Origin of the sequence: Glutamicibacter sp. MNS18, assembly GCF_026107515.2 — a bacterium.
In the GTDB taxonomy this organism is placed as follows: Bacteria; Actinomycetota; Actinomycetes; order Actinomycetales; family Micrococcaceae; genus Glutamicibacter.
This window is the reverse complement of the sequence record NZ_JAPCHW010000015.1, coordinates 1-115343: the sequence shown is the minus strand read 5'-3', so window position 1 is coordinate 115343 and position 115343 is coordinate 1. Positions and strand designations below refer to the sequence as shown.

Sequence of the window (115343 nt, the reverse complement as noted above, 5' to 3'; positions counted from 1 at the left end):
CTACCGCGTTGATCCCGGCCGAACCCGATCGGGAAGTGCTGGTTCGCAAATACCGTGAAGGCCGTATCAAGCCGCTGGACCCGGCTCCGCCGATTACCGAGGAAACGCTGCGTGATACGCACCGGATCGTCGCGATGATGGGTGCCGAACCATTCCAACGTGCCGTGGAAGCAGGCGCTGACCTGGTATTGGCTGGACGTGCCAGTGACGCGGCCCTGATGGCCGCAATCCCGTTGATGAAGGGTGTAGACCCGGGTCTGGCCTGGCATGCGGCCAAGATCGCCGAATGCGGTGGTGCCGCTGTCACCCAGATGACCAAACCCGAGGGGATGATCTGCACCTTCGAGGAGGACTACTTCACACTTGAGCCGGTGAGCCCGGAGCAACAGTGCACCCCGATGAGCATTGCCTCCCATGCCCTGTACGAGACTTCTAATCCAGTTAGCATGCCCGAGCCGGGGGGCACCATGCTCCTTCACGACGTGAAGTATGAGGCTCTGAACGACCGCATCGTGAAGGTGTCCGGTAGCCGCTTCGAGAAAGCGGATGTGTACACCGTCAAGTTGGAAGGCGCCGGGTTCCAGGGTTACCGTGCGGCCGTCCTCGGTGGGATCACCGATCCGGTGGTGCTGCGCAACTTCGATGACTGGTTCGAAGAAGCCAAGGCCGGGGCCGATTACGCAATGCGCCGAACCTTGGGAGATGAGAAAGCCGATCAGTGCGCCACCAGCTTCCGGGTCTACGGACGCAATGCAGTGCTTGGCGAGCGCGAAACGCGCACCTTCGCCAATGACCATGAGGTCGGGGTCTTCATGGTGACCGTGGCACCTACCCAGGAACTGGCCAACAGCGTGATGGCGACCATCAGCCACACCATCTTGCACTACGCGGTTCCACAGTGGCATGGGCTGGTATCGAACCTGGCGTTCCCCGAGGCGCCACATGAAATCGAGCTGGGCCCGTCCTATTCGTTCGTCCTAAACCACGTGGCCGAGCTGGATGACCCGATGGAGTTTTACCCTATTGAATTCAAGGAGATCTGATCATGCCGACACTTGGCTCTTTGGCCCAATTGATCCGAAGCAAGAACGCAGGACCATGGAAGCTGACCGTGGATGTGATGCTCCCGGATGTCCAAACCTATGAATGCGTCGTTGAATCCGGGGTATTAAATGCCGCCAAGATCAGCGAACTATTCGGTATCGAAGCGTCGAAAGTGGAAATCTACCATTATCCGCCGGCCAACGCGATCAAAGTCAGTTTCCCGCGATTCCGCCCGAACGGGCACCCGGACGACACCGATCTGTTCGGCGGGCAGCAATTCGCTCCACTGGTGGACCTCGAAGTTCCCGTGGAAAACCAGTCCAGCAGGATAAATTCCCCACTACCCGCAATGGCGCGGGAATTCTAGGAAGGTCTGTCATGAAGTCCAAAACCACTCGCCGGATTCTTGCCACTGCCACCGCAGCGGCCGCTTTGGTCCTGACCAGCTGCGGCAGCTCGGCCAACCCCTCCTCGGAAACTGCTGGGGCCGAAGGTGAACTGACCGCCGTAACCATCAGCATTCCACCCTCGGTCTTCGCCGCGCCGATGCATCTGGGACTCTCCGAGGGCATCTTCGAGAAGCACGGCTTCGATGTCACCTTGCAGCCGGGAACGTCCATGGCTGAAATGATGCCGCTGCTGATGAACGGTGAATCGCAGTACATCTTCGCGGATCTGCACAACACCGTGATCGCCAAGGAGGAAGGCATGCCGATCGCGGTGGGTGCGCCCAACGGGGTCAACGCACAAACCGAACCTCAGGAGAAGGGCTTCGCGAACCTGATGGTGGCCGAGGACTCGGGCATTGATCAGCTCAAGGACCTTGAAGGGAAGAAGATTGGCACGAATTCCATCAACGGGCAGGCGCAACTGGACAACATGTCCTACCTTGAATCCAAGGGCGTGGATGTCTCCGATATCCAGTGGATTGCCGTTCCCACCCAGCAGGCCGTCGCTGGCCTGAAACAGGGCCAGTACGATGCGATTACCATTGCAGAACCCGGCGGCAGCGGGGCACTACTGGGTGGCGGAGTCAAACTGATCGGATCGGCCGATGCGGCAATCCCCGGTGCTCCCATGTTCGTGTTAGCCGCCCAGGAATCCTACCTGCAGGAAGATCCGGAACGTGCCTCACGCTTTCAACAGGCCATGATCGAAGCGAACAAGCTGACCAATACCGACCGCGAGGCCGTTGAGAAGTCGCTGGGTTCCTTCATGGACCTGCCTGAAGAAGTCATTGCTGCCACTGTCCTTCCGGGATTTTCCGAGGCGCCATTTGAAGCGGCCAGCGCCGAACCGGTGATTGAACGCCTCAAGGCACAAGGAATCCTCCCCCAGGACAGCACCCCCGACCTCGACGCGCTGTTCCCGGTGAAATGATGTTGTACGGGTATCAGGAGAAACAATGACGACCCAACAAGTGACACCCCGCAAGGCGGTGGATCTGCAGCAAATCGCCGTTCCAGCCCGGACCCGGAGCAAACAACGACGCTGGCACCGTGACCTGGCAACACAAACCGGTGTGGTCGCAGCCGCGCTAGTGCTGTGGCACATATTTTCGCTGTCGGAGATGGCGCAGAAGGCGGGTATGCCCTCACCCATCGAGAGCCTGACGCGATTCGTTGAATTGCTGGGAGTCTCCGTCTTTTGGCAGTCGATTGGTGCCACGATTATCAGTTGGTCCATTGCGCTGCTATTGAGTTTGGGGGTGGGCATACCTCTGGGCATGGGGATCGGCCGTTCACGTCGTGCAGCAGACAGTGGCAGGTTTCTCATCGACTTCCTGCGTACCATCCCGTCGCTGGCCATCATCCCCTTGGCCCTCCTGCTATTGGGGCCGACCCGCGGCATGGTGATCATGGTGGCGACATTCAGTGCCGTATGGCCGGTCCTCATCCAGGCGATCTACGCCGCAGAACATTCGGACCCGGTCCTGTCGCGGGTAGCCCGCTCCTTCCGCCTGAAGTGGACGGACAAGGTCCGGTACGTGCTGGCCCCGGAGTTCCTGGCTTTCTTCTGGCCGGGCGTACGCATGGCGGTAACCGCGTCATTGCTGGTGACTGTCGGTGCCGAACTCATCGGCGGCGCACCGGGTATCGGCCAAGCGATACAAGCGGCCTTGCTGGTCAACCAGCAGGCAAGCATGTTCGCCTACGTTATCGCGGCGGCACTGTTGGGCTTGGGGATCAACGCGGTACTGATGTTGGTGCAGCGCAAGCTGCTGTGGTGGCACCCCTCCCTGCGAAAGGACCAGTGATATGGCACTGAATGTACCGACAAAGACCAGCTCCCGATCACGGAAACGGCCCTGGTTCAAGACCTTGCTCTGGCAGTCCTGGCTACCGCTCAGTGCACTGGCAGTGATCTGGGTGGCCAGCGAGCAGAGCACCTCGGTGTATTTCCCGCCGGCCGCCGAGGTTTTCCGCAAAATCTCGATCGTCTGGTTCCCGGATGCGCTGGTCACCGACCTGCTTCCGAGCCTTGGACGGCTGGTACTCGGTTTTGCGTTGGCTGTGCTGCTCGGCATCGCGATTGGCGTGCTGCTGGGCTTGTTCCGGTCGGCAGAGACCGCAGTTCGTCCGCTGACCGAGACTGCCCGCGCGATTCCTGGGGTGGCGCTGCTTCCCATCGCGATGATGTTCTTTGGAACCGGGGAAAGCATGAAACTGGTAATGATCGTCTTCATAGCGATGTGGCCGATCGTGTTGAACACCATTGAGGGGGTTCGATCGGTGGACCCGGCCCTGCGCAATGTCATGGCGTCATTCCGGATCACTGCGCTGGACCGCTTCCGCAGCGTATACCTCCCGGCAGCAATGCCACAGATCTTCTCCGGCGCCAGGATCTCCCTGGCCATCGCGGTGGCCGTGATGATCGCCGTGGAAATGTTCGGAACCCCGGGCGGGATCGGGTACTTCATCCGTGACGCGCAACAGACCTTCCGGATCATCGACATGTGGACCGGCCTGGTCATCCTGGGTCTGTTCGGATATACACTCAACGTGATCTTCCGTGCTCTGGAGGACCGCGTACTGCGCTGGCAGAAGCGCATGGCCAAGCACGTTCAAGGAGAATCATGAGCAGCAACAACGGGAAGAACACGTCGTCGGACCGGCCGATATTCGAGATCAGCGGCTTTTCGTTTGCCTACGGGGAAACGAAAATCCTGGAGAACGTCAACTTCGCGGCAAATGCGGGGGAGTTCGTATGCATCGTTGGTCCTTCCGGAGCCGGCAAAACCACCTTGCTCCAGTGCCTGGCTGGATTGCGACAGCCAACTGGGGGAGAAATCCGGTTCAAGGGTGAACAGGTCACGGCACCGCCGGCAGAACTAGCGGTGGTCTTCCAGGACTATTCGCGTTCGCTGATGCCATGGTTAAGCGCGCTGCAGAATATTGCCCTTCCGCTCAAGAGCGCAGGACAGGGCAAGAAACAACGCGAAGCCAAGGCGCTGGCGGCGCTTGAGGAAGTCGGGTTGGCAGCCGCTGCTGATCTCTACCCGTGGGAACTGTCGGGTGGCATGCAGCAGCGCGTGGCCATCGCCCGGGCGCTGGCCTACGAACCGGCCCTGGTGATCATGGATGAGCCCTTTGCCTCCGTTGATGCGCAGACCCGTGCCGATCTGGAGGATCTGACCCTGCGCATCAAGGACCATCTGGGGATCACGGTGGTGTTGGTGACTCACGATATCGATGAAGCGGTGTACCTCTCGGACCGGGTGGTGGCACTGTCCGGACGGCCAGCCACCGTAGTGGATGTCGTAGACGTCAACCTGGGCAACCAGCGAGACCAGATCACCACCAAGGAACGTCCAGAATTCGCGGGATTGCGTTCGCGACTTTACCGGCTCATCCGGCGGCCCGAACAACAAGCGCCGGCCGCGCCGGCCGCCGCCGAAATCCACTAGGAACCAGAAGGAAGATCATGCAAACTATACCCACATTGATTGGTGGAGAATTCGTCCAGGCCAAGAGTGGTCTCTACATCGAGTCCGTAAGCCCCTCCACTGGTGAGGTGCTGGGCCGAATTCCACGACTGGATAAGGAAGACGTCGACCTGGCCGTAGAAGCGGCGGCTGAAGCCTTCAAGAGCTGGCGTCGCACCAAGGTACAGGAACGTATCGCCCTAGTGCATGCGCTCGCCGACCGGCTTGTCGAGCGGGGTGAAGAGCTGGCACGGCTTGATGCCATGGACAATGGGACACCCATTTGGGTCATGCGACGCATCGTGCAGATGGCCAGCAACTTCATGCGCTACCAGGCGAATCTTGCCACAGAAGTGCACGGTTCCACGGTGCCTGATGAACATGACCACCTGAATATCTCGGTGCACGAACCCTACGGGGTCACGGCCCGGATCGTGCCGTTCAACCACCCGTTGATGAATGCCACGGTGAAGATCGTGCCCGCTCTGGTCACCGGCAATACGGTGTTGCTCAAACCATCGGAACATACCTCACTGTCGACCTTGGAACTGGCCAAGGATTACGCAGAAATCTTCCCGCCGGGAGTCATCAACGTCATTACCGGATACGCACACGAGGCCGGTAACGCCATCGTGGACCATCCCGAAGTCCGCAGAATCGCATTCATTGGCGGAGCGGCCGGCGGTCGGGCAATCCAGGAACGGGCGGCCCGTGCAGGGGTGAAGAATGTGACCCTCGAACTTGGTGGCAAGAACCCGCTGGTGGTGTTCCCGGACGCCGATCTCGACGCGGCAGCCGACGCGGCGGTGCTGGGGATGAATTTTGGCTGGCAGGGAGAGTCCTGCGCATCAACATCCCGTCTGCTGGTCCATGAATCCATCCACGACGACTTCGTGGCCCGGGTGGCCCAGAAGATCAACGAGCTGGTACCGGGCGATCCGCTGGACGAGAATGCGGGAACCGGTGCGATCACCAGCCAGCCGCAATACGAAAAGGTACTCAGCTACATCGAGCTGGGCAAGACGGAAGGGCGCCTGGTCGCAGGTGGGGCACCGGCTAATATCGCGACCTTGGAGAAGGGGTTGTTTGTCGAGCCGACGATGTTCGACCGCATCGAACCCGGTGCCCGCATCGCACAGGAGGAGATTTTCGGACCGGTGCTGGTCGCCATCAAATTCACGGACTACGACGATGCCATTCGCATTGCCAATGACATTGAATACGGGTTGACTGCCAGCGTATTCACCCAGGACTACGCTACCGCCCAGCGTTTTGCACGGGATGTGGAAGCCGGATACGTCTGGGTCAACACCGTCTCCCGGCTCATGCCTGGCACCCCGTACGGCGGGATCAAGAACAGCGGGATCGGCCGGGAAGGGCACTTGGAAGAGCTCTATTCCTTCACGAACACGAAGAACATCACCTTCAAGTTCTAGAAGGGGCCACTACCCAGACCCCAAGAAAAGACACGCAACGCACGATACTGAAAGGCAGCACAGTTATGGAATACCGCGAATTTGGTCGAACCGGGTGGAAGGTCTCATCACTGATGATGGGAACCATGCAATTTGGCGGAGACTGGGGAGACCAAGATGATGCGGACTCGGTCCGCACCCTGCATGCGGCATTGGACGCAGGAATCAACTTCTTCGACACCGCGGATATGTATGGTTTCGGCCATGCCGAACAAATGGTGGGCGAAGCCGTCAAGGGGCGGCGCGACAAGGTGTACATCGCCACCAAGTTCGGGTACCAGTGGCAAGAGTACGCCGAGGAATGCGGACGCCAGTCGCGCATCTATTCCGGAGGGTTCGTTCGAAAGGCGATTGAAGGCAGCCTGCGCCGGCTCGGAACTGATTACATCGACCTGTACCAGGCCCACAACTGTCCTCCGGAGATGCTCGCATCGGACGAATGGTGGGCGGAGATGGGGCAACTGGTCGAGGAAGGCAAGATCCGTTCGGTCGGGGTCACCGTGGGCCCGGGCGACTTCGGGACACCGGATGCCATCGAAGCGGCCAAGCACCCTGAATGTGGCTCGGTCATGATCGCCTACCACCTGCTGTCGCAAAACCCGTCCCGTGTGGCCTTCCCGTTCATGAAGCAGCAAGGTGTGGGAATCATTTCACGCGGCCCGCTGGCCATGGGACTGTTGACTGGGGCCTACGACGAGAACACGGTGTTTGCCGACAACGACACCCGGCGGCTGTGGCACCGGGACGATTACCTGCGTCGGTTACGTCAGGCCAGGGAGTTCGATTTCCTGGTTGAAGGCCCGGTACAGTCCAAGGCCGATGCGGCATTGCGGTTCGCGTTGTCGAACCGGGACCTGTCGACAGTTCTGGTCGGGATGCAGACTCCGGAACAAGTCGAGCAGAACGTCCGCGTGGCCGAACTCGGCGGTTATGGGGTCGACGAACTGCAGCGTGTCGCCGAGCTCTACGACTCCTGGGATGAACATGAGTCACGGCTGCCGACAATGATCAAGAAATAGGGTAAAAGGAACACCGCCGCGGGAGAATTCTTCCGGGGCGGTGTTATTTCTGACAGAATCACAAGAACTGGGAACGCCACGGATGACCACCTTGCCGTGGCCCAGCAGTCTCACGAAAGGACAGAATGATATGGCCAAGAACCTCGTACCCCCGGTACGTGAAGAGGTCCTCCGGGGTATCTCACCGGTCTTCCAGGACGTCATCAACCTGACGAGGATTGGTGGCATTCTCAGTCGTCCGTTCTTCCAAACCTACGCCCAGAATTATTCGTTGACTTTGAACGAGTGGAGGGTGGTGGTGGTTGTGCATGCCATGCCCGGAGTGGCCGGCCTCGACGTCAGCCAACGAACCGGGATCCATCCCATGAATGTGAGCCGGGCGGTATCCAGTTTGCGTGAAGCAGGCCGTATCACTTCGGAGCAGGATCCGGATAATCACCGCCGACAACTATTACATCTAACGGCTGCGGGGGAGGAACTGTACCAGGCGTTGTTTCCCAGCGCGCAGATGCAGGCCGAACGCCTGTTCTCCATCCTTGACGCCCAGGAACAGGAAACCTTCAGTAAGATTCTCCACCGGTTGTACGAGCATGCGGAAACCCTGATGGGAGAAACCCCCGAAGGTGAATCCGGCTACCGGGAGTAGGTGCAGGAAATTTCCCGTCATGGGTAGTCCCTGGCAGTACGGCGGGCCGGGATGCGCAACGCATCCCGGCCCGCCGTACTGATACGACATACGCAGGTCACACGCTATCTCCCACCGGGAACCTGCGCACCCCGCGAGCCAGCCCATGAACGGCAGCGGAGCGATAGCCGGGACTGTCTGAACGCAAGGGTGTCGTTGCTTCGCAAATAGCTGCGAATCCCAAAGACCCACAGGACCACGGTGGGGTGGGATGCGGCGCACATCCCACCCCAACCTACCGTACCGTTGGACGCGAGTCGCTATGTCCTGCGTACCACGCTCCGGGTTCGAACGCTCACGGAACTCGCTGCCCCATCTGGGCGCGGAGCCGGATAGTGGATTCCTGGTCGAGCACCAGGCCTTCGGGATCATTGTCCGGATCCCCGGTGATGGCGACCCCATACCGAGAAGCGGCGAAGCCGATGCTGATGTACCCGTCACGGACATCTGACAGGACACGTTCCGGTTCCCTGGCCAAGGGCTCTCCCCATCCGCCTCCGCCGTTAGTCAGGTAGCGGAAGACCGCCCCGGCCTCGGTGCTCCAGCTCTTCTGGGCCCCGAAGTAGGCGTACTCCCCGTTGGCATCCACCTTTCCGGTGTCCGGGTCGAACACTCCGGCCACCCGCGTGGCCGTGGCCAGATCGCCATGTTCCCCAGCCTGGTCCCAGAGCCAGACCCCTCCGTTGGTGCCGGAATCGCCACCATTGACACCGAACCCGGTGACTTCACGTACCCGGTCAGGGGTGATGTTGTGGTGTGCGGGAGTCAGCCACATGGTGTCCTTGCATACCGCTGCCCCACCGCGATGGTATCCGGCGCCTAACGTATCTGGTGCGTATTCGCGGTGAAGTACGGCTAACGGAGCGTCGATTTCGCTAACTTCAACAGCCAGATCAAGGCCGTTGGCCTGGAAGAACACCTGGTAGCTATCGGCGTCGCCAGCCTGGGTTGCCCCCCACGGCCCGCGTTCACCGCCGCCGACACCGCTGGAGACCCACGTCTGCCCGGTGGCAGGATCCACCCCGACACCGGTATGGATATTCGGTGAGCCGTAGTCACCGGCAATGGCCTGTTCCCCCAGGACCTTACCCATTGCCTTCATCGTGGCGGTGATGACCGCGTTGCTTGCGTCCCCATACAAGAAGACCACACCGTCCGGTGGCAGGGCGTTGACGATACTGCCATCGGGCATGACGATATCCACCGAGCGGTAGAGTCCTGAAGTGAACGGGTTGGAGGGGTCAAGCAGGTATTTCAACGCGACCCCGACTGCGGTCTTGGTATCCAGGTACGTGCTGTTCACCGATGTCCGGGTTTGCCGAGCCGAACCCGAGAGGTCCACCTCAAGCCGCTCGCCGCGTTTACGCAAGGTGACAACCACAGGATACGACTCGGAATCGTCCAGGCCATCGGCATCAATCAGGCCCTCGCCGCTCCAGTCTCCATCGGGCAAGGCCAGTAACGCCGCAGCGACCCGTTCGGCATCGGCATCGATCATGAACTTGGTGGTACCGTTCAGCGCATCGACACCATAGTGGCCGACGGTGCGTAGCATCAGCTCATTGCCCAACTCCAAGCAGGAGATGATGGTTTTGATGTCATCGCCGATGGTTTCCCCAAACCGGGCGTTGTCCATGATCAGCGACCAGGTCTGCACATCAAGCACCCCTTCGCGAACCAGGGTACGCGGGGAGATGACCAGCCCGTTCTCGTAGATGCTGGTCTTCGTGGCGGAGAATCCCCCGGGCACGGAACCGCCGATATCCAGCTGATGGGCCTTGATGGTGATGAAATTGATGATTTGCGATTCATGGAAGACGGGGCGGATAAACAGCACGTCGTTGACATGTGTTCCGGTGCGGTACGGGTCATTGGCGATGATCACGTCGCCGGGACGCAGGGCATCGTGGCCGTATTCCTCGACCGTGTTCTTCACCGACTCGGTCATGGTGCCGGTGAAGCAAGGCAGTCCCTTGCCCACCACTGGCGTCGGGTAGTTCAGATGCCGCGGCCCGGTTACCGTGGCCCCGAAGTCATACAGGTCGCGCAGCATCGGCGAGAAGGCGCATTGCAACAACTTGGCGCAGACATGGTCCAGCAGGTATTCGAGTCGGTTGGTCAGTACCGTCGCGGTGTATCGGTCGCAACGGTAGCGTTCGTGGAAAGCCTGTTGATCCAGATCCCGAATCCGGGCTCCGGTGCGAACGTGCTGGGTATTGGTTGTCATGGTCAGGTCCTTTCTAGACGCGGGTGATCCGCAGTTCGCCGAAAGCTCCGGCTGTGGCCTTTTGCCCCTTCAGGACCACGCTGGTGCACAGATCCTCTTCGATGATGGCCGGACCGAGGATACTGTGACCCACCCCGAGATGGGAACGCTCATAGACAGGGCTGTCCACGGTCGCCTCCCGGAAGTGCGAGACTGCCCGAAAACCCTTGGGCGTGGGATGGCCCGGACTTGCGGTGGGCGCCGGAGTATACTCGTAGCGCTCCCCGTCCACTATCACCTGAATCCGGTATGTTGCCGCCTGCACGGGAATGGCGGGGAACTTCAGGGAGTTCCTGCGTTCGTACTCGCCATGGAAGGCCTCAACGAGATCATCGATCGTCCCCGCGGAGATCTCCCCGCCCGGTACCTCGACAAACGGTGTCTCCCAGGACTGTCCCACGAGTCGTCCATCGAAACTGCGGCGGATGCTGACCTTGGCCGGGTCGACACCAGTACGCTGGATCAGTTCGTCTTCCATCTCATGGAAGATGGTGTTGATTTTCTCGGCATTCTCTGCGGTCAGCGGCAGGTAGGAGGTGCGGCTGTCGGTAAAGACGGTGTCGGTACTGAGCAGTCCCACGGCGGAGAACAGGCCGGGCGTCGGCGGGATGATGATGTCCTTGACCGGGAGGATTTCCAGCAGGGGTGCCAACAGCATGGGACCGGCGGAACCGTAGGCGACCAGTGAGAAGTCCCGGAGATCGGCACCCTTGCGGATAGCCGCGTTCGTCACCTCCTCAGCGATGTTGTGTACCGCGATACGGTAGGCGTAGTTCACTCGTTGATCGAAACTCAGCGGCGAATCCAGGCTTTCGAACGCTCTCCGGGCGGCATCCAGATCCATTTGGATCTGACCGCCGGCGAAGTCGGTTGGGTTCAGCAACCCCATGAGTGCGCACGCATCGGTGATCGTCGGGACGGTGCCGCCCCGTCCATAGCAGGCAGGTCCGGGGAACGCCCCGGCGCTTTGCGGTCCGACCTGGATATCACCGGTGGAGGTGATGGAAATGACCGACCCTCCACCGGCTCCGACACTTGAGATGTCGGTGGACAAGGCATTGATGACCATGTCGAATTCGATCTCGAAGGAGTCATTGGTAAAGGTTGAGCCGTTCTGGATAAGGGCGACGTCCGTGGAAGTGCCCCCGACATCGCAGCAGATCAGGTTCTCATCGCCGGTGGCCCGCCCCAGCTGGACGCATGAGGCCGCCCCGGCGGCCGGGCCGGCGAACAGGATACGGTTCGGGTTTCGCAGCGCCTCCTGCCAGGGAAGAAGCGAAGCCGTGCAGTCAGCGAAGTTCAGATGCCCGCGGAATCCCTGTTCGCTTAATCCGGTATTCAAGTCGTGCGTGTAGTCCTCGTACATCACCTTCATCATCACGTCGATGACCGTGGTCGAGGCGCGGCTGTATTCCTTGGATAACGGTGAAGTCTCGGAAGAGACCGAGATCGTGATGGGTCCGAGCACTTCTCGAGCGAGTTCCTTGAGCCGTTGCTCGTGTTCGGGGTTGGTATACGAATTGATCAGGCAGATGGCCAGGGCCTCGACCTTACAGCGTTTGAGGACTTCAAGTTCGTTGCGTGCTTGGCTTTCATCCAGCTCGATGAGCACCGAACCGTCGGCCAGTATCCGTTCGGTGATGCCGCGACGAAGGTATCGTGGAACCAGCGGCCTACCTGCCGCATCCCCGAAAGGCCGCCGCCAATGCGGGTTGAGCTGGCCTTCGAAGGGGCGCCAGCCGCGACCGGCATCCAGCATGTCCCGATGCCCCTTGGTGGTCAGGAATCCGACCTTTGGCAGGGACCTGGTGAGAATCGCGTTGAGCCCCTTGGTGCTTGCATGATTGAAGATCTGGGAGTCCTCGACTCCCAGCCGCCTGGCTCCTTCCAACACGGCAAGTTGCGGGTTCTTTGGATCGCTGGGCACCTTGGTGACGTGGATTGTCCCGTCTTTGACTGCCACCACATCGGTGAATGTTCCTCCGACATCAACTCCGAACATCAGACTGTCGCCTTTCCAAATCGTATGGGGGCGCAAAGCCCCAGTGGGCTGTATGAGCCAAAAAGTGCCGCGGGTTCGCGGGAAATCGATTCCAAGCAGGACTGGCATTTGACCACGTTCCACCAGCCACCCTCGCTGAGAACCCGGTAACTTTCCAGTTGGGAAACCCCGCATTCAGGGCAGGAACCGGCAACGTTGGCTCGGGCGGTATTCAGGACGCTGTCCTGGGGGCGGGGATGGACATGCTGTCCCTCGGCGAGGGGCTCGGGGAACCTGGGCTGCGCCCACGGATCACGATCTGTCGTCATCTGTGACTCCTTTAGGGTGTACCTGCTCACGAAGCTTTTGAATACGCTCCTTGCTAACAACTGTTAGTCAGACTAGGTTAGTGACGCAGGTTACGCAATGAGAATTTTCCGCACCCGTGATCGAGTCGCCTGTTTTCGGGAATATTCGCAAAACACGTGACTTTTGTGACCCGGGTCTCTATGCTGGCAGTTAATATCACTAACATTTGTTATTGATGAGGATTTGATTTCCGGTGGATGACTCCAGGGATCTACCATCGCCAGCTGGAAGCACTGCTTGAGGGCAGTGCGCGTGTGGTGGAACGGTAGGTTCCTTGCATAACCGGGGAACCAAGGGAGAGGGCAGGATGGTATGACGACAAATAAGAAGCACATGGCGCTCACCGTTTTCATGATTACCGGTGGCTACCACTATGACAGTTGGCGTAGGCCCGGCAGCCGTGCTGAGGAGCTGGGCTACCTCGATTTGGTGGTCGACATGGCGCGCAAGGCCGAAGCGGCGAAGCTGGACGGGATCTTCTTCGGGGACACCGTTACCGCGGGGAAAGTGCCCGGAGTCGATCCCACGGTGGCCGGACACTATGAACCGTTGACCACGTTGTCCGCGTTGGCCTCCGTGACCAAGCGGATCGGGCTGATCGGCACTGCTTCAACCACGTTCAGCGAGCCTTTCAACGTGGCTCGCCAGTTCAGTGGCCTGGACTCGCTCAGTGCTGGCCGGGCAGGATGGAATGTGGTGACCTCATCCCTGGGGAACGAGAACTATGGGATGGAGCAAATGCCAAGCCCCGCCGAGCGTTACGCGAGGGCCACCGAGTTCGTGGAGGTGGTGACCAAGTTGTGGGATTCATGGGCCGACGACGCGGTGGTAGTCGATCGGGACGGAGGCAGTTGGGGTGATCCCGAACGGATTCGCCGGATCGAGCACCAGGGGAGCTTCTTCGAGGTTGCCGGTCCAATTAACATGCGGCGTTCGCCGCAAGGGCGTCCGGTACTTGTGCAGGCTGGGTCATCGGGTGATGGAATGAGGCTCGGGGCTGCCATTGCCGACATGATCTACACTGCGCAACCGGATATGGTGCTGGCGCAGAAATTCTATGACGAGTTCAAAGACGCGGTGCGGCGCGCGGGACGTAGCCCCGAAGCCGTTAAGATCCTGCCCGGTATTGTCCCGATCATTGGACGCACCGAGAAGGAAGGCCAGGAGATCGCCGCGGAGCTGGCCAACTTGGTGAACATGGACGCTGGTCGCACGATCATGGAGCAGCGGCTGGATATGAGTCTGGCAGATATCGACCTGGATGAGCAGATCCCTGCTGAACGTTTTAATCTTGAGTCTGCCCGTAGCAGCCGTCAACGCACGGAAATCTTCAAGAGACTGAGTGTGGACCAGGGCTACACCCTGCGTGACTTGATCGTGGAGAACGCCCGGGGGCATGGACATGGGTGGATCGTGGGTTCGGCGTCCCAAGCTGCCGACAGAATGGTCCGGTGGTTCGAATCCGGGGCTTGCGACGGGTTCTCGCTCAACTCCCCGTACATTCCCGGAGGCCTGGATGAAATCTGCGAATTGCTGATTCCGGAACTGCAGGAGCGCGGATACTTCCGTACTGAATACGAAGGCAACACGCTGCGCGAGCATTTGGGTCTGGAACGTCCCGGGGCCTGGGATTCCAGCAGCCACCGTGAGGACGCTGTCCTGGGATAGCCGGACGCCGGATCCTGGATATCCTGACCCGCCTTCAGCTGCGTTGAGGGCGGGTCAAATCATTGTGCAGGCCGGCCGCGGTGCGTAGCAACATCGCTTCCAGACCCGGATTGGCGAGCCGTTGATCCGCTCCTTGCGGGTCCGAGGGGACGACCACTGCCAGTGCGCCGACCACCGTCCCCAGTGCCCCGCGCACCGGGACAGCCAGTGCCGTTGACTTCGGATGCACCCAGCCCTGGGATTGGTGAACGCCCGTTTTTCGGATCTCGGCCAGTAGCTGACGCAGGGCTTGATCGGTGAAGTCGGGTTCGATTGCATATCTCGGGCGAGGGAGGGCGACCAATTCACGGCGGCGTTCGGGGGTCGCATGGGCGGCCAGGACCAACCCGCTGGACGAAGCGTAAAAAGGCATCCTCTTGCCGACCAGGGTGTGGTTTACCGTGCCATTGCCGCTGGAGAGGCGTTCGAGGAACAGGACTTCGGCTCCATCGAGGATGCCCAGCTGGCTGTGGTGGCCGAGCGATGCCTGCAATCGCTGCAAATGCGGCAGCGCAGTCTCCCGCAGGCCCACAACGCCCGGAGTGCCGCTGGCAAGTTCCCATAGGTGCACGCCAATCCGGTAGCTGCGATCTTCGGTTCTCTCCAGCAACCCCAACCGCACCAGCTCACGCAACAGCGACGTGGAACTGGACAGCGGAATTCCGGCACGGGAGGCCAGCTGGCTTTGGGTGAGATCCTGTTCTCCCGGGGCAAAGGCTTCCAGGAGCCTGACGGCACGCTCAAGCGTTGAAATACCAGCTGATGATCTTGCCATAACTACGAATGATACGTATTCACATAGGTTCTGTGAAGCAGTGACGGCACACTTGCGGGACAGGCAGTCCGAAATGAAAATGAAGGAGTCGACCATGACAGGCACAACGAATGTCCGTCCCGAAATTCTGCGCATCGAAACCGCCGACAATCAGCAACCCATGCCGGTACCGGTGGCGGATTGGGTGACGATCGAGCAACTGCAGCGCGATAGCAACGCGGTTTATACCCGGTTGCTTCGAGAATCTCCGGTGGCGTGGGTGCCGGTCATGGGCAGGATAATGATCAGCCCGGCTGCGGCCTGTATTGCGGCGGAACAGAATCCCGAGGTGTTTTCCTCCGAGGTGGGTGGGGCACACATGGTGCGGGCGCTCGGTCAACGGCCGATGATCAGGAAAGACGGACAAGCCCACGCGCAGGAGCGCAAGGTGATCAACCCTGCGCTGCGTCCCAAGAGCATGTTGGAGCACTGGGGCGAGGTTTTCCGGAAAAACGCCAAGACCACCCTGACGGAGCTACGCGCCGTCGGGCCCGTTGCAGCAGATCTGAATACACACTTCGCGGCGCCGGTTGCTGCGCGAAACCTGGCGGCACTGGTCGGGCTACCACATGTGCCGTGGCAGGATATTGCCCGTTGGTCCGCCGATTTCATCGCAGGGTCAGGCAATGTCACCGAGGATCCCGATATCTGGGCGCGATGTGAAAAATCGAAGACGGAAGCCAATGATGCCCTGGACGAGGCTTTCGTAAGTCTGCGGAAGACACCAGATCTCTCGATCACCTCGCTCATGCTGCAATCCGGCATGAGCGAGCAAAGCGTCAAGGCCAATGCGCTGCTGGCGATTTCCGGCGGTATCAACGAACCGCAACATGTGGCAACCGGCAGCGTCTACTATCTGGATCGGTACCCGGAGATCCGTGCTGGGATCAACCGGGACCCTGGCTTGTGGGATGCGTTGTTCGAGGAGACCGTCCGCCTCCTGACCCCGATCGCCATGCTCACCAGGCAGACCACCGCCGACTCGGTGGTCTGCGGGTATCATATCCCCGCCGGGAGCCAGATCGGATTGGTGCTGGCTGCAGCCAACCGTGACCCCGATTTCGTGCAGGACCCCGAGCAATTCCGGTTGGACCGCCCGGTGCGCCGTCATATCGGTTTCGGCAATGGTCCACATATGTGTGCCGGAAAATGGGCAGCCCAGACGGGCATCGGACGGATTGCAGTACCCATGCTCTTTGAAGAGCTGACAGGGTTCCGAGTGGACCATAGCAGGTCGACCTCATGGGGCGGTTTCATCTTCCGCGGTCTCACCAACTTGCCGGTGACCTGGGATGGTCAGTAGGCGGAGAACTCTCCGCCAGTGGGAAAGCAACGCCCTTGGCGCGGGCCGGTGGCTCTTGGGATCTAGGCTATGCGCTTATCCACCCGTGGTGGATTGGCTGCTGGCTGATAGCCGGTCCACCAGCTCCAGCCCGCGCCTGGCCCATGCGATTTCCGTCTCTGCCTTGGCGATCAGGCCCTCGTAGGTGAATTCCTTGAACGCAATGGTCGCCTCATGTTTTTCCGGTTCCGTGTTCTGCAACCGCCGGTGCAGCATGGTGCTGGTACCGGTTCGGATCGCGTCGGCTGTCGCGACCCATTGGAGCCGAAGTGTTTCGTGGTAGGTGATGTGCGCGCGAAAGTGCTCCCTGGCCGCTTCCGGTGTGGCCCATTCGAGGTAGGCGGCTTTCAGGTGTGCCGGATCGCGGGTGCGTGCGTAGTCCATGGGTGCGGTCATCCAGGCCTGGAAGTCCGCCAGGCCGGTATCGGTGATGTGATACTGGCGCTTTTTTCCGCGTGGTCCCCAGGGGACTTCCTCGCCTTCGACCAGTCCGGCGGCCTCCATGCGTTTGAGTTCCGGATAGATCTGCGAATCCGGGGCATGCCAGACATGGCCGACCGATGACTCGAACTGTTTATGCAAGTCATAGCCGGTCATCGGCTCCACCGTCAGCAAGGCAAGCAGGGCGTATCGCAGGCTCACGAAAAGTCCTTTCCGGAATTGTGTTGCAAACCACTATCTACATAGCTATTCTAGTTCCAGGCAAACTAACTATGAGCATAGTTAGTTTGGGTTTGCGATTTCCCTTTACTTTCCCCATCTTCATTTCGGGGTGACCCGATACTCCCGTGGAGACATCGAGAGGACCACCATGACCACCACCGCTAGTTCGAGTACCACTACCGCCAAGATCCTGGGCCACCCGTTGAACGCCTGGTATGTCGCCGCCTGGGACCACGAGGTCACCCGCACCCCGATGTCCCGTCGTATCGCGAATCGTCCGGTGGCGTTGTACCGCACCGAGGAGGGCAAGGCGGTGGCCCTGGCCGATTCCTGTTGGCACCGTCTGGCTCCGCTGTCGCTGGGCAAGACGGTGGGCAAGGACGGTATCCAGTGCCCGTACCACGGCATCGTCTACAACTCCGCCGGGCGTTGTGTGAGCATGCCGGCCCAGGAAACCATCAACCCCAGTGCCACGGTGCCTTCCTTTCCGGTGATCGAGCGTTACCGTTTCATCTGGATCTGGATGGGGGATCCCACCCAGGCCGACCCGGCGCTGGTACCGGATATGGGGCAGATGGATTCGGATGAGTGGGCCGGTGACGGGCAGACGATCCACGCCGAGTGCAACTACCAGCTGATCCTGGATAACCTGATGGACCTGACCCATGAGGAGTTCGTGCACTCTTCCTCGATCGGACAGGAGGAGTTGAGCGAGTCGGAGTTCATCACCACCCGTGAGGGCAACCGGGTGACCGTCACCCGGTGGATGCTGGATATCGATGCCCCGCCGTTCTGGCGCAAGAACATGCGTGACAAGTTCCCCGGGTTCGAGGGCAAGGTCGACCGCTGGCAGATCATCCACTTCGAGGCGCCATCCACGATCCGCATCGACGTGGGCGTGGCCAAGGCCGGCACCGGGGCCCCGGAAGGGGACCGCAGCCAGGGGGTGAACGGGTACGTCATGAACACCATCACCCCGGAAACCGACCGGTCCTCCCACTACTTCTGGGCCTTCATGCGCAACTACCGGTTGGAAAGCCAGTTGATCACCACGCAGCTGCGCGACGGTGTCCATGGGGTTTTCGGTGAGGACGAACGCATGCTCAAGGCCCAGCAGGAGGCCATTGACGCCAACCCCGATTACGAGTTCTACAACCTGAATATCGATTCCGGGGGGATGTGGGTGCGCCGCATCCTCGAGTCCATGCTGGAAGCCGAAGACCGCCTGCACACCTCCGCCTAGCCGAGGGTGCCGGACACGAAAGACTGAGCGATTCTCATGGCAGCAACAAATATTGAAGTATGGCAAGACGCCACGGTGGTGCGCACCGTGGTGGTGGCCAAGGACATTGTGCGGATCGAGTTGGAACCCGAGCTTCCCGCGCGGGCCGAGCCCGGCTCGCATATCGATCTGCTGGTCACCATGGCCGGGCAGCAGGCCAAACGCAGCTACTCGGTAGTGGAAAGCAGCCAGGACGGCTCCCGGCTGGTGATCAGTGTGCTCAGGGCACCGTTGTCTCGTGGCGGGTCGATCTTCATGCACGGGCTTGAGGCCGGCCGGCGGTTGCGGATCACCCAGCCGTTGCAGAATTTCCCCCTGCGCGTCGGGGCCGGGAAGTATATCCTGCTCGCCGGCGGGGTCGGGATCACCGCGATCCTGAATATGGCGGCGGTCCTCAAGCGGCTCAAGGCGGATTACGTTGTGGTGTACGCCGGGCGTAGCCGCTCGGCCATGGCCTATCTGGAGCTGCTCCAGCGGGAGCATGGCCAGCGGCTGGAAGTCCATGTGGATGACGAGGGTACCTCGTTGAAGGTTCCCGAGTTGCTGGCGCGGGCCGACGAGCACACGGAACTGTATATGTGCGGTCCCATCAGGCTGATGGACGCGGTGCGTAGGGAATGGATTGAGCGTGAGCTGGAGTTCTCCTCCCTGCGGTATGAGACCTTCGGTAACAGTGGTTGGTATGACCCGGAGGAATTCATCGTGAGGGTGCCGAAGCTGGATCTGGAAGTGACCGTGCCGCCGGGGCGATCGATGCTCGAGGCCCTGGAAGACGCCGGGGCCGAGATGATGTTCGACTGCCGTAAGGGGGAGTGCGGGCTGTGCGAGGTGCGTATCACCGAACTCAGTGGCCGTATCGACCACCGTGACGTGTTCTATTCCGAACGCCAGAAACGCCAGTCCACCAAGATGAACTGCTGCGTCTCCCGGGCGGTGACGTCCCCGACCGGTGCCCGTGCAGATGCCCGGGCCGGCGCCGGACCGGCGGTTGTGGTCATCGAACCGAACTGACGCGACGAGTCGTACTGACCCCTGAATGGTCAGGCTGGTCCTCTGGAGAACTCGTTGGGTTCTGCGGAGGGCCGGTTTCGCCGTGGGCCCGCAAGGCTCAGCTCTCCGCGGTGTAGCCCAGGGCGCGGGAGATGCCGCGGGCCGCGGTACGCAGCGCCATTGCGGCCGCCGGCAACGTGGATGAGCCCCGGGGCACCACAACCGAAAGAACTGCCGCCGCATACCCCTGCCCGTCCAGGATCGGGGCGGCAGCTCCGGTGGTTTCCGGATCGATGAAGCCATCGAAGGTGGCATAGCCGCGACGGCGGATCTCGGCCAGTTCATGACGCAGCTGTGGATGGTACTGCTTCATGATCTGCGCGTGGCGCGAAAGGTAGTCCTCCAGTGTGGGCGTCGGGGAAAAGGCCAGCAGGGCCATGCCCATCGAGGTGCGGTGTACCGGCATGCGTCCAGCCACGGAGGCCTGGTTGACTACGGAGCCGGGACGGGAGAGGCGCTCGATGACCAGCACCTCGTCCTGGTGCAGTAGCGACAGCTGGGTATTCTGTCCCAGCAACTGGTTGATATCCTCCATGAACGGCAGTGCTGCGCTGCGCAGATCCTGGGTCGCAGCGCTGCGATTGGCCAGTTCCCACAAGCGCAGGCCCAGGGAGACCTTGCCTTCCCCGTCACGGGCCAGCAATCCGTGCTCCACCATTTCCTCCATCAGCCGGTACATGGTGGCCCGTGGTATCTGTGCGCGCCGGGCCAGCGCGGCCACGGACATGCTGGGAGTCTTGGAATCAAAGGAATCAAGTATCCGCACCAGGCGGTCGAGCATTGAATCCCCACTGGGCGAGTTGGCCATGGAACCACTGTAATCCACCGAATCCGAGGGGTGGCCCATGGGCAGCTGTCCGCCGATTTCACTACCCCACCCCTTGAATCGAATACCGGTTCACTGATAAAGTTCAGTTAACGAACTTAAGTTCACGATGCGAACATTTCGCGGTGAGGGAGTACAACATGAATCAGGCCTATCTCTACGATGCAATCCGTACCCCGTTCGGCAAACTGGGCGGCGCCCTGTCCGGACATCGCCCGGACGACCTGGCGGCACATGTCGTTCGTGAGATCGTGGCCCGTGCCCCGCAGCTGGATCCGGAAACCATCGACGAATCCGTCTTCGGCAACGCCAATGGCGCCGGTGAGGAAAACCGCAACGTGGCACGCATGGCGACCCTGCTGGCCGGCCTGCCGACCTCCCTGCCCGGTACCACCATGAACCGCCTGTGCGGTTCCTCGCTCGACGCCTCGATCGCCGCCGCGCGCCAGGTTGCCACCGGGGATGCCGACCTGGTTCTGGTCGGCGGTGTCGAGTCGATGAGCCGCGCCCCATGGGTGCTGCCAAAGACCGAACGTCCCTTTCCGATGAACAACCTGGAACTGGCCAACACCACCCTGGGCTGGCGACTGGTCAACCCCGCCATGCCCAAGGAATGGACCGTGTCGCTGGGTGAAGCCACCGAACAGTTGCGCGAAAAATACCAGATCAACCGGGAAGACCAGGATAGGTTCGCGGCTGCCTCGCACCAACTGGCTGCGGCCGCCTGGGATGCCGGCAAGTACGGGAATCTGGTGGTGTCGGTGCCGCCGGCCTCCAAGCGCGGTACCGAGCTGACCCGTGATGAAACCGTCCGCCCGGACTCCACCCCCGAAACCCTGGGTGGCTTGCGCACCGTCTTCCGCCCTGCCGAAACCGGCACCGTGACCGCCGGGAACGCCTCGCCCATGAACGACGGGGCGTCGGCGGCCTTCATCGGCTCGGAACGCGGTGGACAATTGCTGGGCAAGGACCCGATCGCCCGTATCGTTTCCAACGGTGCCTTTGCCCTGGACCCGCAGTACTTCGGATTCGCCCCGGTGGATGCGGCCAACAAGGCCCTGGCCAAGGCCGGATTGACCTGGAGCGACATCGCTGCAGTGGAACTGAACGAGGCGTTCGCCGCCCAGTCGCTGGCCTGTGTGCGCGCCTGGGACATCGATGAGGCCATCGTCAACGCCTGGGGCGGGGCCATCGCCATTGGCCATCCGCTGGGCGCATCGGGCCTGCGCATCCTGGGCACCCTGGCCCGCCGTCTGCAGGAGTCCGGCGAGCGCTACGGTGTGGCCGCGATCTGCATCGGTGTCGGGCAGGGGCTGGCCGTGGTGATCGAGAACGTCAACGCCACCGCCTAGGGCAAGGCACAGCCGGCCGGGGGTTCAAATCGCCCGGTTCAAGGGAACTTTTGGAAAATAGAGAGGTATAGGGATGGCACCACGTATTGCCGCCTCGGCGGCTGAGGCCGTCGCGGAGATCAGGAACGGTTCGACCATATTGATTGGCGGGTTCGGCAACGCCGGACAACCGATGGAACTGATTGACGCGCTGATGGATTGCGGCGCCACGGATCTGACCGTAGTGAACAACAACGCCGGGCAGGCCGATGCCGGGCTGGCGCTGCTGATCAAGGAACGCCGGGTCAGGAAGATCATCTGCTCCTTCCCCCGCCAGTCCGACTCCTGGCACTTCGATACGGCCTACCGGGCCGGGGAAATCGAGCTGGAGCTGGTTCCGCAAGGCAATCTGGCCGAGCGCATCCGTGCCGCCGGGGCCGGGATCGGCGGATTCTTTACCCCCACCGGTTATGGCACGCTGTTGGCCGAAGGCAAGGAAACCCGGGTCATTGACGGCAAGGGCTATGTGCTGGAGACCCCGATCCATGCCGACTTCGCGCTGATCAAGGCGCTGCACGCGGACACCCTGGGCAACCTGGTCTACCGCAAGACCGCACGGAACTTCGGCCCGATCATGGCCACCGCCGCGAAGCAGGCCATTGTCCAGGTGGATGAGGTCGTGCCGGCAGGCAGCATCGATCCGGAGGTCGTGGTGACCCCGGGCATCTACGTGGATACCGTTGTGGCCCTGGGAGGGAAGAAGTAATGAGCACCTTTAGCACTACCGAAGCAAAGCTGACCCGTGACGAGATGGCGCAGCAGGTGGCTGCCGACATTCCTGCCGGGGCGTTCGTGAACCTGGGCATCGGCCAGCCGACCAATGTCTCGAACTTCCTGACCGAGGAGCAGGGGGTTACCCTGCATACCGAGAACGGCATGTTGGGCATGGGGCCGGTGGCCACCGGCGAGGATATCGACGAGGACCTGATCAATGCCGGGAAGATCCCGGTGACCGAGCTTGCCGGGGCCTCCTTCTTCCACCATGCCGATTCGTTCGCGATGATGCGCGGCGGACACCTGGATGTGTGTGTCCTTGGCGCCTTCCAGGTCTCGAAGGACGGGGACCTGGCGAACTGGCATACCGGCGCCGAGGGCGCGATCCCGGCCGTGGGTGGTGCCATGGACCTGGCCATCGGGGCCAAGCAGACCTGGGTCATGATGAGCCTGTTCACCAAGACCGGCGAGTCCAAGCTGGTCGAGGCCCTGAGCTACCCGGTGACCGGTCTGGGTTGCGTATCGCGGATCTACACCGAGGTGGCGATCTTTGAACTGGCCGGTGGCCAGGTTACCGTGCGCTCCACCCACGGGATCAGCTTCGAGGAACTTGCCGAGCGTCTGCCGGTGGGCCTGGTCAAGGCCGCCTAGCTTCGGGACCTGAGGCGGCTGCCCGTGGAGGCCCGCCTGCGACCGAGAGCCAGTTGCCCGCGCCCGCCAGGGAGCGGGCAACTGCCATATGCGCACAGGGCAGGCTAGTCGCCGTCCTGCCTGTTGCGGGCCAGGATCGTGCGGGCGTGGCGTAGCAGCGGCTTGTCGACCATCTGCCCTTCGAAGGTAAACACACCCGACGCGTTCTCGGCGGCCGCCAGCAGCCTGGCGGCCCGCTTGACCTGTTCGGTGTCCGGGGTGAATGCCTGGCGGATGACGGGCATCTGCCCGGGGTGGATCGAGGCCTTGGCCCCGAAGCCGGAAGCCGCCGCATCCCGGGCCTCCTCCAGCAACCCCGCATGGTCCGGGATATCCAGGTAGACCGAGTCGACGGCCACCTTGCGGTGGGCCCCGGCGGCCAGCAGCAGCCGGGAGCGGGCGTGGCAGGCGATATCCCGGTAACCGCCCGCAGTGGTGCGCGAGGAGGAGCCGCCCAACGAAGCGACCAGGTCCTCGGCACCCCACATCAGCGCCACGGTGTTCTCACACGCGGCGATCTGCGGGGCATTGAGCACCCCTAGGGCCGTTTCGCACAGGGCCACCACCTCGTATCCGATCAGGGCGGCGAGGTCCTCGGGGGTCTGGGCCTTGGCGAGCATGAGGGTGCGGTATCCGGTCTGTTCCACCGCCGCCAGGTCGGCGGCGAAGTGCGTGCTGCCCACCGGGTTGACACGAACGATGGTGCGCCGCGGATCCAGCCGGGATTCGACCAGCGCCTGGCGGGCGGCTGGCTTGTTCTCCTCGGCTACCGCATCCTCCAGATCGATGATCACCGCATCGGCGCGCTCCAGGGCCTTGGCATAGCGGTCGGGCCGGTCGGCCGGGCAGAACAGGATGGCCGGGCCCATCTCGAAGCTGGCCACCGCTACTGCCTCCCGGTGGTGTCCAGCGACGCCCGGTGGGCATCCCTGGTCCACATCAGGCAGCTGCGGGTGGCGGTGGCCACGATGACGCCGTCCTGGTTGCGCCCGGTGTGTTTCATGGTGACGATGCCCTGTCCCGGACGGGATTTCGAGTTCCGGATGGCGGTGACCTCCGTTTCGGTGTAGAGCGTATCGCCGTGGAACACCGGGTGCGGGAATTTCACGTCGTCCAGTCCCAGCTGCCCGATAATGGTCCCCTCGGTCATTTGCGGCACCGACTGGCCGATCATGGTTCCCAGGGTGAACAGGGAATTGACCAGCCGCTGCCCGAAGGGCTGGGTGGCGCTCCAGGCCGCATCCAGATGCAATCCCTGGTTGTTCATGGTCAGGGTGGTGAACAGGACATTGTCCGCTTCGGTGATGGTCCGTCCGGGGCGGTGCGCGTAGACCACGCCTTCGCGCAATTCGTCCAGGTAATAGCCGCGCTGGGTGATGCGTTCGGTCTCCGGGGTACTCATCTGTTCTGCGTCCCTTCTGTTGCCGGGGTGCCCGGTTCCACGGCTCCAGGCTGGGAGATATGTACCGTGGCGATCAGCTGGTTGGCCTTGACCAGATCCCCGGCCTTCAGCTGGGCCATACCGACCACACCGTCGCCGGGGGAGAGCATCTGGTGCTCCATCTTCATGGCCTCGATGGTGGCCAGTAGTTGCCCGGCCACGACCTGCTCTCCGTCGCCGACCTGCACATTGACGACGGTTCCGGGCATCGGGGAGCGCACTTCCGGGGACAGGGCCCCGGGGCCGCGGTCCAGCGCGGCCAGTTCGCCGGCGAGCACCTCGGCCCGGTCCAAGGGGCGGATTGCGGTGCTCCACCCGTTGTGCCCCACCCAGAGGGTGCCGTCCTTCGCTCGGGCAGCGGAGACCCGGCGCGCCAGACCGTTCACGGCATAGCGGCCGGGGCCAGCAGGTTCCACCAGGAAATTGCTGCCATCGATGGTGACCGCCGAGGCGTGCCCGGTGCGGCGCCATGACAGCGAACGGTGCTGTCGGTCGACCTCGAAGTGGCAGGTGGTGTCCGCCGGGGCGCCCAAACGCCAGCCATCGCGCACATGCCATGGGCCGCCGGTGGTATCCCCGGTGTCTCGGGAAAGGTGCGCGGCCAGCGCCAGTTCGGCATCGGACGGTGTACGGAACTTCGGCATCACCCGGGAGATGAGGTTGGTATCCAGCCGGCCGGCAGTCACCTGGTCGTCGTTGACCAGCAGCCGCAGGTACTCGATATTGGTCTCCACCCCCAGGACCACCGTGTGGGACAGGGCCGCATCCAGGTTGGCCAGGCACTGCACCCTCTCTGCAGCCCAGACGATGAGCTTGGACAGCATCGGATCGTAGAAGGCCGGGACCTCCAGCCCCTGCCGTAGCGAGGAATCGACGCGCACATGCTCGCCGGAGGCCTCTCGGACCGCGAGGATGGTGCCGGTCGAGGGCATGAAGTCGTGGGCCGGGTCCTCGGCGTAGATGCGGGCCTCGATCGCATGACCGTGCAACCGGACCTGCTCCTGGGTGAAGTCCAATTCCGCTCCGGCGGCGATGCGTACCTGCCACTCGACAAGGTCGATGCGGTGGCCTTTGACACGCACCACCTCCTCGGTCACCGGATGCTCGACCTGCAGCCGGGTGTTCATCTCCATGAAGAAGAATTCGCCGGGCGCATCGTCGCTGATCAGGAACTCCACGGTTCCGGCGCCCACGTAATCCACCGATTGCGCCGCGGCGACGGCCGCGGCCCCGAGCTCGGCGCGGATGCGCTCGCCGTCGGGATGGTTTTCCAACAAGGGTGAGGGGGCTTCCTCGATGACCTTCTGGTGCCGGCGTTGCAGCGAGCACTCGCGCTCGCCCAGATGGACGGTATTGCCATGCCGGTCGGCCAGCACCTGCACCTCGATATGCCGCGGGTTGCGGACCAGGCGTTCGAGGAAGAGCGTGTCGTCGCCGAAGGCGTTGGCCGCGGTGCGGCGGGCACTGGCCAGCGCCCCGGGCAGCTCGCTGGCGGATTCGACCGTGAACATGCCTTTCCCGCCGCCCCCGGCCGAGGGCTTGATCAGCAGCGGATAGCCCACCGGGTCCGCGGCGGCCATGAGCTGCGCGTCGGCCAGCCCGGGTTCGGCGATGCCGGGGACGACCGGGACGCCGTGGGATTGCACATGGTTCTTGGAGCGGATCTTGTCGCCCATGAGATTGATCGAGTCGGCATCAGGGCCGATGAAGGTGATGCCGGCTTCCTGCAGGGCGCGGGCGAAGTCCGCGTTCTCGGATAGGAAACCGTAGCCCGGGTGTACCGCCTGGGCGCCAGTGCGGCGGCAGGCCGCAAGGATCGCGGGGATGCTCAGGTAGCTTTCGGTGGCTGTCCCCGGCCCGATACGCACCGCCAGGTCCGCCTCGGTGACATGAAGGGCCCCGGCATCGGGATCCGAGTACACGGCCACCGAGCGGATCCCCAGGGCCTTGAGGGTGCGGATGACACGCACGGCGATTTCCCCGCGGTTGGCCACGAGCACCGTGTCGAAAAGTCTGGCGGTCATGAGGATCCTTGTCTGGAATGGGGGGAAGAGCTGGATTCGGGCGGGATTCGGCTACATGCGGAAGACACCGAACCCGGTCTCGGGCAACGGCTGGCGACAGGCGACCTCCAGGGCCAGGCCCAACACCCGGCGGGTATCCACCGGGTCGATGACCCCGTCGTCCCAGAGCCGGGCGGTGGAGTAATAGGGGTTGCCCTGGGCCTCGTACTGGTCCCTGATGGGGGCCTTGAAGGCCTCCTCCGCGTCGGGGCTCCAGCTGCCGCCCGCGGCTTCGATCGCATCGCGTTTCACGGTGGCCAACACCCCGGAAGCTTGGTTGCCTCCCATCACCGAGATCCGGGCCGCAGGCCACATCCAGAGGAAGCGCGGCGAGTAGGCGCGGCCGCACATGGAGTAGTTGCCGGCGCCGAATGACCCGCCGATGACCACCGTGAACTTCGGGACCCGGGCGGTGGCCACCGCGGTAACCATCTTGGCCCCGTGTTTGGCGATGCCATCGGCCTCGTAGTCGCGGCCCACCATGAACCCGGCCAGGTTCTGCAGGAAGACCAGCGGGATGCCGCGCTGGTCGCACAGCTGAATGAAGTGGGCGCCCTTGAGCGCGGATTCGGAGAACAGCACCCCGTTGTTCGCGATGATGCCGACCCTATGGCCGTGGATCCGCGCGAAACCGGTCACCAGTGTGGTGCCGTAGTTGGCTTTGAACTCATGGAATTCGCTGCCGTCCACCACGCGGGAGATGACCTCGTGCACATCGTAGGGTGCGTTCACATCGGTGGGTACCGCACCGTAGAGTTCTGCCGGGTCCGCCAACGGCTCGGTGACCTGTGCGGCGATGTCCCAGGCCGGAGCCGGGGCCTGCGGCAGGGTGGCAATGATATCCCGCACGATCTGCAGGGCATGGGCGTCGTTCTCGGCCAGGTGGTCCACCACACCGGAGGTCTTGGCGTGCAGTTCACCGCCGCCGAGCTCCTCGGCCGTGACGATCTCGCCGATGGCCGCCTTCACCAGCGGGGGACCACCCAGGAAGATGGTTCCCTGGCCACGCACGATCACCGTCTCGTCGCTCATTGCCGGGACATAGGCGCCACCGGCCGTACAGGAGCCGAGCACCGCCGCGATCTGCGGGATCTTGGCGGCCGAGAGATTCGCCTGGTTGTAGAAGATCCGCCCGAAATGCTCGCGGTCGGGGAAGACCTCATCCTGCATGGGCAGGAAGGCGCCGCCCGAGTCCACCAGGTACACGCAGGGCAACCCGTTTTCCCCGGCGATCTGCTGGGCGCGCAGGTGCTTCTTCACCGTCATCGGGAAATAGGTGCCGCCCTTGACCGTGGCGTCGTTGCAGATGATGAGCACATGCCGTCCGTGGACCAGGCCGATGCCGGCGATCAGACCGGCCCCGGGGCTGTCCCCACCGTACATATCCTCCGCGGCCAGCGGCGCGATCTCCAGGAACGGGGATCCCTCGTCGAGCAGCCTGTTGACCCGGTCGCGCGGCAGCAGCTTGCCGCGATCCAGGTGGCGCTGACGCGAGGTTTCCGGGCCGCCCAGCGCGGCACGTGCCAGGCGGCCGCGCAGCTCGTCAACCAGGCCGGTTTGCCGCTGCGCATTCTGCACGAAGGCCGGATCGGTGGGGTCGATGCTGCTGCTCAGGGTTTCCACGGGGCCTCTTTCGTCACGGGAATCGGGGATCGGGGCTGGACAAGTGCTAGGAGGCGGAAGCCCGTACCGTCGCGGGGTCGGGTTCGCTGGCGAGCCGGCGCGGGGGGATGACGAAGTCCACGCCCTCGAGCACCGAGGAATCCGCGGCGAGGATCCTGAACGCCATGTTCACGAAGTACTGTTGCACCTGATCAAGCGCCAGCCGCCCGTCTGGACGGTACCAGTGGGCGACACCGGTGCCCATTTCCATGATGGCCAGCCGGGCCATGGTCAGGTCCTCGGTGGTGAAGTCGCCGACGCGCGCCCCGCGTTCCAGGACCCGGGCGAACATCGACTCGTACTCGTCACGCAGCCCCTGCATCGCCGGGCCGTTGGTTTCCGACAGGGCGCGCATCTCGTATTCGACGACCCGTGAGGTGAGCTGGTTGGTACCGGTGAAGCCCACATGCGCGGAGATGAGGCCAGCCAGCTGGATGGCCGGTTCGGCGCTGGCGCGCAGGGCCGCGGCCCCGGAACGGATCATCTCGTTGAGGCAGTCGCGCATCACACTGACCAGCAGGTCTTCCTTGCTGCCCACGTAATGGTAGATCGTCGCGGAGTTGATGCCAGCCGCCGAGCCGAGCTCGCGGATTCCGGTCGCAGCGAATCCCTGTTTGGCAAAGAGCGATACCGCCGCTTGTTGGACCTGGCCGAGATTCATGGGGACTCCCCGTTCCTGGTGGTGCGGACCATGGATCCCAATCGATCGATAGGGATTGTATGGCCAGTAAATCCTGGTATCGCGCTAGTTGTCAATCATTTGATTGGGAATTTGTTGGGCATGCTGCAAGCCATGGAACCGCGGCCGGGGATTCAACGAGGTATCCGATGGGGTGGTGCACTGGCACCCGCACCTAGGTCCCGGCGTAGGGATACGGGAAACACAGGTCACGGTGGAACAAGTCATCGGGCAAAGCCCAGTAGATTAGTAGGGGCGCCCATGCCGGAAGGACACCGTCGCGGTCGCCCCATGATCCACCACAAGCAACATCGGCTGAACAACGAAAGCGGCAGGAACAGCGTGAGCAACGAAACCACCAGCACCCCGGGCACCTCGGTGCAGTCACTGGCCCGCGGGCTGGGAGTGATCCGCAGTTTCGATGCGGACCACCCGCAGATGACCCTTTCCGAGGTGGCCACCCGGACCGGCCTGTCCCGGGCCACGGCCCGGCGATTCCTGCTGACCCTGGTGGAGCTGGGGTACGTGCGCTTTGACGGGAAGTACTTCGAGCTGACCAGCCAGGTGCTGCAGCTGGGCTACGCCTACCTCTCCAGTGCCACGTTGCCGCAGCTGATCGAACCGGTGCTCGAGGAGCTGTCGGCCGTGGTGGGCGAGTCCGCGTCGGCCTCGGTACTGGACGGCAACGACATCATGTATGTGGCCCGTGTGCACACCCGGGCGATCATGCAGGTGGGAATCTCGGTGGGAACCCGATTCCCGGCGGTGAGCACCTCCATGGGGCGCGTGCTGCTGGCCTACCAGGACCAGCAGGTCATCGATCGGGTGATTGCCGAAGGCAACCGCGCGCTGACACCGTACACGCTGACCGACAAGGATATCCTGCGATCCGAGCTGGAACAGGTGCGCGAGCAGGGGTTTGCCATCGTTGACCAGGAACTGTCGGTGGGGTTGCGTGCGGTGGCGGTCCCGGTCTTCGGGCCCGGCGGGAAGATCGCCGCGGCGATGAACGTGTCCATGGGCGTGGGGCCGGGTAGCCCGGTGGATGCGAATGAGGCGGCGCAGGCGGTACTTCCCCGGCTGCGGCGGGCCGCTACCCAGGTGGAGGAAGCCCTGGCCGCCAGGCGGTAGCGACCGGGTGAGCCGGTGGGATGTGTTCGGCAGCACCCCCGCGGAATCATGACTTCATCCTTGTAGCCGGTGACCTGCATGATGCGTTTGAATGAGGCCATACGGCAATGCAAGGGGAGCGTATGGGGATGAATGATTGGCTGTGCAGGATCGAGTTCAAGGCCCGCGGCTGGTGGAATTCGGCTACCGGCCAGGGGGAACGGAGCCTGCTGGGGCGCGTGCTGCCGTGGCATCTGTGCGTGGTGGCGACAACCTTCTGGGTTGGTGAGATCCACGATCCGCAGGCTGCAGACGGGTCGCAGATGATCAGTGCCTACGATGGCTGGTGGTTCGAACGATACGGCGGCTGTGACGGAACCGAAATCGACGGTGTCTGCCAGACCGAGATGCGCGAGGCAGTCAACAACTATTTCCCGAACCACATGACCCCCCAACAGAACCCCTTCTACCTGGACCTGCCGTTCAATGACGTGACCAATGAGAAGGCGTTCGCGCAGCGGCACCTGATTCCGTGGGCCAACGACTTCGGGTATGCCGGAAACCTGGAGAACAAGAATTTTTCCTACATGAAGAACCGTTGGGTCGAGCTGCAATTTCGGGGAAAGACGTGCTTCGCCCAGATCTCCGATGCCGGCCCGGCCGTGTACGACGATTTCGAGTATGTCTTCGGGCAGAACAACGAGCGCCCGAAAAGCACCGAGTTCAACGGTGCCGGTATGGATGTTTCCCCGGCGGTCGTCGGATGCCTCGGCTTTGAGGCGCTGAACGGAACCCAGGCCGGGGTCTCGTGGCGGTTCGTAGACGACGTCGATGTCCCGGACGGGCCGTGGAAGATCGTGGTGACCGAAAGCGGCTACGACTGGAGCAGCGGCGGGCCGCAGGCGAACCAGTAAGCCGATCGTCCGGTGCGCACGTTGATTTCCGGGCTGCGGGCGGTACCCTGCCGCCACGTGGAACTGAGGTCGAAAAGGCAATGGTAGCTGCGGCCAGCTGGTGCACGCTAGTGCCGAGGGCCGTGCCCGCCGCCTGTAATGCGCTGTTCGAGCAGGTGTTCCAGCAACGGGTCCAGAACCGCCAGGCCGTCGCGCACCCCTCCGGTGGACCCGGGAAGGTTCACGATCAGGCAGGAGCCGGCGAAACCGGCAACCCCGCGGGTCAGGACCGACAGCGGGGTCATCGCCTCGCCGCGGCGGCGAATGGCCTCAATGATCCCCGGCAGCTGCACCTGCAGCAGCGGGGCCGTCTGCTCGGGGGTGAGGTCGGTGGGGGAGACCCCGGTGCCGCCGGTGGTCAGGATGAGCCGGGGCTCGCCCGCCAGCAGCTCCCGCAGCCCGGCGCCGACTTCCGGCCCGTCGGCGGTAAGGCGAAGATTCACGGCGAAGCCGCGCTGCTGCAGCCACTGGCTGATCACCGGCCCCGTGCGATCCGGGTTCGTCCCGGCGGCCGCGCTGGTCGAGGCGACCAGCACCCCGGCGCGGCGCAAGGCGGTGGTTGGATCAGTCACGGGTCCAGTCCCCGGATTTGCCGCCGGACTTGGCCAGTACCCGGATCCCGGTGACCTCGGCGTGCTTGTCCACGGCCTTGACCATGTCATAGAGGGTCAGCGCGGCGACGCTGGCGGCGGTCAGCGCCTCCATTTCCACCCCGGTCACCCCCTTGGTGGTCACCTGTGCGCTCACGCGCACCGCCGACTGCTCGGCCGCGAAGTCCACAGACACCTTCGAGATCGGCAACGGGTGGCACAACGGCACCAGCTCCCAGGTGCGTTTGGCCGCCATGATCCCGGCAACGCGCGCGGTGCCCAGCGCCTCGCCCTTGGGCAGGTTGCCGCTCATCAGCATCTGCACCACGTCCGGCCGGGTCACGAACAGTGCCTCCGCGGTAGCCACCCGCTTGGTGACCTGCTTGTCGCTGACATCGACCATGGCCGCGCTGCCATCGGCGCGCAGGTGGGTCAGCTGCTGCTGGCCGGACGGGGCCGGATGATCTGCGTGTGGGGTGTTTGGGTCAGTCATGGAATCTCCAAGTGTCTACCTTGGTGCCGGCCGGAAGGTGGGCGACACCGACGGGAATGTGCACGAGCACATCGGCCCGAGCCAGGTCGTGAATCAGGTGGGAGCCGGGATCCAGCACGGTGACCTGCCCGTCGTGGAGCAGTCCGCGGCGGACCTGGTGCTTGGCAGCCGGGGAATGCACCTCGTCGGCCAGCGCGTACTGTTCGGGGACGGGTTCGGCCAGTCCGGCCATGCGGCGCAGGGAGGGCACCAGGAACAGCTCCAGGGAGAGCAGCGCGCTGACCGGGTTGCCCGGGAAGCAGAGTACCGGGGTGCCCTCAAGCAGCGCGAAGCCTTGTGGGCCTCCGGGTTGCAGGGCCACATGGTGAAAGCTGCCACCGGACGGTGCCAGCGCCTCGCGCACCACCTCGTAGGCCCCGGCGCTGATGCCGCCCACCGTGAGGATGAGGTCCACCTCCCGAGCCTGACTGGCCAGTTCGCGGGCCAGCGCCGGCGCGTCATCGGGCAGCCGCAGAACCTCCACCGCGGCGCCGTAGCCGCGCAGCACCGCGGTGAGCATCGGTGAATTTGAGTCGGGGATCCGCCCGGACTCGGCCGTCCCGCCCATCAGTTCATTGCCGGTGGTGCACACCAGCGCCCGCAGCCGTGCGCGCACCGGAACCTCGCTCACGCCGCTGGCCGCCAGCGCCCCGATCAGGGTGGGCGTCAGCCGGGTGCCGGCCCCGGCGACCACGGCACCGGCCTGCAGATCCTGACCCACCGGGCGGATGAAGCGTCCGGTTTCCGAGGGGGCGGTGAAGGTCGCCGCGCCACTGGGCTCGCCCTCGCCCTCGCGCACCAGCGGCCCGAAGGCACCCTGCATGGTGGCCTCCACCGGGATGACGGTGTCCGCCCCGTGCGGGACCACGGCCCCGGTCATCACCGGGGACACCGTCCCGGGCAGCAACTGGATTTGCCGGTCTCCGGCGGCCGCGGCCAAGCCCAGCGGCAGCTGCACCGGGTGCTCGGGGCTCGCAGCGGCCAGCTCCGCGCTGCGGGCGGCGAACCCATCCATCTGCGAATTTGTGAACGCGGGGATGGGCAGGCGCGCGGCGATCTCCGCCGCGGTGACGCGCCCGGGCAGTTCGGCGCTGTCAACGGGGAGTGTCTGGGTGCCCAGCCGGGCGATCACCGGGTCCAGCAGCGCCGTGATTTCCGCGCGGTGGGTTTCCAGGGTGCAGGTCATGGGCTATCCGCCGGCGAAGGGAGGCAGCACGTCCACGGTTAGTTCGCCCTCCGGCCCCAGCTCACCGTCGTCGCGCCGGACCACGCCGTTGATCAGGAAGCTGCCCGAACGCAATACCTGGGCCATGGCCGGTCCGTGGGCGTCGGCCAGCTCGGTGCGCAACTGGGCCAGGGACTCGGCGCGGGGCCAGGATTCCTGCTCGGTGCCCGCCGCGGCCGCCGCGGCGGCGAAGTAGCGTATCGTGATCTGTGACATGTCTTCTATGCTATCGCGCCCGGGCGAGAAGGATTTTCGATGATGAGCGAACGCGGCTATCCCGCGCTGGTGGAACCGGCGCCGCGGCTCAGCGCACAGCAAACGCTCCGCGCCGAGCGCCAGCTGGCTCTGCCCGGGTTCGGTGAGCAGGCCCAGCGCCGGCTGGCCGCCGCACGGGTGCTGGTGGTCGGAGCCGGGGGACTGGGCAGTGCCAGCATTCCCTACCTGGTGGGATCCGGTGTCGGCACCATCGGGATCGTCGATGACGATGTGGTGGAGCTGTCCAACCTGCACCGCCAGGTCACCCACACCACCGCGAACCTGGGTAAGGCCAAGACCGCATCGTTGGCGCAGGCGGCCCGCGCGCTGGATCCGGGCGTCACCATCAACGAACACTCCCTGCGGCTGGATTCGACCAATGCCCTGCAGTTGTTCGCCGGCTACGACCTGGTCATTGACGGCAGCGACAACTTCCCCACGCGGTACCTGACCAACGATGCCGCGCAACTTTCCGGCATCCCGTTGATCTGGGGTTCGATCCTGCAGCACCACGGCCAGGTTTCCGTGGCCTGGCACGAACACGGCCCCGGCTATCGGGACCTGTTCCCGGTGCCGCCGGCGCCCGGTACTGTCCCGGACTGCGCGGATGGCGGCGTGCTGCCCGGTTTGTGCGGAACCATCGGTTCACTGCTGGCCACCGAGGCGCTGAAGGTCATCACCGGGATCGGCGAGCCCCTGGTGGGTCGGGTGCTGATCTATGATGCGCTGGCCGCCAGCACCCGGAGCCTGGAATACTCCCGCGATCCGTCCGCACCACCGGTGACCGGGTTGATTGACTACCAGTTGTTCTGTTCCGGCAACCTGCCGCAGCCTGAACAGCTGGCCCCCGAGGACCTGGCCGCCGCGCTGCATTCGGAGCACCCGCCGTTTTTGCTGGATGTGCGCAATCTGGAGGAACGCGAGGAGCTGAGCCTGCGCGGATCACACCATCTGCCGCTGCCGCAGCTGGAGGCGGCCATCGATGCTGGCACCGAGCTGCCGCCGCTGCCAGAACAGCTGGTGGTCTACTGCGCCCGCGGGCCGCGCGCCCTGCGCGCCGCACAGCTGCTGGCCGGGCGAGGCATCAGGGCCTCATATGTGCCCGGCGGCGCCCCCGCGGTGGCCGACTTGGCACCCGATTTGACCGAACCCGTACTGCACCAGCAGTCCTAAGAGTTTGCCACCTGAGGAGCTACGTGAGCTACGCACTGATTACTGACCAGCCGATCGACGAGGACGCCGTGAAGGCGGCCGTGCAATCGGACACAGCCGGTGCGGTGGTGCTGTTCCACGGGATCATCCGCAACCACGACGGCGGCCAGGCGGTGAACTCGTTGGACTACTCGCACCACCCCGAGGCGCAGGCGTTCCTGGAGAAGATCCTCGCCGAAGAGGAGGTAAGCACCGGGCTACGATTGGCAGCCGTGCACCGGGTTGGGGCGCTGACCATCGGGGATGCCGCCCTCGTCGCAGCTTCCGCGGCCGCGCACCGACGTGAGGCCTTCGAAGCCATCGAGAATCTTGTGGAACGTATTAAGGCGGAGGTGCCCATCTGGAAGCGCCAGCACTTCACTTCCGGTTCCTCCGAATGGGTGGGACTCTAGGCGTTCGTTTCTTGCGTGGGCATGATTCACTGCCCTGCACATTTTGACCACCGTGGTGGGTTCAACACCGGACGGAGCAGACCCCAATACGGTCTGGGGTTGGACTGTATGTGTCGCTACAGTGGGTGCCAACCTAATGCCTTGGGGAGCTGCTGCAAAAATTGGGTATAAGTTAGTCAAGCGGTTCGGATCCGTCAAAAAGGCGTGAATATCATATGGCGTGCCTACCACAGCGAAAAGGGCGCAGCCGCGAAGCGAAATGCAGCTATAGCTGCAGCTGGTGGCCTGTTCGCCGAGCTTATTGGCATTAACGACATCAAGCAAAACTGTTTCTCCTAATCCGGAAAGAAGCTCCCAATGGCTACTGAAGTTAACCCAACGCCGCAAAATAAACGTAAGCCGAAAGCAATTCCTAGTGACTACTTTTATCTCGTCCTTGCTCTCTTGGGCCTTTCGCAGCTTCCTGCTACCTTCCAGACCAACGGACTGTGGATAGGCCTTCTTCACCTCGGTGCAATCTTGTGCTTCACCTATCTCATTGCAGCTGGCAACAAAGGTCGTTTTGTTCCTTGGCTAGATCGCGATAATCGCCGTAACTAAGTGTCCGGTGACTATGAAAGAGAGCTCTTATTGCTACCTTTCATAGCCACCGTCCTTTGAATGTTCAGATCGTGATGGGACATGCGGCCTCGCAATTGTCTTAGGTGAGTTAGCAGGGCTTCGAGTTGTGGGCGGATTCGGGAAACTGACGTCACGCCATTTCGCACGGCGTGCTGCTCTCTCCGCCGCTTCCTGAGCCTCGCGTTCATTTTGCTCACGCTGCGAGGCGACCAGCTTAGCTTGTTACTTAACTTTGTGGTGGGCCAAACCGACGGGTTGGATGCCTGCTTTGTGCCGGTTTCGGCTGCCTTTGGGCCGTCCCGGGCCTGGCCTGGTAGCTAACGGCGGGTTCGCCGGATGCACCAAATTCTGGCACACACGCCGGTAGGTCTGGCGCACCCGGCCCTGGCTGAATGCCAGCGGGTCCGCAACCTTTGCCTGCCATGGTAACCGGCACCCTGACGCCACAGGGCGGGCTAAACACAGCATCGTGTACGCAGCCACCACCACCCAGGTCCAGGTATCCGCCGCTCACGGGTCATGCAGTTTCGGCTTGGTCCAACCCAGAGTCTGCTTCAGGAATCTGAACGTGTGCTCCAAATCGAAGCGGCGCAAGTACATGGACCACCAATGATCCATCTCGGCCACGTTCTGGGCTACCGGCGTGGAGGCCCACAACCACATCGGTTTCGGGGCTTGCCCACCGGCCAGGTGTTGGATCTGCACCCCGATCATGGTGCCTTCCAGGACCACCGACCGACCCTGTTCATCAGCGATCCCGCCCCGGGTATCACGTTCGGGGTGCATCCGCTAGAACGCCTGAACAAGCACACACACATACCGGTCCAAATCGTGTTCACTGGCGTAGGTCGGGGCCGGATGGGTGGCCGGGTCCTTCAGGCTCAGCTTGGCTCCGTGCCGTGGCGGCCGGCCCTTGGACGATCCGCTGCGTGCCCCACCCGGGGCGTAAAACACCCTGTTCGAACGGACCCTGGCGATCAGGATCACCGGTAATTCCGCGAGGAGCAAGGCCAAGCGTGCCACGTCATAGCAGGCATCCATGTTGAAAAGGAACTCAGGATCTCCAGGGGGGTGCTCACCGGCGGCCATCAACCGTTGGATGAACTCGCGGATCTGGGCGGCAGTGACCTGGGTAGCGTCTACACCCGGGAGCAGCCGCCGGACATCCACCGGCATGGTCCACGAACTGGCCCCGTTCTAAAGTTCACGCGCGACAGCTGTGCGGGCGACAATCGAATCCCGCTGCGTTATTGGGTTTGAGACGTTGCAGTACGGAGCTTCATCGACATGGCCGAATCGCGAGGAATCGACACGATATGGCGGGCGAAAGTCCTATAGCCTTCCACACGACCCTTCATTTCGGCGGCGGTAGCTGCGGTATCAGTTTGAGACAGAACGGCGAGGGTATTCCGTGCAAAGACTAGGCTTTCTCGAGTCGTTGACGCCGAACCGAGCTAACCAACTTCAGCAACCCGACGGCGGCGAGAATACGCAAAAATTTACACCCCAGATCCGGTCGAAAGATTCGAAGACCACGAGGCGAGTAGATCACGCAGTTCCGTGGGCTGTACTTCGCTCACCGGTGCCTCGCAGAGCGCCAATCCAAACGCCGCCCAGCGCAGGTCTGCGTTTTCACTGCGCAGCATGCAGCTGTGCTCGTCAAGCGGCTGAATCTCGAACCAGCGCCCGACGCGTGGCGCCAGCTCCGCAGTGCTGGCATGGACCCGGGCACTGACCTGGGGATGCCCGGAGCCCCTCAGTCCGGCCCGGACGAACTGCGCAGCGTCGCCGCCCGGAATTTCCCGCGGCGCGAAGCGCAGCGCCCGGGGCTGGGCGTTCTCGGCCCGGTCCACCCGGAAACTGCGCCAATCCGCGCGATCCAGATCGTAGGCCACCAGATAGTAGCGGTTGCCCACGCTGACCAGGTTGGCCGGTTCCACGCGCCGCGAACTGGCCATGCCCCGGGCGTCGCAGTAGTCGAAAGCCACGCGTTCGCGGTCGCGGCATCCCTGGGCGAAGACCACCAGCACCTGCGGATCCACCGGCTCCGGAGCGGACTGCTGGGTATGCAAGGCAACGGTACTCGCGGTCAGCGCCTGTACCCGTTGCCGCAGCCGCGCCGGCAGCACCGGAACCACCTTGGACAGGGCACGCAACCCCGCATCGGCCAGCGTGTTCTGCCCGCCATGGATGGTGGACTGCAAGCCGATGACCAGTGCCACCGCTTCCTCGTCGTCGAGCACCAGCGGCGGCAGCGCCGCTCCCGCGGCCAGCTGGTAGCCGCCGCCCACACCGCGCTCGGCCTGTACCGGGTACCCGAGTTCGCGCAACTGATCCACGTCGCGGCGCAGCGTGCGCAGCGAGACTTCCAGACGCTGTGCCAGTTCCTGCCCTGACCAGTAGCGCCGCGTCTGCAACAGCGAGAGCAGGCGCAGGGTTCGTTGGCTTGTACTCATACAAATATTCTGCCTCTATTTAGGACAGAAAGAGACACCTATTGCTCCTATCGTGGATTTATCAGACACACCGAGAACGAGGAGCACAGCCATGAGCACCACCATGAAAGCCGTCGACACCGAGCTGACCGGGGAGCGGTTCGATCTGCACCAGGCACTGGCCAACGCCCGCCACTTCCTGCGCTTCACCGCGCAGAACCTGAATGACGAACAGGCCGCAACCCGCACTACCGTCAGCGAGCTGACCGTCGGCGGATTGATCAAGCACGTGAGCGCCGTGGAGCTGCAGTGGCAGCAGTTCATGATCAAGGGCAAGGCTGCCATGGACTGGGGCGACGTGGATTTCTACAATATGCCGCCGGAAGCACTTGAAGCCTTCAGCGCAGAATTTAGCATGCAGCCCGGCGAACACCTCGCCGGGCTGCTGGAAGGCTACGAGCGCATTGCGGCAGAAACCGACGCGCTGCTGGCCCGGGTTGATCTGGATGCGGTGCATGAATTGCCCCAGGCACCCTGGTTCGTGGACACCCATTGGTCGGTGCGCCGCACGCTGCTGCACATCATCGGCGAAACCACCCAGCACGCCGGACACGCGGACATCATCCGCGAGGCGCTGGACGGCCAGAAGACCATGGGGTAGCTACCCGCCGATATAGGACATTTCGATACGCCTGCGGTTCCCGGGTGTCAGCGCGGCGCGCAGCTCCGAGTAGTTGTCATCGCGCTTGCGCCACAAGCCGGTCAACGCCACGGCGAGTTCGGCATCGCTGGCCCCGCCGCGCAGCAGTGCCCGCAGGTCGAACCCGGAACCGGCGAACAGGCAGGTGTACAGTTGCCCCTCGGCCGAGATCCGGGCGCGCGAGCAGTTTCCGCAGAAGGCGTTCGTGACACTGGAAATCGCCCCGATTTCCCCGGCACCATCCAGGTAACGCCAGCGGGTGGCGGTTTCACCGGGCTCATTGGCCTTGACCGGCTCCAACGGGTATTTCTCATGGATCCGCTGGACCACCTCGGCGGAGGGCACCACCTCATCGAGTTTCCATCCGTTGGTGGTACCCACATCCATGTACTCGATGAAGCGCAGGATGTGGCCGGTCCCGCGGAAATGCTCGGCCAGGGGCAGGATCTCGTCCTCGTTGACCCCGCGTTTGAGTACGGTGTTGATCTTCACCGGCCCCAGACCCGCGTCCGCGGCCACATCGATGGCCTTCAGTACCCGGCTGACCGGGAACTTCACGTCGTTGATGGCCTGGAACCGGGCTTCGTCCAGGGAATCCAGGGAGACCGTGACACGCGATAAACCGGCCGCTTTCAAGGCTGCGGCTTTCACCGGTAGGGCCGACCCGTTGGTGGTCAGCGCGAGGTCCACCGGCTGGCCATCCGGGGTGCGCAGGGCCGCGAGCATCTGCACCAGTTGCTCGATCCCGCGGCGCAGCAACGGTTCACCGCCGGTCAGGCGCAGCTTGCGGACCCCCAGCGACACGGCGATCCGGGCCAGCCGCTCGATCTCCTCGAAGCTGAGCAATTCGGAACGCTCACGGAACACGAAGTCCTTGCCGAAGATCTCCTTGGGCATGCAGTACACGCACCGGAAGTTGCAACGGTCGGTGACCGAAATCCGCAGATCGCGCAGTGGCCTACCCCGGGCGTCACCCAACGGGCGGGAGGGGATCGACGACATAACCTGGCCTTCTGACGGAACGTGGGTGCCACCTGATCCGGTGGCCATTTCCTATACCTCCAGCGTAGGCCACTTGGCCACGCCACGACAGCACCATGACGCACCCTCCCGCCGGAACGCCCCGTGATATCCACGTAACATCTATTTCACGGCGGTCTGGGAGGATAGCATGACGACAATTCGCGGTATCGGAAAGCTTGAAAGCAGGAAACGCATGCGTGTACGTTCAGCCCTGGCTATTTTGGGAGTCCTTGCGCTGGGACTGACAGCTTGTTCGAATGGCGGCGGCGGGCCCGAGGCGAGCGACGAACCCGACGCCCAGCCGGTGCAGATCACCATCTCCGCCGCGGCCTCGTTGAAGCGCTCCTTCGATGAGATCGCCGAGAACTTCCAGAACGAGAACGAGGGCATCGACATCGCCCAGATCTCCTATGACGGTTCCTCGACCCTGGCCACACAGATCATCGAGGGTGCCCCGGTGGATGTTTTCGCCTCGGCTGATGAGAAGAACATGGTCACGGTGACCGACGCCGGGTTGGCTGTTGGCCCGACCATCTTTGCCACCAACACCCTGGTGATCGCGGTTCCCGCCGGGAACCCCGGATCGGTCCAGGCCCTGGCCGATTTGGCGAACGTGACCACGGTGCTGTGCGCCCCCGAGGTGCCCTGCGGCAACGCCTCACAAACCCTGCTGGGCAACGCCAACATCGAGGTGGAACCGGCCAGCATGGAACAGAACGTGAGCGCGGTGCTGCAGAAGGTCTCCGCCGGTGAAGCCGACGCCGGACTGGTTTACCATACCGACGTGGCCGGGGATGACACGGTTGAAAACATCGTCCCCGAGGGGGCGGACCAGGTGGTGAACAAGTACCCGATCGCCGTGGTCGAGAATTCCCAGGCCACCGCCGAACAGGCCGAGGCGGCCCAGGCATTCGTCGACTATGTGCTTTCGGAAGCCGGGCAGGCCATACTGTCCGAGCACGGCTTCGGCAGTGCCGAGTAGCCAGGCGGGTTCGAGCCGATGAGTATCGTCAGCAAGGCAGATACGGGTGTGCGGGCTCCGTTGGCCGCGGTGTTGCCCGCGATCCTGGGCATCGCCCTGCTGGTACTGCCGCTGGCGGCCCTGGTCGCCCGGGCGTCGTGGGGCACCCTGTTTCAGGACGTGACCAGCCCGGCTGCGCTGCAGGCGCTGTGGCTTTCGCTGCGCACCGGATTCACGGCCACGCTCGTTTGTGTTGTGCTGGGGGTCCCGTTGGCGCTGGTCATGGCCCGCAGTTCGGCGCGCACGGCGCAGTTGCTGCGCGCCCTGGTGGCCGTGCCGCTGGTGCTGCCTCCCATGGTCGGAGGCGTGGCCCTGCTGTTCCTATTCGGCCGCACCAGCCCGCTGGGTCGGCTCATCGACGACCTCTGGGGGATGACCCTGCCCTTTTCCACCGCGGCGGTCATCCTGGCCCAGGCGTTTGTTGCCCTGCCCTTCCTGGTGCTCTCGGTGGAGGGGGCGCTGCGGTCATCGGGCGCCGGCTACGAGCAGGCCGCGGCCACCCTGGGCGCGACACCGTGGACGGTCCTGACCAAGGTAACCCTGCCGTTGGCGGCACCCGGCCTGGTCGCCGGGGTGATCCTGTGCTTTGCCCGGGCGATTGGCGAGTTCGGGGCCACGGCCCTGTTCGCCGGCAATGCCCCGGGCGTCACCCAGACCATGCCGTTGGCGATCTATACCGCCTTCAACGGGGCGGGTACCGGACGTGACTCGGCGGTGGCGTTATCCCTGCTGTTGCTGGCCACCGCAATCCTGGTGCTGGTTAGCGTGCGGGCCTGGCGGCCGGGGGCGTTGAAATGAGCGAGTTCCTGACCGCCCGGCTCACGGTACCGCGCACCGGATTCGATGTGCAGGTCGAACTGGACGTGCACCCGGGACAGGCCCTGGCCCTAATGGGCCCCAGCGGGGCCGGCAAGTCCACGATCGTGCATGCCATTGCCGGGATCGAGAGAATCGCCTCCGGGATGATCCAGCTCGGGGGCACGGTGCTGGCCGATGGGCAACGTCACTTGCCGCCACACCGGCGGTCGGTTGGACTGCTGGGCCAGAACCCCATGCTGTTTCCGCACCTGGGTGCCGCAGGCAACATCGCCTTTGCGGCGCGGGCCTCGGGGCAGGGCAAGGCCCAGGCCGAACAAGTGGCCAGACAATGGCTGGAACGGTTGGGGCTAGGGGAACTGGCCGGACAGCGTCCGGCGGCACTCTCCGGGGGACAACGCCAACGCATCGCCCTGGCCCGGGCACTGGCCGCGCGGCCCAGACTGCTGCTCATTGACGAGCCCTTCGCCTCACTGGATGTGGAGGCTGCCGCGGATATGCGCCAGCTGGTACGTGCTGAGCTGGAGCGCACCGGCATGACCGCGATCGTTGTCTCGCATTCGGCCGCCGATGCCGTGGCGCTGGCCGGGGAACTGGCGGTCATCGAGCGTGGGCGAATGGTGCAACAGGGGCCGGTGCGCCAGGTGCTGGCCGACCCGGCGACCCGCTTCGTCCGTGCGGTTGCCGCCACACTGCCCGCCGGGGACTTTCTGTCCTAGCCTTGCAGTGGGTTCAGGGGCGGGGAACCCGGCTACGACGTCCACGACGTGGTTCGGGCGGGGCGGTGACCGGGTCCCAGCCGCGGCGTACCGGGCGCATCCCGCTTCGACCCACCGCATCCCGGGAACGGTAGACGATATAGGGCCGGAACAGGTAGGGGATCGGGGCGGAGAACACATGCACCAGCCGGGTGAACGGCCAGAGCGCGAACAGCAGGCAGGCGGTGACCACATGCAGCTGGAAGAACAGCGGGACCTGCAGCATCAGTGCCGGATCGGGCTGGAAGATGATCATGCCGCGCACCCACGGGGAGATTGATTCGCGGTAGGAGAACCCCGGCCCGAAGACCTGGTACACCAGGGTGGCCAGGGTCCCGAAGGCCAGGGTGGCGCCGAGGAACACGTACATCACCTTGTCCATGGGAGTGGTGGCCAGGAACACCGGCCCGGTGGTGCGACGCCGGTAGACCAGGATCGCCAATCCCGCCAGGGTCAGCACTGCCGCGAAGGTGCCCATCCAGGTGGCACCCAGATGGTAGATGTGCTCAGTGATCCCGATCGCGTACAGCCACTCGCGGGGGATCAGCAGGCCAACCACATGACCGGCGATCACCATCAGGATGCCAATATGGAACATCGGCGAACCCCACCGCAACAACCGACTCTCGTAGGTCTGGCTGGATCGGGTGGTCCACCCGAACTTGTCGAACCGGTAGCGCCAGATATGCCCCACCACGAACACCACGGCCGCGGCATAGGGCAGCACCACCCATAGCAGGATTGCTCCGGTACTCATCATCCCTCCCTGGGACTGAATGGCGGAAGGTTTCCAAGGAATGACAGGCCCACGGTCTCGGTGGGTGGCCCCTCGCTGACCAGATTCAACACCCGCTCCCGGGTGGCGGCATCCACCGGCGGCAGTGACAGGGTGATGATGCGCAGCAGATCCGCCCACGGGCTGTCGGAGGTTTCCAACGCCTGGCGCAATACCTCGATCCCCTCGATATGCGCGGCCAACAGGGATTCGGCGATCGGGTCATCGCAGCGGGCGCAGAATTCCAGGACCGCCGGCAGGTAGTCCGGCAATTCATCGGCGGAGAAATCCCAGCCGGTGGCCCGGTAGGCCTCGAGGAAGGTGACCAGCGCGGTGCCGCGTTTGCGGGTGTCCCCGGTGGCGAAGTAGCTCAGGTACAGGCTGCATTTGCGTTTCAGATCGAAGGTGGCCACGTACCGACGTTGCCAGTCGGTGGGCCCGGCCGCCCGGGCGGTGCTGATGAACCTGCCGAACAGCCCGGTGAGTTCCTGCGGCAACCCGTCCAGGTGCCCCGGCAAGGTAGCCAGCCGGTCAAACCACTGCGCATCCGGGTAGTCCAGCAGCAGCGAGCAGAGCATGTGCACGCGGGCACGCTGCGGCCGGGTGAGCCGGATCGGTTCCAGGGTTCCGGGCAGCGGCCGGCGGGCGGTGGCGCGGTTGAACAACTTGGGGATCATGAGCCATCACGATCCTGCGCTTGGGGTCCGGGCGGGAACAACCCGTCCGGTCGTCCATTGCCATCCCAGTTCAGCAGGTTCACCCTGCCCGCGGTGGAAGGACGGTCAGCGGTTTGCCGGTTCTTCAGCGCCTGGAAGTTCTCCACGGCCACCGGCACCGATTCGCCGGAGGAGGAACCGAAGGGGCCGGCCCCGCCCATTCCCGGCCCGCCCTCGAAGTCCAGGGAGCAACCCATTTCCTCCAGGTCGTGGGCCTGTTCGGCGTGGGCGGGCGGGATGACGTAGCGTTCCTCGTACTTGGCGATGGCCAGCAGCCGGTACATTTCCTCCATTTGCGTACCGGTCATGCCTACCGCCTCGGTGATCGACTCGTCACGCACGTCATCGAGCGAGATGCCGCGCATGTAGGAGCGCATGGCGGCCAGCTTGCGCAGTGCAAGGTCCACCGGTGCGGTGTCCCCGGCGGTGAACAGCTCGGCCAGGTAGCCGATCGGGATGCGCAGCTTGTCGATGGCGGCGAACAGGTTGTCCGCGTCCTCGCCGTCGTTGCCGGTGTTGCTGACCACGTCCACCACCGGGGACAGCGGCGGGATGTACCAAACCATGGGCATGGTGCGGTATTCCGGGTGCAGCGGCAGGGCGACCTGGTAGTCGCGGATCAGCTTCCAGATCGGGCTGGCCTGCGCGGCGTGGATCCAGTCCTCCTCGATCCCCTCGGCCCGGGCGGCTTCGATGACCGCCGGGTCGTTCGGATCCAGCAGCACCTGGCGTTGGGCTTCGAGCAGGTCGTGCTCGTCTTCCACGCTGGCCGCCGCGGCGACCGCGTCCGCGTCGTAGAGCACCAGACCCAGGTAGCGCAGTCGTCCCACACAGGTCTCGGCGCAGACCGTGGGCATGCCGACCTCCACACGCGGGTAGCAGAAGGTGCATTTCTCGGCCTTGCCGGTGCGGTGGTTGAAGTAGACCTTCTTGTACGGACAGCCCGAGACGCACATGCGCCAACCGCGGCAGGCGTCCTGGTCCACCAACACGATCCCGTCCTCGGACCGCTTGTACATGGCGCCTGAGGGGCAGGATGCCACGCAGGAGGGGTTCAGGCAGTGCTCGCAGATCCGCGGCAGGTAGAACATGAAGGCCTTCTCGTACTCGGCCTTCACCTCTTCGCTCATCTTGGCCAGAAGCGGGTCCTGGTCCATGGTTTCCAGCGAACCGCCTAGGTTGTCATCCCAGTTCGCGGACCAGCCGATCTTCATGTCCTTGCCGGTGAGCAGCGACTTGGGCCGGGCGACCGGGGTGTGTTCCCCGGAAGGGGAGTTCAGCAGCATGTCGTAGTCGTAGGTCCACGGCTCGTAGTAGTCGTGGATCTCGGGCAGTTTCGGGTTGGAGAAGATCCGGGAGAGCTTATGCAGCCGGCCCCCGTCACGCAGCTTCAGGCGACCGCGTTTGGTGCGTACCCAACCGCCGCGCCATTTCTCCTGGTCCTCGTAGGTGCGCGGATAACCCACCCCGGGCCGGGTCTCCACATTGTTGAACCACACGTATTCCACTCCGGTACGGTTGGTCCACGCCTGCTTGCAGGTGACCGAGCAGGTGTGGCAACCGATGCACTTGTCCAGATTCATCACCATGGACATTTGGGCCATGACCTTCATCGGTATTGCACCTCCTGGTTGCGGCGGCGGATCGTGGTGACCTCGTCACGCTGGTTGCCGGTTGGTCCCAGGTAGTTGAACGCCCAGGCCAGTTGGCCGTAGCCGCCGATCAGGTGGCTGGGTTTCATCAGAATCCGGGTCAGCGAGTTGTGGATGCCGCCGCGTTTGCCGCTGGTTTCGGCGATCGGCACGTCCACGGTGCGGTCCTTGGCGTGGTACATGTACACGGTGCCCTCCGGCATCCGATGCGAGACGATCGCACGGGCCACCACCACGCCGTTGCGGTTGTAGGACTCGATCCACTCGTTGTCCCGCACCCCGATCTTCGCCGCATCCTGCGGTGACATCCAGATGGTCGGCCCGCCGCGGGAGAGCGAGAGCATGAACAGGTTGTCCTGGTATTCGGAGTGGATGGACCACTTCGAGTGCGGTGTCAGGTAGCGCACCACCACTTCGGCGTTGCCGGACTCGTGGGTGCCGGTCGCCCCCAGCCGGCCGTCGCCGAACAACCGGTGCATATCCAGTGGCGGTCGGTAGATCGGCAGGCTTTCGCCCAGCTCCTCCATCCAGTCGTGATCCAGGTAGAAGTGCATGCGGCCGGTGAGCGTGTGGAAGGGCTTGAGATGCTCCACGTTGATCGCGAATGCGGTGTAGCGCCGCCCCCCGTGTTCCGAACCGGACCATTCCGGGGAGGTCACCACGCTGCGTGGCTGGACCTGCACGTCCTGGAAGGTGATCCGAGACCCTTCGTGCTCCTCGGAGAGGTAGGCCATCGCCTGCCCGGTGTGCTCCTCCAATTGTCGGAACCCCGCCGTGGCCAGCCGCCCGTTGGAGGTGCCGGAGAAGGCCAGGATCATCTCGCAGGCCTTCTGGTCGGTGTCCAGCCTGACCGCCCCGGCATGCGGGCCACCGGCGACGGTGCCGTTCAGCCGGCCCAGCGCCTTGATCTCGGGTTCCACCCGGTACTTGACGCCCTTGGTGACCATGCCCAGTTTCCCGGTCAGCGGGCCCAGGGAACTCCACCGCTCGTAGAGGTTGGGGTAGTCGCGTTCCACCACGGTCAGCTTGGGCATGGTGAGTCCCGGGACCAGTGGTGCCCCGTCGGTGACCCGGCCCTTCGGGGTGGCCATCACCTCGGCGGTGTCGTGCTGCAGTGGGGTCGCAACCAGGTCCTTGCGAACCCCCAGATGTGTTTTCGCGTATTGGCCGAAGCGCTTGGCCATTTGCCCGAACAGGTCGAAATCGGTTTTGGTCTGCCAGGGCGGGGAAATGGCGGGGTTGAAGGAGTGGATGAACGGGTGCATGTCCGTGGAGGACAGATCGTATTTCTCGTACCAGGTGGCGGCCGGGAAAACGATGTCGGAGAACAAGGTGGTACTGGTCATCCGGAAATCCGCGGTGGCCAACAGATCCAGCTTGCCCTCGGGGGCCTTCTCGTGCCATGTCATGTCCACCGGGCGTTGGCCCTCGGCTGCTTCCGGGGCGCGTACCGAGGCATCGGTGCCCAGCAGGTGTTTGAGGAAGTACTCGTTGCCCTTGCCGGAGGAACCCAGGATGTTCGCCCGCCAGATCAGCACCACCCGCGGGAAGTTTTCCGGAGAGTCCGGATCCTCGCAGGCATAGGCCAGCGACCCGTCGGTGAGCGAGTCCACCACATGCGCCGCGGGATCCTTGCCTGCGGCTTCGGCCTCGTCCACCAGATCCAGCGGGTTGCGGTTGAAGGTCGGGTAGTCCGGCATCCATCCGCGTTTGATCGATTCAACCAGGCAATCGGCGGTGGTGCGTCCGTCGAATTTGCCGCGGGCCAGCGGGGAGGCCAGCTGGGTGGCCGGCAGCCCGTCATAGCGCCACTGGTCGGTGGCCAGGTACCAGAAGGCGGTGCCGATGGTATGCCGTGGTGGGCGGCCCCAATCCCCTGCCGAGGCGTACTGCTGGTAGCCGGTGATCGGACGGACCTTCTCCTGCCCCACATAGTGGGCCCACCCGCCGCCGTTGACGCCCTGGCAACCGGTCATCATGGTCAGCGCCAGGAAGGTGCGGTAGATGGTGTCGGAGTGGAACCAGTGGTTGGTTCCGGCGCCCATCAGGATCATTGACCGGCCACCGGACTTCTCGGCGGTATCGGCGAATTCGCGGGCAATACGGATCGCCTGTTCGGCGCGGACCGAGGTATGTTCCTGTTGCCAGCCCGGAGTGCCGGGGCTGGTGGTGTCCTCGTACCCGGTGGGCCAGCTGCCAGGCAGGCCCTCACGGCCCACCCCGTACTGGGCGAGCATCAAATCGAAGACCGTGGTGACCAATTTGTCCCCGAGGCGCAACACCGGGACCCCGCGGGTGACCACGCCCGAGCCGCCGGCGTGTTCCTGCCCGGCCTGCGGGTCCAGATCGAAGCGCGGCAAGCCGATTGCCGCGGCCTGACCGTCCCAGGATTCCAGGTCCGCAACGGACAGGACGGGGGTGATGTCCCCCAGATCCAGATTCCAGGCACCCTTGTCCCCGGGGGAGAAACGGTGGCCCAGGGTGCCGCGCGGGATCCGGGGTTGACCGCTGGCATCCAGCAGGGCCGGCTTGAAGGCGGCGTTCTCCGCCTCTGCCTCGGTACCTCCCAGGTCCGCGGCGGTGAGGAACTTGCCGGGGACCGGCAGACCGGTCACCTCGTCGATTTCCACCAGGAACGGTGAGTCGGTGAAGCGCAGCATGTATTCCTGGAACCGGGCGGTGCGTTTCTGAACGAAGTGTTCGGTGAGGATCACGTGCCCCATGGCCAACCCCAGGGCCGCGTCGGTCCCCGGGTGGATGGCCACCCATTCGTCGGCGAACTTGGTGTTGTCGGTATAGTCCGGGGAGACGGTGACGACCTTCTGCCCGCGGTACCGGGCTTCGGCCATGAAGTGGGCGTCCGGGGTGCGGGTGACCGGGACGTTCGAACCCCACATGATCAGGTACTGGGCGTTCCACCAATCCGCAGACTCGGGAACATCGGTCTGGTCGCCGAAGACCTGCGGGCTGGCTACCGGCAAGTCGGCGTACCAGTCGTAGAAGGAGAGCATGGTTCCGCCGACCAGGTTCAGGTAGCGGGATCCGGCCCCGTGCGACACCATCGACATGGCCGGGATCGGGGAGAACCCGGCGATCCTGTCCGGCCCGTACCTCTTGACCGAGTACACCTGGGCGGCGGTGGAGATCTCCAGGGCCTCATCCCAGGTGGTACGGATCAGCCCGCCCTTGCCACGGGCCTTCTTGTAGCGTCTGGCCTTGGCCGGGTCCTCGACGATCGAGGCCCAGGCGTCGACCGGGTCCGGATGCTCGGTTTTGGCCTGCCGGTAGAGCTCGGCCAGCACATCGCGGATATACGGGTAGCGCACCCGGGTGGGCGAGTAGGTGTACCAGCTGAATGCGGCGCCTCGCGGGCAGCCGCGCGGCTCGTACTCCGGTGAATCCGGCCCCACCGACGGATAGTCGGTCTGCTGCGTTTCCCAGGTGATGATGCCGTCCTTGACGTATACCTTCCAGGAACAGGATCCGGTGCAATTCACTCCGTGGGTGGAGCGCACGACCTTGTCGTGGGCCCAGCGGTCGCGGTAGAAGACATCACCCTTCCGCCCGCCGGAGAGGAACATGGCACGCAGGTCCTCGCTGGTCTCGCCGCGCCGCAGGAAGCGTCCCATGCCCAGCAGCGAGTCGGCGAGTGGTCCATCGGTGGCCGGTTGTGTGTGGTGTGGCCTGTCGGTCATTTGCGGGTACTCCCAACTGTGACTCCTGTCACGATCTTCGTACCTTGTTCCGAAAGACGCAACCCCCTTGGGGTTTCCCCTTGTGTGCGTTGGCCCCGGTCGCCCCAATACCGGCCGAAGTCTAGCGCCAACCCGAAGGTGCGGGTTAGGGTGCAATCCAAGAGCAACGCGGTGAACGACACCCAGAGCGCCCCGGTGGAGGAATTCCATGAGCAAAAATTCCACATCAGCACCCCCGGCCACAACACCGGATTTGCGCGGCCAATTTCCACAGCTGTTGCTGGCCACGCTGGCCAGCGCCGTCGGGTTCTGGGCGTGGATGCTCATTTCCCCGATCCAGACCTTCTACGCCGAGGGTATGGATCTGGGCGAGGGGCAGGTGTCCCTGATGCTGGCCACCCCGGTGCTCGTCGGCGCGCTGGGGCGCATCGTCACCGGTGCACTGACCGACCGGTTCGGTGCCCGCAAGATGTTCACCTTCGTACTGCTGGGATCGGTGCCCGCGGTACTGCTGGTGGCGCTCGCCGGGACCCTGGGCAGCTTCCCGCTGCTGATCGTGGCCGGCACCTACCTGGGTCTGGCCGGCACCATCTTCGCCGTCGGCGTTCCCTTCGCCAGTGCCTGGTACCCGCCGGAGAAGCGCGGCTTTGCCAACGGCGTGTTCGGCATGGGCATGATCGGTACCGCTATCTCGGCTTTCCAGACCCCGCGGTTGCTGCGCCAGTTCGGCTACTTCGAGACGCACCTGTTCATCGCCGGGCTGATGGTGGTGGTCGCGGGGCTGGTCTGGTTCTTCCTGCGCGAATCCCCGGCGTGGGTCCCCAGCCGGCAACCGCTGATCCCGAAGCTGGTCGGCGCGCTGAAGCTCCCGGTGACCTGGCAGATGTCCTTCCTCTACGGCATCGTCTTCGGCGGTTTCGTGGCGTTTTCGAATTTCCTTCCCAAGTACCTGGTGACTATCTATCCCGATCAGGTGGACCCGGTCGGGGCCGGTACCCGCACCGCACTGTTCGCGGTGGCCGCGGTGATCGCCCGCCCCATCGGTGGTGTGTTGGCCGACAAGTTCGGCCCCAAGGTCGTGGCCCTGGTTTCCCTTGCCGGTATCGTCTCGCTGGCCTATATCGTGGGCCAGCAGCCGCCTGAAGGTATCCTCACCGGAGCCACGTTCCTGGGCATGGCCGCTGCCATGGGTCTGGGAATGGGCGCGGTGTTCGCGTGGGTGGGACCTTCCACCCCGCCGGAGAAGGTCGGGGCGGTCAGCGGCGTGGTGGCGGCCGCCGGCGGCCTGGGCGGGTACTTTCCGCCGTTGGCCATGGGCGCGACCTACCATGCCGAAACGAACTCCTATGCCCTGGGGTTGTGGCTTCTGGTTCTGGTGGGCACCTTCGCACTGGTTGTCGCCGGTATGCTGCGCAACGCCAAGAGCAGCAAATAGCAGTGCCCACGTGTCGTTTCATGAAAGTCCCGGCGTGTCTGGCCGATGGGGCAGTAGGGCATACTGGCCTAGGAGGACGGAAGGCAGGCCATGGCAATCACTTGCGAAGAACACCTGGACTGGATCCTGGAACAGGTCAGGGTGCTGGTACCGGAGCGTCTGGATCTGGTGAAGGACTTTTCGGCACTGCACGGCTCGGTCCTGGCCCAGGATGTCGCTGCGGCGCACCCGCTCCCGCTGTGGGACAACTCGGCCATGGACGGCTATGCGGTCCGCTCCGCCGACCTGGCCGCCGCCGGAGGAACGCACCCCGTGGAGCTTGAAGTGCTCGGGGAAGTGGCCGCCGGGAGCAGCCTTGACCCGGATATCGGTCCGGGACAGTGCGTGCGCATCATGACCGGGGCACCGTTGCCCAGTACTGCCGACGCGGTGGTGCGGGTCGAAGACACCCAACCTGCGGACGGTGGGGGACAGTGGGCCACGCAACGGGTGCGAATCCTGGCGGCGGTCGAACCGGGCAAAGACGTGCGACGGCGCGGTGAGGACAAGCAAATCGGGGCGCCGGTCGCCAAAACCGGGCAGCTGCTGAGCGCCGCGGGCCTCTCGGCCCTAGCTGCGGCCGGGATCCACGAGGTGCTGGTGCGCACCGCCCCCAAGGTGGCGGTGCTGATCACCGGATCCGAGCTGCAACCGATCGGTGCCGCACTGAGGCGCGGCCAGATCCCGGAGTCCAATTCACTGCTGATCCGCGGGTTGCTGGCCGAGGCCGGGATCCGGCAGGTCACCATGGAACGTTGTGCCGATGAACCGCAGGCCGTCCGGCAACGGCTGGCCGAACTGGGCGCCACCCACGACGCGGTGATCTCCACCGGCGGGGTGGGACCGGGAACCCATGACGTGATGCGCCTGGTGCTGGCGGACGAACCCGGGGTCCGGGCGGTCCGTGTGGCGGTGCGTCCCGGGCAACCGCAATGCACCGGCCGGTTGTCCGGCGGGGCCATGGTCTTTGCGCTCCCGGGAAACCCGGTCAGTGCCGCGGTGAGTTTTGAACTCTTCGTCCGACCCGCGCTGCGTGCCATGCAGGGCAGTGCCACCGTGCAACGACCCGTATCCACCGCGAGGGCCACGGTGGGCTGGCGCGGGAGCAAGGGACGTCTGCAAGTGTTGCCGGTGGTCTTCGATCCGAAGGATGCCACCGCGTGCACCCCGGCGGTGCACGCATCCAGCATCTCCCACTCCGTTGGTGGTTTCGGCGCGGCCGAAGGCTATGCCCTGGTCGGGGCGGAGACCGGGGATGTGGCGGCCGGGGACAGCGTGGACGTGATCCGGGTGATCCCATGAGCCCCAAAACCACGATGGACTTCGAGGCACTGATCCTGGCCGGTGGACGCGGTAGCCGGCTGGGCGGGATCGACAAGGCCGAACTGCACGTGCATGGCCGGCGACTGGTCGACCGGGTCATCTCCGCCGCGCGTGAAGCCGGGGCAACGACGGTCACCGTGGTGGGTCCCGACAGCGCAGGCACCATGGCCGATAGGGTGCTACGTGAACAGCCCGCGTTCGGGGGACCATTGGCAGGCATCGCCGCGGGAATCAGACATGTCACTGCGCCGTGGGTGATGGTCCTGGCCTGCGACCTGCAACATCCGCAGGCCGTCATCACTCACCTGGTCTTCGCTCCGGAATCCGGGGAGGCCGACGGGGTCATCCTGGTGGACCAGGACGGCCGTGAACAGTGGATGGCCGGAACCTACCGCACCGAATCCGTCGCGCGCATCTGCGACCAGCTGGGCCAGGCAGTGGCCAACGCACCGGTCCGCAAGGCACTGATGCCCCTGTCACTGGAACGCCGGCCGATCAGCAACCAGGACAGCCTGGATATCGACACCCCCGAAGCATTGGAACAGGCACGGGCACACCAGCCCACCACGAGAGAGGACTAGCCATGGCAGTACATCTTCCCCCGGAAGCACTCGACGAATGGCTCAGCGCCGCAGCCGAAGAGCTCGGTCTGGATGAAAACGAGGTGGATATCGCCACCCTGCTGGATGTGGCCAAGGATGTCGCCCACAGCGTGGCCCGGCCCGCAGCACCGCTGAGTACCTTCCTACTGGGTCTGGCCCTGGGCCGCTCGGCGCCGGGAACCGAGCTGGGAGAGTTAGCTGGACAACTCAGCGCCCGCGCCAAGCGCTGGGCCGCGGAGCAGCAGGGCGAATAGGCCCAGACACGCGGACCTCATCCGGGAGTGGGAAGGCATTCGTTCCCCGGTGCCGGACCCGCGGTGCCACCTGTGGGGTGGGGTTCTCGTGCCATGGTGCGGCGGGAGGGTGTGCTTGCTGGGTATGACCAGCCGAACCCTTGTTGGTGGTCGCGGGAACAGTGCAGGACCGCTGCCCATTGATCGGCTGCGGTCGAGCATGGATAACTAACGGGCATAATCCGGGCCGATCCTTCTGGACGGTGGTCGGGCGGGAGGTGGCATCACGGTAGACTCGTGACCCATGGCAATCGGTGCAACTATACAGATTTTCGAAGTCCAACTCGCGGATGTGGATCGTGGTGTCTATGAGGATCTGTCCCTGCGGGTGGCGCAACATGCATCGGAGACCGACAGCTATCTGTTGACCCGGGTTCTGGCATACTGCCTGGAATACGAGGAAGGCATCGGGTTCGCGGCCGGTGGGGTGTCCTCCGGTGAGGAACCTGCCGTGTTGATCAAGGACCTCACCGGGCTGGTGACCGCCTGGATCGAGGTGGGAGCCCCGGATGCCCAGCGTCTGCACTATGGCAGCAAGCTGGCCGGGCGGGCTGCGGTCTACACGCACCGTGATCCAGCGAAGCTCCTGGCGTCCTGGAAGGGTAAGACCATCCACCGCTCCGGGCACATCACAGTACGTTCGTTCGATTCGGGATTCATTGACTCGATCGTCGCCTCGTTGTCCCGGCGCAATACGTTGTCGGTGTCGGTGACCGAGGGACAGATCTACCTGGAACTGAACGGGAATGCCTTCGAGACGAAGATCCACGATCACCATATCGAGTAGGTAATAGGGAGCCGCACCATTGCTCGGCGGGACGTGTTCCGCGGCGGGTGGGATCACGGTCTCCGGCAGCACGCCTGACGTACACCCCGGCGGCCCGGGTGTCATAAGCCCGCAGACCTCTTGACGGGCTTCATTGACGGCAACAGGCTGACGGTGACCACTACTGCGGGCAACTGGTGTCGCTGGAAGTAGGAGGTCTTTCCCTTAACCTAGGAGCCACTATGAAGAAACCTGTTCGGCCGGCTGCGATACTTGTCCTCGCGATCATGTCCTTTCTTGCAGACCGTCGTATTCGAGCAGGTAATCTGGGGAGTTTTGTCGGGCGCCGGTGCCGCAATGATATGGGGATGGTTCGGGAATGAGCACCAAGAAATAACCGTCGACGCTCGTGGGCTCGATCCTAAAGATGTGAAGGAATATCGCAGTCAGCACTCAGGTGCGACGGTAGCCGATGCAATCAATGCGTTGGGGCGCCCAAATTCCTGATCAGCTTCTCCGCTGGCATCCAGGAAGCGTTTGAGGTCTTTCACTTTGTCCCCATCGTTCCGGTAAGTGCGCTGTTGAGGCGTGCCATCGGGTTCTCGCCAGTGCCCTTGGATACTGATTCCGTGCTTGATCTGTCGTTTCCGTATAGTCGCCACTTCTACCTTTAACTCGACTGTCCTTTCATTGAAGCAACAGATCCGGGATTAAGTGAACAAGTCGAATTCAGGTAAGAAAAAACCCCGGAATCACAAGGATTCCGGGGTAATTCTACGCGGTGACGGTGGGATTTGAACCCACGGTACGGGGTTACCGTACACAACATTTCGAGTGTTGCACCTTCGGCCGCTCGGACACGTCACCAGACCTGATAACTCTACAACGAACGAAAGCCGAAACCAAAACAGAAGGCCGTTCTGGGCTTGCAAGTGGCCAGAACCACATTTGCCGGTGCGCGCTAGCGGCGCCTGGCCCGGAAGAAGTCCCTGAGCAGATCGGCACACTCGTCCTCCAGGATCCTCGGGTAGACCTCCACCCAATGATTCAGTCGGGGTTCACGCACGATGTCGAAGACCGAACCGCAGGCACCGGCCTTTTCATCCCAGGCGCCGAAGACCAGCCTGGGAATGCGGGAAAGCACGATCGCCCCGGCGCACATGGCGCAGGGTTCAAGGGTTACCACCAGGGTGCAATCCTCCAGCCGCCATCCGTCATCCGTGCCACGGGCCTGCAATGCCTTCACTGCGTTGCGGATGGCCACAACCTCGGCATGGGCGGTGGGGTCTGCGGTGGCTTCCCGTTCGTTGCGCCCGGTGGACAGCAGCTGCCCCGTGGGGGAGATGACCACTGCCCCGATGGGGACATCATCGGTGAGCAATGCGGCCCTGGCCTCATCCAGTGCCCATCGCATCCACTGTGTCTGTTCTTGCTCCATAGTTCTTCCACTCTACGTGCACGTGGTGTCGCGTGGCGGCCGGAAAATACCGGCCAGCCGGACACGGAAACCGCATCTGGCTGTTCCATTGCGCACAATGTGCCCGCATAGCCCGCGAATTGGCGGTGCAGGGGCTCGCCGCGGCCGGATTCCGGCTGGTAGATTCTTGCCTATGCGCGTACAGGTAGTCGACCACCCATTGGTGGCACACAAGGTTTCCGTCCTCCGAGACAAGCACACCGCTTCCCCGACCTTCCGCCAGCTGACCGACGAGCTGGTCACCCTGCTGGCCTACGAGGCGACCCGTGAAGTGAAGACCGAAGAGGTCGAGGTGGTGACCCCGGTGGCGACCACGACCGGCATCACCTTCGCCAAGCCCACCCCGCTGGTGGTCCCGATCCTGCGCGCCGGACTGGGCATGCTCGAAGGCATGACCCGCCTGGTACCGACCGCGGAGGTCGGGTTTCTGGGGATGGCCCGCAATGAGGAAACCCTGGACATCATCACCTATGCGGACCGGGTGCCCAACGACCTGGCCGGACGTCAGGTGTTTGTCCTGGACCCGATGCTGGCGACCGGCGGTACCCTGGCCGAGGCCATCAAGTTCATCTTCGAGCGCGGCGCGGCCTCGGTAACCTGCATTTGCCTGATCGCCGCACCGGAAGGGATCGAGCGCCTGCGCGAGATCCACGGAGAAGACTCCCGGGTCCACCTGGTGCTGGCCGCCATGGACGAGAAGCTGGATGACAAGGCCTACATTATCCCCGGCCTGGGGGACGCAGGGGACCGCCTCTACGGCGTGACCCCGCCAATGCACTAGTCCTGGTCGGACTTGTCCTGCCGCTGGCCGGTACCATTGGCCAGCGGCAAACGTACCTCGAAGACGGTATGCCCCGGTTCGGAGCTAACGGTGATGGTGCCCTGGTGGGCCTCAACGATACTCTTGGCGATCGGCAGACCCAGTCCAGTGGTTCCGTCGGCTCCCGAACGGGCCGTATCCGCACGGGTGAAGCGCTCGAACACATGGGGGAGGAACTCGGGGGCAATTCCTTCACCGGTATCCGCCACCGTTAAAACCGCCTCCTTGGAGACGCTGTCCACGCCAACACTGACCGAGACGGAATTACCCACACTGGTGTGCTTGCGGGCATTGCCCAGCAGGTTGGTGATCACCCGACGGAGCGCGGACGAATCGCAGTTGATCGGAACCTGCGGTGTCTTGGCGGTAAACGACCATTGGTGATCGGTGGACGTTACCTCGAAGTCCTCGGTGATTTCCTTGGCCAGGGCCGCCAGATTCGCCGGGTGCATCTTGTAGGAATTGGATTCCTCCAACCGCGCCAGCAGCAGCAGCTGCTCCACCAGGGTGCTCATCCGGGAGCTCTGCTCCAGGACCCGGTTCACCGACCGGCGGCCGTCGTCCGAAAAATGCTCGGTTGCGGACAGCAACTCGGTATAACCGCGAATGGCTGAAAGCGGGGTGCGCAACTCGTGGGAGGCATCCGCCACGAACTGGCGCATCTGGGCCTGCGAGCGGTCACGGACCTTCAGTGCGCTGTCGACATTGTCGATCAAGGCATTCAGCGCCCTTCCCACATTGCCCACTTCCGTGCCCGGAATGGCATCGTGCGGGGCCACGCGTTGGTTCAATTCGACCCGACCCGTCTCCAGGTCGGTGCGGGCCACCGAGGAAGCCACCGCCGCAACACGTTTGAGCGGTGCGAAGGAGCGCCCAATCGCCCAGGTTCCTGCCAGTCCGGTGCTGATCACGGTCAGCACCCCGATCATTAGAGTCAGCCAGGCCATCTCACGCAGGGCGTTCTCGGTCGGCTCGGTGGGGAGACCGGTTATCAGCACCCCACCCGATCCCTGATCCGGTCTGGCCAGCAACAGGTAGTTGCCCAAGGACAGTGTGCGTGCCACCGGTTTGGAATTCACTTCCAGGGACAATAGCGGTTTCACGTCGTCTTCGGTGATCGTGATGATGTCGCCGGTTCGTTCATCCAGCCATGCTCCGGCGGTGAGATTACCGTCAACGAAGCGGGCATTGAGGGTTCCCGAGGCCTGTCCGGGGGCAAAGAGGTCATGTGAGGCGTGTTGCGGGGTGGAGTAGGTGGCCGCGCGATTCGCTGCCTGGTTCAGTTGCTCATTGAGCTGAGACATCAGGGTCTGGCGCATGCCGGCGTTGTAGAGCAGTCCCAACAGGATGCAGACCAGGGTCAGTGAACCGAGCAGGATCACCAGCAGCCGTCGCTGCAGGGTGTAGGGGGTCGGCCGGCGCGCCGGGCGGGAGGACAGGCTCATGCCGCGGGCTTCAGCACATACCCCACACCGCGCACCGTGTGGATCATCGGTTCGGCGTCAACATCGATCTTCTTGCGCAGGTATGAGATGTACAGCTCCACGATGTTGGCCTGGCCATCAAAGTCGTAGTGCCAGACGTTGTCCAGGATCTGGGATTTGGAGACCACCCGACGTGCGTTGTTCATCAGGTAGGCGAGCAGGTCGAACTCGGTGGCGGTCAGCGAGATGGCACGCCCTGCCCGTGAGACATCGTGGGAATCCAGGTTCAGGACCAGGTCGCCCACAACCAGCTCTGCCGTGTCGGCGCTGGTGGCTCCGGAGCGCTCCACCAGTCGGTGTAAGCGGATGAGCACCTCCTCCAGGCTGAAGGGCTTGGCCACGTAGTCATCTGCGCCGGCACCCAGGCCCTCGATCCGGTCCTCGACGGCATCCTTGGCGGTGAGGAACAGGACCGGCACATCGGGGAAGTAGCTGCGCACCTTGCGTAGTACCTCGGGACCGTCGAAACCCGGAAGCATCCAGTCAAGCACCAGCACGTCGGGGGAGAAATTGCGTGCGGTGGCCACGGCTTCGGGCCCGTCATGGGCGATGGCCGATTCCCAGCCCAGCATGCGTGTGCCCATGGAGACCAGTTCGGCCAATGACGGCTCGTCATCGACGACCAGGACCTTGATCGGGGTTCCGTCCGGATGGGTAAGTCGGGGCAGCTGGGAGGGCGAGAAGCGGGAATCATTCATGGTATTTACTTTCCCCTATTGCATTGGGCTGACTTTGTGTTTTAGCTGTGCGTTTACTGTGTCGGCTCACTTGATTTTATGCGGTCATGCGCAATACAGATAGAGGATTATTTGGTCAAGAGCGGTAAACGGCGAATGTTTGCACGATGAACAGCATGAGATGCTGAATGAATATACGGGGGTATGAATGGCTTGATCATATTGTCCATTCCTCTTGGGAATATCGAGCAATGCGCAGTACGTTAAGCGCTTGACGGTTCTATATGCCCAAGGTGGCAAGGGTCACAATTGGACAGTTTTGTCTCACATTCTGGACAGGGGCCCTGTTTGTTACTTGCAAGTTCCGAATGTTACGGGGAAACTGTAAGTGTGAGTCAGGCGCAGAGCAGTGCAAGCGAACCGGGAAACCATCCCCGGCTGTTTCGCATGTGCTGTTGTCGAATGCTCGGCGTCAGCGGGAAAGGCCCAGGGGGACGGTAGGGGAAATCGCACCAGGGCAGGAACCGCTGACGGGAAACCAACTGTTGTGGATGTAGAGAAGGACGTCCGCGGCGCAAGTAAACCCGAAGCATTAGCGCCAAACCACTTGGCCTTCGCAGAGTTAGAGGAAAAACATGACGGCTGGATCCGGATACGTACACGTCTCTATTCGCAACGCGCAGAACCGCGCAGCAGCAGCGCAGCGTTCGACTGCCGGCACCTACGCCCCGGCCGGTTATCGCCCGCTTCGAGCCGTGTCCACCAACCATGAGCCGCGAGAATCCGTAAAACATCAGGTCACCACCCCGGTCCAGACCGCTGGTAACCAGGGTGGCGCCGCAGATACCACTGCTCGCGGATTCGTGCTCTATGTCGGGTTGGATGAGGCCACCGCCCAGGCCAATGGAACCTCGCTGGGCAAGCTGGCCACCCAGGTTCGCGCCTTCCTGGCCACCCTGTCACCACAGGCGCAGACCCACGCGGCTGTGGCCCTGGCTCCGACAGGAGCCCAGGGGGAAGCCATCGATGTTGTCCGCCAGGCGTTGGGTGACCCCACCGTGAACCGGCGGGCCCGCGCCGAGAACCGTCCCTCGACCCCACGCCCCTCAGGCGTGCTGATCGACCTGTCGCGTCGTGAAGTCTACCTGGACGGTGAAACGCTGAACCTGACGTTCAAGGAATTCGAACTGCTCAACTTCCTGGTGGAAAACGGTACCCGCACCGTAGGCCGTGAGGAACTGCTGGAAAACCTGTGGCGCAATGCCGAGGAGATTCCCAACGAGCGCACCATCGACGTGCATATCCGCCGCCTGCGTTCGAAGCTGGGACGACTGGCCAACACGGTGCGCACCGTGCGTGGCCAGGGGTACCGCTTCTACGAGCACCCGGAAGTTGTTGTCTGGGCCGCTCCGGAATACTCCATCTAGCACACCATTTAAGCCAGACGGTGGCTGGATCCCTTTGCGGGATCCAGCCACCGTCTGGCGGTTAAGCTGGGGATATGAATACTTCGCATCTTCGTAGGCTCATCCTGCTTCGCCACGCCAAGGCGGATTATCCGCTGGGAGTTGCCGACCACGACCGGCCGCTGGCCGCCCGCGGAAACCGCGAAGCCCCGGCTGCCGGGCGCTGGCTGGTGGAGAACAACCTGATCCCGGACTACATCCTGTGCTCCGATGCCCTGCGCACCCGCGCCACCTGTTCCTGGGTGCTCTCCGAGCTGGGGGACAAGGGGCCGACCCCGTACCTGGACTCGCGGATCTACTCGGCTTCCACCTCGCAACTGTGCTCGATCATCAACGAAACACCGGATACCGTGACCACCTTGCTGGTCATTGGCCACCAGCCGGTGTTGCAGGACCTGGCACTGCGCCTGGCCTCAGCGCATTCCGATGAGGAATCGGTGTACGAGCTGGCCATGAACTATCCCACCCTGGGGCTGACCGTATTGGAGACCGAGCACTCCTACGCGCACCTGGATGCCCGGGATGCCAAGGTGACCCACTTCGCGGTACCCCGGGACTGATCCGGCCGCTACCCTGCAGTAGGCCGGATTCTTCAGGAGTCCTGGAAACGGTACGTCCCGGACGCCAGCTGTTGCAGCCCATACACGGTGGCCATGACGGCCTGCACACAGGTGCCCAGGTCCGGCATGGGATCGCTCAGCGCCCGTTCCCTGGCAGTGAGCAATGCGGCCCCGAACATGGCCTTGGCCGAGGCGATGAGCAGTGGTTCGGGTACCGCCACGGTGCGCCGTAGCACCGCGGCGATCTGCTCGGTGATCAATCGACGGAACTTATCAACGTCGGCGCTCCAAGGACTCTCACCGCGTTGTTGTTCGCTGATCCACAGCTGCGCGTAGGAGGGATAGGCCTGCACGAACCGGAAGGCCGAGAGCACCATGGCCTGCAGGGCTTTGAGTCCCTCCGGCTCGGCCGCGTCCTGTTCCAGTTCATCGAGCAGGCTCTGTGCACCGAATTCCAGCATGGCCCCGATCATGCTGTCCTTTGATCCGAAATTGTAGTAGACGGTGCCCTTGGAAACTCCGGCAGCCCGGGCGATTTCCTCCACCGAGACGGAGTTGATCCCCCGTTGGCCCAAGAGGGTCATCGAGGCGGCAAAGAGCCGTTCCTTCGACGTGGTGGCGCGTACCCGGGAGCGGGGAACGGCATCCGAACTCATATGCTCAACTCCGGTTGCAGGGACTTCAGGGTCCAGGTCTTGTGTTTGCGCACGGCCAGGGTGCTCAGGAGCAGACCCAGCAGGGTGTAGCCGAGTAGTCCCAGCACCACTTCCGTCAGCACCGACAAGTCAGCCCCGTAGATCAAGTGTCGCAGACCAACCACGACGTGGCCCATCGGCAGGATCCGGTGCAAGACATGCAAGGGCTCGGGTAGGGTCTCCCAGGGGAAGGTGCCCCCGGCAGTGACCAGCTGCAGCACCATCAGTACCAGTACCACGAACTTCCCGGCGGCCCCGGCCAGGGCGCAAATGCCCTGGATGATGGCGGTGAAGGCCATGGAGGCCAGGAACAGCAGCCCCCAGGTCAGCCACGGATGGGCGCTATCGAGCCCCAGCCAGAACAACACCACCGCGTAGAGCAGTGAGGACTGGATGACCGAGAGCAGGAAAAACGGCATCCAGCCGCCCACGGCGATCTTCCAATTGCGCCCGTTGGAAGCCAACGCGCGTTTGGTGATCGGGCGCATCACCTGGGTCAGGATGAATGCTCCGATCCAGGTGGCCAGGGTGATGAAGAAGGGGGCCAGCCCCTCGCCGTAGGCGCCGGCCTTGGCCTGATCGGTGCGATCCACCGAGACCGGATCACCCATCACCTTGGCCAGACGATCCTGGGTGGCCGCGTCGGGGTTCGGGACCTGGTCGGTGCCATCGCTCAGACCGGTGGCCAATTCCTGGGATCCTTCGCTGAGGTCCGCCGAACCGGTTCCCAGCTCGCTGACCCCGTCCTGCAATTGTTCGAGACCGGTGGACAGTTCGGTGCTGCCCTCGGCCAGTTGCCCGGCTCCTTCGGTCAGTTTTCCGGCGCCGGAATCCAGCTGTTTGGCCCCGGACAGGGCCTGGACCTGCCCGGAATAGAGCTCCCCAGCGCCTTCATCGAGCTGGCCTGCCCCTTCGGCCAACGCCCCGCTGCCGGTGGCGGCTTGATCGATTCCGGCCACCAGGGTGGGCACGGCCTGGTTCAACTGCCCGGTTCCCTTCGCCAACGTGGACAAACCGCTGGCCAGCTGCGCGTTTCCGTCGGCTACCTGTGCCGAGCCGTCGGCCAGCTGTTGGATCTGGTCCTGGGCGGTGGCCAGTTCCGCCTTCGCGTCCTTGGCCCGCTGCGCCAGCTGCGAATTGCCGGTGGCTTCCTGCAGGGCCGCGGAGACCTCCTCGACCAGCGAATCCGCCTGCTCCTGGGTGATGACACCGGTGTCCACCAGCCCCTGGATGCGCTCGAGGGCCTGTTTCTCGGCGGATTCAAGTTGCTTGCCGGTTTCGGCCTCCAGCGCGGTGATCACCTCGGCCGCCTCGGCGACCTTGGCGTTCAGTGCCGCATTGCCCTCGGCCACCTGCGCCGATCCGTCGGCCAGTTTCCGTGCCGCGGCGGCGGCATCCTGGGCGCCGTCATCCAGCTGTTGCACGGAGTCGGGCAGGGTTTTGGTTTGCTGCTGCATCGTGGACAGTCCCTCATACAGCTCGCTGGCCCCGGAATCCAGGGTGCCGGTGCCCTCGGCGAGGGACTTGGCGCCGTCGCGTAGTTGGGTTTGCCCCTCGACCAGGGAACTGCTGCCTTCCTTCAGGTCCCGGGTGCCCGCGGACAGTTCGGCGCTGCCACTGGCCAGGGAACGGGAGCCGTCAAGCAACTGTCGTGCCCCGTCGTTGAGTGTGGCCACCCCGTCGGCCAGCCGCAGCGTGCCGTCGTAGACCTGTTCGGCACCGTCGGCGGCTTCGGCCATGGAGGAGTGGATGTCCACGAAACCGGCGATCATCGAGTCCGCGGTCTGGGTACCCACCTCCTTGGCCACCGAGGTGTGCACCTCGTTGGCCAAGGTGTCGGCAAAGGTGCCCACCATGAAGTTGTTGGCATCATTGGTAGTGATCTTCAACAGCGCCTGGCGGGCGTGCTCGAAGTCGGCCGGCGAGGCCAGGTTCGCCGAGAAATCTGCGGGGATGGTCATCGCAAAGGAATACTCGCCGCTGGCCACCCCGGCGTTCGCGGCGGTCTCGGAACCCACCAGTTCCCACCCGAAGGTTCCATCCTCCAGCAGGGTCCGGGTGACATCGTCACCCACATGCAGGTCCTTGCCGGACTTCTCGGCCCCCTCATCGAGGTTGACCAGTGCGGCCCGCACCCCGGACAGGTGCGATTGCGGGTCCCAGTTCGCGTACAGGTACAGGGCGCCGTAGAGCAGGGGGACACAGCTCAAGGCGATGATCGCCAATTTGGGCAGAGTGCCACGGGTCATCCGCTTGAGCTCGGACAGCGCCAGTCTCAGGGTGGTCATGTGGGGTCCTTAACGTCTGTGGTGTCATCCGGGGCCGGCAGGCTCGTTGCAGCGGGATCGGGGTCCGCCTCGGGGGCTGCTTCCCGCAATGGCTGGATTGCCTGGTCTGGTGCCTCCGGTAGCGGCAGCGCGGTGGTCTTATCGGAGTGTTCCTGTGCCGGCCGGTTCCCGGTCGTGTCCGGTTCAGTGGCTGTCCCGGACGCTTCGGTGGTATCGGCTTGGGCCACCGGTGTGGCCTGGCTCTGCTCGGTGTCCGGGGTGTGCTCGGGCTCGGCTGGCTCCGCTCGGTGCAGGGGATCGGCCAGGTTGTCCGCGCCCAGATAGGCCACGGCTCCGTCCCAGCAGTCAGGAACCCGGCTGACCACGGCCACGACGGCCAGTTGCCGTCGGGTGCCGGCCAGCTCCTCGAGTAGTTCCAGCCAGCTGGCGTCCTCGATCCCGTGCCGGTCCGGCGAGTCGAAGACGGCCAGCTGCACCTGCCGGTATTCCTCGCTGAGCCGGGCCATGATCTCCAGCCGGATCAACGGCTCCACCGAATCAATCCAGTCATCTGCATACGGGGCGAAACCATGCATTTCAAGCCAAGCCTCGATGCCACGTTTGCGCCAGATCGGTTCGGGAACCAGGGACAGGTCTTCGGCCACGAGGTCACGGATCTTCAGGTGTTGCTCCGGGGCATTGATTTCCGGCGAGTCCACCAGGGCGCTAGCGGCGCGCAGCTTCGGCAGGCTGGTCGAGCCCTTCCAGCGTATGCTCCCCGAGTCCGGTTTCATCCTCCCGGAGAGCAGCAGGCTCAACGCGGTACGCGAAATCTGCGGTTCGGCCACGACCAGCATCACCTCGCTGCGCTGCACCTGCAGGGAGGTGGGGTCCACCAGGCTGGTGTGGCGGCCAGTAAAGGAAATCGACTCGGCTAAAAGCATGGAACAAGACTATTTGAACTGACCGGTCAGTTCAAATAGTAGGAGTATTCTTCTGGTCACACCCGACCGGGTCGGTCCATGTGCGTGAGGGGGTTGACAAACGCCGGGGACGGGGGAGAATTGACCACACAGCATTTGTGAGAGCGCTCACATTTTGATTCAAGTGGTGACCATCGAATGCTGGTCGACAAAAACGCCGGATGGGATCGGTTCTAGTTTTATTGTGAGAGCGCTCTCATGAAATTCAAGGGATTCGAACCGGCCAGCACCATTTCGCACCGCATCTGAGGAGAACGACGTGAAACGAGCAAGACGAATCAGGATTTCCGCCGCTGTTGCATCCGCAGCAGCCGTCGCGCTGGCGGTCACCAGCTGTTCCGGCGGCGGTACGGCCAGCGATGAGCCGGCGTCGACCGAGAACCCGGTCACCCTGAAGGTCACCACCTTCGGCACCATGGGACTCGACGGTCTCTACGAGCAATACGAGAACGACAACCCGGGGATTACCATCGAGGCGACTAACATCGACACCGGTGGCAACGCATTGACCGACTGGAAGACCAAACAGGCCGCCGGCTCCGGGCTGCCGGACGTGCAAGCGGTGGAAGAAGGCTGGCTGGGCCAGGTCATGACGGTTTCGGACACCTTTGTCGACCTGCGTGATCACGGCGCCAGTGAGATCCAGGACCGCTGGGTCCCGTGGAAAACCGCCCAGGCCACCGATCCCGAGGGCCGGATCATCGGTTACGGGACAGATATCGGCCCCCAGGGCATCTGCTACAACGGGGATCTCCTGGAGGACGCCGGACTGCCTTCGGACCGCGAGGAGGTCGCCGAACTGCTCGGCGGCGACTCCGCGAGCTGGAAGGACTTCTTCGACACCGGAAAGAAGTACGAGCAGGAAACCGGCAAGGCCTGGTACGACCAGTCCGGGTTCGTCTGGAACGCCATGGTGAACCAGCTGCCCGAGGGGTACTACACGGCCGATGGCTCCTTGAACATCGAGGGCAATACCGAATTGCGTGAACGGTGGGACCTGCTGGCCGATGCCGCGCAGTCCGGCCTCTCCGCGGCACAGACCCAGTGGGACTGGGGCAAGGGACAGGCCTTCGTTGACGGCTCCTTCGCCACCTTCGTCTGCCCCGGCTGGATGCTGGGCGTGCTCAAGGGCCAGGTCGAGGCCGCCGGCGGTGACGCCGACTCCGGCTGGGACTTCGCCGATGTCTTCCCCGGCGGCCCGGCCAACTGGGGCGGGACCTTCCTGACCGTGCCGGAACAGTCCACGCACCCGGCCGAGGCGGCCAAGCTCGCCGAATGGCTGACCAACGCCACCTCGCAGGCCGCGGCCTTCGAAGCGGCGGGAACCTTCCCGAGCAATATCGAGGCCCAATCCGATCCGGTGGTGACCGGCCAGAACGACCTGACCGCCTTCTTCAACGATGCGCCCATCGGCGAGATCCTGGGCAACCGGGCCGAGGGGGTGGAAGCCCAGTTCAAGGGGGCGGATGACTCGGTGATCCAGGAACAGGTCTTCGGACCGGCCACCATTGCGTTGGACAAGGGGACCGACGGGCAGAGCGCGTGGGACTCGGCACTGGAAACCCTGAAGAACCTGGACCTCAAGTAGCACCGGTAGCCAACGGGTCCGTGTGCGAACGCGGCGCGGACCCGATGGATACGTGCAGGAAGAACCGCACCATGAGCACACTTGCCAATCAGGCTCGCGGCACCGGCAACCCGCGCAACGGACCCGGGCCGACAGCGGACGTGAGGCCGCCACGACGCCGTCCCCAGGACGACCGGCGGAAACGGCGTCGACATTCGTTCAGCCGCTTCGATACCAAGGCCTCCCCGTATCTCTATGTGGCCCCGTTTTTCCTGCTCTTCGGCCTGGTGGGACTGTTCCCCCTGGTCTACACGTTCATCGTGTCGCTCAATGACTGGGATCTGCTCTCCGGTGCCGGTCAATGGGTGGGGCTGGAGAACTACCGGGTGGAACTGGCCGACCCGTACTTCTGGAACTCGCTGTTCAACACGTTCAGCATCTTCCTGCTCTCGGCCATCCCGCAGCTGGTGGTCGCCACCTTCATTGCCGCCATGTTGGACCGGAACATCCGGGCCAAGACGTTCTGGCGGATGGGGATCCTGCTGCCCTACGTGGTCACCCCGGTGGCCGTGACACTGATCTTCTCCAGCGCCTTCGATGAGAAGTACGGGATGATCAACAACCTGATCGGCATGCTCGATATCGACCCGGTGTCCTGGAAATCCGAGGTGTTCCCCTCGCACCTGGCCATCGCGACCATGGTGAATTGGCGCTGGACCGGTTACAACGCGCTGATCCTGCTGGCCGCGATGCAGGCGGTGCCCCGTGAGATCCACGAATCCGCGGCAATCGACGGGGCCGGGGCCTTGCGCCGCTTCTTCTCGATCACGTTGCCCTCGATCCGGCCCACCATGATCTTCGTGATCATCACCGCCACCATCGGCGGGCTGCAGATCTTCACCGAACCGAAACTGTTCAATCCGAGCAGCTCGGCGCTGGGCGGACCCAACCGCGAATACCAGACCACGGTGCTCTACCTGTGGGACCTGGCCTTCAATAGGGGAGACTTCGGCAAGGCCTCCGCCGTGGCCTGGATGCTGTTCCTGATCATCATCGCCATCGGGCTGCTGAACTTCCTGCTTTCCACCACGATCGCCTCCGCCGAAACCAGGCGGCGTGGTGCCCCACGCTTCGGGAGGCGCCGACGGAACCCGAGAGGCATCCCGATAGACACGATCGCGGCCGTGCAGTTCCCTGCCGCGGAACCAGCCGACCGCCAGGAGCCCAAGCCATGAGCGCCCCGACCCTAGCCACCCGGACGCCCCGGACTAAAACACCCCGTCGGGGCAAGTCCTTCGGCATCGATGCCCGACCCGGGTTCCTCACCTACGGGATCCTGCTGGCCTTTTTCCTCGGCGGGGCATTCCCGCTGTGGTATTCAATGGTGATCGGCTCCAGCACCGGCAGCGTATTCGCCTCCACCTGGCCGCCACTGCTGCCCGGAGGACAGTTCTGGACCAATGTCGCGGAGGTCTTTGCGACCGTGGACTTCTGGGGTGCGCTGTTCAACAGCATCATCGTCTCAGGGGTCATCACCTTCTCGGTTGTCAGCTTCTCCACCCTGGCCGGATACGCCTTCGCCAAGCTGCGCTTCCGCGGCAAGTCGGGGCTGCTGGTATTCGTCATCGCAACCCTGGCCGTGCCCACACAACTGGGCATCATCCCGTTGTTCATGATGATGAAGGAGTTCGGCTGGACCGGATCCCTGGGGGCGATCATCGTGCCTACCCTGGTGACCGCCTTCGGCGTGTTCTTCATGCGCCAGTACCTTGTGGATGTGATCCCCGATGAACTGATCGAGGCCGCACGGATCGACGGGGCGAGCATGATCGGCACGTTCTGGCATGTGGCAGTGCCCGCCGCCCGGCCGGCCATGGCGATCCTGGCGCTGTTCACCTTCATGACGGCCTGGACCGACTACCTGTGGCCGCTGCTGATCGCGCCGCAGAACCCCACCCTGCAGGTGGCCCTGAGCCAACTGCAATCGGCCAAGTACGTGGACTACACGATCGTGATGTCCGGTGCCGTATTGGCCACCATCCCGCTGCTGCTGTTGTTCATCGTGGCGGGCCGACAACTTGTTTCCGGAATCATGGCAGGAGCTGTGAAAGGCTAATGACTCACCAACTATCACCCGACTTCCACTGGCCACAGGGTTTCATCTGGGGTTCGGCCACCGCAGCCGCCCAGATCGAAGGCGCGGCGCATCTGGAGGGCAAGGAGGATTCCGTCTGGGATGCCTTCGCCCGCAAACCCGGGACGATCGCCGGGGCACATACCCCTGAAATCGCGGTGGACCACTACCACCGGTACCGCGAAGACGTGGCCCTGATGAGCGAACTGGGTCTGGATTCCTACCGGTTCTCCACCAGCTGGGCCCGCGTCGTTCCCGGCGGCCGGGAGGTCAACCCCAAGGGCCTGGACTTCTACTCGCGGTTGGTCGACGAACTGCTGGAGGCCGGGATCCTGCCTTGGCTGACGCTGTACCACTGGGACTTGCCGCAGGCATTGGAGGAACGCGGTGGCTGGACCAGCCGGGAGACTTCCCACCGGTTCGTGGATTACGCCGAGGCGGTGTACGCGGTCTTGGGCGACCGGGTGAAGCACTGGACCACCTTCAATGAGCCCTTGTGTTCCTCGCTGATCGGTTATGCGGCCGGGGAACATGCCCCGGGACGCCAGGACCCACGCGCCGCCTTGGCCGCGGTGCATCACCAGCATCTGGCCCACGGCCTGGCCACCGCCCGGTTACGCGAACTGGGTGCCGAACAGGTGGGTATCACGCTGAATCTGACCAATGCCGTGCCCAACGATCCGTCGGATCCGGTGGATCTGGAGGCGGCACGCCGGGTCGATGCCCTGTGGAACCGCATGTTCCTGGACCCGATACTGCGCGGTGCCTACCCCGCCGACCTGCTTGCGGACGTGGCGGGCTACGGGCTGGCCGAGGTGGTGCATGACGGGGACCTGGAAACGATCAGCCAGCCGCTGGATTTCCTGGGGGTCAACCACTATCACGATGACAATGTCTCCGGGCACCCGTTGGGACCGGGCGAGCCGGCCGCGGTGGTTCCCACCGATTCACCGAAATCCTCGCCCTTTGTGGGCAGCGAGTACGTGAGCTTCCCCTCCCGGGACCTGCCGCGCACGGCCATGGGGTGGGAAGTGAACCCGCGGGGCCTGTTGACCCTGTTGACCCGGTTGGGGCGGCAGTACCCGGACCTGCCACCGCTGTACATCACCGAGAACGGTGCCGCCTACGAGGAGCGGCTGACGGACCAGGGTACGGTCAGCGATCCGCAGCGGGAGCGGTACATCATGGACCATATCGAACAGGTGGGCCTGGCCATTGAAGCCGGGACGGATGTGCGGGGCTACTTCGTCTGGTCGCTGCTGGACAACTTCGAATGGGCTTGGGGGTACGCCAAACGCTTCGGGATCGTGCACGTTGATTACCGGACGCAACAACGAATTATTAAGGACAGCGGGAAGGCGTATGCCAAGCTGATTTCAGCCACTCGTACAATGGCCTGAACCGCCAGGGTCCGAAACAACCACCGTCCAGCCTTGGAATGAAGAAGCAGGAATGACCGAATCACGAAATCAGCAACCGACCCTGGAACTGGTCGCGGCGCGGGCAGGGGTCTCCCGGGCCACCGTCTCGCGCGTGGTCAACGGATCCAACAAGGTCAAGCCGTCGGTGGTTGCCGCCGTGGAGGCGGCAATCAAGGAGCTGAACTATGTGCCCAACCGGGCGGCGCGCTCGCTGGCCCAGGGGCGCACCAACTCGATCGCGTTGGTGGTGCCGGAGAACACCGCGAAGTTCTTCGCCGACCCCTATTTCGCGACCGTGGTCCAGGGGGGCGGCACGCTACCTTGCGGACACCGAATTCATGCTCACCCTGCTGCTGGCCACCGAATCAGATCCGGACAAAACGGCAAGGTACCTGCAGGGTGGGAATGTGGACGGTGCGCTGGTACTCTCGCACCATGCGGCGGATCGTTCCTATGCGGATCTGGGCGGAAGCCTGCCCATGGTGTTCGGCGGACGCACCATCAGCACCGACCGCAGCGAGATCTACACGGTGGACATCGACAACGTGGCCGCCGCCCGGCAGGCGACCGGGGTGATCATCGAACGCGGTCGGACCCGGGTGGCTTCGATTGCCGGCCCACAGGATATGGGAGCGGGGCTCGACCGCTTGACCGGATTCCGGCAAGCAGTCCGGGATGCCGGGCTGGAACCGGTCGCGGTGATCGAGGGCGACTTCACCCCCGATGGCGGGAAACAGGCCATGCAGCAGCTGCTCTCCAGCGGACAGCAGCTGGATGGATTGTTCGTGGCCAGCGCCCAGATGGCCTTCGGTGCCTTGCGGGCGCTGGAGGACGCGGGGATCCGTGTGCCGCAGGATGTGTCGGTGACCAGCATCGATGACGACTCGTTTGCGCGTAATGCCACGCCGCCGTTGACTACCGTGGCCCAGCATCCCGAACGCCAGGGGGAGATCATGGCCGAAGTGCTGGTCAAGCGGATCCAGGGCGAGCAAGTCCCGGTCTTCAGCATCATGGATACCGAATTGATCCTGCGCCAGTCCCACTAGGACCCGGTTGGATCCGCTTCCCTCGTGAGCGGCTTTCCCGGGGAGAGCCGCTCACGACACCGGTGTTACAGGGTGGCAAGCACCTCTGCCACCGGCCGCCAGTCGTAACCGAACTCCTCGGCCACCGATCCCAGGGTCAGGGTGCCGCCGTGCGCATTCAGGCCATTGGCCAGTCCTTCGTCCTCGCGCAGCGCCTGGGCCCAGCCCTTGTCGGCGATGCGCAGGGCATAGGGCAGGGTGGCGTTGGTCAGCGCCGCGGTGGCTGTCTGCGGCACCGCCCCGGGCATATTGCCCACACAGTAATACAGCGCGTCGTGCACCGTGAACGTCGGGTCATCATGCGTGGTCGGGTGCGAACCCTCGAAACAGCCGCCCTGGTCGATGGCGATATCCACCAATACCGAACCGGGGCGCATCCGCTCGACCATCTCTAGGGTGACCAGCTTGGGAGCCGCCGCACCGGGGATCAGCACCGAGCCGATTACCAGGTCGGCGTCGGCGACCTGGTCGGCGATGGCCAGCTTGGAAGAGGCCAGGGTCTTGATCCGTCCGTGGTGGGTGGTGTCGATCTCCTTCAGACGGGCCAGATTCAGGTCGATCACCGTCACGTCCGCGCCGAGTCCGGCACTGGCCACCGCGGCGTTTTCCCCGGCCACGCCGCCGCCGATCACCACGACCTTCGCCGGACGGGTTCCGGGAACCCCTCCCATCAGGATGCCCGACCCGCCGGAGGGGTGAAGCAGGGTGACCGATCCGATCTGCGCAGCCAGCCGCCCTGCCACCTCGCTCATCGGGGCCAGCAACGGCAGGGTGCGGCCCCGGGTGACGGTCTCGTAGGCGATCGCTGTGGTGCCGGCGGCCAGCAGGGCGTCGGTGCACTGCCGGGAGGCGGCAAGATGCAGATAGGTGAACAGCACCTGGTCCTTGCGTAGTAGCGGGTACTCGGCCGCGATGGGTTCCTTGACCTTGAGCACCAGTTCCCCGGAGGCGAAGACGGTGGCGGCGTCCGGCACGATCTCGGCCCCGGCCGCGGTGTAGGCCCCATCGGTGATTCCCGAACCCAGCCCCGCGGTGGTCTCAATGAGCACCCGGTGGCCATGCGCGACGAATTCGGATACCCCGGCCGGGGTGATGGCCACCCGGTCCTCGTTGTTCTTGGATTCCTTTGGCACGGCGATAATCATGGGGCTGGCTCCTTGGTAACGGACAATCCTTCGATCGGGATGTGTTGTAAACCAACGATACGTTCGCACCGGGAATCGGGCATCTCTATGACAGGGAAATCCCGTGTGGGGTGTGGAACCGGAACGGGCTTGCCGGAAAAGGGTCGGAAAACACGGAAAACCTGCGAGAGGTGTGGACCAATCGCAGGTTTTCCGCTTGTGCGCCCAAAGGGATTCGAACCCCTGACCTTCTGTTCCGTAGACAGACGCTCTATCCAGCTGAGCTATGGGCGCATATTCACTTGTGTGTCGTCGTGACGACTTGAATAACTATACACAAGCTTCCGGGTCACTGCGAACCGAAACCGGGGAAAGTGTGGCGTTTCACAAGCGGCCCTCCCGTCCTGGGGCCCACCGTCCGCATGGTTCCTGCCGAGCCTGGTCTGGAACGGTCCATCGTCAGGGGTCGGACCATCTCCTGCGACCCAGTCCGGACCGGAGCGCCTGCGCCTCGTGCTCGTACCCGGACGACACCATGAAGTGGGACTCATGCCTGCTCTTCTGTTGACACGACTCCGGCTGTGGCCGGCGCACCTATGGGGGAGACCCCGCGGATCAGCTTCACGGAGATCCAGAGGCACGGTACGAGCAGGAGCAAGCCCGGGACAATCGAGGCTGCCGTGTCGGGAAGGGGTATTAGGCCGCTCAGCATGGGCAAGACGAACAACAGCGGAACAACAAGCGGCACCACCTTGCTGCGCCACAGGGCGAAGCCGAGAAGGAACAGTGTCGTGTAGAAACCGGCGAGACCGACCAGTAACGGGACATAGAACCCTGGCATGTTGCCCGCTGCCGTAGCCAGGTCCACCGCAGCTGCCGTATCCCCTCCAGAAGTCACGACAGCGAATAAGGCCAGTTCGGAGCTCAGAACCAGAAACAGCCCGATTCCCGCGATGATCCCGGTGAACAAGCCGGTGATGCCGAGCACCCGTCCGCGACCTCGTGCGATCGTGAATCCCCCGATCCCCAGTGCCGCCGCCATGAGGAAGACCGTGCCACCAATCTGCACCACCAGTGGTGGGTAGCCATTGAGGCTTCCTTCCGCGAACGCCCTGAACTGTTCCTCTGCGGATTCGAAGTTCTCGGTGTGCAGCAAGCTGGGGAGAATGATGATTCCAAATGTGCCGAAGGTGATTCCGACCGCGCCTAGCCAACGCATCACTGAATCCAGACGTTGCATGACTCCTCCAACTCCGCAACCACGGCGCTCAGCGCGCTTATTGCGGAGTATAGGACGGGCCTTGGCGAGCCGCAACGGGTCGACGAGACTCATGTGAAGGGCCCGTGAATCCGGGAGGTGTTGGTGCGCAAGGGCATGCAAAAAGCTGCGACGCGGAGAACCGTGTCGCAGCTTTTTTGCATATTCTGTGCGCCCAAAGGGATTCGAACCCCTGACCTTCTGTTCCGTAGACAGACGCTCTATCCAGCTGAGCTATGGGCGCATATTCTGTTGTCGTCCGCTCGCGCGAACCTCGAATAACTATACAGAGGATTCCCGGTTCGTCAAAATCGGCGTCAACGGAGTCCTTCGGGGCGAAAAACTACTTTGTGTAGAAGTCATAAAGTATACCGGTATACGTGACCTTCGTCACAGTACTGCTATTCTGGTACTAAGTGAATCCGCGAATTCACGGGGTTTTTGCCTAATCGGGGGTGCGCTTCCCTGAATTCTGCGGTTCACGTCACAACGGTGGCAAAACCCCGACCCCCTAGCCTTGAACTATTGCAAGTTCAGCCCAATGGAGGGAATGGATAATGAGCTCAAGCTCCGATCAGAACGTACTCGATGCAGCACCCACCACGCACGCCAAGCTGGCCGCGTGGGTTGAGGAAGTTGCCGCGCTGACCAAGCCTGATCGTGTCTATTGGGTGACCGGCTCCGTGGAGGAGAACGACCGCCTGTGTGCTGAACTGGTTGAGGCAGGGACCCTGGTCAAGCTGACCGACCCGAACTTCCCGAACTCCTACGCCGGCTTCTCCGACCCGGCCGATGTGGCCCGCGTTGAAGAACGTACCTTCATCTGCTCCAAGGAGAAGAAGGATGCGGGCTTCACCAACAACTGGGAAGACCCCGCTGTCATGAAGCAGCGCCTGAACGGGCTGTTCGACGGCGCCATGCGCGGTCGAACCATGTACGTCATCCCCTTCGTGATGGGGCCGCTGAACGCGGAACATCCTGCCTACGGCGTGGAAATCACCGACTCCGCCTACGTTGTCGCCTCGATGCGCATCATGGCCAAGATCGGTACTGAGGTGCTGCGCAAGATGGAAGCCGAGGATGCCTTCTTTGTCCCCGCCCTGCACTCGGTAGGCGCTCCGCTGGAGCCGGGACAACAGGACGTGGCCTGGCCATGCAATGAAGACAAGTGGATCGTGCATTTCCCAGAGGAACGTGCCATCTGGTCCTACGGCTCCGGCTACGGCGGCAACGCGCTGCTGGGTAAGAAGTGCTACTCGCTGCGTATCGCCTCGGCCATGGCCCGTGACGAGGGCTGGCTTGCCGAGCACATGCTCATCCTTAAGCTGACCAGCCCGCAGAACAAGTCGTACCATATTGCCGCGGCCTTCCCGTCGGCCTGCGGCAAGACCAACCTGGCGCTGCTGGATCCGACCATCGAGGGCTGGAAAGCCGAGACCCTGGGCGATGACATCAACTGGATGCGCATCGGCAAGGAAGGCGAACTACGCGGCGTGAACCCGGAATACGGGTTGTTCGGCGTGGCCCCGGGCACCGGCTGGTCCACCAACCCGAACGCCATGCGCGCAATCACCAAGGGCAACACCATCTTCACCAACGTCGCGCTCACCGATGAAGGCGGTGTCTGGTGGGAAGGCATGACCGACGAGGCCCCGGCGCACCTGACCGACTGGTTGGGCAACGACTGGACCCCGCAGTCCGGCACCAAGGCAGCGCACCCGAACTCGCGCTTCTGCACCCCGATCGACCAGGTCGACATGCTCTCGGAGGACTACTACTCGCCCAACGGCGTGAAGATCGACGCGATCCTCTTTGGTGGCCGCCGCAAGACCACCATCCCGTTGGTGACCGAGGCCCGTAGCTGGACCAACGGCATCTTCATGGGCTCGACCCTGTCCTCGGAAACCACAGCGGCCGCAGCCGGTGCCACCGGCCAGGTGCGTCGTGACCCAATGGCGATGCTGCCTTTCATCGGCTACAACGCCGGTGACTACCTGAAGCACTGGGACCAGATCTCCGAGAAGCTCAACCCCGAGCAAATGCCGAAGATCTTCCTGGTCAACTGGTTCCGCCGTACCCCTGAGGGTGGCTTCGCCTGGCCAGGATTCGGGGATAACTCGCGCGTGCTGAAGTGGGCCATTGAGCGTATCGAAGGCACCGCGGATGCCACCGAAACCATCATCGGCAACGTGCCGACCGGTGAGTCCCTGGACCTGTCCGGTCTGGAAGGGTTCACCCCGGCGGATGTTGAGACCGCGGTGGCCGTCAACAAGGACGAGTGGGTTACCGAGGTCGAGAGCATCGAGGAATGGTACGCCAACTTCGGTGACGCGCTGCCGGCCTCGCTGCGCGCCGAGCTGGAAGGGCTGAAGGAACGCCTGGGCGCCTAATCGCACAAATTGCGAACACGAAGATCCCGTCGGGACTGTCTCCGGACAGTCCCGACGGGATCTTCGTTTATGGCGGGAGTGTCGAGGAGCGCGAACCCCTTTCCAGCCCCATGTTTCCAGAATAAACAATGGACAAATCCTCAGGTCGGGCCCCATGATGGGCGCAACCGTGCATTGTCGGCGGTGGTGCACTGGGCAACCGGCGGGAAGGGTGACAGAAGGTCTTTCTGCTTCCCGGTGACAGTGCCGCCATGGTGGATGGTGCCGTGATCCGTCAGTGAAAGGAAAAACCATGGATTTCTTCTCCAGCCTGTGGAGCGTGTTCTGGTCCACGCTCGTGATCTTTGCCTTCATCGCCTACCTCATGGCGCTGTTCACCGTCATCGGGGACTTGTTCCGCGACAGGTCGCTGAACGGATGGGCCAAGGCCCTGTGGCTGGTCTTCCTGTTTTTCGTCCCTTTCCTCACGGTCCTGGTGTACCTGATTGCCCGCGGGGCCGGAATGACCGAACGCCAGCTGGCTCAGGTCGAACGCGCCAAGACCGAAACCGATGCCTACATCCGGTCGGTCTCCGAGATCTCCCCGGCACAATCCATCAAGGAAGCCAAGGCGTTGCTGGATGAGGGGACAATTACGGTCGAGGAATACGAACGGCTCAAGGCCAAGGCCCTGGCCTAGCCGGTGCCGGTGGGTCCGGGGTGTTGCCGGAGCTCTCAGCGGCGGGCTTGAGGCTGCCGGGACTCGGCGGTATAGCCGAACGCGGCCACGGCAAGTAACAGACTCACCAAGGCTGTCACGGCGAAGGCCACGGGGGACTGTTCACCGCCTAAGCCCACCAGCGGGCTGACCAGCGCCCCGGCCAGGAACTGGGAGCAACCCAGGGCGGCCGAGCCGCTGCCGGAGGTCTTGCGTACCTCGTTGAGCGCCAACCCGGTGGTATTGCCCATGACCATTCCTATCGGGGCAACCATGAAGAAGATCACCACGGCCAGCAGCACCGACTGGAAGCCGGCCAGTGCCAATGCGGTCATCACCAGGCTGGCGGTGAGAACGATCAGCAAGGCGACGGCAATGGTGCGGCGCAGGGGCACCTTGGTGGCCAGTCGTGCGGAGATGATGCCTGAGGTGATCAGGCCAAGTGAATTGATGCCGAAGCACAGCGCGTATCCGGTGGGGCTGAAACCCATGATGTTCTGGTACAGGAACGGGGAAGCGGCGATATAGGACATCATTGCGGCGAATGCTGCCGAGAACAGCACCATGTAGCCTACGAAACGTCGCTGACGCAGCACCTGCCCCAACGGGGCAAACAGCGCACCGGTGCTCCGGGCGGGAACCGGGTGCGTTTCGCGTACCACGAAGAATGAGCCCAGGGCCGTCAGCGTCGCGGCGAACCCCAGCACCCACAAGACCGCACGCCACCCTCCGAATTCGGCTACCCCGGCACCCATCAAGGGGGCCACCGCTGGAGCTACTCCGCCAATTGTCATCAGGATGGAGAAGATGCGGGCCGTCTGCGCACCACTGGTTACGTCGGCCACGATGGCCTTGGAAATGACCAGACCCGCCGCGGCACCGATACCCTGTACACCACGGGCTACCGTCAGCAGTTCCAGGCTGGGAGCCAGCGCGGCGCCTACGGACGCGAGTACAAACAACAAGGTGCCGTAGCGCAGGGGAGTGGTCCGTCCCCAGCGGTCGGAGAGCGCGCCCCAGACCAACTGTCCTAAGGCCATGCCCACCAGGAAGGTGGTCAATGTCAGCTGCACGGCCGAGGCCGTGGACGCGAACTCCTGCTGCATGGCGGGGAAGGAAGGCAGGTACATGTCCGTGGCCAAGGGGCCGGTGGTGCCCAAGAGCACCAGTACGGCGAAAAGGGCAGGGCCCAGCCGGGCAGCGGAGGAGGAAGTGGGCATAGGCCCCATTCTAGGGTTCACCTGGCACCGGCGGCTGGATGCCAGCACACGTATTACGGGGTGATGCTCGGCTCACCGGAATGATCACCGGTTGCGGACTGCGGCTGCCCGGTCGGTGCCGGTGTGCTATCCAGCCAGGCCACACAGGCCCCGGCCACCGCCACCAGCACGATCCCGAGCAACGCCCAGGCGCCGAGGGACTGGCCCAGCACCGCCCAGCCCATGAGTGTGCCCATGGCCGGGTCGATGGCAAAGAGCGTGCCGATGACACGGGCGGAGGTAAGCCGCGCGGCCAGGGTGTCCACGGCGTAGGGAACCGCCACCCCAATCACCCCGCTGAGGGCGAGCATGCCCCACTGGTGTGCGGTGACATCGAGGAAGCGCGGAGCCCCGAAGGGCAACGAAACCAGGGCCGCCACGGCGACCGACAAGGCCAGTGAGCTGATCGAATCCTGCTGTTCCTTGCCGACCTTCTCGGCAAAGATCGTATAGAGGGCGAAACACAGTCCGGCGCCGATCCCGAAAGCGAAGCCCACGGCGTGGAAATGTCCGGCAGGTCCGGCAATGAGAATGACACCGGCCAGGGCCAATCCCGCCCAGAGCGCCTGGCGCAACCTCCGGGCAAGGAGCAGGGCCACCATGGCCGGGCCCAGGAAGTCCAGGGTCACGGCGATTCCCAGGGGAAGGTATTCGATCGCCTTGTAGAGCAACAGGTTCATCACCGCCATCACCACCCCGTAGCCGATGACCGCGGCCCACTGCCCGGCACTCTTCCCGGTGAACGACGGACGCAGCACGGCCAGGAGCACCGCAGCGGCGATCAGCAGCCGCAGCGAGGAGACCGCCGGGGAACCGAGGCTGTCGAACATCGTGGCCGAGAGCGCGGAGGAAAGCTGGATTCCCAACGAACCGATGAGCACATACAGTGCCGCGCGTGACCCCGGATGCGCCACGGCAGAAGTTGGGGTTGAGGTTCCTGGCACGACGGCTGGTCCTTCCGCGAAAGGGGATGGTTGAATTCAGTGGTGCCGAGCCCGAAGCTTCAGCAAGAGCTGGGTAGTGAAGTTTCGTATTCACCGGCGTGCAGGTGGGTGCAATCTCCACTAATGTGAAAGTATAGCGATATGGTTTTGGCACGATTGATCCTTGGGCTGCTGTGCTTGTCGCCGATGACCGGCTACGAGCTGAAGAAGCATTTTGATTCCTCCATCAACCACTTCTGGAATGCGGACAAGGCGCAGATTTACCGCACGCTGGCCCAGCTGGTGGACAAGGGTTATGCCACAGTGCAAACCGTGCCACAGAGCAATTACCCGGATCGGCAGGAACACCACATCACCGCCGAAGGACGTGCTGCACTGGGTCAATGGCTCGGTGACGGTGTGGCTCGCGGAACCGAGCGCGACCCCTTCATGGGCCAGGTCTTCTTCGCCGCGGAACTGCAGCGCGAACAAATCGAGGAGCTGCTCGAATCCCGGCGCGACCAGACACAGCAGACCCTGGACGACTACCTCTCCCAGCGTGAGGGGATCGACATGCGTGCTGCGGCGGACCGGCGCAGCTTCCTGATGGCTGCGACCCTGGACCATGCGATCCGGCAGCAAGTGGCTGAACTCGAATGGCTCGACGCGGTAATGGAGTACCTGCCATGAAACGGAAAACCAATCAAAATCCCACGGCCACCCCACAGCCGGGGCAGCGGCAATCCGTGGCCAAGGACAAGGGCAAATCAACCAAACCGGTGCCCAGGGAAACCGGGGACTACCCCGAGGTGCATCCGGTACGCCGGGCAGTTCCCGGCTCTGCGGTGCGCACCATCGTCTTCCTGCATGGTGGCAATGTCGGCAACTGGTCCTGGGATCCCCAGGTGCTGGCCTTCGGGGATTTCCGGCTACTGACCCTGCACCTGCCCGCGTTCGGTGCCCGCTCCGGTGAAGCCTGGGCAGGACTGGAATCGGCGGCTGATGACGTGGCCGCATTGATTGCCGACGAGGTCTCCGAAGGTGGTGTCCATTTGGTGGGCATATCCCTCGGCGGTGTGATTGCCCTGCACGTGGCGGCGCGCCACCCGGAACTGGTGGAGTCACTGCTGGTTACCGGCACACCGGTGGCCGGAGTCCCGGCGGCGGCCCGCGCCCTGAGCCGGGTACAGCTCAAACTGCTGGGCAGCGAATGGTACTGGCGTTTCCAGGCCGGGGCACATGGCATGGTGGATGACGAGCGCGAGCTCTTCGCCTCCCACGGGCTACAGCTGGATGCCCGGAACATGCGGGCGATCAGGGACGAACTGGATCCGGGCGGACTGCCCGCGAATCTGACCCACTTCAACGCCCCGGTGCTGGTCTTGGCCGGTGAGAAGGAGCCCAAAGTGGTCCAGCGTTCCTTCGATCCGTTGACAACGCTGTTGCCGCAGGCCGTCATACGGCTGGTGCCGGGGATGCATCACCAGTGGAATATCGAGGACCCGGTATTCTTCAATGCCGTGGTGCGCCGTTGGGTTGTCGATGGGGTGGTCCATGGTCGGCTGATCGACCCGGCCCAGGAGAAATCCAAGGCGAAGCCAAGCCGTGCGGCATCGGCTCCGCAGGGTAGCGCAGGGGATAGCGTCTCCTCCTAGGCGCCGGATTCGGGCCCGATGGACTCTGGATCCTGCACCGGGCCCAGCCCGATCAGCCGATCGGTGGCGTAGCTTTTGGTGGCAGCGTCCTTGGCACAATTCCAGCCCTGCCCGACCTGCTCCGGGAATCGGTCCAGAACCTCCCGGAAGCGGCGGAAGTGCCGGCTGCAGCTGCCGGTAGCCGTGGTGTGAGCCGATGCCGTCGATGCGCCGGTAGTTGCCTTCCCCGATGTCCTGCGTGCCCGGGGGAGCATCATCGCAATAGCCGCTGGTGAACACCACATCCCCGGTATCCCGGTTCAGGTAACACATGGATGTCCATGCGCGGATCGGAGGTCATGGCTGCGGCCAGGCTCATCCAGGTGCAGCATGGTGTCAGCCTCCTGCCGGGGCACGAGTGGCGGCCGACTTGATCGGTTTGGGGCGCGTGGAGAATCATATTCCCCCGCCCCGGTACCGGTCGCCCAATAGCAGGCGCGAGTGCCGGGAAAACACAGGGACGCGCCCGCTGAAGCGGACGCGTCCCGATGCCCTGTGCGCTGCTGGCGGACCCCCATGATCCCCAGTGGGCGCGGCCGGTTGGGCTAGACCGCCAGCCACACATCCGGTCCGAAGACCTCGTAGTGGATGTGTTCGGCCGGAATGCCGGCTGCGAGGGCCTGGCCGCGTACCGCGTGCATGAAGGGCAGCGGTCCGCACAGGTAGACGTGGGAGTTCGGGGCGAAGTCTGCATGGGCCAGGTTCATCAGGCCTTCGGCGCTCTTCACATCCGCTGGGAGGTCGCCGCGCTCGAACCAGGTGGTCAGGGTGGCGTTGGGCAGCCGGTCCACGGATTCGACCATCTGTGCCCGCAGGGCCCAGGAGGAGACTTCCTGATCGGCGTGCAGTACCGTGATGGTGCGTTCGGACCCCTTTTCGGCCAGTGTGGCCAGGGCTGCGGCACTTGGGGTGCAGCCGATACCCGCGGTGGCGATGACCAGCGGTGCGCCGGATTCGTCGATGACCAGGTCGCCGTAGGGGTTGGAGATTTCCAGGGTGTCGCCGACTTCCAGGCTGCCGTGCAGGATCGGGGTGAATTCGCCCTTGGCATCCAGCTTGACGGTGATGGTGCGCTGCGAGCTGTCCGAGACATTGCCCGAAAGGGTGTACTGGCGTACCTGGCGGACGCCGTCGGCCATTGGCATGCGCAGCGAGACGAACTGGCCCGGCTGGGCTTCGGTGACCGGGGTGTCATCGGCCGGTTCGAAGACGAAGGTGACCGAGTTGGTGGCGGTCTCCTGCCGGGACACCAGCTTCCATGGGCTGTAGATGTTCTTGTTCGCTTGCTGGGCGTACAGGCCCTTTTCGATCTTGATCAGGGCGTGGGCCATGAGCCAGTACACCTCGGACCAGGCGTTGGCGATCTCCTCGGTCAGTGCATCGCCGAGATTCGCGGCAATGGCGGCAAACAGGTGTTCGTAGACGATCGGGTACTGTTCCTCGACTACCCCCAGCGAGGCATGCTTGTGGGCAATGCGGGCCAACAGGGTTTCGGGCAGCGTTTCGGGGTGGTTCAGCAGATGGGAAGCGAAGACCGCGATGGAACCGGCCAGTGCCTGCTGCTGCTGGCCGTTCTTCTGGTTCGAACGCGAGAAGATGCCGTCCAGCAGTTCCGGGTGGGCGGCGAACATGCGCTGGTAGAAGTCCGGGGTAATGCTGGAGATGCGCTCGGCGATGATCGGCAGCGTGGCTTCGATGACTGGGCGGGACTGTGTGGAAAGCATCGGGTCTCCTTAGTGAGAAGCTATCTTGCATTTGATATGCAAGATTTACATCTTAAGTTCTACGCTCCGTAGAAGGTAATTGCAAATCGGCAGTGGGCCCGTTCGGAAGAATCAGCCTGCCGGGCGAATTTGCGGGAAGGGCAAGCGGGTCAGGCTGGAGGAATTCTCCACCACTTCGGCCACCGTCAGGGAATCCAGTGAGTTGTAGAAAGCATCTCTGGCTTGGCGTAACGCCGAGCGCAGCCGGCATCCGCCGGAAAGCGGACAATCACGAAGGGCATCGTGTGTGGTGCAATCGACCACATCTTCACGCCAGTCAAGGGTGCGTAACAGTTCGCCCAGGCTCATGCGCAGTCCGGCCTCCGTGATACTGGCTCCACCATACCGCCCGCGGGTCACATCCAGCGCACCCAGGTTGCCCAGTTCCAGCACGGCCTTGGTCACATGGTTGTACGGGATATCGATCAGCTCGGAGATTTCCCGGCTGGTCAAGCGCTGCCCACCACGTGCGCCCAGTACCATCAGGGTACGCAGGCACACGTCGGTGTAGGCGCTCAGTCGCATGGTTTCCCGCTCGGCCCTAGGCGTCCTGGCTGAACAGGGACAAGTCCGCCGCTTCGGCGGCCGGTTCGGCGAACTTCCACGGCCCGCCCGGCTCGGATGGCATCTGGTAGGCCTGCACAATGGCCAATGCCGCCCCGGCCTTGTGCTCGGCGACCACATGGATCGCATCCTGGTTGTCCTCGGTCAGCAGGACATCGGAGGCGATGGCCACCGCAACGAAGTTCGCACCCTCCTGGTTCAGCACCTGCACCAGATCCGCGGCCATGGCCTCGGTATCGATATCGGCTTCTGGATCCTCGGGGTCATCGGTCGGCGGGACGGCCAACAGGCGCAACTCCGGCTCGGTTTCCCCGGTGCTCGGCTCCAGCCCAATGGCGAAAGGCAGGAAGACTCCCTGTTCCTCGAGTTGCTCGCGGGCCACACCCAGCGCGGTGCCCAGGACCTTGTTCAATCCATCCTTGACCGAGTCATCGATGTCGTCGTAGTTCATGGTTCGTCCTCTACTTCGTGTGGGTGTTCTGTCGTACGAGGTCCAGCACGGTATCGCGGATCGGCGCGATCACCGTTGCCTGCCTTCCCTCACCATTGAACCGCAGGAACGGTTCGGTATTCGAAGGACGCAGGTTGAACCACCAGCTTCCATCCTGCGCGCTTACGGTGGTGCCATCAAGTTCGGTGACGCTGACCGGCTGATCGGCGAAGTGGGCCACCACGCGGGCAATGGCGGCATCCTTGTCCTGGACCTCGGAGTTGATTTCACCGGTCGCGGTATACGGTTCGTACTCCTCACCGAATTCGGAGAGCGGCAACGGTTGGGTGCCCAGCGCGGCCAGCACGTGCATGGCCGCCAGCATCCCGGTATCCGCGTTGTAGAAATCACGGAAGTAGTAGTGCGCCGAGTGCTCCCCGCCGAAGACCGCACCCTGGCTGGCCATTTCGGCCTTGATGAAGGAGTGCCCCACCCGGGTCATCACCGGGGTACCCCCGGCTTGGGTGACGAACTCCGGGACAGCCTTGGAGGTGATCAGGTTGTGGATGATCACCGGGTCGGTTTCACCGGCCTGGCGTACACGGGCGATTTCCCGTACCGCCACCAGTGCGGTGATGGCCGAAGGGGAGAGCGGCTGCCCCAGCTCGTCGATGACAAAGCAGCGGTCCGCGTCCCCGTCGAAGGCCAACCCCAGGTCCGCACCGTGTTCCAGGACCGCGGCCTGCAGGTCCTTGAGGTTCTCCGGTTCCAGCGGGTTGGCCGGATGGTTCGGAAAGGTGCCATCCAGCTCGAAGTACAGCTCGACGATCTCCAGCGGCAGCTTCGCCAATACCGAATCACCAAGCACCGCCGGAGTGGTCAGCCCGGCCATGCCGTTTCCGGCATCGACCACGATCTTCAACGGCCGGATGGAACTGAGATCCACCAGCGAGCGCAGGTAGGCCGCATACTGGGCCAGCACGTCCAAATCGCTGATCGACCCCTGCGGGGTATCCCCGGACACGGGCAAACCCTCGTCGAGATACTGCTGGGCCAGATCACGGATGGCGAAAAGACCGGTTTCCGAGGAAATCGGCACCGCGCCCGCCTTGGACATCTTCATGCCGTTGTATTCGGCGGGATTGTGGCTGGCGGTGAAGACCACCCCGGCGCTGCGGTACTTACCCGAGGCGAAATACAGTTCGTCGGTGGAGACCTGCCCCAGCATCCGCACATCGGCGCCCCGGTAGGTGGCGCCGCGGGCAAAGGCGGCGCAGAATTCGGGGCTGGACGGGCGCATATCCCCGCCCACCAGCACTTCGGTTCCGGACAGGTCCAGCACATCAACGAAGGCGGCACCGATGGCCTCCACCGCTTCGGCGTTGATGGTCCGGCCCACCACGCCACGTACGTCATAGGCCTTGAAGCACTGATTCAAGTCGATTTCTTCACTCACGCACTTCAGACTACCGGCAGCCGCACCGGAATTCCGGGCGAACCGGGACCGTCGAGGTAGGAGTTCGCTTACAATTTCCCGTGCCTCGCAGGGCCACGGCCCATGGGTGCCCCCGGGAAATGTCGCCATCAGCTGGAATACTGGGTGCATGGTCGATCTACAGGACACCGAACTGAAAGCCCTTGCGCTGCAGAAGCTGCGGGCACTGGTCCAGCATCCCGATGCGGAATTCCATCCCGGGCAGTACGAGGCGATCTCGGCCCTGGTGGCCCACCAGCGCCGCGCCCTGGTGGTACAACGTACCGGCTGGGGCAAATCCGCGGTCTACTTCATCTCCTCGCTGCTGTTACGGGCCATGGGGCGCGGACCGACGCTGATCGTGTCCCCGCTGTTGGCCCTGATGCGCGACCAGGTGGCCGCCGCTGAACGGGCCGGGGTGCGCGCCGCGGCGATCAACTCGGCCAATGTCCTGGAATGGCGTGAGGTGCTGGAGAAATTGCAGCGCGATGAACTGGACGTGTTGTTGGTGTCCCCGGAACGGCTGAACAACCCCGGATTCCGCGAGCACCAGTTACCGGTACTGATCCAGCGCATGGGGTTGCTGGTGATCGACGAGGCACACTGCATTTCCGACTGGGGCCACGACTTCAGGCCGGACTACCGCCGGATCCGGGACCTCATTTCCCGGCTGCCGCAGGGGCTGCCCGTGCTGGCCACCACCGCAACAGCCAATTCGCGGGTGGTCGAAGACGTCGCCGAGCAGTTGGCTGTTGGCGGCCAGGAGGTCTTCACCTTGCGCGGGTCGCTGGGCCGCGACTCATTGCGACTGGGTGTGCTGAAACTGGCTTCCCCGCGTATGCGCCTGGCTTGGCTGCTCAGCCACATCGAGGACTTCCACGGGTCCGGGATCATCTACACACTGACCGTGTCGGCGGCCGAGGACATTGCCAGGATGCTGCGCGAAGCCGGGCATGAGGTGGCCGCCTATACCGGACGGACCGACCTGGAACAGCGTGAGCGGCTCGAGGCGGCCCTGAAAGCCAACCAGGTCAAGGCGCTGGTGGCGACCAGTGCGCTGGGGATGGGGTTCGACAAGCCCGACCTGGGATTCGTGATCCATGTCGGTGCCCCCAGCTCTCCGGTGGCCTACTACCAGCAGGTTGGTCGTGCCGGACGTGGCAGCATCAACGCCGATGTGCTGCTGCTGCCCGGGCCGGAGGATGCGGAGATCTGGGAGTACTTCGCCACCAGTTCGATGCCCGATGAGCAGCGTGCCGCCCAGGTCCTGGAAACACTGGGCCGGGCCGACGGGGCGATGAGCGTTCCCGCCCTGGAAAGTGCCGTGAACCTGCGCCGCACCCCGCTGGAGCTGCTGCTGAAGGTGCTGGCGGTTGACGGGGCGGTGGAACGGGTGGCCGGCGGCTGGATGCGCACCGACATGCCCTGGGTCTACGATGCACAGCGTTACCGCAGGGTGGCGCACAACCGGGTCCATGAGCAGAACCTGATGAAGGACTACGAGAACACCTCCGGATGCCGGATGGAGTTCCTCACCCGCACCTTGGACGATCCGCAGGCCGCACCATGTGGCCGCTGCGACCGGTGCGCCGGGCCCTGGTACGACGACCACATCCCCGAGCAGGCCAAGGACTCGGCACAGGCGGCCCTGGGCCGGGTGGGAGTGCCGATCGAGCCGCGCAAGGCCTATCCCAGCGGCATGGATCGGTTGGGGCACTCGCTGAAGGGGAAGATCCCGGCCGATGAGCAGGTCTCCGAGGGCCGGGCCCTGGCCCGGCTGACCGATCTGGGATGGGGCAACAGGCTACGCCAGCTGTTCGCCGAACCCGGTGATGCGCCCGTGGACGAGGCGATGCTGGGAGCCTGCGTGAAGGTGTTGTCCGAATGGGACTGGCCCACCCGCCCTGTCGGGGTGGTGGCCATGCCATCGCGGGCCCGGCCCCAGCTGGTCGGCTCGCTGGCCTGGCGGCTGGCGGAAGTCGGCAAGCTGCGCTACCTGGGCCAGCTTGGCTACCGAAGCGCCCCACCCTCCGGTGGGGCAGGCGGCAACTCCGCGTTTCGCGTGGCGGCGGTCGCTGATGCCTTCGATATCCCCGCCGAGATGGAGGAACTGCTGGGCAAAGCCCCGGGGCCGGTGCTGCTGGTGGATGACGTGTGCGATTCCCGTTGGTCCCTGACCATGGCCGGGCGGGCATTGCGCTTTGCCGGTGCGCCGGGTGTCCTGCCTTTCACTTTGGGCATAGCCGGCTGAACCGGAAGGGAAAGGAAGTACGCTGGAGGTATGGAATTCCTCATCTGGCTCGTCGTCATCACCCTCGCCCTCGTCGCAGGATTCTTCTGGCTCCAGTCCGTGCGCAAGCGCAATATGACGCAGATTTCCCAGGCGATCAGCCGTGAGGCCGCCCAGGAGGCCGCGGCGAAACTGGATGAGGAGTCACGTAAGGCGATCTACCGCAATCTGGCCAAGGGGGATGTCATGGGTGCGGTGCAGAACTACCGTGCATTGACCGGTGCCAGCGTCAAGGAATGCGTGATTGCCGTGCGCAGCCTGGATGCCTACCCGCAGACCGGTGCCCCGTCCGAACCCGTGGAAGCGCCGGACTTCGACGCACTGCAGGAAAAACTTGATTCCCAGGTCGCCGAACCGGAGATCGAGAAAAGCGGGGAAGAGGCCGAACCACCGGTGGCCGAGGACACCACATCCGCCGATGACCAGGATGAGCCTGCGATGCATACCGGGCAGATCCAGTCGCTGCTGCCTTCCGAGGACTCCTGGGTGGTCCCTACCGAATGGCATGACAAGTTCGGTTCGGACAAGCAGCCCAGTGCCACGCATTTCAAGCTGGCGTACGAGTTCGAGGGTGAACAGCACGAGTTTTCCAGTGAGAAGCTGCCCCCGAACGAATACGACCAGTTGTTCTCCATGTTGCGTGACGGTGATACCGCCGGCGCGGCGAAGGTGCTGCACCAGCACACCAAGCTGCCGGTGGAGGACCTGGAACGGATGATCGCCACCTCACCGATGGCCGGTGGCGAGGGGAGCGGGAATGTCGCGGACTTCAAGTTCGAGGGCCAGGGCCCGGACGGCCCGGTGTACTTCGATGCGGCGGACTTGCCTGAGGCCGAACGTGAGGAGCTCTTCGAAGCCATCGCCAAGACCGACCTGGAAACCATGAGTTCGATCATCGTCAAGCACACCTCGTTGCCCGAGGATATCGTGCAGAACATGCTGCGCTCCTTCGTCAAGCGCGAGGAATAGGCGCTGGACGATACCTTGGAAACCCATGTGAGAACCCATCGTGTGGTTGTGATCGCCTACTGCGGTGGTTAGTGTCAAAACCAACAGCGCATCAACGATGTGCCGCGTGAAGCGATTCGCGTGACCGCTATGGAAAGGTGACCGTATGGGACTCGGCGACAAGATCAAGAATCAGGCCCAGGACCTCTCGGGCAAAGCCAAGGAGAAGGTCGGGGACCTCACCGATAACCAGAAGCTGGAGGCCGAAGGGCTCAAGGACCAGGCTGCTGCCAAGGCCAAGAAGGCCGGTGAAGAAGTCAAGGACGCAGCCCGCGACCTCAAGGATGACCTGAAGTAGAACACGACATTGCGAACCGGAGCCAGGACCATTTGGTCCTGGCTCCGGTCGTTGGGGGTGATTGCCCCGATCCCTCGGAACCTCCGGAGCCGGTGTTCCCGGACCTCTGGTTGGAAAAATGAAAACCCCCTAGTTTCCTAGGGGGTTTTGGCGGACACGGGGGGATTTGAACCCCCGGTCGAGTTTAACCCCGACCCTTCATTAGCAGTGAAGTCCATTCGGCCGCTCTGGCACGTGTCCATCCGCTGTTTCCAGCAAAATATAGCTTATCCAAATTGCCGTCCGGAAACAAAACGAGCGCGACCTACTGTATGGCACGCCACAAGAATTCGTAGCTGGTGGCCAGCATCCTCGCGGTGGACAGGTTATCGGTGGACCCGGCATGGCCGCCGTCCTGCGGCTCGTGGTACCGGGTGGAGTCGATGCCCTTGGCCAGCATCCTGGCCGCCATCTTGCGAGCCTGGACCGGCCCCACCCGGTCATCGGTGGTGGTCGTCCAGATCAGCGATGCCGGATACTCACCGGGCTCATGGCTCTCGTCATCCAGCCGGTGCAAGGGGGAGAAGGTCCGGACGAACTCCCATTCCTCGGGGACGTCCGGATCACCGTACTCGGCGATCCAGGAATGCCCGGCCGACAGGCGGGTGTAGCGTTGCATATCCAGCAACGGCACGCCGCAGGAGATCGCTCCGAAAAGGTGCGGGTAGCCGGTGATCATGTTTCCCATCAGCAGGCCTCCATTCGAGCGTCCGGTGGCCGCCAGATGCTCGCGGCTGGTCACCCGGCGTGCCACCAGGTCCTCGGCGATGGCCGCGAAGTCCTCGTAGGCACGGTGACGATGTTCCCTGAGCGCCGCACGATGCCAAGACGGTCCGTATTCGCCACCACCGCGGATATTGGCCAGCACGTACACGGCACGGCGTCCATCGTCGGTCCGGCGGCAGAGCCAGGCGGTTCCCAAGGCCGGGGAGTACCCCGGGGTCAGGCTCACCTGGAAGCCCCCGTAACCATCCATCAGCACCGGGTTCTTGCCGTCAAGGGGCAATTGCCCATCCGCGACCTGGAAATAGGGAACCCGGGTGCCGTCCTTGGAAACCGCGAAATGCTGGGTCACCTCCAAGCCCGTGGCATCGAAACGGTCCGGCGAGGACTTGATGATCTCGACGCTGCCACCCACGGTGCCGCGTAGCAGCGTGGTGGGTCGGGTGAACCCGGTGATCGTCATCCAGTAGTCCTCACCTGCTTCGGGGTCCTCGTCATCTACCGCGCCCACCGAGACGGTCAGCAACTCATCGGCCACCGGTAGCGGGACGCCCGGGAAGCCGGGAGCGAGTTCCACTACCTCAACCTGGCTGACCACATCCTTGAGCACCGTGAGCAGCAGGTGCCGGGCGGTGAAACTGAAGGACTCCAACGAGGTCCGCGAATCCGGGGTGAAGACCAACTGCTTGATCGTGCCCTCGGCAAGGAACTGGTCCAGCTGCGCGATGGCCAGCGCCCCGGCCGGAATGCTCAGCTCCTGGCGGTCCCAATCGGTCTGTGGTGCGAAGAGGACCCACTCACGGTGCAGATGGACCCGCACATCGGTGGGCACATCGATGACCCGGTGTACCCCATCGGTGATCACCCCGGTGCGGGTGTTGTAGAAGTCAATGGCATCGGTGGTGATGATCCGTTCGAATCCGGGCGTGGAGTCAAAGTGCGCCCACCCGCCCACATGGTCCGCCTCGACCTCGAAAACCACCTCGGCCTGGTCCAGCCGCTGCCCGCGTTGCAGGCGCCGGGTGAGCCGGGCGTAGGTGGAACGTGTGGTGTCCAGCTCGTTGGTGGCACTAGCAACCAGCAGGGTGTCCCGGTCTACCCAGGACACCGAGGTCTTGGCCACCGGAAGATCGAATCCGTCGGGAACGAAGCCGAGGGTTTCCAGGTCGAATTCGCGCACCCTGACCTGGTCGCCGCCGTCGGGGCTCAACCTGATCAGGGCACGCCGGTATTCGTCTCCGGGGGCCGGCCGCAGCAGCTGCGCACCGGCAAAATGCCAGTCGGCCCCTTCCTGCTCGGCGTACCGGTCGAAATCGATGAGCACCTGCCACTGCGGTTGCTCGCTGCGGTACGAATCCCAGTCGGTGCGTCGCCACACTCCCAACCGGTGCTGTGCGTCGCGCCAGAAGTTGTAGTAGTGGGCTCCGCGTTTGGTGACCATCGGGATCTTGTCCTGGGCATCGAGCACCTGCCTGATCCGCTCCACAGTACGGGCATGCTCCTGGTCATGGAGCTCACCTTCGGTAATGGCGTTCTGCTCGCGGACCCATTCCAAGGCCCGGGGATCATGGATTCCCTCAAGCCACTCATGGGATTCGGGAGATTTCGGGGACCGGGGATTGCGCGAAGTAACGTCCATGTGCCCCAGTCTAGGACGGATCGGGAATAATCTAGAAGGGTGAGCATACCTACGCACCCAACAGCACAGAGCTTCCACCTGGCCATCGTCGGGGCCGGTCCGCGCGGTACCAGTACCCTGGAACGCTTGGCCAGCCTGGTGCGTAAAACCCGGACATTGAATACCAGGCTGGTGATCAGCGTCTTCGACGGCTACCGTCCCGGGTCGGGGCATGTCTGGGAATCGACCCAGTCCAGCAATTTCTGGATGAACACTCCCGCCTCCTTTCCCACGGTGGCGCCCGAGCGGACAGGGGACGAGCCCGGGCTGAGTTTCGCCCAGTTCGCCGCATGCGGTGGCGACGGTGCCCGGTTAAGCGACGAACAGGCCCGGGAACTGGCGCAAGTGCGTGCAGGATCTTTTCCCAGCCGGGCCATCTATGGGCGCTACCTGGAACATGTGTACGACCGGTGCGCGCAGGTGCTGGTTGAGCACCCGGATGTCGACTATTCATTCCACCGCGCCCAGGTGCTGTCCCTCAGGACGCAGGCTGCCGGTTACGTGATCGGATACCGGCCAGCCGACGGAGGCGCAGAGCGCACGCTGGGTGTGGATGCCGTGGTGCTGGCCCTGGGACACCAGGAATCGGAGCTGAACCCCCAGCAGCGGATCCTTGCCGAGCAGGCAGTGCAGACCGGGGCCCGTTACATCCCGCCCAGCATCCCCTTGGACGTGGACTACAGCCAGTTCCGGGCCGGGGAACCGGCACTGCTGCGCGGGATGGGCCTGAATTTCTTTGACGCCATGGCGGAGCTGACCCTCGGACGTGGTGGCGTGTTCCAGGAAGTCTCGGATGAGCCGGGCCAACGCTACACCTACATGCCCTCGGGCAACGAACCGGAATTGGTGGCCGCCTCACGGCGCGGCACCCCCTATTGGGGCAAGCCGGTGACGGAGGCCTTCATCCCCGAAGACATCACGCTGCATTATTTGGAAACCGAGCAGTTGATGCAGCAGGTGGCCGAAGCGCGGACCACGAACCCGGAGGCCGCCCTGCACTTCAGCCGCGATATCTGGCCGCTGCTTCACCGTGACATCCTCTGGGCCTACTACCGGCAATGCGCTACCGAGTACCACGAACAGCTGCCTATGCCCCGCGAGGAATTCATCCGGAACATCGCAATGATCCTGGATGCCGAGCACCACGAGGGTGTGCAGGTCTGGCAGGCGACCTTGCGCGACTTCATCAGCGGATTCCCGATGATCCAGTGGCTGGATGTACCCGCCTTGTCCCATCCCTTCGAGGACATCGGGTTCGCATCCCATGAGCACTACCAGCGGGCAGTGCGCGAATACCTGGTACACAATGCCCAAAGCAGCGCACGCGGATCCCAGGACCCCCTCGCCCGCGCGATCCTGACCATGAACGCCGGACGGATGCTCGTCAAGGACCTGATCGCCCGCGGGCTGGTGGACCAGCAGTCGCGCATCGAGGAAATCCAGGGGCGTTTCGAACCACTGGTGGAAGGACTGTCCTCCGGCCCGCCGCTGGAACGCATTGAACAACTGCTGGCCCTCTCCCGGGCCGGAATCATCAGTTTCATCGGTCCGGAACCGCTCTTCGAGTTCGATGCGCTCGCCGGGACCTTCAACGCCTCCTCACCCTGGGTGGACACCAGGGTCTACACCGCACGGATATTGTGTGAGGCCATGATGCCGTCCAACCGGGTGCTGCAGAACAACACTGCCTTGGTGCGCCAGCTCCTGGACGAGAAGGTGGCCCGTGTGTTCCGCTGGCGTAACACCGATGGCGAAGAAATCCCCGGATCCGGTTTTGACGTGGTGGGTGAACCCTACCGGCTGGTGGACGGTCAAGGTCTGGCCCATCGCGGCATTTTTGTGCTCGGCTTGCAGCTGTCATCGGTGCAATGGGGCACGGCGATTGCCGCCCAGGCCGGGGATGTCGAGGCACCATCGGCGCGGACCCTGTTCGACGCGCACCTGGTGATCAACGAGGTGGCCCGACTGAGCGGGTTGGGCCTATCCCATTTGACGCTGTCCCAGTCGCAGCGAGGGGTGAATCCGGGAGCCGCCGCGGGCCCGGATTACAACTAGAAAAAAGTCCAAGGGCAGGAACCGTGAGGTTCCTGCCCTTGTCAGCGCGGATGGTATGGGATTTGAACCCATGAGACGGGGTTACCGCCTACTGGTTTTCAAGACCAGCTCCTTCGGCCGCTCGGACAACCATCCAACCCGAACGAGTATACGCTATCGCTAAGACCCGAAAGGAATCATTGCCTGTGACACAGAACATGACCGCCTACATCTTTTCCGGCCCCGGCGGCCCCGAGGTGCTGCAAAAAACCGATCGTGAGCGCCCCGAACCGGCGGCCAATGAGGTCCTGGTCAAGGTCGCCGCCTTCGGGTTGAACCGTGCCGATGTGCAACAGCGAAAGGGCGTGTACCCGCCGCCGCCCGGGGCCAGCGATATTCCGGGTTTGGAGGTCTCGGGGACCATCGTCTCCGTCGGCCAGGGCGTAACCGGATGGCAGGTCGGTGACCGGGTCGCGGCCTTGTTGGCTTCCGGAGGGTATGCCGAATACGTGTCGGTTCCCGCGCCGTTGCTCTTTCCCGTCCCGCAATCCCTGACGCTCACCGAAGCGGCCGGGCTGCCGGAAGTCAGTGCCACGGTGGTATCCAACGTCTTTGACCATGGTGAACTCGAAGCCGGGCAAACGATCCTGGTCCATGGCGGAGCCGGGGGTATCGGATCGATGGCAATCCAGTTGGCCAAGGCTGCCGGGGCCCGAGTCCTGGTGACCGCCTCCACCCAGGAAAAATTGGACTACTGTGCCACGCTGGGAGCGGATGAGGGAATCAACTACACGCAAGCCGACGTGCTCCAGCGGGTCAGGGAACTGACCGACAACGAGGGCGTGGACCTGATCCTGGATGTGGTGGGCGCCAAATACCTGTCCCTGAACCTCAAGGCCCTGCGCGCCGGGGGCAGGTTGGTCATCATCGGGCTGCAGGGCGGTCGCAAGGCGGAAGTGGACCTGGGGCTGATGCTCGGCAAACGGCTACGCATCATTGCCACCACCTTGCGGGCCCGACCTCTGGCGGAGAAGGCCGGTATTGTGCAGCGGACGGTTCAGCGCATCATGCCGCTGCTGGAACGTGGCGTACTGGATCTGAACGTAGGGAAAATTTTCGACTTCGATTCCCTGCCCGAAGCGCATGAATATTTCGACTCGGGCGTTCACAAGGGGAAAATCGTGATAAATCTTCATTGACGGGCACCCGGGGAATAGTAGGGTGAGCTGTATCCAGCCGACCTGGTACGCAAACCAGGTCGACTAACATGGCGGGGCACATCATCACTTGTCATTCCCTGGAGGTTAATTGCCATGAGTAGTAACCACACGCTGCCACCTAGCGCGGTTGATCCGCAGGTGGCCGAGCGTGAAGAGCGGCGCTGGACACCGGCGCGCATCATCATCTGGGCCGCCATCGCCTTGCTCGGTGGCGTTGCCTGGGCGATTCTGGCCTTTTCACGTGGTGAAACCATTAATGCCATCTGGTTCGTCTTCGCGGCGGTTTGCACCTACCTGGTGGCCTACCGGTTCTATTCGAAGTTCATTGAGCGCAAGGTCGCCAAGCCGGATGATACCCGGGCCACCCCGGGCGAATCGATCAACAACGGCCGGGACTTCGTCCCGACCGATCGCCGGGTGCTCTTCGGCCACCATTTCGCCGCGATCGCCGGTGCAGGTCCGCTGGTCGGCCCGGTGCTGGCCGCACAGATGGGCTACCTGCCCGGTACCATCTGGATCATCGTAGGTGTGGTCCTGGCCGGCGCGGTCCAGGACTACCTGGTGCTGTTCTTCTCGATGCGCCGTGGCGGACGATCGCTGGGCCAGATGGCCCGCGAGGAACTCGGCTTGATCGGTGGTACCGCGGCCTTGCTGGCCACCTTGGCGATCATGATCATCATCGTGGCGATCCTCGCGCTGGTGGTTGTCAACGCCCTGGGCGAATCGGCTTGGGGGGTCTACTCGGTGGCGTTGACCATCCCGATCGCCCTGTTCATGGGTGTCTACCTGCGCTTCATCCGGCCCGGCAAGGTGCTGGAAGTGTCGGTAATCGGCTTTGCCCTGCTGATGTTCGCCATCATTTCCGGCCGCTGGATTGCGGAGTCGGCCTGGGGTGCCGAGTTCTTCCACCTGGAGCGCACCACCATCGCCTGGGCGATCATCATCTACGGTTTCATCGCCGCGGTGCTTCCGGTCTGGCTGTTGCTGGCTCCGCGCGACTACCTGTCCACCTTCATGAAGATCGGCGTGATCGCATTGCTGGCCGTGGCGATCATCGTGGTGCGTCCGGAAATCGATGTCCCGGCCGTGTCGGAGTTCGCCTCGCGTGCCGACGGGCCGGTGGTCTCAGGCAGCCTGTTCCCATTCCTGTTCGTCACCATCGCCTGTGGTGCGCTATCGGGGTTCCACGCACTGATCTCCTCGGGAACCACTCCGAAACTGGTGCAGAAGGAACGGCAAACCCGTTTCATCGGCTACGGCGGCATGCTGATGGAGTCCTTCGTGGCGATCATGGCGCTGGTGGCCGCGATCTCCATCGATCGTGGGATCTACTTCGCCATGAACGCTTCTGCGGCAGCCACCGGCGGCACCGTGGAAACCGCGGTGCAGTTCGTGAACTCGCTGGGTCTGGCCGGGGTGCATCTGGAACCCCATATGCTTACCGAACTGGCCGCCAATGTGGGCGAGGAATCGGTGGTGTCGCGTACCGGTGGGGCACCGACCCTGGCCGTGGGTATCGCCACCATCATGCACCAGTGGTTTGGCGGTGCGGCCATGATGGGCTTCTGGTACCACTTCGCCATCATGTTCGAGGCGCTGTTCATCCTGACCGCCGTGGACGCCGGGACCCGCGTGGCACGCTTCATGCTGCAGGACACCATCGGCAACGTCATCCCGAAGTTCAAGGACACCTCGTGGCGACCCGGAGCGTGGGTGTGTACGGCGATCATGGTCGCCGGCTGGGGGTACATCCTGATCCTGGGGGTCACCGACCCGCTGGGCGGGATCAACACCTTCTTCCCGCTGTTCGGTATCTCCAACCAGCTGCTGGCCGCCATTGCGTTGGCGATCGTCATGACGATCATGGCCAAGCGGGGGAACTTCAAGTACCTGTGGGTGGTCATCCTGCCCCTGGCCTTCGCCGTGGTGGTCACCTTCGTGGCCAGTTGGCAGAAGATCTTCTCCGCGGATACCAAGGTCGGCTACTTCGCCAACCACAACGCCTACCGTGAGGCCCTGGCCAATGGAGAGACCAGCCTGGGCAGTACCGAAGGTGTCGAGGCCATGGAGGCAGTGGTGCGCAACACCGGCGTGCAGGGGTGGCTCTCGGTGATCTTCCTTCTGCTGGCCATCATCGTGGTCACCGCCGCGGTGGTCGCAACCATCCGTGCCAGGATCTCGGGCAGCGACGAATCCACCGAGGATCCGTATGTGGCCTCCAAGATCTACGCCCCGCAGGGCATTATCAGCACACCAGCGGAAAAGGAGCTGGAAGCCCAGTGGGATGCCTACTACGCGGCGACCGGTACCAGCCGGGAATCCGCCGGACACTAGAGGGGTATTCCCATGGGAATCGCGCAACGGCTGCGACAGGTCAAGAAGTTCATGGATGGTGTGCTCGGTGCGGATAAGTACGATCGCTACCTGGCGCATCACCGGGCCAACCATCCGGGAACTGCCCCGATGAACGAACGGGAGTTCTGGAAGGACTATTCGGCGTGGCAGGAGAGCAACCCGCAGGGGCGCTGCTGCTAGGAATCCTCGACGAACAGCCCACGCCCCATGGAACATCGATGTACGTTTCGCGGGGTGTGGGCTGTTTCGTGTTGCGCAGCCGGCCGCGGGTAGTCTTGGATCCGCAGGATACGTCAGGAAAGTGAAACGAAACCCATGGCATTCTTTTCTCGGCTACGCAAGGCCCGCGCAGCGAATCGGGACCTCGGTCAAGGTGTCTGGCGACGTGCCCACGACCGCTTCAACCGGTCGCTGGACCGGGTATTCCAGGTCCTGGAAGGGATCGGGGACGACGACCTGCATAACCGGCTGGTGACCCACGCCAATGAGCTGGCAGACTTGTTGCCTCGTGTCCAGCAGATCTGTGCCGAGGCCCAACGGCTGACCCCCAGTGACGAGGAATTCGTCCCGCAAGCGACTTTCGAGGTCCACCGGGCCCTGACCAAAGCCGCCAATGACCTGGCCACTACCGCGCAGGTCTTCGCGATGACGCGGTTGCAGGCCGAGGCCGGCCAGGATGTGAGCAATTTCGCCGTGCAGTCACGGGTACGCATCGTGGTGGAAGGGATCCACGCCGCCGACCAGGCCCTGCGGAGCAGCTCGCACTGACCAACCCGGCGGTTTTTATCAACGAGCCCTTCAGACTAAGTTGGGAACATGACTAAACATGTTCCACAGCTCACCTTCCATGACGGAAACACCATTGACCAGCTGGGCTTCGGCGTCTGGCAGGTGCCTGACGAGCAGGCAGAACCAGTGGTGGCCAGCGCATTGAAAACCGGTTACCGGCACATCGACACCGCAGCGATCTACGGCAATGAGGAAGGCGTGGGCCGCGCAGTGGCCGCCTCCGGACTGGACCGTTCGGACATCTTCATCACCACCAAGGTCTGGAACTCGGAGCAGGGATACGAGAAGACCCTGGCCGCTTTCGACGCTTCCCTGGCCAAGCTGGGGACCGACTACGTCGATCTGTACCTGATCCACTGGCTGCAGCCCAAACGGCAGCAGTATGTGGATACCTGGAAAGCACTGATCGAGTTGAAGGACTCGGGAAGGGTCCGTTCGATCGGCGTAGCCAACTTCACCATCGATACCCTGGAAGAGCTCTACGCGGCCACCGGGGTGCGTCCAGTCATCAACCAGGTGGAAACCCACCCGTATTTCCCGCAACAGGAATTGCGGGACTACGAGAAGAAACACGGCATCATCCACGAGTCGTGGTCCCCATTGGGCCAGGGAGGCGAGCTGCTCGAGGACCCGATCCTCGGGGATATCGCGGCCAAGCACCAGGCGACCGTGGCCCAGGTGGTCATTGCCTGGCATTTGGCCCTGGGCAATGTCGTGATCCCGAAATCAGTGACCGATTCGCGGATCGAGGAGAACTTTGCGGCGTTGCGAGTGAACCTCGATGACGAGGACCTGGCCAAGATCGCAGGATTGGACCGTGGTGAATCCGGGCGCATCGCCGCGGATCCAGCCACCGCCGATTTTGCCTAACGAGGGCCTAAACCGGTAGTGGCAGGGCCTTTCGGATCCGCTGGTTCCCGGCGCCGAAAGGTCCTGCTGCGCGCTGTGCCACGCGAGTCTCCATGATCCGTTTCCCCGGTTTTCCTGTACGCTGTGACCCGCGGACCCTAGACTGGTGGGGTCAGGGTTGGCCAGACAAACAGGGAGTGCATCATGGGGCAAGCGGGGTTCACCGAACCTACCATCGAAGATCGTGATCCGTTGCAGGTGGCCTGCATCCGGCGTGAAGTCGGCATGGAAGAGATCCCCGAATTCTACGACTCCGCATTTCCGGCAATTTTCTCGGCGCTGGGGGAATCGGGTGTGGACCCTTCGGCACCACCGATGGGAATCGTCTACGGCCAGGCCGGGGACACCCTGGACCTGGCTGTTGCCGTTCCCGTGGCAGAACGCTTCGCCGGGATGGGTGAGGTACGTGGTGAAACCCTCCCGGCGGCCAGGACCGCGATACTGACCGTTGCCGGTGACTACGCACAGCTTCCGGCAGCCCACGACTACCTGCAAAGCTGGGTGTCCGAACGTGGTCTTGTCCCCGCGGGGTGGGTCTGGGAACAGTACCTGACCGAGCCGGTGCCCGGCGGGGACCCGGCGGAGAACATCACCCGGCTGGGACTGGGGCTACAGGGCTGAAAGTTCCGCGGTTCCGCGGCGCATCCATCCGATCCCCTCGGCCCGACGAGCTGCTTCGGGATTACCAGAAGATGTCGCTGCGGCTGTCCAGTGGTTGACGGGCCACCAGGCTGTCGGCGCTGAAATCGTCGGCATCGTGGAGTACTTTGGGAAAGCGCAACTGTGTCCGATCTTCCAGCTCGGGGAGGGTGATCTGGTAGACCCGGAATTCATCAAGCGCCAGGACCGCCCGTAGCTGATCCAGATCCTGGGTCAGCAAGAACGCCCGGGCCTTGAGGATCCCGTTTTCGCGGTAGGCCAGCAACTTCCAGTATTCGGCCGGCAGCGGGACATTCCGGTAGGGCCAATCCTGCACATGGAAAACCGGTCCGGCAAAGACCGAGGCCCTCAGGTCCTGGACATCAACCAAGTCGTACAGGGCGTTCTCCAACATTCCCCAGATCCCGTTCTGTCGGCTCTGGTTGAAGTCATCCATTTGCGGCGCGATATTGGTGTAGAAAAACGAATCCCGATTGGCCTGCCACGCCTCGTCCATCTCGCCCCATAGCAGATCCGATCGGCGGGCCAGGTGGCCTCGATCCAGCCTGTTGCCCTGGTAGAGCTCGTTGCCGATCTGGAGGTCACCGGGCAACCGGGAGTCCTTGGTGAAGTTGATGCCTGAGCGGCTCAGCAACAGCATTCTGGACCCGTCGATATTCCAGCCGACCCAGCGGGCGAACTGGCGGCTGCGACTCATCACCAGGGAGAAATGGGTGTAGGGGATGATTACGGCGCCGTCGACGGGGACCGCATCATCTTCCAGGGCTGCGTCCAATTGTGGTGGTGCAACGGATACCTTGAGAAAATCCGGGTCGTAGCCGGCCCGGGAGAGCGCAGCGGTGGGCTCGTTTCCCTGCATCGTCATCACCCCGCAATCGAATCGGTAGATCCGTAGACCCCCACGTTACGACCACGGCGTGGGTAAAGCCATGGGTTTCGGCAGATTGTCGGGCCAGCAGAAGACCGGAACATCCGACGGCCAAGAAAGACCTGCCGGAGATACCGCGGGGCCGGGACCGGAGCCGTACCCCGGGATGAAGGCGAACAATGCGCCTGGTGCATGGTCCAGACAGCGAACAACCCCGGAACCAGGCGAATAATCGCGGTTCCGGGGTTGTACTTCCCAGAGCCCCCTGGCGGATTTGAACCGCCGACCTGCTCTTTACGAGGGAGCTGCTCTACCCCTGAGCTAAGGAGGCCTGATACCACTAGGGCACCACGTTACTTTATCCGAGTCCTTCGATCCGCGTCAAAACGGGGACGTCGAACCGGCCAAGCTAGCAGCGCGTACCTTCCTGCGGCAGCTCCCCGTCGATCAGGTATCCATCAACCGCTTGGGTGATGCAGTCGTTTGACCGCCCGTAGGCGGTGTGGCCGTGCCCTTCATAGGTCAGTAGCATGCCGCCGTCGAGCTGCCGGGCCAGGGACTCCGCCCATTGGTACGGCGTCGCGGGGTCACCGGTGGTCCCGATGACCAGGATGTCGCCAGCGCCGGTCGCGTTCAATTCACCGGGACGGCCGGTGGCATCATAGGGCCAGTATTCGCAGCCCAGCGCGCCGTAGGAAAGGTACTTGCCCAATGTCGGGGCAACCCGCTGCAGTTCCTGGGCCTCGGCTTCCATGCGTGCTTCTGCCGCATCCATGGGACGATCCAGGCAGTTGATGGCGCCGAAAACCTCAGAGGAATTCGAGCTGTAGCTGCCGTCGGACTGGCGGTTCGCTGTCAGGTCCGCGAACATCAGGATCATGTCCACGTCCCCTTCCATGGCATCTGCCATGGCGGTGCTGAGCATTGGCCACGTGGAGTTGTCATAGAGCGGGACGATGAAGCCGTTGATGAAGTCGATGATCGGCACCGTACGTCCGTCGCTGGACTCCAATGGTTGTTCCTCAACGGATTCGAGGAAGTCGTGAAGCTGGCCACGGGCCTCATCCACCGAACCGGTGAACGGGCATGACTCGGTGCCCAGGCAGTCCTCCAGCCATGCGGTGATCTCGCCTTCGAACCCCACGGCTTGGGCCTGGTCAACTTGGGTTGCTCCGGACTTGGGATCCAATGCGCCGTCCAGGACGAACCGCCCGGTGCTGGCCGGGAAAAGGTTCGCGTAGGTGGCGCCAAGGAAAGTGCCGTAGGAGTAGCCCAGATAGTTCAGTTCCCCGTCACCGAGTGCGGCACGGATGATATCCATGTCCTTGGCAGCCGAAACCGTGTCAACGTGTCCGAGGAGATCGCCGGAGTTCTCCTGGCAGGCCTGGGCATACTTCTTGCTTTCCTCGCGGATCTCATCGCGGTCTTCCTTGACCCATGATCGCAGGTTCTTTTCCCGCGCGGCGTCACGTTGCCCGTCACTCAGGCAACTGATCGGAGTGCTGCGTCCGACACCTCGCGGATCGAATCCGATAATGCTGTACTCGCGTTGAAGCTCGTTGCTGAACATCAGCGGCACCGAGGATGTCACCAGATCCAGTCCGGAGCCACCGGGGCCACCCGGGTTGACCAACAGGTTCTTCTCGCTGTCCTGAGCCGATCGGCGGTTCAGCGCCAGTTCGATGGATTCACCTTCCGGCTCGCTGTAGTCCAGCGGAACCTGGACCGTGGCGCACTCGATGATGCTACCGCAGGAGTCCCACGTCAGTTCCTGCTCATAGTAGGTTTCCAGCCCGCTGCCCAGCTGCGAGGGCTCGGTAGGTGCCTGTGGTGTCGGTGTGGAGCAGCCGCTGAGCACCAGCCCCAACACTGCGGTGATGGCTGCGGTGGGTAGCCACCGGTGATGGCTTGGGCGAACTGACACGTGTCACTCCTTGGGTTGGGTCGGCGCCGTGGCGCAGTGGCTTATCGTCTGCCGGGCTGTTGCAGCAGTGTGGACATCAGGGCTTCCAGGGCCAGCAACGGGGTGACGTTGGCAGCCAGCCGGCGTCGCGTCGCGTTGATGGCGTCGATCTGGTGCAGGCTCTTCTCGCTGCTTTGCGAGGCCGCATAGCGTTCGATCTCATCGCGGCGGTGCTCATTGATCAGCTCCGAATGGGCGCCCAACTGGACAGTGAGCACGTCACGGAAGAACGTGGTCAGGTCGATCAGCGTGCGGTCCAGCGAGTCGAAGGTGGCACGACGGGCGAACCGTTTGGCATCTTCCTCGATGGCCTTGAAGGCACCACGCAATCCGGGCGGGATCGTTTCGTCCTCACCCAAACCGTTGGCATGACGCAGGGCCGCGGTCCTTTCGGCCAGCGAAGCACCAGTGGTGGCTTCGGCATGGTCGCTGGCCAGCGTAACGATCTCGGAGGCAGCAGCCATGGCCTGCGGCAAGGTGTTCAGGCGCAATGGCAGCGTCACCAGGCGTTCACGACGGCTTCGCGCCTGTTCATCACGGGCCAGCATCCGTGCCACGCCGATATGGGACTGGGAAACCCTGGCGGCGAACTGCGCCTGTTCCTCGGTCAGCCCGTCACGTCGCACCAGCAAGGCGGCGACCTCATGTACGGCAGGGATGGCCAGGTTCACTGCGCGGCACCGTGAACGGATAGTCACCAGGACGTCTGCCGGGGACGGGGCGCACAGGAACCACAAGGTGCGCTCCGGTGGCTCCTCGATCGCCTTGAGCAGCACATTGGTAGTTCGTTCGGTCATCCGGTCGGCGTCCTCGATGATGATGATGCGCCATTTCCCGGCACCGGCGCGTTCCTGCGCCCGGGTGATCAACTGCCGGACGTCCTCGATCTGGTAGGCGACCTTGTTGGTGGACACGAAGGCGACGTCCGGATGGGCCCCGGAGAGTACCTGCAGGCAAGACTTGCATTGCCCGCAACCCGCCGGATCCTGCCCGCATTGCAGGGCTGCTGCAAAGGCCCGGGCCGCAGTTGTCCGGCCGGAACCCGGAGGGCCGGTGAAAAGCCAGGCATGGGTGGGATTGCCCTTATCCACTTCACGGTCCAAGGTGTCGATGACCCGTTGCTGTCCGGCCAGTTCGGAAAAGACCGGGCGCATCACAATACCGCCTGCAGTCGGTCCATGATTCGGGCATGCAAATCCTCGGCTGGTTGATTGGCATCCAGCACCAGGTAGCGTTCCGGCGCTGCGTGGGCCAGTGAGAGGAAGGCCTGCCGGATATTCTCGTGGAATTCATCGGGTTCGGCTTCCAGCCGGTCGGACACTTCCACCCCTCCGGTACTGGCGATACGTCGGGCCCGGCCGTCGGCGGCGGAAATATCCAGCAGGATGGTCAGATCCGGGGACAGCGAACCGGTGGCGAAATCGTTGATGGCGGCTACTGCCGCGATCCCCAGCCCGCGGCCGACGCCCTGGTATGCCAGGGAAGAATCGACAAAACGGTCGCTGACCACGTGGGTTCCCTGCGATAGATGCGGGGTGATGAACTGGGCCACGTGAGCGGCCCGCGCTGCAGCGTATATCAGCGCCTCTGTCCGTTTATCGATCTGACCATGGCCGTGTTCCAGGACCAGGGAACGCAACTTCTCGCCGATCTCGGTGCCACCCGGTTCACGGGTGGTGACCACGCCCATACCGTGCTCCTGCAGGGCTTCACGTAGTAGGCGCAATTGGGTCGACTTTCCAGCCCCGTCACCACCTTCAAAGGTGATGAACAGGCCGCGGGGGAGGGAAGAAGGCTGCATACTCACTCAACTAGCCTAACGAAGTTCCGAGCCTGCAGAGCCCAAACCGACGGATAGGTGGACAATGAGTTGCCTCTTCACATGCATATACGTGCCGTGAAATATGTGGAAACGCGGATACCGGATGGCTTTACACCAGGCGTAGCCTTGGAACCATGAGTCACGAAGCGCAACCGAAGAGTACCCGACCCCCATTCAGCGCCCATACCCTGACGGTGTCCGGCGCCCGGCCGAATGGGCAGGATAATTCCCCGGTGAACCACCCGGTGACCTTCACCTCTACCTTCCATTCGCACGGGGAAGCAGGGGCCGGTGACCGGGTGTATGGCAGGTTCTCGAATCCCAGTTGGGACGGATTCGAAGAACTTCTGGGGCAACTGGAGCAGTCCGAGCTTCCGGCTCTGGTTTTTTCCTCTGGGATGGCCGCGATCGCCGCCGGCCTGTCGCTGGTGCCGCGTGGCGGGACCCTGGTGTTGCCTCGGCATTCCTACAACGGTTCGCTTTCCCTGGTGGCTGAGCTGGAGGCCGCCGGTGTGCTCAAGGTCCGCACCATAGACATCACGGATACCGCGGCAAGTTGTGCCGCCCTCGTTGGGGCCGATGCGCTGTGGCTGGAATCCCCGACCAACCCCATGCTCGAGGTCGCCGATCTACCGGTCCTGCTGGAGGCCGCCCGGACCGCTGGGGTATTGAGCTTGGTGGACAACACCTTTGCCACCCCGTTGCTGCAACGCCCGCTGGCCCAGGGTGCGGATGTGGTGATCCATTCGGTGACCAAGACCCTGTCGGGGCATTCGGATGTCATCCTGGGGGCGGCGCTGACCTCCAACGCCCGGTTGCGTGAACGCCTCCACGGCTACCGCACGCTGCACGGGGCCATCGCCTCGCCAATGGATGTGTTCCTGGCCTTGCGCGGCATGCGCACCTTATCGGTCAGGTTGGAGCGTTCGCAGGCCAACGCGCAGTTCCTGGCCGAGCAGCTTTCTACCCACCCGGCGGTGAGGACGGTACGGTATCCCGGGTTGGCCCAGGACCCGGGCCATGACCTGGCTTCGGCCCAGATGGACGGGTTCGGTTCGGTGATCGCCTTTGAAGCCGGAGACAGCGCCGAGGATGCCGATCGGGTGGTTGCCGCCTTCCGGCTGATCACCCCCGCCACGTCACTGGGCGGGGTGGAGACGCTCGCTGAACGCCGGGCACGGCATGCATCCGAGCCACAGAGCGTTCCGCGGAATCTGATCCGGTTGTCGGTGGGTATCGAGCAAGCGTCCGACTTATGGTGGGACCTGTCCCAGGCGTTGGCGGTGCTTGAGGGTTAGTTTCCAAGGCAACAGGAAATTTTGCTGGTGGACCAATTCGCCGTTGCGCGGGCCGACGCAGGTAGGCTTGAAACATGCAACTTGCGACCACCATCGAGTTTTATCTGATGTATGCCCTGTCTCTGGTTATCGCCGTGCTGGCAGTCTGGGCGTTGATTGACGCCGTACGCCATCCCTCGGACCGGTTCGTCGCCGAGGGAAAGCGCACCAAGGGATTCTGGATGGCGTTGACCGGCGGTAGCGCGTTCATCGCGGTACTCTCGGCCATTCCCAGCGCGGCGGCCTTCAGCGGTGGTTTCCTGCAGCTGATCGCCGCCTGTATCTGCTGTGTGTACCTGGCCGACGTCCGTCCGGCACTGTCCAGCCGCGGCGGCAACTGGTCCAGCTACTAGGGTTTCGAAATCAAGTCATATTGTCCCGCCCGTTGAAGCGCCGATGCAATATGCGCCTGTTGTTCTGCAATGAAAGTCCGGTGTCCAAACCGGCGACGATAGGATGGGATCCATGAGCCATACTTTGATTTTGCTGCGCCACGGCCAGAGTGAATGGAATGAGAAGAACCTCTTCACCGGGTGGTATGACGTATCGCTGACCGAGAAGGGTCGCGCCGAAGCGGTGCGCGGCGGCCAGCTGCTGACCGATGCCGGGTACAAGCCGGACATCCTGCACACCTCGTTGCTGACCCGTGCGATCGTGACCGCGAACCTTGCACTGGAATCTGCAGGGCGTCCATGGATCCCGGTCAGCCGAAGCTGGCGCCTGAACGAACGACACTACGGTGCCCTGCAGGGCAAGGACAAGGCCCAGACCCTGGCCGAGTTCGGCGAAGAGCAGTTCATGGAATGGCGTCGCAGCTACGACACCCCACCGCCGGTGCTGGCTGACGACTCGGAGTTCAGCCAGATCGGCGACGAACGTTATGCCGACCTGGGGGACACGGCCCCGCGCACCGAATGCCTCAAGGATGTGCTTGAACGTATGCTGCCGTACTGGGAGAACAGCATCAAACCGGACTTGGTCGCCGGTAAGACCGTACTGGTCACCGCCCATGGCAATTCCCTGCGCGCACTGGTCAAGCACCTGGACGGAATCAGCGACGAGGACATCGCCGCGCTGAACATCCCGACCGGAATTCCATTGGTGTACGAACTGGATGAGAATTTCCAGCCATTGACCGCCGGCGGTACCTACCTGGATCCTGAGGCGGCCGCGGATGCGATCAAGGCTGTGGCCAACCAGGGACGCAAGTAGCGGTTACTGCTCCGCCACGTGCCATGTCAGAAATCGAAATTTCGATTCCTGACATGGCACGATGCTTTTCCGTTCCGGAGTGCGGTGATATCCGGACGACGGCTTAGAGCGAAACCGCCCAGTTCGATTGTGTTTTTGCGCCGAGTATGCTGTAATCTCCTATCTCGAACAGGCACAATGGCTCACGTTAGGAATGCAATTCGTGGCAACTGATTACGATGAGGTCCGCCCGGATGTAGCCGAGGCACGCAAGGCTTCACTGGATGCGGTCAAGTCCGCAAACGCGCCGGACGCAAAGTCCGTCGTGAGAGAACTCGATGAAACTGATCACACCGATGGCCTTGAGTTGCCGGGTGCCGATCTGTCCAATGAGGAATTGACAGTTACGGTTATTCCGGCCAAGGACGATGAATTCATCTGCGGTTCCTGCTTCCTGGTTCGCCACCGCTCCCAGCTGGTGCGCGAAGAGGGAAACACTGGATTCTGCGTCGAGTGTGAAGGCTAGAGCCGCACACGCAACAGGGATTCTCTACGGCACGTTTCGGGACATACGCTCCTGAAACGTGCCAATGTTTTTAATGCCGGGTTGAAGTCTATTGATCGATGATATTGATCGATTGCATGGATCTGGCCGATACGCTCAGATGCCAGCCAACGGGCGCTACACGGGTGGGAGGGGCTTGCCCCTGGGCCGGGTGCTCCCGGGGGCATGAGGGCGCCGTGAGCGGGCTGTACAGGCGCATGTGGGCGGTGTTCGACTACCGGGCCAACTCGCTATGCAGTTCCAGTAACTCATTGGTCAATTCCGCAAAGACCTGCGCCGGGGCACCAGGCTGGCGCGAGGCGTCGTTGATCTGGTCCAGTGCCTGCTCGGTCAGCTGGCGGGCGCTCTCGCGATGGCCACGCTCAGCCAGCTGGCGGATCAACACCAGACCCTGTCTGGCTTCGGCAGCGATATTTTCCGGATCCAATAGTGTGGGGCTGATTCCGTCGAATGTGAAGTGCAACAGTACCCTGGAGAACCATTCCATCTCTGAATCCTGAGGCATGAGCTACCCTTCCCTTTGCCGAAGTGCGTTTGCCCCAAGTATTGCACCGGGTCGAAGCTGGTACCAGACGACTGGGGAAAGAAAAACTGCTGGCCACCGCACGAGGCGGTGGCCAGCAGGTATCGGCAGGCTCGGGACGAGCGATGCCGGGGTCTAGGCCTCCGGCTCCCACTCACCGGTCACCAGGTAGGTGACCTTCCGCGCCACCGAAACGCCATGGTCTCCGAAACGTTCCAGATACCGGCTGGTCAGTGAAACATCCACGGTGGTTGGGGCATCTTCCTTCCAGTCCTCATGGGCAATGGTCTTGAAGACCGAGGAATGCAGCTGGTCGAGCTGGCGGTTCAGGGTGATGATCTCGCTGGCTATTCCCAGATCACGGGTGTCGAGCAAACGGCCGACCTCCCTGGCGATCTTGATGTCCAGCTCGGCCATCTGCGAGAAGGTCTCGGCGATCGCGGCCGGCACGGCGTGCTTGGGGAAGCGCAGGCGGGACAACTGGGCCAGGTGGCGGGCCAGATCGCCCATGCGCTCCAGTGAAGCACTCATGCGCAGGGAGCCGACAATCATGCGCAGATCGCTGGCGACAGGGCCCTGCAGGGCGAGAGTGTCGATGGCGCGCTCGTCCAGCTGTGTCTGCAGGAAGTCGATTTTCGCATCCTCGGCAATCACTTCCTGGGCCAGGTCTACATCCGCGTTCGACAGCGAGTCCCAGGCGCGCTCCATCGCGTTGGCCACACGTTGTGACATTTCGATGAGGTCTTCGCCGATCTGCTGCAGATCGGCCTGAAATACTTTGCGCACTCGCGTACGTCCTTTCGGGTCCAAATATGTGTCATGTCGTTTAGGGCACAACGGAGGGATCGTGATCAAGCCTGACACCACCAGCTTAACCGCGGAGGTGCCAAAGGTGAACGTTTGGTTAATACGGGGTCTGTTTGGGCCATTTGGGTGACATCCGGGGATTAAGCGGACATTAAGCCAGCTACGCTAAAAGGGTGAACGAAGTCATTCCATCCCTGATCGCCGGCCTGATCGGCTTGGCACTCGGTGTTGTCGGTGTGCTGGCCTACTTTTTTGCCCAGCGCCGTTCGGCCCCGCTGCCGGCGGTGGATGAGCCGACCTTGCCCGAGGGCGCGGCCGCTGTCCTGTCGGTCATTGGTCGTGCCTTCGTGATCCTCGATGACGTGGATGGGGTGGTGCGGGCCAATCCTGCCGCCTACGCCTATGGGCTGGTGCGCGGGCATACGCTCGTTCATGATCAACTGTTGGAGAAGGTCCGACGGGTCCGTGATGACGGCGTCATTACCGAGAGCCAGTTCGAGCTGCAACGTGGTTCCATGGGTGCTGGTCAGCTGGTGGTTCACGTGCGAGCGGCACCCCTGGGCGAGGAGTACATCCTGCTGCTTGCCGATGACCGTACGGAGATCACCCGCACCGAAGCGATGCGCAACGACTTCGTGGCCAACGTGTCGCATGAGTTGAAAACCCCGGTGGGGGCCATGTCCCTGCTTTCCGAGGCCATTGAGGATGCCGCCGATGATCCGGTGGCGGTCCGCCGTTTCAGCACCCGGATGCACAAGGAATCCGCACGCCTTGCTGCGCTGGTCCAGGACATCATCGAGCTGTCGCGGCTGCAAAGCAGCGACGCGATAGTCCACGGTGAGCCCGTGCTCGTTGCCCAGGTTGTGGCCGAAGCGGTGGACCGCAACAAGTTGCTGGCCGAGGAACGCAACATCAAGATCTCCGTCGGAGGCGAAATTGATACACCGGTGCATGGTGATGCAGACCTGCTGATGACCGCGCTGCGCAACCTGATCGACAACGCGATCCGGTATTCACCGGAAAACAGCGCAGTGGGTGTGGGACTACGCCAGCGTGACGGGTTTGCACAGATTTCCGTGACCGACCAGGGCCCGGGAATCTCCGCCGACGAGCAGGAACGGATTTTCGAGCGATTTTACCGGGTTGACTCGGCACGCTCGCGCCAGACCGGTGGCACCGGGCTGGGACTGAGCATCGTGAAGCACGTAGTGGCCAACCACGGTGGAGAAGTGTCGCTGTGGTCCCAGGAAGGCCAAGGATCTACATTTACCCTGCGCATCCCGATGATGGATGAGCTGGAAGACGATACGGGCGACCCACAGGACGGGTCGACCGCAGGAACTAGTGCCACGGCCCAGCGGGCCAGTGGTGAAGGAGGACATCGATGACCCGGATTTTGATCGTCGAGGATGAAGAGTCGCTGTCGGATCCGCTCTCGTACCTGCTGGAGCGCGAAGGGTTCGAGGTGCGCATCGCCGATGACGGGATCACAGCGGTGAGCGAGTTCGAACGCCATGGCGCCGATCTGGTGCTGTTGGACTTGATGCTGCCCGGTCAACCGGGGACCGAAGTCATTCGCCAGATCCGCGCCACCAGCCAGGTCCCAGTGATCATGCTGACTGCCAAGGATGGGGAGATCGACAAGGTGGTTGGGCTGGAATTAGGTGCCGACGACTACGTCACCAAGCCCTACTCGTCGCGCGAATTGCTGGCACGTATTCGGGCGGTCTTGCGCCGCCAGGGCGAAGGCGAGGAGTTGATGACCAATGTGGTCACCGCTGGCCCGGTGCGGATGGACGTGGAGCGTCATGTGGTTTCGGTGAACAACGAGGAAATCGCGATGCCGCTGAAGGAATTCGAGTTGTTGGAGATGCTGTTGCGCAACGCCGGGCGGGTGCTGACCCGCGGACAGCTGATCGACCGGGTCTGGGGTAGCGACTACGTCGGTGATACCAAGACCCTGGACGTTCATGTCAAGCGCCTGCGGTCGAAGATCGAACGGGAACCTGCCGTGCCTGTTCACCTAGTGACCGTACGCGGACTGGGGTACAAGTTCGCCGTCTGACCCGGCAACATGCGATGCCCCCTGCACACCGTCAACTGGGCAGGGGGCATAGCTGTGTCCGCCCGTCGCGGCGCGAAACGATTGGGCACGGTGAAAAGAGCAAAGTGTGGCGGGGCAGTCTCGTTTGGAGACTGCCCCGCCACACCGTGTGAAAGATCAGCGGGCCAATAATGGCCCTTCGCCACTAGTGACCGCCGTGACCTGCGGTCTCGGTGGGGGTCAGGTGGTCGGTGGTCGACTCGTCGTAGCCACCGGGAACGAACTCGCGGTACTCCTTGAGGGTTCCATCAACGACAGGAATAGTGGTCTCCACCGATTCGCCGCCCGAGCTCAGGGTGGCCGGGGCGTGCTGCCCCGGGCCGATGCCAAGGCCGCTCACGCTGAACTCCTCGTCTTCGAGCTTCAAGGCGCTATTGGCATCCACCGAGATTTCGACTGCAGAGGTCGACGCGGCGTTGATGGTCAGCGACAGCGAGCTGTCCGAGCTATTCACGATGCTGCCGATAAAGCGGGCTTCGTCGTGCTCGGCGTCAGTCACCAGCATCAGGTTTCGTACTTTGGCATCGGCGACGTTTTCAACGATGCCGTCGCTTGGTGCGTAGTGGTCAGTGGTTGACTGCTGGTTGATGGCGCCACAGCTAGTGACACCCAGGGCCAGGCCTGCCAGGGCGAGGGACGCTGCAATTCGGCGTCCGGCGGTCATGCGTGCGGTGATCACGACACAAACTCCTCGATGAGAATAGTGAGTTGCATGGTTTCGTGGTGCACATTCGGGGTTTTGCAATCTTTGAAAGCGGCCACACGAAGTCCACGACTACAACTAAGCCTAACCGTTTAAGCGGCAAAAGCGTGATTTGGCGACCTGTAACACAATGCAACCGGAACCGCGGGAAAGGGGGAATGCGGTTCACGGGGCAACTATGAACTACCTTCTTCATACCACGTTTCTCTCCCGATTGGAAGAGCGAAAACCGCATGAATTCGGGGTTGTTGGGGTGTAGGTAACAGTCCAGTGAAGGCCAGTCGTGGTAGACTAGTCGTTGGGAAAGGGGTTTATCCACATGGTTTTTGAGGTTGGCGAGACTGTAGTCTACCCGCACCACGGCGCAGCAATGATCGAGGAGATCAAGATGCGCAAGATCAAGGGCGAAGAGAAGATGTATCTCAAGCTCAAGGTGGCGCAGGGGGACCTGACCATCGAAGTACCGGCCGAGAATGTTGACTTGGTTGGCGTGCGTGACGTGGTAGGTCAGGAAGGCTTGGACCATGTGTTCGAGGTCCTTCGTGCTGAATTCACCGAGGAGCCGACCAACTGGTCGCGCCGTTACAAGGCGAACTTGGAAAAGCTCGCTTCCGGTGACGTTATCAAGGTTGCCGAGGTCGTGCGCGATCTGTGGCGCCGAGAGAATGATCGGGGCCTTTCCGCTGGAGAAAAGCGTATGTTGTCCAAGGCCCGTCAGGTACTGATCAGTGAATTGGCGCTGGCCAAGGATCTGGATGAAACCAAGGCCGAGGGACTGCTGGATGAGGTCTTGGCCTCCCACTAAGACAGCATTTGTCACGGAGAATTTCATCCGAAAGTAGATTTTGACCGTGGGGCATCAATTACTTGATGCTCCACGGTCGTCGTTTAACTGCCCTTGCCATGGGAACAGCCGGGACAACGATCCACACAACCCGAAGGGGAATGCGGAGGCCCATCATACTAAGCTGGGCGGTGTGAGTGAATTTAGCGATACCACCGCCCCTGCGGCGCTTGTTCTTGTGGCCGCCGGCAGTGGCACCCGATTGGGCGCCGGGATTCCCAAGGCCCTGGTCGAGATCGAGGGACGTAGCCTGCTGCAGCACACCCTGGATCGGGCTGTCATCGTGGATGCCCTGAAGCAGATCGTGGTGGTCGTGCCGCCGTCCGATGATCGTTTGGCGGCCCAAGCCGCCGCCTACGGGCCGAGAATCGGTATCGTCTCCGGAGGTACGAGCCGGGCTGAATCGGTCTATGCCGGTCTGCAGAAGGTGTCTGCGGGTATCGGACACATCCTGGTTCACGATGCCGCGCGGGCATTCACCCCGACTTGCAGCTACGAAAAAGTACTGCGGGCCCTGGAAGACGAAACCGTGCAGGCGGTGATCCCCGTGTTGCCGGTGACCGATACCATCAGCGTGGTTGACCCGCCGCACGAAGGACGGTTGCAAGAGGTGAAGTGCACTCCGGATCGATCCACCCTGCGTGCCGTGCAAACCCCCCAGGGGTTCGATGCCGACGTGCTGCGTCGAGCCCATAGGTACCTGCAGGATGCCGACGCAGCCCAATTCGAAGCCGTCACGGATGACGCCTCGCTGGTCCAGCGGCTGGGTTACCCGGTCCATGTGGTTCCCGGTCATCCGGACGCATTGAAGGTTACTCACCCGAAGGACTTGCAGCAGGCCCACCGGCTGGCAAGCCAATCCGCACCCACAGGAGTTTCACCGATGCCCGAACCAATCATCCCGCGAGTTGGCAATGCGATCGACGTGCATGCGGTGAGTGATGACCCACACCGCCCCATGTGGTTGGCCGGGTTGCATTTCCCCGAGGATATCGGTTTGGCCGGCCATTCGGATGGGGATGCAGTGGCCCACGCGGCCTGCGATGCACTCTTTTCCGCGGCCGGGATCGGCGATCTGGGAACCCACTTCGGGGTGGACCGCCCCGAATTCGCCGGGGCCAGCGGCATCGTGTTGCTGGCTGAGGCCGCGCGCATCGTGCGTGCGGCAGGATTCGAGATCGGCAATGTCACCGTGCAGTTCGTCGGGCGGCGGCCACGCTTCGCGACGCGGCGTGAGGAAGCCAACGCCGTGCTGAGCCGGGCGGCCGATGCCTCGGTGACGGTCAGTGCCACCACGAGCGACGGATTGGGCTATGAAGGTGAGGGTGCGGGGATCACGGCCTATGCCACGGCATTGGTCTACCCGCGGGACTAACCGCCCGATGTGTGCACCACGGGGTTGATGCCCTCGCGTGCACCCGCAGCTTTTGGGATAACCTTGATGCTGTGAGCCTGCGATTCTATGACACCAAAACCGCATCAGTGCGCGACTTCCAGCCCATCACCGACGGCGAGGTCAAATTGTACTATTGTGGCGCCACCGTGCAGGGGATGCCGCATGTGGGTCATGTGCGAAGTGCCATTGTCTTCGACATCCTGGTCCGCTGGTTGGAGTACCGCGGCTTCGCGGTGACCACAGTCCGCAACGTCACCGACATCGACGACAAGATCCTGGAGAAGTCCGCGGCATCCTTTGCCGAGGACTTCGAAGAGGACGGGAACTACAAGCCGCGTGAGCTCTGGTTCGCGTTGGCCTACCGGTTCGAGCAGGAATTCGCCCGTGCCTATGGGACCCTGGGCGTACGCAGGCCCACATATGAGCCCCGGGCCACCGGGCATATACCGGAGATGCACGAGCTGATCGAGACGCTTATCGATCGCGGGCATGCCTACCCGTCCAGCGACGGCTCGGGAGACGTGTACTTCGATGTGCGTTCCTTCTCCGAGTACGGGGCCTTGACGCGCCAGAAGGTGGAAGACATGCAGGCCGCCACGGACGCCGACCCCCGGGGAAAACGCGATCCGCGGGACTTCGCTCTGTGGAAGGGCCACAAGGACACGGATCCGCAAACAGCCTCCTGGCCCAGCCGCTGGGGCCGTGGACGGCCCGGGTGGCATCTGGAATGCTCGGCCATGGCCAGCAAGTACCTTGGCGAGCATTTCGATATCCACGGTGGTGGCCTGGACCTGCGCTTCCCGCACCATGAGAACGAACTGGCCCAGTCGGCCGCGGCGGGACATGGATTCGCGAACTTCTGGATGCACAACGGTATGGTCACCTATGCCGGAGAGAAGATGAGCAAGTCTATTGGCAACACCATTTCGCCGCAGGAGATGCTGGACCAGGCCCCGGCCAGGGTAGTGCGGTACTTCCTGGGCCAGGCCCAGTACCGTTCCCAGCTGGACTACCGTCCGGACTCGTTGAGTGAAGCCGCTTCCGCAGTGGAACGAATCGACACCTTCATTTCCAATGCCCGGTATCGGCTGGAAATCCGCGCCGAGGGCGTGGATGGCACCGCGGACAGCGGAGTCAGCGAAGTTCCCGAGGCCTTCGGAATCGCAATGGATGACGATTTGAACGTGCCCCAGGCTCTGGCCGCCCTGCATGAAACAGTGCGCCTGGGTAACGCGGCGATGGACCAGCACGACAACCAAACCGTGGCCCTTGCGCTGTCCCAGGTGCTGGCAATGACAGCGGTACTGGGATTCGATGACGCGCAGCAGGATTCCCCGTCCGAGGACGGCTCCGCGTACAGGGCCCTGGACCAGTTGGTCCAGGTGCAGTTGGCGCAGCGGGCCGAGGCTCGCGCCGCCAAGGACTGGGCCCGGTCGGATGAAATCCGGGACACCCTGGCTTCCGTGGGGATCACAGTGGTCGACTCCGCCGACGGGATGCGATGGAGCTTGGATAAATAGGCTTCAGGCAACGATTACAGACTTTTTAACCAAAGGAAACAACGAGTATGAGCAACGCAAAGGGACGGCCCGGAGCCGTTCGAAAGAACAAGAAAGGCCCCACCAAGGGCAGCGGCGGCAAGGGACGCAGCTCCCTGGAAGGTCGCGGCCCGACTCCCAAGGCAGAAGACCGCCCATACCACAAGGCCTACCGGGCCAAGCAGCTGTCCGAACGCTCTTCGGCCAAGCGTGCCCCGGCCCGCCGACCGCGCGTTAACGCCGAGATGGTCACCGGACGGAACTCGGTGGTCGAGGCGTTGCGTGCAGGTATCCCTGCCAAGGCCTTGCATATTGCCGTGCGTATTGACGTGGATGACCGTGTTCGTGAATCCCTGAAGCTGGCGGCCGAACAGGGTATTCCGGTAATGGAAGCCAGCCGGCCGGAACTGGATCGGATGACCGATGACGCGATCCACCAAGGGCTAGCACTTCAGGTCCCACCCTACGAATACAAGGACGCCGTCCAACTGGTCACCAAGGTCGTCAAGGACTACGACAAGGGCTACGAGCGCAATATGCCGCTGTTCCTGGCCTTGGACGGAATCACCGATCCACGCAACCTGGGCGCCATAATCCGTTCGGCATCCGCTTTCAGCGCCCACGCGGTGATCGTTCCCGAACGACGCAGTGTCGGTGTGACCGCTTCGGCGTGGAAAACAAGTGCCGGGGCAGCAGTACGCGTCCCTGTAGCCAAGGCCAGCAATCTGACCAGTGCATTGAAAGAGCTCAAGGCCGCCGGGGTTTTTGTCATCGGCTTGGATGCCGGGGGAAGCGTGGAGCTACCGAACCTGGATCTGGCAACCGAACCGCTTTGCATTGTCATCGGTTCTGAAGGCAAGGGGCTGTCCCGTCTGGTGCGCGAAACCTGCGACGCGATCGTCTCGATTCCGATTTCCTCGGCGATGGAGTCGTTGAACGCTTCGATGGCAGCAGGCATTGCGCTCTACGAGGTCGCACGACGCCGACAGGCTGCACAGCAGTAACCGCTCATACAAGGGGCGGGTCAGAAGCACGTTTCTGGCCCGCCCTTTGGCGTATCCACTCGCCGCGGCACCAAGGAGAGCGGGGTCACAACAAGACGTTTTGGGTATGAAACCGCCAAATAGGGTCCACGGCGACTCGAAATCCGCGTGATTCCGGGGAAGAACGGCTACCGGGGGCGGTGACCGGGTGGTTTTGCGTTCCCCCGGAATTCGTGTAGAGTTATTTCTCGCGCCGCTCGAACGGAACGGATACAAAACGTGAAGTTCAGGCGCTGCAATCGAGAACATGGAGTTGACAAAGTTCAGCGAAGTGGTAAGGTTGGAAAGTTGCTCCGAAGCGAAGCGGCCGCCCTGGTGGTGGTGCGTGGTGTCGGAAGTGTTTGTTGTTTGAGAACTCAATAGTGTGCCAAGTTTGTTGATACCGAATGTTTTATAT

105 protein-coding genes, 6 tRNA genes and 1 pseudogene (1 of these 112 running past the window's edge) are annotated in these 115343 nt (G+C 63.3%); 62 read left to right on the top strand and 50 right to left on the bottom strand.

From position 1 onward, the window contains the following. The 9 genes from OK351_RS15740 to OK351_RS15700 form a co-directional block, all read left to right on the top strand. Window positions 1-1043: the 3' portion of a DUF1446 domain-containing protein gene (locus tag OK351_RS15740; protein ID WP_265160887.1), read on the top strand. The gene continues 328 nt to the left of window position 1, outside the view; 1043 of the gene's 1371 nt are visible here — the last part of the coding sequence; the start codon falls outside the window, past its left edge; the stop codon is at window positions 1041-1043. Between the two features lie 2 nt (window positions 1044-1045). Then, window positions 1046-1411: a DUF4387 domain-containing protein gene (locus OK351_RS15735; protein ID WP_265160884.1), complete on the top strand. Its 366-nt coding sequence runs from the start codon at window positions 1046-1048 to the stop codon at window positions 1409-1411. Between the two features lie 11 nt (window positions 1412-1422). Beyond that, a complete protein-coding gene (locus tag OK351_RS15730; RefSeq protein ID WP_265160881.1) occupies window positions 1423-2424 on the top strand; it encodes an ABC transporter substrate-binding protein in 1002 nt (333 codons plus the stop codon). Window positions 2425-2449: 25 nt separating this feature from the next. Then, entirely contained in the window at window positions 2450-3301 is an 852-nt protein-coding gene (locus OK351_RS15725; RefSeq protein ID WP_265160879.1) for an ABC transporter permease, read from the top strand. A gap of 1 nt (window position 3302) precedes the next feature. Continuing rightward, on the top strand, window positions 3303-4124 hold the full coding sequence (locus OK351_RS15720) for an ABC transporter permease (protein WP_265160876.1): 822 nt from the start codon (window positions 3303-3305) through the stop codon (window positions 4122-4124). Then, a complete protein-coding gene (locus tag OK351_RS15715) occupies window positions 4121-4951 on the top strand; it encodes an ABC transporter ATP-binding protein (protein WP_265160873.1) in 831 nt (276 codons plus the stop codon). The genes OK351_RS15720 and OK351_RS15715 overlap by 4 nt, the downstream gene beginning before the upstream one ends. 17 nt (window positions 4952-4968) lie before the next feature. Continuing rightward, complete coding sequence (locus tag OK351_RS15710) at window positions 4969-6405, top strand: aldehyde dehydrogenase family protein (RefSeq protein ID WP_265160870.1); 1437 nt, start codon at window positions 4969-4971, stop codon at window positions 6403-6405. A gap of 65 nt (window positions 6406-6470) precedes the next feature. Then, the gene (locus OK351_RS15705) at window positions 6471-7463 is read left to right on the top strand and encodes an aldo/keto reductase (protein WP_306349494.1); all 993 of its coding nucleotides are present in this window, start codon (window positions 6471-6473) and stop codon (window positions 7461-7463) included. Window positions 7464-7593: 130 nt separating this feature from the next. Further along, a complete protein-coding gene (locus OK351_RS15700; protein WP_265160867.1) occupies window positions 7594-8109 on the top strand; it encodes a MarR family winged helix-turn-helix transcriptional regulator in 516 nt (171 codons plus the stop codon). A 334-nt stretch (window positions 8110-8443) separates the two neighbouring features. Here OK351_RS15700 and OK351_RS15695 read toward each other — a convergent pair whose 3' ends face one another. Together OK351_RS15695 and OK351_RS15690 are read right to left on the bottom strand one after the other, a co-directional pair. After that, complete coding sequence (locus OK351_RS15695; RefSeq protein WP_265160864.1) at window positions 8444-10375, bottom strand: hydantoinase B/oxoprolinase family protein; 1932 nt, start codon at window positions 10373-10375, stop codon at window positions 8444-8446. A gap of 13 nt (window positions 10376-10388) precedes the next feature. Further along, a complete protein-coding gene (locus OK351_RS15690; protein ID WP_265160861.1) occupies window positions 10389-12416 on the bottom strand; it encodes a hydantoinase/oxoprolinase family protein in 2028 nt (675 codons plus the stop codon). Window positions 12417-13076: 660 nt separating this feature from the next. Here OK351_RS15690 and OK351_RS15685 point away from each other — a divergent pair. Continuing rightward, on the top strand, window positions 13077-14432 hold the full coding sequence (locus OK351_RS15685; protein ID WP_265160858.1) for an LLM class flavin-dependent oxidoreductase: 1356 nt from the start codon (window positions 13077-13079) through the stop codon (window positions 14430-14432). Between the two features lie 34 nt (window positions 14433-14466). Here OK351_RS15685 and OK351_RS15680 read toward each other — a convergent pair whose 3' ends face one another. Then, the gene (locus OK351_RS15680) at window positions 14467-15246 is read right to left on the bottom strand and encodes an IclR family transcriptional regulator (protein ID WP_265160856.1); all 780 of its coding nucleotides are present in this window, start codon (window positions 15244-15246) and stop codon (window positions 14467-14469) included. 73 nt (window positions 15247-15319) lie between these two features. Between OK351_RS15680 and OK351_RS15675 the strand changes: the two genes are divergently transcribed. Then, complete coding sequence (locus tag OK351_RS15675; RefSeq protein WP_265160854.1) at window positions 15320-16588, top strand: cytochrome P450; 1269 nt, start codon at window positions 15320-15322, stop codon at window positions 16586-16588. A gap of 75 nt (window positions 16589-16663) precedes the next feature. On the opposite strand, the gene OK351_RS15670 is transcribed toward OK351_RS15675, so the two are convergent. Further along, a complete protein-coding gene (locus OK351_RS15670; RefSeq protein WP_265160852.1) occupies window positions 16664-17269 on the bottom strand; it encodes a PadR family transcriptional regulator in 606 nt (201 codons plus the stop codon). 169 nt (window positions 17270-17438) lie between these two features. Between OK351_RS15670 and OK351_RS15665 the strand changes: the two genes are divergently transcribed. Together OK351_RS15665 and OK351_RS15660 are read left to right on the top strand one after the other, a co-directional pair. Further along, window positions 17439-18533, top strand: a complete 1095-nt coding sequence (locus OK351_RS15665; RefSeq protein WP_265160849.1) for an aromatic ring-hydroxylating dioxygenase subunit alpha — start codon at window positions 17439-17441, stop codon at window positions 18531-18533. Between the two features lie 36 nt (window positions 18534-18569). Next, entirely contained in the window at window positions 18570-19583 is a 1014-nt protein-coding gene (locus tag OK351_RS15660; protein WP_265160847.1) for a PDR/VanB family oxidoreductase, read from the top strand. A gap of 97 nt (window positions 19584-19680) precedes the next feature. Here the strand turns inward: OK351_RS15660 and OK351_RS15655 are convergent, their stop codons facing one another. Next, window positions 19681-20430 (bottom strand): IclR family transcriptional regulator, encoded by a 750-nt coding sequence (locus OK351_RS15655; protein ID WP_265160844.1) that lies wholly within the window; start codon window positions 20428-20430, stop codon window positions 19681-19683. Window positions 20431-20588: 158 nt separating this feature from the next. Here OK351_RS15655 and OK351_RS15650 point away from each other — a divergent pair, with 158 nt between their 5' ends. From OK351_RS15650 to OK351_RS15640, 3 genes are all read left to right on the top strand, one after another. Then, entirely contained in the window at window positions 20589-21800 is a 1212-nt protein-coding gene (locus OK351_RS15650; protein ID WP_265160841.1) for a thiolase family protein, read from the top strand. 73 nt (window positions 21801-21873) lie between these two features. Continuing rightward, window positions 21874-22545: a 3-oxoacid CoA-transferase subunit A gene (locus OK351_RS15645; protein WP_265160839.1), complete on the top strand. Its 672-nt coding sequence runs from the start codon at window positions 21874-21876 to the stop codon at window positions 22543-22545. After that, the gene (locus OK351_RS15640) at window positions 22545-23204 is read left to right on the top strand and encodes a 3-oxoacid CoA-transferase subunit B (RefSeq protein WP_265160834.1); all 660 of its coding nucleotides are present in this window, start codon (window positions 22545-22547) and stop codon (window positions 23202-23204) included. Before OK351_RS15645 ends, OK351_RS15640 begins: the two co-directional genes overlap by 1 nt. A 104-nt stretch (window positions 23205-23308) precedes the next feature. On the opposite strand, the gene OK351_RS15635 is transcribed toward OK351_RS15640, so the two are convergent. From OK351_RS15635 to OK351_RS15615, 5 genes are read right to left on the bottom strand one after another with little or no spacing between them, the layout of a single operon-like run. Beyond that, the gene (locus tag OK351_RS15635) at window positions 23309-24112 is read right to left on the bottom strand and encodes an HpcH/HpaI aldolase/citrate lyase family protein (RefSeq protein WP_265160902.1); all 804 of its coding nucleotides are present in this window, start codon (window positions 24110-24112) and stop codon (window positions 23309-23311) included. Between the two features lie 17 nt (window positions 24113-24129). After that, on the bottom strand, window positions 24130-24645 hold the full coding sequence (locus OK351_RS15630; RefSeq protein ID WP_265160832.1) for a MaoC family dehydratase: 516 nt from the start codon (window positions 24643-24645) through the stop codon (window positions 24130-24132). Then, window positions 24642-26708: an acetyl/propionyl/methylcrotonyl-CoA carboxylase subunit alpha gene (locus OK351_RS15625; protein WP_265160830.1), complete on the bottom strand. Its 2067-nt coding sequence runs from the start codon at window positions 26706-26708 to the stop codon at window positions 24642-24644. Before OK351_RS15625 ends, OK351_RS15630 begins: the two co-directional genes overlap by 4 nt. Before the next feature lie 51 nt (window positions 26709-26759). Further along, window positions 26760-28370: a carboxyl transferase domain-containing protein gene (locus OK351_RS15620; protein ID WP_265160828.1), complete on the bottom strand. Its 1611-nt coding sequence runs from the start codon at window positions 28368-28370 to the stop codon at window positions 26760-26762. A 46-nt stretch (window positions 28371-28416) separates the two neighbouring features. Then, on the bottom strand, window positions 28417-29070 hold the full coding sequence (locus OK351_RS15615; protein ID WP_265160826.1) for a TetR/AcrR family transcriptional regulator: 654 nt from the start codon (window positions 29068-29070) through the stop codon (window positions 28417-28419). A gap of 360 nt (window positions 29071-29430) precedes the next feature. On the opposite strand from OK351_RS15615, the gene OK351_RS15610 reads away from it, so the two are divergent. Together OK351_RS15610 and OK351_RS15605 are read left to right on the top strand one after the other, a co-directional pair. Next, window positions 29431-30219, top strand: a complete 789-nt coding sequence (locus OK351_RS15610) for an IclR family transcriptional regulator domain-containing protein (RefSeq protein ID WP_265160824.1) — start codon at window positions 29431-29433, stop codon at window positions 30217-30219. Window positions 30220-30347: 128 nt separating this feature from the next. Then, window positions 30348-31112 (top strand): hypothetical protein, encoded by a 765-nt coding sequence (locus OK351_RS15605; RefSeq protein ID WP_265160822.1) that lies wholly within the window; start codon window positions 30348-30350, stop codon window positions 31110-31112. 107 nt (window positions 31113-31219) lie between these two features. On the opposite strand, the gene OK351_RS15600 is transcribed toward OK351_RS15605, so the two are convergent. The 4 genes from OK351_RS15600 to OK351_RS15585 are packed head-to-tail and all read right to left on the bottom strand — an operon-like array spanning window position 31220 to window position 33714. Then, entirely contained in the window at window positions 31220-31723 is a 504-nt protein-coding gene (locus tag OK351_RS15600) for a molybdopterin-binding protein (protein ID WP_265160819.1), read from the bottom strand. Further along, complete coding sequence (gene moaC / locus OK351_RS15595) at window positions 31716-32234, bottom strand: cyclic pyranopterin monophosphate synthase MoaC (protein WP_265160817.1); 519 nt, start codon at window positions 32232-32234, stop codon at window positions 31716-31718. The genes OK351_RS15600 and moaC overlap by 8 nt, the downstream gene beginning before the upstream one ends. After that, window positions 32227-33459: a molybdopterin molybdotransferase MoeA gene (gene glp, locus OK351_RS15590; protein ID WP_265160815.1), complete on the bottom strand. Its 1233-nt coding sequence runs from the start codon at window positions 33457-33459 to the stop codon at window positions 32227-32229. Before glp (OK351_RS15590) ends, moaC begins: the two co-directional genes overlap by 8 nt. Before the next feature lie 3 nt (window positions 33460-33462). Continuing rightward, window positions 33463-33714, bottom strand: coding sequence for a MoaD/ThiS family protein (locus OK351_RS15585; protein ID WP_265160813.1), 252 nt, complete (start codon window positions 33712-33714; stop codon window positions 33463-33465). A 39-nt stretch (window positions 33715-33753) separates the two neighbouring features. On the opposite strand from OK351_RS15585, the gene OK351_RS15580 reads away from it, so the two are divergent. The 3 genes from OK351_RS15580 (at window position 33754) to OK351_RS15570 (ending at window position 35957) form a co-directional block, all read left to right on the top strand. Next, on the top strand, window positions 33754-34926 hold the full coding sequence (locus tag OK351_RS15580; RefSeq protein ID WP_265160811.1) for a ThiF family adenylyltransferase: 1173 nt from the start codon (window positions 33754-33756) through the stop codon (window positions 34924-34926). 23 nt (window positions 34927-34949) lie between these two features. Further along, window positions 34950-35357, top strand: coding sequence for a molybdenum cofactor biosynthesis protein MoaE (locus OK351_RS15575; protein ID WP_265160809.1), 408 nt, complete (start codon window positions 34950-34952; stop codon window positions 35355-35357). 357 nt (window positions 35358-35714) lie between these two features. Next, window positions 35715-35957, top strand: coding sequence for a hypothetical protein (locus OK351_RS15570; protein ID WP_265160808.1), 243 nt, complete (start codon window positions 35715-35717; stop codon window positions 35955-35957). Window positions 35958-36488: 531 nt separating this feature from the next. On the opposite strand, the gene OK351_RS15565 is transcribed toward OK351_RS15570, so the two are convergent. The 3 genes from OK351_RS15565 to OK351_RS15555 form a co-directional block, all read right to left on the bottom strand. Next, window positions 36489-36764, bottom strand: coding sequence for a hypothetical protein (locus OK351_RS15565; RefSeq protein ID WP_265160806.1), 276 nt, complete (start codon window positions 36762-36764; stop codon window positions 36489-36491). Window positions 36765-36767: 3 nt separating this feature from the next. Further along, the gene (locus tag OK351_RS15560; RefSeq protein ID WP_265160804.1) at window positions 36768-37154 is read right to left on the bottom strand and encodes a transposase; all 387 of its coding nucleotides are present in this window, start codon (window positions 37152-37154) and stop codon (window positions 36768-36770) included. Window positions 37155-37477: 323 nt separating this feature from the next. Beyond that, entirely contained in the window at window positions 37478-38434 is a 957-nt protein-coding gene (locus OK351_RS15555) for a helix-turn-helix transcriptional regulator (RefSeq protein WP_265160802.1), read from the bottom strand. Between the two features lie 91 nt (window positions 38435-38525). Between OK351_RS15555 and OK351_RS15550 the strand changes: the two genes are divergently transcribed. Further along, window positions 38526-39074, top strand: a complete 549-nt coding sequence (locus OK351_RS15550) for a DinB family protein (protein WP_265160800.1) — start codon at window positions 38526-38528, stop codon at window positions 39072-39074. Here the strand turns inward: OK351_RS15550 and moaA are convergent, their stop codons facing one another. Then, entirely contained in the window at window positions 39075-40115 is a 1041-nt protein-coding gene (gene moaA, locus OK351_RS15545; protein WP_265160798.1) for a GTP 3',8-cyclase MoaA, read from the bottom strand. A gap of 214 nt (window positions 40116-40329) precedes the next feature. On the opposite strand from moaA, the gene modA reads away from it, so the two are divergent. From modA to OK351_RS15530, 3 genes are read left to right on the top strand one after another with little or no spacing between them, the layout of a single operon-like run. Further along, window positions 40330-41118, top strand: coding sequence for a molybdate ABC transporter substrate-binding protein (modA, locus tag OK351_RS15540; protein WP_265160796.1), 789 nt, complete (start codon window positions 40330-40332; stop codon window positions 41116-41118). An 18-nt stretch (window positions 41119-41136) separates the two neighbouring features. Next, window positions 41137-41955 (top strand): ABC transporter permease, encoded by an 819-nt coding sequence (locus OK351_RS15535; protein ID WP_265160794.1) that lies wholly within the window; start codon window positions 41137-41139, stop codon window positions 41953-41955. Further along, on the top strand, window positions 41952-42692 hold the full coding sequence (locus tag OK351_RS15530) for an ATP-binding cassette domain-containing protein (RefSeq protein WP_265160792.1): 741 nt from the start codon (window positions 41952-41954) through the stop codon (window positions 42690-42692). Before OK351_RS15535 ends, OK351_RS15530 begins: the two co-directional genes overlap by 4 nt. A 13-nt stretch (window positions 42693-42705) precedes the next feature. Here OK351_RS15530 and narI read toward each other — a convergent pair whose 3' ends face one another. From narI to OK351_RS15510, 4 genes are read right to left on the bottom strand one after another with little or no spacing between them, the layout of a single operon-like run. Next, complete coding sequence (gene narI / locus OK351_RS15525; RefSeq protein ID WP_265160790.1) at window positions 42706-43488, bottom strand: respiratory nitrate reductase subunit gamma; 783 nt, start codon at window positions 43486-43488, stop codon at window positions 42706-42708. After that, complete coding sequence (gene narJ / locus OK351_RS15520) at window positions 43488-44183, bottom strand: nitrate reductase molybdenum cofactor assembly chaperone (RefSeq protein ID WP_265160788.1); 696 nt, start codon at window positions 44181-44183, stop codon at window positions 43488-43490. The genes narI and narJ overlap by 1 nt, the downstream gene beginning before the upstream one ends. Then, a complete protein-coding gene (narH, locus tag OK351_RS15515) occupies window positions 44180-45835 on the bottom strand; it encodes a nitrate reductase subunit beta (protein WP_265160786.1) in 1656 nt (551 codons plus the stop codon). Before narH ends, narJ begins: the two co-directional genes overlap by 4 nt. Then, on the bottom strand, window positions 45832-49569 hold the full coding sequence (locus OK351_RS15510) for a nitrate reductase subunit alpha (protein ID WP_265160784.1): 3738 nt from the start codon (window positions 49567-49569) through the stop codon (window positions 45832-45834). The genes narH and OK351_RS15510 overlap by 4 nt, the downstream gene beginning before the upstream one ends. A gap of 208 nt (window positions 49570-49777) precedes the next feature. Between OK351_RS15510 and OK351_RS15505 the strand changes: the two genes are divergently transcribed. The 5 genes from OK351_RS15505 (at window position 49778) to OK351_RS15485 (ending at window position 54048) form a co-directional block, all read left to right on the top strand. After that, the gene (locus OK351_RS15505; RefSeq protein ID WP_265160782.1) at window positions 49778-51004 is read left to right on the top strand and encodes a nitrate/nitrite transporter; all 1227 of its coding nucleotides are present in this window, start codon (window positions 49778-49780) and stop codon (window positions 51002-51004) included. A 90-nt stretch (window positions 51005-51094) separates the two neighbouring features. Further along, the gene (gene glp / locus OK351_RS15500; RefSeq protein ID WP_265160780.1) at window positions 51095-52345 is read left to right on the top strand and encodes a molybdopterin molybdotransferase MoeA; all 1251 of its coding nucleotides are present in this window, start codon (window positions 51095-51097) and stop codon (window positions 52343-52345) included. Continuing rightward, window positions 52342-52947 (top strand): molybdenum cofactor guanylyltransferase, encoded by a 606-nt coding sequence (locus OK351_RS15495; RefSeq protein WP_265160778.1) that lies wholly within the window; start codon window positions 52342-52344, stop codon window positions 52945-52947. The genes glp (OK351_RS15500) and OK351_RS15495 overlap by 4 nt, the downstream gene beginning before the upstream one ends. A gap of 2 nt (window positions 52948-52949) precedes the next feature. Then, window positions 52950-53222, top strand: coding sequence for a DUF6457 domain-containing protein (locus OK351_RS15490; RefSeq protein ID WP_265160777.1), 273 nt, complete (start codon window positions 52950-52952; stop codon window positions 53220-53222). Between the two features lie 283 nt (window positions 53223-53505). After that, window positions 53506-54048 (top strand): YaeQ family protein, encoded by a 543-nt coding sequence (locus tag OK351_RS15485; RefSeq protein WP_265160776.1) that lies wholly within the window; start codon window positions 53506-53508, stop codon window positions 54046-54048. 758 nt (window positions 54049-54806) lie between these two features. Here OK351_RS15485 and OK351_RS15480 read toward each other — a convergent pair. Together OK351_RS15480 and tadA are read right to left on the bottom strand one after the other, a co-directional pair. Next, window positions 54807-54894 (bottom strand) — tRNA-Ser (locus OK351_RS15480). Between the two features lie 94 nt (window positions 54895-54988). Further along, on the bottom strand, window positions 54989-55465 hold the full coding sequence (gene tadA / locus OK351_RS15475) for a tRNA adenosine(34) deaminase TadA (protein ID WP_265160775.1): 477 nt from the start codon (window positions 55463-55465) through the stop codon (window positions 54989-54991). Window positions 55466-55637: 172 nt separating this feature from the next. Between tadA and upp the strand changes: the two genes are divergently transcribed. Continuing rightward, window positions 55638-56285, top strand: coding sequence for a uracil phosphoribosyltransferase (upp, locus tag OK351_RS15470; protein ID WP_265160774.1), 648 nt, complete (start codon window positions 55638-55640; stop codon window positions 56283-56285). Here upp and OK351_RS15465 read toward each other — a convergent pair. Next, window positions 56282-57769, bottom strand: a complete 1488-nt coding sequence (locus tag OK351_RS15465) for a sensor histidine kinase (RefSeq protein ID WP_265160773.1) — start codon at window positions 57767-57769, stop codon at window positions 56282-56284. The genes upp and OK351_RS15465 overlap by 4 nt on opposite strands. Next, complete coding sequence (locus OK351_RS15460; RefSeq protein ID WP_265160772.1) at window positions 57766-58506, bottom strand: response regulator transcription factor; 741 nt, start codon at window positions 58504-58506, stop codon at window positions 57766-57768. Before OK351_RS15460 ends, OK351_RS15465 begins: the two co-directional genes overlap by 4 nt. 614 nt (window positions 58507-59120) lie before the next feature. Between OK351_RS15460 and OK351_RS15455 the strand changes: the two genes are divergently transcribed. Continuing rightward, the gene (locus OK351_RS15455; RefSeq protein WP_265160771.1) at window positions 59121-59912 is read left to right on the top strand and encodes a winged helix-turn-helix domain-containing protein; all 792 of its coding nucleotides are present in this window, start codon (window positions 59121-59123) and stop codon (window positions 59910-59912) included. Window positions 59913-59986: 74 nt separating this feature from the next. Further along, complete coding sequence (locus OK351_RS15450) at window positions 59987-60511, top strand: SixA phosphatase family protein (RefSeq protein ID WP_265160770.1); 525 nt, start codon at window positions 59987-59989, stop codon at window positions 60509-60511. Window positions 60512-60543: 32 nt separating this feature from the next. On the opposite strand, the gene OK351_RS15445 is transcribed toward OK351_RS15450, so the two are convergent. From OK351_RS15445 to OK351_RS15435, 3 genes are read right to left on the bottom strand one after another with little or no spacing between them, the layout of a single operon-like run. Beyond that, window positions 60544-61167, bottom strand: a complete 624-nt coding sequence (locus OK351_RS15445) for a TetR/AcrR family transcriptional regulator (protein ID WP_265160768.1) — start codon at window positions 61165-61167, stop codon at window positions 60544-60546. Next, window positions 61164-63494 carry a YhgE/Pip domain-containing protein gene (locus OK351_RS15440; protein ID WP_265160767.1) on the bottom strand — a complete coding sequence of 777 codons (2331 nt, stop codon included), beginning with the start codon at window positions 63492-63494 and terminating at the stop codon, window positions 61164-61166. Before OK351_RS15440 ends, OK351_RS15445 begins: the two co-directional genes overlap by 4 nt. Further along, window positions 63491-64417 (bottom strand): ABC transporter ATP-binding protein, encoded by a 927-nt coding sequence (locus tag OK351_RS15435; protein WP_265160765.1) that lies wholly within the window; start codon window positions 64415-64417, stop codon window positions 63491-63493. Before OK351_RS15435 ends, OK351_RS15440 begins: the two co-directional genes overlap by 4 nt. Before the next feature lie 298 nt (window positions 64418-64715). Between OK351_RS15435 and OK351_RS15430 the strand changes: the two genes are divergently transcribed. From OK351_RS15430 to OK351_RS15410, 5 genes and pseudogenes are all read left to right on the top strand, one after another. Next, window positions 64716-66044, top strand: a complete 1329-nt coding sequence (locus OK351_RS15430) for an ABC transporter substrate-binding protein (RefSeq protein ID WP_265160763.1) — start codon at window positions 64716-64718, stop codon at window positions 66042-66044. A gap of 71 nt (window positions 66045-66115) precedes the next feature. After that, window positions 66116-67258: a carbohydrate ABC transporter permease gene (locus tag OK351_RS15425; protein ID WP_265160762.1), complete on the top strand. Its 1143-nt coding sequence runs from the start codon at window positions 66116-66118 to the stop codon at window positions 67256-67258. After that, the gene (locus OK351_RS15420; RefSeq protein WP_265160761.1) at window positions 67255-68139 is read left to right on the top strand and encodes a carbohydrate ABC transporter permease; all 885 of its coding nucleotides are present in this window, start codon (window positions 67255-67257) and stop codon (window positions 68137-68139) included. Before OK351_RS15425 ends, OK351_RS15420 begins: the two co-directional genes overlap by 4 nt. Continuing rightward, window positions 68139-69557 carry a GH1 family beta-glucosidase gene (locus OK351_RS15415; RefSeq protein WP_265160760.1) on the top strand — a complete coding sequence of 473 codons (1419 nt, stop codon included), beginning with the start codon at window positions 68139-68141 and terminating at the stop codon, window positions 69555-69557. Before OK351_RS15420 ends, OK351_RS15415 begins: the two co-directional genes overlap by 1 nt. 52 nt (window positions 69558-69609) lie before the next feature. Beyond that, window positions 69610-70624 (top strand): annotated as a pseudogene (locus OK351_RS15410) (LacI family DNA-binding transcriptional regulator). Between the two features lie 65 nt (window positions 70625-70689). Here OK351_RS15410 and ald read toward each other — a convergent pair. The 4 genes from ald to OK351_RS15390 all read right to left on the bottom strand — a co-directional run bounded on the left by ald (window position 70690) and on the right by OK351_RS15390 (window position 73289). Further along, window positions 70690-71808: an alanine dehydrogenase gene (ald, locus tag OK351_RS15405; RefSeq protein ID WP_265160758.1), complete on the bottom strand. Its 1119-nt coding sequence runs from the start codon at window positions 71806-71808 to the stop codon at window positions 70690-70692. Window positions 71809-72007: 199 nt separating this feature from the next. After that, window positions 72008-72081 (bottom strand) — tRNA-Arg (locus tag OK351_RS15400). Between the two features lie 253 nt (window positions 72082-72334). Beyond that, window positions 72335-73027: a hypothetical protein gene (locus tag OK351_RS15395; protein ID WP_265160756.1), complete on the bottom strand. Its 693-nt coding sequence runs from the start codon at window positions 73025-73027 to the stop codon at window positions 72335-72337. Between the two features lie 188 nt (window positions 73028-73215). Further along, a tRNA-Arg gene (locus OK351_RS15390) sits at window positions 73216-73289 on the bottom strand. A 313-nt stretch (window positions 73290-73602) separates the two neighbouring features. Here OK351_RS15390 and OK351_RS15385 point away from each other — a divergent pair. Then, on the top strand, window positions 73603-75435 hold the full coding sequence (locus OK351_RS15385) for a phosphoenolpyruvate carboxykinase (GTP) (RefSeq protein WP_265160754.1): 1833 nt from the start codon (window positions 73603-73605) through the stop codon (window positions 75433-75435). A 292-nt stretch (window positions 75436-75727) separates the two neighbouring features. Then, a complete protein-coding gene (locus OK351_RS15380; protein WP_265160751.1) occupies window positions 75728-76114 on the top strand; it encodes an SHOCT domain-containing protein in 387 nt (128 codons plus the stop codon). 35 nt (window positions 76115-76149) lie between these two features. Here OK351_RS15380 and OK351_RS15375 read toward each other — a convergent pair whose 3' ends face one another. Beyond that, window positions 76150-77352: a multidrug effflux MFS transporter gene (locus OK351_RS15375; protein ID WP_265160747.1), complete on the bottom strand. Its 1203-nt coding sequence runs from the start codon at window positions 77350-77352 to the stop codon at window positions 76150-76152. A gap of 53 nt (window positions 77353-77405) precedes the next feature. Next, entirely contained in the window at window positions 77406-78335 is a 930-nt protein-coding gene (locus tag OK351_RS15370; RefSeq protein WP_265160745.1) for an EamA family transporter, read from the bottom strand. A gap of 141 nt (window positions 78336-78476) precedes the next feature. On the opposite strand from OK351_RS15370, the gene OK351_RS15365 reads away from it, so the two are divergent. Both OK351_RS15365 and OK351_RS15360 read left to right on the top strand, forming a co-directional pair. After that, the gene (locus tag OK351_RS15365) at window positions 78477-79004 is read left to right on the top strand and encodes a PadR family transcriptional regulator (protein ID WP_265160742.1); all 528 of its coding nucleotides are present in this window, start codon (window positions 78477-78479) and stop codon (window positions 79002-79004) included. Then, on the top strand, window positions 79001-79969 hold the full coding sequence (locus tag OK351_RS15360; RefSeq protein ID WP_265160741.1) for an alpha/beta fold hydrolase: 969 nt from the start codon (window positions 79001-79003) through the stop codon (window positions 79967-79969). The genes OK351_RS15365 and OK351_RS15360 overlap by 4 nt, the downstream gene beginning before the upstream one ends. Window positions 79970-80553: 584 nt before the next feature. On the opposite strand, the gene OK351_RS15355 is transcribed toward OK351_RS15360, so the two are convergent. From OK351_RS15355 to OK351_RS15340, 4 genes are all read right to left on the bottom strand, one after another. Next, window positions 80554-81732: a globin domain-containing protein gene (locus OK351_RS15355; protein ID WP_265160739.1), complete on the bottom strand. Its 1179-nt coding sequence runs from the start codon at window positions 81730-81732 to the stop codon at window positions 80554-80556. Between the two features lie 111 nt (window positions 81733-81843). Beyond that, window positions 81844-82296, bottom strand: a complete 453-nt coding sequence (locus tag OK351_RS15350) for an RrF2 family transcriptional regulator (RefSeq protein ID WP_265160736.1) — start codon at window positions 82294-82296, stop codon at window positions 81844-81846. A gap of 16 nt (window positions 82297-82312) precedes the next feature. Beyond that, window positions 82313-82786: a hypothetical protein gene (locus tag OK351_RS15345; protein WP_265160734.1), complete on the bottom strand. Its 474-nt coding sequence runs from the start codon at window positions 82784-82786 to the stop codon at window positions 82313-82315. 10 nt (window positions 82787-82796) lie between these two features. Continuing rightward, window positions 82797-84221, bottom strand: coding sequence for a phosphomannomutase/phosphoglucomutase (locus OK351_RS15340; protein ID WP_265160732.1), 1425 nt, complete (start codon window positions 84219-84221; stop codon window positions 82797-82799). Window positions 84222-84369: 148 nt separating this feature from the next. Between OK351_RS15340 and OK351_RS15335 the strand changes: the two genes are divergently transcribed. From OK351_RS15335 to OK351_RS15325, 3 genes are all read left to right on the top strand, one after another. After that, complete coding sequence (locus OK351_RS15335; protein WP_265160730.1) at window positions 84370-86490, top strand: RecQ family ATP-dependent DNA helicase; 2121 nt, start codon at window positions 84370-84372, stop codon at window positions 86488-86490. A 30-nt stretch (window positions 86491-86520) separates the two neighbouring features. Continuing rightward, window positions 86521-87498, top strand: coding sequence for a hypothetical protein (locus OK351_RS15330; protein ID WP_265160728.1), 978 nt, complete (start codon window positions 86521-86523; stop codon window positions 87496-87498). 145 nt (window positions 87499-87643) lie between these two features. Next, window positions 87644-87835, top strand: a complete 192-nt coding sequence (locus OK351_RS15325) for a CsbD family protein (RefSeq protein WP_265160724.1) — start codon at window positions 87644-87646, stop codon at window positions 87833-87835. A 148-nt stretch (window positions 87836-87983) separates the two neighbouring features. Here the strand turns inward: OK351_RS15325 and OK351_RS15320 are convergent. Next, window positions 87984-88075 (bottom strand) — tRNA-Ser (locus OK351_RS15320). A 64-nt stretch (window positions 88076-88139) separates the two neighbouring features. Further along, complete coding sequence (locus tag OK351_RS15315; protein ID WP_265160722.1) at window positions 88140-90236, bottom strand: prolyl oligopeptidase family serine peptidase; 2097 nt, start codon at window positions 90234-90236, stop codon at window positions 88140-88142. 39 nt (window positions 90237-90275) lie between these two features. Between OK351_RS15315 and OK351_RS15310 the strand changes: the two genes are divergently transcribed. Continuing rightward, window positions 90276-92330, top strand: coding sequence for an FAD/NAD(P)-binding protein (locus tag OK351_RS15310; RefSeq protein WP_265160720.1), 2055 nt, complete (start codon window positions 90276-90278; stop codon window positions 92328-92330). Between the two features lie 47 nt (window positions 92331-92377). Here OK351_RS15310 and OK351_RS15305 read toward each other — a convergent pair. Next, a tRNA-Ser gene (locus OK351_RS15305) sits at window positions 92378-92465 on the bottom strand. Window positions 92466-92527: 62 nt separating this feature from the next. Here OK351_RS15305 and OK351_RS15300 point away from each other — a divergent pair. From OK351_RS15300 to OK351_RS15275, 6 genes are all read left to right on the top strand, one after another. Continuing rightward, window positions 92528-93508: an NAD(P)H-quinone oxidoreductase gene (locus OK351_RS15300; RefSeq protein ID WP_265160899.1), complete on the top strand. Its 981-nt coding sequence runs from the start codon at window positions 92528-92530 to the stop codon at window positions 93506-93508. Between the two features lie 114 nt (window positions 93509-93622). Further along, complete coding sequence (locus OK351_RS15295; RefSeq protein WP_265160718.1) at window positions 93623-95863, top strand: carbon starvation CstA family protein; 2241 nt, start codon at window positions 93623-93625, stop codon at window positions 95861-95863. Window positions 95864-95875: 12 nt separating this feature from the next. Next, on the top strand, window positions 95876-96064 hold the full coding sequence (locus tag OK351_RS15290) for a YbdD/YjiX family protein (protein ID WP_265160715.1): 189 nt from the start codon (window positions 95876-95878) through the stop codon (window positions 96062-96064). Between the two features lie 135 nt (window positions 96065-96199). Beyond that, window positions 96200-96652, top strand: a complete 453-nt coding sequence (locus OK351_RS15285; protein ID WP_265160713.1) for a hypothetical protein — start codon at window positions 96200-96202, stop codon at window positions 96650-96652. 48 nt (window positions 96653-96700) lie between these two features. Further along, a complete protein-coding gene (locus OK351_RS15280) occupies window positions 96701-97543 on the top strand; it encodes an aldo/keto reductase (protein ID WP_265160711.1) in 843 nt (280 codons plus the stop codon). A 183-nt stretch (window positions 97544-97726) separates the two neighbouring features. Further along, complete coding sequence (locus OK351_RS15275) at window positions 97727-98203, top strand: GyrI-like domain-containing protein (RefSeq protein WP_265160709.1); 477 nt, start codon at window positions 97727-97729, stop codon at window positions 98201-98203. Between the two features lie 61 nt (window positions 98204-98264). On the opposite strand, the gene OK351_RS15270 is transcribed toward OK351_RS15275, so the two are convergent. The 5 genes from OK351_RS15270 to tmk form a co-directional block, all read right to left on the bottom strand. Further along, complete coding sequence (locus tag OK351_RS15270) at window positions 98265-99101, bottom strand: DNA/RNA non-specific endonuclease (protein WP_265160707.1); 837 nt, start codon at window positions 99099-99101, stop codon at window positions 98265-98267. A gap of 268 nt (window positions 99102-99369) precedes the next feature. Continuing rightward, window positions 99370-99441: transfer RNA gene (locus tag OK351_RS15265), tRNA-Thr, on the bottom strand. A gap of 78 nt (window positions 99442-99519) precedes the next feature. Then, window positions 99520-101034 (bottom strand): alpha/beta hydrolase, encoded by a 1515-nt coding sequence (locus OK351_RS15260; RefSeq protein ID WP_265160704.1) that lies wholly within the window; start codon window positions 101032-101034, stop codon window positions 99520-99522. A gap of 41 nt (window positions 101035-101075) precedes the next feature. Continuing rightward, complete coding sequence (locus OK351_RS15255) at window positions 101076-102227, bottom strand: DNA polymerase III subunit delta' (protein ID WP_265160701.1); 1152 nt, start codon at window positions 102225-102227, stop codon at window positions 101076-101078. Continuing rightward, window positions 102227-102874, bottom strand: a complete 648-nt coding sequence (tmk, locus tag OK351_RS15250; protein WP_265160897.1) for a dTMP kinase — start codon at window positions 102872-102874, stop codon at window positions 102227-102229. Before tmk ends, OK351_RS15255 begins: the two co-directional genes overlap by 1 nt. A gap of 155 nt (window positions 102875-103029) precedes the next feature. Here tmk and OK351_RS15245 point away from each other — a divergent pair, with 155 nt between their 5' ends. The 4 genes from OK351_RS15245 (at window position 103030) to OK351_RS15230 (ending at window position 105949) form a co-directional block, all read left to right on the top strand. Then, on the top strand, window positions 103030-104193 hold the full coding sequence (locus OK351_RS15245; protein ID WP_265160699.1) for a trans-sulfuration enzyme family protein: 1164 nt from the start codon (window positions 103030-103032) through the stop codon (window positions 104191-104193). 74 nt (window positions 104194-104267) lie between these two features. Next, window positions 104268-104585 (top strand): DUF2516 family protein, encoded by a 318-nt coding sequence (locus tag OK351_RS15240; protein WP_265160697.1) that lies wholly within the window; start codon window positions 104268-104270, stop codon window positions 104583-104585. A gap of 112 nt (window positions 104586-104697) precedes the next feature. After that, a complete protein-coding gene (locus tag OK351_RS15235) occupies window positions 104698-105444 on the top strand; it encodes a phosphoglyceromutase (protein ID WP_265160695.1) in 747 nt (248 codons plus the stop codon). A gap of 202 nt (window positions 105445-105646) precedes the next feature. Then, window positions 105647-105949: a DUF4193 domain-containing protein gene (locus OK351_RS15230; RefSeq protein ID WP_265160693.1), complete on the top strand. Its 303-nt coding sequence runs from the start codon at window positions 105647-105649 to the stop codon at window positions 105947-105949. Window positions 105950-106202: 253 nt separating this feature from the next. Here OK351_RS15230 and OK351_RS15225 read toward each other — a convergent pair whose 3' ends face one another. Together OK351_RS15225 and phoU are read right to left on the bottom strand one after the other, a co-directional pair. Next, window positions 106203-106493, bottom strand: coding sequence for a hypothetical protein (locus OK351_RS15225; RefSeq protein WP_265160691.1), 291 nt, complete (start codon window positions 106491-106493; stop codon window positions 106203-106205). A 153-nt stretch (window positions 106494-106646) separates the two neighbouring features. Beyond that, window positions 106647-107297, bottom strand: a complete 651-nt coding sequence (gene phoU, locus OK351_RS15220) for a phosphate signaling complex protein PhoU (RefSeq protein ID WP_265160689.1) — start codon at window positions 107295-107297, stop codon at window positions 106647-106649. A gap of 194 nt (window positions 107298-107491) precedes the next feature. Between phoU and OK351_RS15215 the strand changes: the two genes are divergently transcribed. Further along, on the top strand, window positions 107492-108706 hold the full coding sequence (locus OK351_RS15215) for a sensor histidine kinase (protein WP_265160687.1): 1215 nt from the start codon (window positions 107492-107494) through the stop codon (window positions 108704-108706). Next, the gene (locus OK351_RS15210) at window positions 108703-109383 is read left to right on the top strand and encodes a response regulator transcription factor (protein ID WP_265160685.1); all 681 of its coding nucleotides are present in this window, start codon (window positions 108703-108705) and stop codon (window positions 109381-109383) included. Before OK351_RS15215 ends, OK351_RS15210 begins: the two co-directional genes overlap by 4 nt. Window positions 109384-109567: 184 nt before the next feature. Here OK351_RS15210 and OK351_RS15205 read toward each other — a convergent pair whose 3' ends face one another. After that, window positions 109568-110101: a hypothetical protein gene (locus OK351_RS15205; protein ID WP_265160683.1), complete on the bottom strand. Its 534-nt coding sequence runs from the start codon at window positions 110099-110101 to the stop codon at window positions 109568-109570. A gap of 343 nt (window positions 110102-110444) precedes the next feature. Between OK351_RS15205 and OK351_RS15200 the strand changes: the two genes are divergently transcribed. The 4 genes from OK351_RS15200 to rlmB all read left to right on the top strand — a co-directional run bounded on the left by OK351_RS15200 (window position 110445) and on the right by rlmB (window position 114907). Then, entirely contained in the window at window positions 110445-110930 is a 486-nt protein-coding gene (locus tag OK351_RS15200; protein WP_054821813.1) for a CarD family transcriptional regulator, read from the top strand. Between the two features lie 172 nt (window positions 110931-111102). Further along, window positions 111103-112344, top strand: a complete 1242-nt coding sequence (gene ispD, locus OK351_RS15195; protein WP_265160678.1) for a 2-C-methyl-D-erythritol 4-phosphate cytidylyltransferase — start codon at window positions 111103-111105, stop codon at window positions 112342-112344. A gap of 71 nt (window positions 112345-112415) precedes the next feature. Further along, window positions 112416-113885 (top strand): cysteine--tRNA ligase, encoded by a 1470-nt coding sequence (gene cysS, locus OK351_RS15190; RefSeq protein WP_265160676.1) that lies wholly within the window; start codon window positions 112416-112418, stop codon window positions 113883-113885. 47 nt (window positions 113886-113932) lie between these two features. Continuing rightward, window positions 113933-114907, top strand: coding sequence for a 23S rRNA (guanosine(2251)-2'-O)-methyltransferase RlmB (gene rlmB, locus OK351_RS15185; protein WP_265160674.1), 975 nt, complete (start codon window positions 113933-113935; stop codon window positions 114905-114907). The last annotated feature ends 436 nt before the right edge of the window (window positions 114908-115343 follow it).

Coding starts and splice junctions, on each gene's coding strand:
- modA (WP_265160796.1), top strand. CDS start 40,330: ATGCGTGTACGTTCAGCCCTGGCTATTTTGGGAGTCCTTGCGCTGGGA.
- OK351_RS15360 (WP_265160741.1), top strand. CDS start 79,001: ATGAAACGGAAAACCAATCAAAATCCCACGGCCACCCCACAGCCGGGG.
- tmk (WP_265160897.1), bottom strand. CDS start 102,874: ATGCAGCCTTCTTCCCTCCCCCGCGGCCTGTTCATCACCTTTGAAGGT.
- OK351_RS15275 (WP_265160709.1), top strand. CDS start 97,727: ATGGGGCAAGCGGGGTTCACCGAACCTACCATCGAAGATCGTGATCCG.
- OK351_RS15510 (WP_265160784.1), bottom strand. CDS start 49,569: ATGACCGACAGGCCACACCACACACAACCGGCCACCGATGGACCACTC.
- OK351_RS15415 (WP_265160760.1), top strand. CDS start 68,139: ATGACTCACCAACTATCACCCGACTTCCACTGGCCACAGGGTTTCATC.
- OK351_RS15685 (WP_265160858.1), top strand. CDS start 13,077: ATGACGACAAATAAGAAGCACATGGCGCTCACCGTTTTCATGATTACC.
- OK351_RS15705 (WP_306349494.1), top strand. CDS start 6,471: ATGGAATACCGCGAATTTGGTCGAACCGGGTGGAAGGTCTCATCACTG.
- OK351_RS15730 (WP_265160881.1), top strand. CDS start 1,423: ATGAAGTCCAAAACCACTCGCCGGATTCTTGCCACTGCCACCGCAGCG.
- OK351_RS15270 (WP_265160707.1), bottom strand. CDS start 99,101: ATGCAGGGAAACGAGCCCACCGCTGCGCTCTCCCGGGCCGGCTACGAC.
- OK351_RS15660 (WP_265160847.1), top strand. CDS start 18,570: ATGGCAGCAACAAATATTGAAGTATGGCAAGACGCCACGGTGGTGCGC.
- OK351_RS15695 (WP_265160864.1), bottom strand. CDS start 10,375: ATGACAACCAATACCCAGCACGTTCGCACCGGAGCCCGGATTCGGGAT.
- OK351_RS15655 (WP_265160844.1), bottom strand. CDS start 20,430: ATGGCCAACTCGCCCAGTGGGGATTCAATGCTCGACCGCCTGGTGCGG.
- OK351_RS15285 (WP_265160713.1), top strand. CDS start 96,200: ATGGCATTCTTTTCTCGGCTACGCAAGGCCCGCGCAGCGAATCGGGAC.
- OK351_RS15385 (WP_265160754.1), top strand. CDS start 73,603: ATGAGCTCAAGCTCCGATCAGAACGTACTCGATGCAGCACCCACCACG.
- OK351_RS15365 (WP_265160742.1), top strand. CDS start 78,477: ATGGTTTTGGCACGATTGATCCTTGGGCTGCTGTGCTTGTCGCCGATG.
- OK351_RS15245 (WP_265160699.1), top strand. CDS start 103,030: ATGAGTCACGAAGCGCAACCGAAGAGTACCCGACCCCCATTCAGCGCC.
- OK351_RS15445 (WP_265160768.1), bottom strand. CDS start 61,167: ATGAGTTCGGATGCCGTTCCCCGCTCCCGGGTACGCGCCACCACGTCG.
- OK351_RS15325 (WP_265160724.1), top strand. CDS start 87,644: ATGGGACTCGGCGACAAGATCAAGAATCAGGCCCAGGACCTCTCGGGC.
- OK351_RS15710 (WP_265160870.1), top strand. CDS start 4,969: ATGCAAACTATACCCACATTGATTGGTGGAGAATTCGTCCAGGCCAAG.
- OK351_RS15455 (WP_265160771.1), top strand. CDS start 59,121: ATGACGGCTGGATCCGGATACGTACACGTCTCTATTCGCAACGCGCAG.
- OK351_RS15210 (WP_265160685.1), top strand. CDS start 108,703: ATGACCCGGATTTTGATCGTCGAGGATGAAGAGTCGCTGTCGGATCCG.
- OK351_RS15465 (WP_265160773.1), bottom strand. CDS start 57,769: ATGAGCCTGTCCTCCCGCCCGGCGCGCCGGCCGACCCCCTACACCCTG.
- OK351_RS15645 (WP_265160839.1), top strand. CDS start 21,874: ATGGCACCACGTATTGCCGCCTCGGCGGCTGAGGCCGTCGCGGAGATC.
- OK351_RS15380 (WP_265160751.1), top strand. CDS start 75,728: ATGGATTTCTTCTCCAGCCTGTGGAGCGTGTTCTGGTCCACGCTCGTG.
- glp (WP_265160780.1), top strand. CDS start 51,095: ATGGCAATCACTTGCGAAGAACACCTGGACTGGATCCTGGAACAGGTC.
- OK351_RS15570 (WP_265160808.1), top strand. CDS start 35,715: ATGGCTACTGAAGTTAACCCAACGCCGCAAAATAAACGTAAGCCGAAA.
- OK351_RS15240 (WP_265160697.1), top strand. CDS start 104,268: ATGCAACTTGCGACCACCATCGAGTTTTATCTGATGTATGCCCTGTCT.
- OK351_RS15420 (WP_265160761.1), top strand. CDS start 67,255: ATGAGCGCCCCGACCCTAGCCACCCGGACGCCCCGGACTAAAACACCC.
- OK351_RS15440 (WP_265160767.1), bottom strand. CDS start 63,494: ATGACCACCCTGAGACTGGCGCTGTCCGAGCTCAAGCGGATGACCCGT.
- glp (WP_265160815.1), bottom strand. CDS start 33,459: ATGACCTGCACCCTGGAAACCCACCGCGCGGAAATCACGGCGCTGCTG.
- OK351_RS15200 (WP_054821813.1), top strand. CDS start 110,445: ATGGTTTTTGAGGTTGGCGAGACTGTAGTCTACCCGCACCACGGCGCA.
- OK351_RS15530 (WP_265160792.1), top strand. CDS start 41,952: ATGAGCGAGTTCCTGACCGCCCGGCTCACGGTACCGCGCACCGGATTC.
- OK351_RS15725 (WP_265160879.1), top strand. CDS start 2,450: ATGACGACCCAACAAGTGACACCCCGCAAGGCGGTGGATCTGCAGCAA.
- upp (WP_265160774.1), top strand. CDS start 55,638: ATGCGCGTACAGGTAGTCGACCACCCATTGGTGGCACACAAGGTTTCC.
- OK351_RS15395 (WP_265160756.1), bottom strand. CDS start 73,027: ATGCAACGTCTGGATTCAGTGATGCGTTGGCTAGGCGCGGTCGGAATC.
- OK351_RS15450 (WP_265160770.1), top strand. CDS start 59,987: ATGAATACTTCGCATCTTCGTAGGCTCATCCTGCTTCGCCACGCCAAG.
- OK351_RS15550 (WP_265160800.1), top strand. CDS start 38,526: ATGAGCACCACCATGAAAGCCGTCGACACCGAGCTGACCGGGGAGCGG.
- OK351_RS15300 (WP_265160899.1), top strand. CDS start 92,528: ATGACCGCCTACATCTTTTCCGGCCCCGGCGGCCCCGAGGTGCTGCAA.
- OK351_RS15355 (WP_265160739.1), bottom strand. CDS start 81,732: ATGCTTTCCACACAGTCCCGCCCAGTCATCGAAGCCACGCTGCCGATC.
- OK351_RS15290 (WP_265160715.1), top strand. CDS start 95,876: ATGGGAATCGCGCAACGGCTGCGACAGGTCAAGAAGTTCATGGATGGT.
- OK351_RS15700 (WP_265160867.1), top strand. CDS start 7,594: ATGGCCAAGAACCTCGTACCCCCGGTACGTGAAGAGGTCCTCCGGGGT.
- OK351_RS15435 (WP_265160765.1), bottom strand. CDS start 64,417: ATGCTTTTAGCCGAGTCGATTTCCTTTACTGGCCGCCACACCAGCCTG.
- OK351_RS15605 (WP_265160822.1), top strand. CDS start 30,348: ATGAATGATTGGCTGTGCAGGATCGAGTTCAAGGCCCGCGGCTGGTGG.
- OK351_RS15650 (WP_265160841.1), top strand. CDS start 20,589: ATGAATCAGGCCTATCTCTACGATGCAATCCGTACCCCGTTCGGCAAA.
- OK351_RS15615 (WP_265160826.1), bottom strand. CDS start 29,070: ATGAATCTCGGCCAGGTCCAACAAGCGGCGGTATCGCTCTTTGCCAAA.
- rlmB (WP_265160674.1), top strand. CDS start 113,933: ATGAGCAACGCAAAGGGACGGCCCGGAGCCGTTCGAAAGAACAAGAAA.
- narH (WP_265160786.1), bottom strand. CDS start 45,835: ATGAAGGTCATGGCCCAAATGTCCATGGTGATGAATCTGGACAAGTGC.
- OK351_RS15735 (WP_265160884.1), top strand. CDS start 1,046: ATGCCGACACTTGGCTCTTTGGCCCAATTGATCCGAAGCAAGAACGCA.
- OK351_RS15585 (WP_265160813.1), bottom strand. CDS start 33,714: ATGTCACAGATCACGATACGCTACTTCGCCGCCGCGGCGGCCGCGGCG.
- OK351_RS15295 (WP_265160718.1), top strand. CDS start 93,623: ATGAGTAGTAACCACACGCTGCCACCTAGCGCGGTTGATCCGCAGGTG.
- OK351_RS15425 (WP_265160762.1), top strand. CDS start 66,116: ATGAGCACACTTGCCAATCAGGCTCGCGGCACCGGCAACCCGCGCAAC.
- OK351_RS15255 (WP_265160701.1), bottom strand. CDS start 102,227: ATGCGCCCGGTCTTTTCCGAACTGGCCGGACAGCAACGGGTCATCGAC.
- OK351_RS15505 (WP_265160782.1), top strand. CDS start 49,778: ATGAGCAAAAATTCCACATCAGCACCCCCGGCCACAACACCGGATTTG.
- narI (WP_265160790.1), bottom strand. CDS start 43,488: ATGAGTACCGGAGCAATCCTGCTATGGGTGGTGCTGCCCTATGCCGCG.
- narJ (WP_265160788.1), bottom strand. CDS start 44,183: ATGATCCCCAAGTTGTTCAACCGCGCCACCGCCCGCCGGCCGCTGCCC.
- OK351_RS15665 (WP_265160849.1), top strand. CDS start 17,439: ATGACCACCACCGCTAGTTCGAGTACCACTACCGCCAAGATCCTGGGC.
- OK351_RS15330 (WP_265160728.1), top strand. CDS start 86,521: ATGGAATTCCTCATCTGGCTCGTCGTCATCACCCTCGCCCTCGTCGCA.
- OK351_RS15715 (WP_265160873.1), top strand. CDS start 4,121: ATGAGCAGCAACAACGGGAAGAACACGTCGTCGGACCGGCCGATATTC.
- OK351_RS15495 (WP_265160778.1), top strand. CDS start 52,342: ATGAGCCCCAAAACCACGATGGACTTCGAGGCACTGATCCTGGCCGGT.
- OK351_RS15690 (WP_265160861.1), bottom strand. CDS start 12,416: ATGTTCGGAGTTGATGTCGGAGGAACATTCACCGATGTGGTGGCAGTC.
- OK351_RS15485 (WP_265160776.1), top strand. CDS start 53,506: ATGGCAATCGGTGCAACTATACAGATTTTCGAAGTCCAACTCGCGGAT.
- OK351_RS15555 (WP_265160802.1), bottom strand. CDS start 38,434: ATGAGTACAAGCCAACGAACCCTGCGCCTGCTCTCGCTGTTGCAGACG.
- OK351_RS15580 (WP_265160811.1), top strand. CDS start 33,754: ATGATGAGCGAACGCGGCTATCCCGCGCTGGTGGAACCGGCGCCGCGG.
- OK351_RS15560 (WP_265160804.1), bottom strand. CDS start 37,154: ATGCCGGTGGATGTCCGGCGGCTGCTCCCGGGTGTAGACGCTACCCAG.
- OK351_RS15630 (WP_265160832.1), bottom strand. CDS start 24,645: ATGAGTACCCCGGAGACCGAACGCATCACCCAGCGCGGCTATTACCTG.
- moaA (WP_265160798.1), bottom strand. CDS start 40,115: ATGTCGTCGATCCCCTCCCGCCCGTTGGGTGACGCCCGGGGTAGGCCA.
- OK351_RS15680 (WP_265160856.1), bottom strand. CDS start 15,246: ATGGCAAGATCATCAGCTGGTATTTCAACGCTTGAGCGTGCCGTCAGG.
- OK351_RS15350 (WP_265160736.1), bottom strand. CDS start 82,296: ATGCGACTGAGCGCCTACACCGACGTGTGCCTGCGTACCCTGATGGTA.
- OK351_RS15490 (WP_265160777.1), top strand. CDS start 52,950: ATGGCAGTACATCTTCCCCCGGAAGCACTCGACGAATGGCTCAGCGCC.
- OK351_RS15375 (WP_265160747.1), bottom strand. CDS start 77,352: ATGCCCACTTCCTCCTCCGCTGCCCGGCTGGGCCCTGCCCTTTTCGCC.
- OK351_RS15460 (WP_265160772.1), bottom strand. CDS start 58,506: ATGAATGATTCCCGCTTCTCGCCCTCCCAGCTGCCCCGACTTACCCAT.
- OK351_RS15625 (WP_265160830.1), bottom strand. CDS start 26,708: ATGACCGCCAGACTTTTCGACACGGTGCTCGTGGCCAACCGCGGGGAA.
- OK351_RS15535 (WP_265160794.1), top strand. CDS start 41,137: ATGAGTATCGTCAGCAAGGCAGATACGGGTGTGCGGGCTCCGTTGGCC.
- OK351_RS15225 (WP_265160691.1), bottom strand. CDS start 106,493: ATGCCTCAGGATTCAGAGATGGAATGGTTCTCCAGGGTACTGTTGCAC.
- OK351_RS15280 (WP_265160711.1), top strand. CDS start 96,701: ATGACTAAACATGTTCCACAGCTCACCTTCCATGACGGAAACACCATT.
- OK351_RS15675 (WP_265160854.1), top strand. CDS start 15,320: ATGAAAATGAAGGAGTCGACCATGACAGGCACAACGAATGTCCGTCCC.
- OK351_RS15635 (WP_265160902.1), bottom strand. CDS start 24,112: ATGGGCCCGGCCATCCTGTTCTGCCCGGCCGACCGGCCCGACCGCTAT.
- ald (WP_265160758.1), bottom strand. CDS start 71,808: ATGATTATCGCCGTGCCAAAGGAATCCAAGAACAACGAGGACCGGGTG.
- OK351_RS15565 (WP_265160806.1), bottom strand. CDS start 36,764: ATGCACCCCGAACGTGATACCCGGGGCGGGATCGCTGATGAACAGGGT.
- OK351_RS15315 (WP_265160722.1), bottom strand. CDS start 90,236: ATGGACGTTACTTCGCGCAATCCCCGGTCCCCGAAATCTCCCGAATCC.
- moaC (WP_265160817.1), bottom strand. CDS start 32,234: ATGACTGACCCAAACACCCCACACGCAGATCATCCGGCCCCGTCCGGC.
- OK351_RS15335 (WP_265160730.1), top strand. CDS start 84,370: ATGGTCGATCTACAGGACACCGAACTGAAAGCCCTTGCGCTGCAGAAG.
- OK351_RS15235 (WP_265160695.1), top strand. CDS start 104,698: ATGAGCCATACTTTGATTTTGCTGCGCCACGGCCAGAGTGAATGGAAT.
- OK351_RS15640 (WP_265160834.1), top strand. CDS start 22,545: ATGAGCACCTTTAGCACTACCGAAGCAAAGCTGACCCGTGACGAGATG.
- tadA (WP_265160775.1), bottom strand. CDS start 55,465: ATGGAGCAAGAACAGACACAGTGGATGCGATGGGCACTGGATGAGGCC.
- OK351_RS15720 (WP_265160876.1), top strand. CDS start 3,303: ATGGCACTGAATGTACCGACAAAGACCAGCTCCCGATCACGGAAACGG.
- OK351_RS15345 (WP_265160734.1), bottom strand. CDS start 82,786: ATGAACTACGACGACATCGATGACTCGGTCAAGGATGGATTGAACAAG.